Here is a 113,960-nt window from a genome sequence, read left to right on the forward strand (position 1 = left end):
GTTGATAGGCCGGGTGTGGAAGCCCTGTGAGGGGTGGAGCTGACCGGTACTAATAGGCCGAGGGCTTGTCCGCTGCAGATAATTGGGTGCTCGCGCATACGTTGTTCACATTGTATAGCTGTGTGGAATTCTTCCCTGTGGGGTCGTCTTTTCGGAGGTGGCTGTCTGTGGGGTGTGGGTTTCCGTGGTGGTTATGGTGGGAGGGTCACACCCGGTTACTTTCCGAACCCGGTCGTTAAGTCTCCTTGCGCTGATGGTACTGCCCTGTGGTGGGGTGGGAGAGTAGGTTGCTGCCACGGTTTTTTTCGGGTTGAGAGCCCCTCGTCTTTTGGCGGGGGGCTTTCCCTGTTTGGGGGGTCGTCCTTGGGGCGGCCCCCCTTTTTTTTGTGTGGTGTGCGGGGTGGCCGGCCGGAGGGTTTTCTCTTTTGGCCGGGATGGCCGGGGTGGTCGGCTGCTGTTGGTGCGCGGGCCGGGGTTTGTGGTGTGGTGGTTTTTGTCCTGACCGGGGTGGCCGGCCCCAGCCGGTCGGTGGACCGCGGCGCTGGCCATGGCCGGAGGGTGTCGTTCCCATCCCGGCCCCAGTCGTAGAGCGTCGTTCTCACCCTGGCCGCAGGGGGTGAGAGCTCGACCGGAGTTCTCCGAAAGCCCGGCCGCTTGGGGTGGGCGGCCAGCGGAGCGTGGACCTGGCCCCGGCGCAGTCGGCGGGCGGCAGCGTGGCGGGGCTGTGCGTTGGGCGCGCGTCCACGGTGGTGGGGGTATCTTCCGGGGCTGGGTCGAGCGAGGCGATCCCAGCTCAGCCGCTTGGGGTGGGAGGAATGCCCCCTGCAAAGGGTTGTGGGCGCGAGGAGCGGCCCGTGCGTAGAGCCCACCCATGCCCTCCCAACGCCGTAGGGGGTGAAACGTGTGCTGTCTTGGGGCCCCGGGCACAGCCGGAGAGCATTGATCGCCACCCCGACCCCGGGGGGTTTCGGGAGGGCGTACTCGGCTCCGCGAACCCGTGGGGGTGAAGGCCGCGGATACCTGCCCGGCTCAGCCACCGGGGGGTCGTCCACCCGCCTGGTGCCCCCGGCCCCAGCGGGAGGGTGTCGCGCTGCCTCGGGTCGCGCGGGGTAGGGCCGCGGCTACCTGCTCGCTCGACCACGCGGGGGTGAAGGCCGCGCGTGCCTGCTTGCCCGGCCAGCCGGGGGGTGGGAGCTGCGCGTGCTCGCGGCATCGGTGCGTCGTGGTGCGGGAGGGCGCTTGGGTGCGGGTTACTACGTCTGTGGTTGGTGTTCCAAGCGAGGTCGGGAGCGACCGCGCGGCCCCGGGCGGACCCTTCCTCCGTTCCCAAGGGGCTGGGCGGGGCAGGCCTCGCCCGGATCCGCCCCCCGGAAAGCACACCCCCACCACCCGGGACGTGCGGCCCACGATCTCGCCTGTCCGTCTGCCGCCTGCTGCATCGTGGGGGCGGATCCGGCTCCGCCGGTCTGTGCCTTTCCAAGCGGTGACCGTTCTGGAGACCAAAGGTCCTGGTCGGGCGCGACCACAGACCGCCGTTCCCAACGGGTGACCGTCCTGGAGACCTCCCAGTCCGTCTCACCCCCTGGAGCGGAGCATGCGGGAGCGTGCCCCGACACCCCCTACGGCGGGCCGGGTGGGAGCGTGCGGCCTTACCCCGCGCGACCTGGAGTGGGAGCGATGCCCTCCGGCTGTGGTCGGGGTCTCCAGGAGGGTGGATAACCCCCAGTGAGGCGGCGGGGCAGGTACGCGCGGCCTTCACCCCCGTGTGTCTGTGGAGCTGAGTATGCCCTCGCCAACCCCCTGGAGCCGGGGCATGGATCAATGCTCACCGGCTGTGCTGGAGGCCCAGAGACAGCGCACGCTCTACCCCCCCATTGCGTTAAGGAGGGCATGGGTGGGCTCTACGTACGGGCCGCTCCTCGCGCCCACCACTCTTTGCAGGGGGCATTCCTCCCGCCCCGGGCGGCCGGGGTGGGATCGCCTCGCTCGACCCAGCCCCGGAACACACCCCCACCACCGTGGACGCGCGCCCAACGCACCGACCCGGAGGTCTGCCGCACCCCGACCGCGCCGGGGCCAGGTCCACGCTCCGCTGGCCGCCCACCCCAAGCGGCCGGGCTTTCGGAGAACTCCGGTCGAGCTCTCACCCCCGCAACCTGAGCAGGGAGCGACACCCTCCGGCTATGGCCGGGCGCCCCGGTTCGGTGAAAAACCACTGCGGCGCAGGCCCCGGTCCGCCGACCACCACGGCGCAGCCCCGCCTCCCGAACCGGCCGGGCCGTGAAAGGCGCGCTCCCCCGCCGAGTGTCCCCCGGGGCACCCGGAACCCCCGCCCGCCCCTCTCCGCCCACAGGGCGGCCTCAGGGCACGCGGGAGCCGCTACACGGCCTGCTGGTCCCCCGCCACGGGCACGGGCAGCCCGTGGGGCGGGCCGTCCCCCTCGGGCCGCGGCCACTCCGGTGGGGAGGGCGGCGGCCGGGGGACCCGCGAGGGGTGTCGGGGGGTGTGCGGCTGTTGTGGAGGAATCAGTCCTCGTCGGCCTCGGGGGCGTCGATGAGCTGCCGCAGCAGCACCACGAAGTCCTCGTCGCTCATGCCGGACCAGTCCACGTGATCGTTCATGCTTGCGGTGTCCCCAAACTGGCCACCGATAAGCCTGTGCTACGTGAATTGGTGGGAGAAGTCTGGGTTAACTCCGCATCGTTCCAGGTCGGCTCAGATACGCCTCTGGAGGGCACCCCGGCATTCCGGGCAGCGGCAACGCTTGTTGTAGCCGGTGACGGTCCCGTGCGGAAGGGACGGGTCGCGCTGGTCGGTGAGCGTGGAGTCCAGCTGGTCCCCGAACGACTGGAGGATCCGGGCGGTGGAGAACACCTGCCTGGGGCTGATCTCCAGTTCCGCGGCGGCTTCGTCGATGTGCTTCCCCATCCGGAGTTTCGCGATGAGACGCGAGCGGGTACTCGGCGGCATCTCCGCTTCGGCGTTCGCGATCAACTGCTCGACGTCGTCGATGGGGTGGCTCATGGGTTTCCTCTACGTGTGCGGGCGAGCGGCCACCGGAGCGGACGCCTTCTGCATCGTACGCGCTTTCCGCAGATGTGGCCTGTGTTGTCGATGAGACCCATGTTTCCACGTTCGGGACCCTCGTCACAGATAGTGGCGGGTGACTTTCCCTCTTAATGCATCGAATCAGCCGCTCTTTTCTAGAAACTCATTGCTAGATGCTAGATGCCGTGTTTCGCTGGTCACATACCTTCGACACTCTCCGTCATTGGAACGGTGCCATGACCAGTCCCACGGTCCGCCGTCGGCGGTTGTCCGCCGAGCTCCGCCGCCGTCGTGTCCAGGCGGGTCTGACCCTCAGCGATGTCGCCGACGAGCTGGAATGGTCGCCGGCCAAGCTAGGCCATATCGAGACGGGGATCCGCAAGTGGCCCTCGGTCATGGAGATCTCCGCGCTGCTGCGACTGTACGGGGTCACCGGGGGGCAGCGGGAGGCCATCCTGACCCTGGTGCGCGAGTCGCGGATGCGGCCGTGGTGGACCGAGTACGAGGACGTCCTCTCCTCCGCCTACGTGGGCAACGAGGCGGGCGCGGTCTCCCTGCGGGTCTACGGCGGGATCCTCGTCCCCGACCTGCTCCAGGCCCCCGACTACACGGCCCTGGTGGGCCGCGCCCTCGGGCACGGCGAGGACGCGGTCGAGCGGATGGTCGCCGCCCACCTCAAGCGCCAGGAGGTCCTGGAACAGGTCCGCTACCACGCGATCGTCGAGGAGGACGCCCTCCAGCGGATCTCCGGGGACCGCGGCCTGCTGCGCGCCCAGACCACCCGCATCATCGAGGCGGCCTCCGAGACGGTCACCGTCCAGCTGCTCCCGACGTCCGCGGGGCCGCACCCGGGCGTCGCCGGGCCGTTCTCCGTGCTGGAGTTCGACGAGGACGAGGCGGACCTGGCGTACGTGGAGGCCACCCAGGGAGGAACGATCGTGGAGGTGGAGGAATCGGTCACCGCCTGCAAGCGGGTCTGGGCGGAACTGACCCGGATCGCCCTGTCCCCCAAAGCCACCCTGGGGATACTGCGGCGGATGGCACTCCTCACTTGACGGCTTGCTAGTCTGCTAGGTGACAACCTCATAAAGTTCTCTACGGGGCCCTCCTGCGGGGGCTTCGTGACGAACCGGATCAACGAAAGGGTCCAGACAGTGAAGAAGATCATCGTTCTGGCGCTGGTGGCCCTCGGGGCGTTCGCCATCTACCGCAAGATCCAGGCGGACCGCGCCGAGCTCGACCTGTGGACCGAGGCCACGGCGGCCGGCGAGAACTGAGACGTCGCGGCGCGGCGCGCGCCGTTCGACGCCAGTGCGCGGCACGAAGACGTGGGTGGGCCGGCGTTCCCGTGGTGCGGCCCACGGCTTTGTGGCGTTCGATCCCTGACCCCACGGCCCCCGCGGTCGTGATCTGGGGTGTGTCCTGGTGAGGGTATGCTCTGCGTAGCGACCGGGCCTGGTACCGGGGTGCGAGGGGCCATAGCTCAGCTGGCAGAGCGCCGGTTTTGCATACCGGAGGTCAGGGGTTCGACTCCCCTTGGCTCCACAGCGGGAAAACAGCAGATCAGACGTAACGGGCGGGGACTCCTTCGGGGGTCCCCGCTTCGCGTTGCGGGGGCTCTGGTCCGGATGCGGGCCGGGCGGCCCCGCAGGGCTCCTCCGGCGGCGCGGCACCAGGGACTTTCGATCCACATCGAAACCCTGGTGACCGGGCTCTCCGCGGTGGAGAGTGGTGCCCACAGGAGGCCGACCGGGTCGGCCGGGCGACGGAGAAGAGAGCAGACCATGCCGCAGTACTTCCTCACCATCCCGCACGACACCGCCGACGAGCCGACGATGGAGTCCATGCAGGAGATGGACCCCGCCGAGCTGGAGGCCGTGATGGCCGCCGTCGACGCCTTCAACACCGCGCTCGACGAGGCGGGCGCCTTCGTCCACGCCGGCGGCCTGCACCCGCCGTCGACCGCGGTCACCGTCGACGCCACCGGGCCCGAGGTGAAGCGCACGCCAGGGCCGTTCGTGGACGCCACCGAGTACGTGGGCGGGTTCTGGATCATCAGCGCCCCCGACGAGCAGGCCGCGGTCGGCTGGGCCGAGCGGTGCTCCGCCGCCCTGCGTTCGCGCATCGAGGTCCGCGCCCTCCAGGAGGCCCCCGAGTAGGCCCGGGACGGGTGCGGTGACGGGGCTCCCCCCGCGGGACCGGGGGAGCCGTCGCCGTGGCGCGCCCGCGCCTCCCCCGCCGATTTCGCGCTTTGTCGATTTAGGGGGATGTCGCCCCGGTCCGCTCCGGGGGACAGTGGGTATGACCACATTCCAGGCCAATGACAGCCACATCGGCCGTGTGCAACACATCCCCTGTCCCCGACCCGCCGTGCTCCGGGTTCGAGTCACAGCCACACCCCGGGTCCGCGAGGACCCGTCGTCCCTTCCCCGGGCAACGGCGCTCGGCCGCTGTCCCGGGCCTGCCGCCACGCCGGGCCCCGTGCCCGGCGGCGAAGGAGAGAAGGTGATGGCATGCGGTTGAGTTTCGCCCGCTCCGACGACCCCGCCGACGGGCGGGTGGGCGCGACGCCGGAGACGGTGTCCGTCCTGACCCGCCACGGAATCCGGGTCGAGGTCGAGACGGGGGCCGGGGAGAGGGCCGGCCACTCCGACGACGCCTACATCGAGTCCGGGGCCGAGATCGTCCCCGGCGCCGACCTGTTCGCGCGGGCCGACATCGCGGTGTCGGTGGTCCCGCCCTCCCCCGACCGGCTGGCCGCCATGGCCGAGGGCTCCGTGCTCGTCGGGCTGCTGCGCCCGGTGCACGCCGTGGACACCGTCCGCGTCCTGGTGGAGCGCGGGGTCACGGCGCTGGCCATGGAACTGGTGCCCCGTACGAGCAGGTTCCAGCCCATGGACGCGCTGTCCTCCCAGGCCGGCGTCGCCGGGTACAAGGCGGTGCTCATGGCGGCCGACCGGATCGACAAGATGTTCCCGCTGTCGATGACCGCCGCGGGCACGGTCCGCCCGGCCGAGGTCGTGGTGCTGGGCGTGGGCGTGGCGGGCCTCCAGGCCATCGCCACCGCGCGACGGCTGGGCGCCGCGGTCAAGGCCAACGACGTGCGGGCGGCCGCCGCCGAGGAGGTCCGCTCGCTGGGCGCCGACTTCGTGCACATCCCCGGGGTCACCGACCAGGAGGGCGGTGCGTACGCGCGGATGCTGGGCGAGGACCTGGCCCGGGCGCAGCACGAGGCGCTGGCGCCCCACGTCGCGCGGGCCGACGCCGTCATCTGCACGGCGCAGATCCCCGGGCGGCGGGCCCCGCGGCTGCTCACCGAGGAGATGGTGGAGGCGATGCCGCCGGGCTCGGTGGTCATCGACCTGGCGGCCGAGGACGGCGGCAACTGCGCCCTGACCGATCCCGGCGGGGAGGTGGGGGAGTACGGCGGGACCCGGGTGGTGCCGGTCCCGCAGGCGGCCCGGCTGCTGCCCCGGGAGGCCAGCGCCCTCTACGCCCGCAACGTCGCCCACCTGGCGGAGCACCTCGCCGGGCAGGACGGGCGGCTCCCGCTCGGCTCCGGCGAGGAGCTGGGCGCGCTCCTCCTGGTCCGGGACGGCGAGGTGGTCCACGGGCCCACCGCCCGGGCCCTGGCCGGCGGCAGCCACGCGGGGACGGTCCGATGACGGCGACGGCGGGTCTCATCCTCTCGGTCTACGTCTTCGTCCTCGCCGCGTTCCTCGGGCACGAACTGCTCTCCAAGGTCCCGCCGATGCTGCACACCCCGCTGATGTCGGGGGCCAACGCCATGTCCGGGGTGGTCGTCATCGGCGCCCTGGTGCTGGCGGGGACCACCACCGGGGCGGTGGCGACGCTCTTCGCGGTGGCGGCGGTCGCGCTGGCCACCGCCAACGTCGTCGGCGGCTTCATGGTCACCGACCGGATGCTCGGCAGCTTCACCAGCGGACGGGGGCGCTCATGAACCCCTCCCTCGGAGCCACCGAGATCGCGCTGCTGGCCTACCTGGTCCCCGTGGCGCTGTTCGTCGTCGGCCTCAAGCGCCTGGCCCGGGTGCGCACCGCGCGCCGGGGCAACCTCTTGCTGGCGGTGGGGATGCTGCTGGCGGTCGTGGTCACCCTGGTCGAGCAGGGCCGGGTGGACTACGTGTGGATCGTGGTGGGGCTGCTGGTCGGCGCCTCGGTCGGCGCGGTCACGGTGATGCGGGCTTCGGCGACCTCGATGCCGCAGGTGGTCGCCCGCTTCAACGGGTTCAGCGGCGCGGCCGCGGCGCTCATCGGCCTGGCCCTGTTCTGGGACGCGGTCGTCTCCCCGGACGCGGGCGCGGCCCTGGTCACGCTCGGGGTGCTGGAGTCGCTGTCCCTGGCGGTGTCGTTGGTGATCGGCGCGGTCACCTTCTCCGGCTCGGTGCTGGCCGAGGCCAAGCTGTGGGGCCGCCTCGGCGGTCTGACCCGCATCCCGGGGCGGGTGGTCCTGCTGGCTGCCACGGGCGCCCTGGGCGTGCCGGCCGCGGGCGCCGCCGTCGCGGCGGACGACGTCCGGACTGCCGCGGCGGCGCTGGTCGCGCTGCTGGTGCTGGCGCTGGCCGCGGGTGTGCTCGCGGTCGCCCCGGTGGGCGGCGCGGACATGCCGGTGATGATCTCCCTGCTGAACTCGGTGTCGGGGCTGGCGGTGGCGGCGAGCGGGTTCGCCCTCGGGAACACGATGCTCATCATGGGCGGGACCATCGTCGGCGCCGCGGGCCTGATGCTCACCAGGATCATGTGCGCGGCGATGAACCGCGGCCTGCTCGGCGTGTTCGCGGGAGGCCTGGGCGACACCGCGCCGCCGGGCGAGGGCCGGGAGTCCTACGACCACGTGGTGTCCTCCGACCCGGAGGAGGCGGCGATGGTGCTGGAGGTGGCCCGCAGCGTGGTGATCGTTCCGGGCTACGGCCTGGCGGCGGCGCGCGCCCAGCAGTCGGCGGCCGACCTGGCGGACACGCTGGCCGAGCGCGGCGTGCGGGTGCGGTTCGCCGTCCACCCGGTGGCCGGCCGCATGCCCGGGCACATGAACGTGGTGCTGGCGGAGGCGAACGTCCCCTACGAGCGGCTGGTCGAGATGGAGGCGATCAACCGGGACTTCGGCGACACGGACGTGGTCATCGTGGTGGGCGCCAACGACGTGGTGAACCCGGCGGCCAGGGCCGCCTCGGGGTCGCCGATCGCGGGGATGCCGATCCTGGAGGTGGACAACGCGCGCCGCGTGATGGTGGTCAAGCGGAGCCTGTCGGCGGGTTACGCGGGCATCAAGAACGAGCTGTTCGAGCGCGACAACTGCACGATGCTCTTCGGGGACGCCAAGCAGGTGCTGGACGACCTGGTCCGTGAACTGAAGGCCGGTATCCCGGCCTGACCGGGGGTGGGGCCGGGGTGACGTGTGTTCACTCCGGCCCTTCCCATCCTAATTGGAAGACATTGACGTGTTTGGCTGATAGGAGAGAAAAAAGACTACTTGGTGACCCGTGTCAGGATCGAATGAGGGCCTTCGGCGCGAAATGTCGTCGGCCCTTTGTGTTACCAATCGGTAGGTTGAGGCGACCCCCGGCGCCGGCGCGAAATGGGCGACCTGCGGGGTTGCGGAGTGTGTGTGCCGCGGGGGCGGCATAGTCCGTTCGGGGGATATGGGGTCCGAGTGGCCCCCTTCGGTGACGTCTGTCCGACCCGGGACGAACGCCCATCGCACATGATGAAATCGCAGGTCATCCTGCTTGTCGCGGAATGGTGCGCGGGGAGTGTTTCGCTAGGGTCACAGTGGTCCCCTTCTCTGATGTGGCGTAACTCTCCGTGTGTGTATGATGACACTCCATCTAGGTGCAATGGTCCTACTGGGCCATATGAGAAATAGGCCAGTTGGGGTCTGTTGGTGAACTGAGACGATCCGTAGTTTCGACACCAGCGACAACGAGGAAGACAGCGCGCCGAAACGAACGACCCCCGAAGTCGGCCCGGGCGGCCCCCCGCCCGGATACGTTCCCGCCCTCGGATTCGGCCTGCGTCCTCCTCCCCCGCCGGTGCTGCCGGCGGGTTCCGATCACCACACATGCTGATCTTGGGAGTGGGGCAACATGTGGAATGAGAAGATGGCGGCCCGTGCCAAATGCCGGGAGATCGACCCGGACGCCCTGTTCGTGCAGGGAGCCGCACAGAACCGCGCCAAGTTGATCTGCCGGGGCTGCCCGGTCCGTACGCAGTGCCTCGCCGAGGCGCTGGACAGCCGCATCGAGTTCGGTGTCTGGGGAGGCATGACCGAACGCGAGCGGCGCGCCCTGCTGCGCCGGCGCAAGGACGTCACCAACTGGTACGACCTGCTGACCAGCGCCGAGCGCCGCTACGAGGAGGACCGGGACCGCCAGGAGGCGGACCGCGAGGAGTCCCCCGTCACCGCGCACCACTAGCGCGCGGGGCCGCGGAGGAGAGGACGCGGCCCCCGCTCAGCGCGCCGTACGCGGCGCGGGAGGTCCGGGGAGGGAGAGCCCCGGCGGGGACCGGGTGCGGCCCGTGGCCGCGCGGAGGAACGGCGCCCACCCCCTACGAAGGTAGAGGTCCCGCCCGGCGGAGGTCCACCGTCGGGAGGAGCCGCGGATCAGGGGAGGATCAGGGACGATCCCGATAGCGGGACGCTCCACCCGTCGCGCATCATGGAGGGAGTGCGGCCGTCGTGGTCGCACTCCCGAGCGCAGGGGGAGAGGGAAGTGGCCGTGCAGGAACCCCAACACCCTGTGAGGCGCCCGTGGGAGCGTCCGCAGCCCCAGATCCGGCTGACCCACACCGACAGGGACGCGGTGGCCGAGGTCCTCCGGGACGCCTACGGCAAGGGACAGCTCGACGAGGACGAGTTCGAGGAGCGGCTCGACCAGGCCATGCGCGCCAAGTACGGCGCCGAACTCGAACCCCTCACCCAGGACCTGGGACTCGACCCCCGGAGCGGCGGTGCCGCGCCGGCCGCGGCCCGCGCCGGACACGCGGGGGCGCCCTCCAGCACATCGGCCGAGCGCGTGGTCGCCGGCGTCGGGCACGCGGGCAACTACTTCTTCCCGATCGTCGCCCCGCTGCTGCTGTTCCTGGGTGCCAACAACATCTCGCCGTACGTGCGGCGCCAGGCGCTGGAGTCGCTCAACTTCCAGCTGGCCTGCCTGATCGGTGCCGTCCTGAGCGTGCTGACGATCTGGCTGGTGATCCCGGCGTTCTTCCTGTTGGCCATCTTCGTCGGCTGGGCCGTCCTGCCCGCCATCGGCACCGTCGCCGCCCTGCTGGGGAAGGACTGGCGCTACCCCATCCCCGACCGGTTCCGCCTGGTCAAGGACGACTAGGGCCGGTTCGGCGGATCACCGCGGGTCGCGGCCCCGGCCGCCGCGCCGACGCCGCCCGGCCGACCGGCCGGGCCACCGCTGTGCGACGACGCCGGGCCCCGCTGCGCCCACGGCAGGGGCGCGCGGACGCGCCCTCCGCCGACAGGGCGCCGGGAAACCGCGCCCGTCCCTCGGCGCGCACCGCACCACACGGGAGCACCCGCCGGGCCACGCCCGGGGAGCCGGTTCCCGGCACGCCCTCCCGTGACGCCGCGCGGTCCCACCGGGGACCGCACGCCGGAAGGCGGGCCGCGGCGCGGATCCCGCGGACGGCGGTACAGGGCCCGATCGCGGGCGGCCGGGTCCCGCGGCGCGTTCCGGGACCGCTGGGTGCGCCCGCGGGCCGTCCGCCGCCGGGAGGGGGCACGGCCCGGGAAGGGGTCGGAGCCGGCCGGTGGCGGGCGTACAGGCGGCTGGGCACGGGGCCCGGCCGCCCGGCGGCCGGACGGGAGCACGGGCGGGACCACGTCGTCCCGGCCCGGCTACCCACCGGCCCGGTCTCTACTTGCCGGGGCGGCCGTTCTCCTTCGAGCGGTCGCCGGCGGAGGCCTTGACCGCCTCCTTGGCGTCCTTCGCCTTGCCGGCGGCGGTCCCGGCGGCCTCCCCGGCCTTCTCCGCGACCTTCCCCGCCTTGTCCTCCAGGTTCTCCCGGGTCTCCCGCACCTGCTCGCGGGCCTGGTCCAGGTGCTCCTGCCACTCGGCGTCCTGCGACGCCTGGCGCATCCGGACCAGCGAGTACACGAGCACGCCGCCCACCAGGGCGGCGCCTCCGATCAGGACGCCGCGGGGGACGCGGCGTCCGCCCACACGCAGGCCGCGCAGGCCGCGCCGGGCGGGCTTGGGGTCGACCCGCTGGGCCGCCGCCGTGAGCAGCCCTGCCACGCGGGGGGCCACGGTGTCCTCGACCCGGACGGCCGCGGTCTCCAACCGGGGCGCGGTCCAGCCACGGGCCTGGAGGAGCGTGCGGGACGCCTGCTCGCGGGCCTGGTCCGCGTACGGGCCGAACCGGTCGGCCTGCTCCTTGGCCAGGTCCTGCAGTCGGGCGAGGGCCACCTCGGCCTCCTTGCGTGCCTTGCGACGCTTGGCAGTGATAGGCACGTCGTCAGCTCCTTCGGTCGTTCACCGGTGTCATACGGTCGCACCCGGCGCGGAGTCGGTCGGTACCGACGCCGCACAGCCGGGCCTTCCCGTCGTCCTTCCCCGTTATCCGGGTGTTATCTCAACATACGTCCTCTCCGTCGGCGATCGGCGTTTCGACACCGCCGACGGGGTACGTCCGCGAAGGGGGACGATCCGGGCCCTCCGTGACGCGCGGGGACGTTCCCGCCGGTCTCGCCGGGTTCCGCCGAAGCCCCTGATCCGGGCGGGTAACGTGAGCACGTCAACGAAGTCGACCGAAAGGCACTCAGGTGTCGGACTCCAAGGCCCAGCCGACCGCCCGGCTGAACACCTCCAAGGGAACCATCGTCATCCGTCTCTTCGAGGAGGAGGCGCCCGAGACGGTCGCCAACTTCATCGGCCTGGCCGACGGCTCCAAGCAGTGGATGGACCCCGCCACCGGCAAGCCCGGCAGCGGCAGCCTGTACGAGGGCACGGTCTTCCACCGCATCATCGAGGGCTTCATGATCCAGGGCGGCGACCCCCTGGGCAACGGCCGCGGCGGTCCCGGCTACACGTTCAAGGACGAGATCCACCCGAGCCTGCGCTTCGACCGCCCCCACCTGCTGGCCATGGCCAACGCGGGTCCGGGCACCAACGGCTCCCAGTTCTTCATCACCGTCGAGAAGCCGTACTGGCTCGACGGCCGCCACACCATCTTCGGCGAGGTCGTCGAGGGGCAGGACATCGTCCAGGCGATCTCCCAGGTGGAGACCGACGCCCAGGACCGCCCCCGCCAGGACGTGGTGATCAACAGCATCGAGATCACCCGCTAGGGGCTCCCCCGGACGTACGGGGCACCGACGGGCACGCGCACAGGAGGAAGACCCAGACCATGACCGCCTCTCCCCCGCCGTCCGGAGCCGATCCGGAACCGCAGCGGCCCACCCGGCGCACCTGCTACCGGCACCCGGACCGGGCGACGGGGCTGTCGTGCAGCCGGTGCGAACGGCCCATCTGCCCGGACTGCATGACGGCGGCGTCGGTGGGGCAGCACTGCCCCGAGTGCGTGGCGGAGGGCAACCGCGGGGTGCGCAGGACGCGCACCGTCTTCGGTGGCGGGGCCGTCACGGCCCCGTACGTCACCTGGGCCCTCCTGGGGCTGATGGGCGTCGGCTACGTCGCCCAGATGCTCACCGCGGGCTCGCCGCTCAGCACCTCGGGCTCGCCCCTGGTGGAGCGGCTGGGCATGTGGGGAGGCGGGGTGGCCTTCCGCGGGGAGTGGTACCGGCTCATCACCGCGGCGTTCCTCCACGCGGGCCTGTGGCACATCCTGTTCAACGGGTGGGCCATGTACGCCCTGGGCCCCCAGTTGGAGCGCTGGCTGGGGCACGGGCGCTTCCTGGCCCTGTGGGTGCTGGGGGCGCTGGGCGGGTCGGCGCTGACCCTGGTGGCGGCGCCGAACACGCTGTCCATCGGTGCCTCGGGGGCGATCTTCGCGCTCTTCGGGGCGGTGTTCGTGATCGGCCGCAGGCTCGGGCTCGACGTCCGGATGGTGGCGGTCCTGATCGGGATCAACCTCGTCATCACGTTCGTGTTCCCGAGCATCTCCTGGACCGCCCACATGGGCGGGCTGGCCGTCGGCCTGCTGCTGGGGGCGGTCTTCGCCCACCTGCCCGGGCGGTCGGCCTCCCCGCGTACGCGCACCCTCGTCCACACCGCGGCGATGGCCGTGCTCGGTGCGGCCCTGGCGGGGCTGGTCCTGGTGTCGCCGGTGCTCCTCGTGGCGCTGCACACCGGCTGAGGCCACCGTACGGCGAAGGCCCCCGGAGCGGGTGCTCCGGGGGCCTTCGCGCGTCCGCGGTCGGCCCGACCCGGCCGCGGGCGGCATGAGGAGAGCCGCCCGTTCGACGGGCGGCCCGCGGTCACGCGGGCGCCGGCTCCCGACAGGGTCGGCGCTCGTGGGAGGTCAGTGCCAGCGGGTGGCCAGGACGATGGCCACGATGATGCCGGCGAACCCGACGGCCAGGTTCCAGTTGCCGAGGTCCTGCATGTAGGGCACGAACTGCCCCGCGATGTAGAAGACCGCGATCCACAGGATGCCCAGGATGAAGAAGCCCATCATCGTGGGGACCAGCCACCGGGGGCTGACCTTGGGCTTCTCCTTCGAAGGAGGCGGCGTGTAGACGACCTTCTTCTTGCGATCGTTGCGGGACTTGGGCACGGTCGCTGCTCCAGTACGGGTGGGGCCGGTCATAACGGAAACACAGTCTATGCCCAGAGCGGGCTCCGCCGTCACCCCAGGGTCGCGCCCGGAGGGGGCGGGCACGCGCGAACGGAGGCGGGGCCGCCCCACCAGGGGCGGCCCCGCCGTCGTCCTTCTAGTCCCGCAGCGTCGGTTCGAACGAGAAGCCGTTCTGGTCCGGCGGACCCTCGCCGTCCGACGGGGGCGGATCGCCCCCGCCCGGGTTCTCCGGCGACTCGGGCTCGGTGGGCGGCTCGGGCTGGGCGGGCTCGATCGCCACCGTCACCGTGACCGTCGTGCCCGGCGCCACCTCCTGGTTGGCGGCGATGGACTGGCTGACGACCGTGTTCGGCGGGTTGCCGGGGTCCTCCACCTCGTGGAAGGACGCCGTCAGGTTGCGGTCCTGCAGGGCCGCGTCGGCCTGCTCGCGGGTCATCCCCACCAGGTCGGGGACCTGCACGTTGCCCGGGCCGCTGGAGATCCGCAACCGGATCTCGGTGTCCGGGGCGACCTCGTCGCCCGCGGGCGGGTCGGTGCCGATCGCCTGCCCCGACGCGACGCTGTCGTGGTTCTCCTGCTCGGTGGCGACGTTGGTGAACCCGGCCTCGTTGAGCGTGCTGACCGCGTCCGCCTCGCTCTGCCCCTCCACCGAGGGGATCTCCTGGGCGTCGGGTCCGCTGGAGACGTACAGGACGATCGGGTCGTCCAGCGCGATCTCCTCGCCCGAGGCGGGGTCGGTCTCCACGACCGAGCCGGGCTCTGCCTCGGGGTCGGCCCGCTGCTCCTCCCGGAGCGACGTGAACCCGGCCTCCTCCAGTTCGGCCCGGGCGTCCTCCGCCGACGACCCGACCACGTCGGGCACCGCCTGCGTCTCGACCTCACCCGGGCCCTGGTTCATCAGGAAGAGCACCAGGGCGATCGAGGCGAGGACGCCGAGGCCGAGCAGGGACCACAGCACGATCTTGCCCGTGTTGTTCTTCTTCTCGTCCCGGTAGTCGTCGTAGTCGTCGTCGTACCGGTCGTCGTCATAGCGGTCGTCGTACCGGTCGTTCGCGGGCGGCAGCGCCGTGGTCGCCCCGGCGGCGGCCATCGCCATGGTGCCCGCCTGGGTGGGCATCCCGGCCAGTCCGCGCTGGATGTCGGCCCGCATCTCCGCGGCGTTCTGGTAGCGCTGCTCGCGGTCCTTGGTCATCGCCCGCAGGGTGACGTCCTCCAGCCAGTCCGGCACCTGCGGGTCCACCTCGGACGGCGGCACCGGGTCCTCGCGGACGTGCTGGTAGGCGATGGACACGGGGGAGTCGCCCGTGAACGGCGGGCGGCCGGTGAGCAGCTCGTAGAGCACGCACCCGGTCGAGTAGATGTCGCTGCGCGGGTCCACCCGCTCGCCGCGCGCCTGCTCCGGCGAGAGGTACTGGGCGGTGCCGATGACCTGCGAGGTCTGGGTCATGGTCGCCTGGTTGTCGTCCATGGACCGGGCGATGCCGAAGTCCATGACCTTGACCTCGGCGTTGCGGGTCAGCATCACGTTCGCGGGCTTGATGTCCCGGTGGACGATCCCGTTGTCGTGGCTGTACTCCAGCGCGCGCAGGATGCCGTCGACGAGTTCCGCGGAGCGCTCCGGCAGGAGCTTGCGGTCGTCGTCGAGGAGTTCCTTGAGGGTCCGGCCGTCCACGTACTCCATGACGATGTACGGGATCGAGAGCCCGTCGATCATGTCCTCGCCGGTGTCGTACACGGCGATGATCGCGGGGTGGTTGAGAGAGGCCGCCGACTGGGCCTCCCGACGGAAGCGGGCCTGGAACACGTGGTCGCGGGCCAGGTCGTGCCTGAGCGTCTTGACCGCGACCAGCCGGTCGAGTCTCAGGTCACGCGCGCGGTAGACCTCGGCCATGCCGCCGCGCCCGACGGTGTCGTCGAGTTCGTAGCGCCCGCCGAAGAGCCGGGGTTGGGACATGTCGTGTACTGATCCTTGTTCTGGGCCCGCGTGCGGACCTTCTTACTCCGAGCGTCTCTCGCTCATGGCCTCGTCACGGTGTCTTCGCTGCCGGGCGGGGGGTCCTCGCCGCCGCCCCCTCCCCCCGGGTCGGTGGTCCCGGGATCGGTCTCCCCGTCGGTGGGATCGTCGTCCCCGCCCGGATCGGGCGTTTCGGGATCGGTCTCCTCGTCGGTGGGGTCCGGGGTGTGGCTCGGAATCTCCTCGGGGATCGTCGGCGTGTACTCGGGCGTGTAGTCGGGGACCACGGGCGCCTCGACGGGCTCGTCCTCCTCCGGCTCGGGGGAGGGGGTCGTGGAGGGTTCGTCGACGATGACGGGCGACTGCGTGTCGCGCACGTTGTCCGCCCCCTCGGAACCGTTGCCGCTCAGGAAGAAGCCGCCCAGGACGGCGCCCACGATGAGGACCGTCGCGCCGACCGCGGCGAGGATCACCGGAAGCCCGATCCGCCGCTGGGTCGCCAGCCTAGCGGAGTCGTCCTCCTGACCAGGAGTTACGGTCTGCTGACCCGTGGTGCGCCGCGGGGTGATCCCGGTGGTGCGCCCGGAGTCGGGGACCGCCGACACCACGCGGGTCGCGGCCACGCCGCCGAACCCGGCGGAGGGCGTGGGCGGACCGGTGCCCGCGTCGGACCGGATGACCGCGGCCATGTGCGCGACGTCGCCCGCCGTGGCGGGCCGGTCCTCGGGGTCCTTGCTCAGCAGCAGGAACACCAGGTCGTCGAGGTCCGCGGGGATGTGCTCGGGCAGCGACGGCGGCTCGTCGCGGGTGTGCGCCAGGGCCAGTGCCACCGGGCTGTCGCCGGTGAACGGCGGCTCCCCGGCCAGGCACTCGTAGGCGACCACGCCGAGCGCGTACAGGTCCGAGGACCCGGTGGCGGGCCGGCCCGAGGCCTGCTCCGGGGAGATGTACTGGGCGGTCCCCATGACCATGCCGGTCTGGGTCAGGGTGACCGACATGTCGCCGCGGGCGATGCCGAAGTCGGTGAGCTTGAGCCTGCCGTCCCCGGTGACCAGCAGGTTTCCCGGCTTGATGTCGCGGTGGACCACCCCGCGGGCGTGCGCCGCCGCCAGGGCCTGGGCGGCCTGGCCGATGAAGTCGAGCGTCTCGTCCGGGGTGAGCCCCCCGCGCTCCTTGAGCACCTGGGAGAGGGGCTGGCCCACCACCAGCTCCATGATGAGGAACGCCCGGCCGTTCTCCTCGCCGTAGTCGAAGACCTGGGCGATGCCCGGGTGGGAGAGGCCCGCGGTGATCCGCCCCTCGGTGCGGAACCGCTCTCTCGCCGTGGGCTCGGCCATCTGCGACGGGTGCAGGAGCTTGACCGCGACGGGCCGGTTGAGCAGGGTGTCGGTGGCCTTCCAGACCGTCCCCATGCCGCCGGAACCGATCTGCTCCTCGAGTCGGTAACGGTCGCTCAGAACGGTCCCGGTGAGTCCACCGGGACCGTTCTGGGAAGAAGGTTCGTAGGTGCTCACTACTGAACCACTGCCTCCATCAAAGCTCGGGCGACCGGGGCCGCGAGTTCGTTGCCGCTGCCGCCGCCGAACTCCACCACCACGGCCACCGCGACCTGCGGGTCGTCCGCCGGGGCGAACCCGACGAACCAGTTGTGGGTCCTGTCGGTACCGTTCTCGGCGGTACCGGTCTTGCCGGCCACCTCCATACCCGGGATGGCGGCGTTGGTACCGCTGCCCTCGGGAGCCGTGGTGACCAGGACCATCATGTCGGTGAGCATGTCGGCGGTACGGGCGCTGACCGCGTCGGAGTGGGACTCCGGGGACGTCTGGGTGATCACCGACAGGTCGGAGTCACGCACCGAGTCCACCACGTAGGGTCGCATGACCTCGCCCCCGTTGGCGATACCGGCGGCGACCATCGCCATCTGGAGCGGGGTGGCCTCGACGTTGGACTGGCCGATGCCGGCGCGGCCGAGGATGCTCTCGTCCGACTCCACCGGGGCGTAGCTGTCCACCACCGACAGCGGGACCGTCATCGGCTCCTCGGGGTTGAACCCGAACGCCGTCGCCTGCTCGCTGAGCGCCTCGCCGCCGACCGCGATGGCCCAGTTCGCGAACGAGGTGTTGCACGAGATCTGGACGGAGTGGGCCAGGGTGTCGGGCTGCCCGCCGTTGCAGCTGCCCATGGCGTTGGGCAGCGGCGGCCCGGACGCGAACTGGAGCTGGTCCGGCGCGTCCTGGGTGCTGTCCGGTCCGGCGTCCAGGTTCTCGATCGCCGCGGCGGCGGTGACCAGCTTGAACGTCGAGCCCGGTGCGTAGCGCTCGTTGAGCGCCCGGTTGAGCAGCGGCTTGCGCTCGTCGCCCTCCAGCTCGACGTAGTTGGCGACCGAGTCGTTGGGGTTGTCGATGTCCACGACCGTGTTGGGGTCGTAGGACGGGTAGGAGATCGCGCCGAGGATGGCCCCGGTGTTGGGGTCCAGCGCGACCGCCGCGCCGTTGCGCCCGCCCAGGTTCTCGAACGCGTTGAACCCGGCCTCCTGCACCTCGGGCACCAGGGTCAGCTGCACCTGGGCGCCCTCGGGCTCGCGGCCGGTGATCATGTCGCGGAAGTTGCGCACGGCCAGCCGGTCGTCACTGCCGTTGAGCAGGTCGTTCTGGGTGGCCTCGATGCCCGAGGCGCCGTAGTTGCGGAACGAGCCCACGATCGGCGTGTACATCGAGCCGCCCTCGTACACCCGCTGGTAGCGCGCGGGGTCGTCCTCCTCGGCGATGTTCTCCGAGTGGGCGACGTTCTCCCCGGCCACGAGGATCGGACCGCGGGGCGCGCTGGCCTGCTCCGCGTACTGGCGCCGGTTGAGCGGGTCGTCCATGATCGTCGGGGCCTGGATGCCCTGGAGCCAGGTGATGTTGACCATGAGGACCAGGAACATGATCAGGCAGAAGATGCTCAGTCTGCGGATCGTCGTGTTCATCGTCGGATCACCTGGGTCGCGCCCTCGTCCTGGATCGCCTGGGGTGCCGGCCGTCGTGCGTTGTCGCTGATGCGCAGCAGGATGCCCATCATGATCCAGCTGGTCAGCAGCGCGGTGCCGCCGGCGGACATGAACGGTGTGGTCGAACCGGTCAGCGGGATGACCCGCGAGACCCCGCCGAGCACGATGAAGGTTTGGTACACGAGCACGAACGCCATGCCGCTGGCCAGCAGCTTGTTGAACGTGCCGGTGGAGGCCAGCGCCACCCGCATGCCGCGCTCCACCAGGACGAACATGACCATGAGCACGGCCAGCAGGCCGGTCACGCCCAGCTCCTCACCGATGGAGGCGAGGATGAAGTCGCTGTCGGCGGCGAAGATGTCGGTGGGCCGCCCGGCTCCCAGGCCGGTGCCGAACAGGCCCCCGTAGGCCATGCCGACGATGCCCTGCACCAGCTGCTGGCTGCCGCCGACCGCCTCGTAGACCTCCTGGTCGAAGGCGTTGATCCAGATGTTGACGCGGGCCCGCACGTGCCAGAACAGGAAGTAGGCGACGGTCGCGCCCGCTCCGAACAGCACCAGGCCAAGGGTCACCCACGAGGAGCGCTGGGTGGCGACGTACAGCATCGCCAGGAACGTGCCGAAGAGCAGCAGCGAGGTGCCCAGGTCGCGCAGGACGACGAGCATGCCGATGGCGATCAGCCAGCCGACCAGGATCGGTGCCAGGTCGCGGGCGCGCGGCAGCTCGATGAGGGTGAACCGGCCGACCTTGATCGGCTTGCCCACGATCTGGAGCACCTGGCGCTTGCTCATCAGGTACGAGGCCAGGAAGATGACCAGCGCGATCTTGGCGAACTCCGACGGCTGGAAGGTGATCGGGCCGATCTTGATCCACAGCCGCGCGCCGTACACCTCGTGGCCGATGACCGGCAGCGCCGGCAGGGCCAGCAGCACCAGCGCGATCAGGGCGCTGATGTAGGTGTAGCGCTGGAGGACCCGGGGGTCCTTGAGGAAGATGATGATGAGGAAGCAGAAGATCAGGCCCAGGGCCGTCCAGACCAGCTGCATGCCCACGCCGGCGCTCTCGATGTTGTCGCTGCCGACCGCGTTGAGGCGCCAGATCATGGCGACGCCGATGCCGTTGAGGAACAGGGCGCAGGGCAGGATGAGCGGGTCCGCGTAGGGGGCCACGAAGCGCATTGCCGCGTGGGCGGCGACGGCCAGGGCGCCGAAGGTCAGGCCGACCGTCCAGGTCGCGGCCGGGACCCGGCCGTTGAGGTTCAGGCCGGCGATCGCGATGCCCATCATCGTGATGAGCACGGCCACGACGATGAGGACCAGTTCGGCGTTGCGCCGTTTGACGGGGGGAAGGGCGGTGGGGGCCTCGGGTGTCGAAGTGTCACTCACCTGGCCTCACCCGCTTCCTTCCTCGGTCCCGCCCTCGGACCCCTCGGCCGCCGCGCCGTCGCGGAGCATGTCCACGGTCTGCTGGGCGTCCTGGAGGCTGTCGGCGGGGATGTTGTTCTGGATGGACTGGCGCTCGGACTCCGACAGCGACTCCAGGGCGATCCCGGTGTCCTCGACCTGCTCCGAGAGGCTGAAGCCGGCGATGTCGGTGTCGATGCCGCGGTAGATCGAGACGTTCTCGCCCGACGAGGACGGGCCGATGAAGTACTGGGAGTCGATGTACTGGCGCCCGAAGTAGTAGCCCGCGCCGGCGACGATGCCGATGATGACCAGGAAGCCGACGACCATCGGCCACCAGCGGCGGGTCTGCTGGACCTCCTGCCCCTCGCGGCCCGGGGACGCCGGCTCCTCGTACCCGGGGTAGGGCTGCTCCCCGTAGGGGGCCGCGTAGGCGCCGCCGTCCGCCGGGGGGCCGCCCGGGGCCGGGGCACCGGCGTAGGCGGGCTCGTCGCGGACCGGGTCCATCTCGGCGGTGTCGCCGCCGGTGGAGCGCAGCTCCTGGGCCCGTCTGGCGGGGGTGTCCTGCCCCTGCTCCATCACGTCCCGGCGCTGGTCGGCGGCGCCGACCATCTGGGCGGAGCGGGTGGGGCCGTCGCGGTCGGTGTCGGTCTCGATCACGTCGGCGATGACCGCGGTGATGTTGTCCGGGCCGCCGCCGCGGATGGCGAGGTCGATGAGCTTCTTGGCGGCCGCGCGGGGGTCCGCCTCGGTCGCCAGCGTCTCGTGGATGGTCTTCTTGCTGACGACGCCGGACAGGCCGTCGGAGCACAGGAGGTAGCGGTCGCCGGGCTTGGCCTCGCTGATGGAGATGTCGGGGTCGACCGGGCTCTTGCCGTCGAGGGCCCGCAGGATCAGGGAGCGCTGCGGGTGGGTGGCGACCTCCTCCTCGGTGATCTTGCCCTCGTCGACGAGGGTCTGCACCAGGGTGTGGTCGTGGGTGATCTGCTCGAAGCGCGAACCGCGCAGGAGGTAGGCGCGCGAGTCGCCGATGTGGATGAGGGCGACCCGGGGACCCGACCACAGCATGGCGGTCAGGGTGGTGCCCATGTTCTCCAGGCGCGGCTCCTCCATGATCCGCCGGGAGAGGGAGGCGTTGGCCTGCTCGACGGCCTGCTGGAGGACCTCGGCCATGTCGTCGGCCCGGTGGTCCTCGGCGTCCAGGCGGCGGATCGAGGAGATCGCGATGGAACTGGCCACCTCGCCGCCCGCGTAGCCGCCCATGCCGTCCGCCACCGCGAGCAGGTGCTGGCCGGCGTAACCGGAGTCTTCGTTGCCTTCGCGGAGGCATCCTACGTCGGAGTACGCCGCGTATCGGAGAGCGATTGTCATTTGCGCAGTTCCAGGACGGTCTTGCCGATACGGATGGGCTGACCCACCGTGATGGGCTGGGGGCGGTTCAGCTTCTGTTGGCCGAGGTAGGTGCCGTTGGTCGAGTTCAGGTCCTCGACGAACCAGCGGCCGTTGTCGGAGTAGACGCGCGCGTGGCGGCCCGAGGCGTAGTCATCGGTGATGACCAGCGTCGAGTCGGGCGCGCGCCCGATGAGGATGGGCTGGGACGCGAGCGGGACGGTGGTGCCCGTCAGCGGCCCGCCGGTGACGGCGAGGACGCTGGGCTCGTTCCGGCGCTGGCGCTGGGGACGGGCCGGTGCGGCCCCCGAGTGGGAGGGGGTGCCGCCCCCGCGCTGCGCCGGCCGTGCGGCGGGGCGGGGCTTCTTCCTCGGCTTGCGTTTGGAGGGGCCGAAGAGGTCGGTGCGGACCACACCGATAGCCATGAGGATGAACAGCCAAAGCACCGCGAGATACGCGATCTTGATCAGTATGAGGGTCAAGTTGGACATCGAACTGCTCTTCAGCCCCTGTCGTGCTCCGGCCGGGGTGGCGGTCATCGGCGCCGCCACCGTGTCTTCCCCACCTTCGTTCCGGTGAGTTGAGGTCGCAGGTCCGCGGCCCCTCGGGTCGCGGCCATTGTGCCCGATCGGTCGGGTCTTCGCGGAGACTACCTTCCCGGCCGGATATCCGACAGCGGGTCCGAATGGACCCGAACCCCGGACTCGCCCTTTGTGACGCCGACGCGGGGGTGTTGGTTGCGACCGGATCGCGCCGGCCAGCCGAAGTCCTCGGCCGCCGCCCGGCCGCCCCTCAGTCGCGCCGGAACGTCATGGTGGTGCGGCCCAGGCTGATCCTGGTGCCGTCCACCAGGCGGGCCTGGCGCACCTGCTGGCCGTTCACGAAGGTCCCGTTGGTGGAACCCTTGTCGACGAGGATGGCCTCGTCGCCGTCCAGGCGGATCTCCACGTGGTGGCGGGAGACGCCGTTGTCCACCAGGCGCAGGTCGCAGTCGGTGCCGCGGCCCAGGAGCGTGACCGGGGTGGTCAGCTCGAAGGACTGCTGCATCCCGTGGCTGGCGATGCTGCCCTCGGCGGTCGCGCCGCCGGGGGAGATCAGCAGGCGGGGGCGGCCAGCCTGGCGCTGCGTCCCGGGGGCGGCGTCGCCCACCGGGGTGCGGACCTCGCCCTCCTTGCTGACCATCGTGCCGCGCACCACGCCGGAGCGGATGCGGAAGCGGCCGGTCTTGAGGCCCTCGTCGGACCTGAAGTGGACCCGGACCGGGCCGACGAAGGAATAGCCCTGCTCCGTCGCGTAGTCGCGGGCGAGCTTGGAGAGCTCCTGGCCCAGGCTGTCCGCGTAGACCTCCAGGCGCTCCTTGTCGCTGGCCGCCAGCTCGACGATGAAGTCGTTGGGGACCAGGGTGCGGCCCTGGGCGACGATCGCCGCGCGCTCGTCCATCTCCCGCTGGACCGCGCTCGCCACCTCGACCGGTTGCAACTCGGACTTGAAGGCCATCGCGAAGGTGCCTTCGATCATGCCCTCAAGCCTGCGCTCGAAGCGCTGGAGCACTCCCACGAGCTACCTCCCCTTGTACTCCACATCCGTATGTGTAGACGATCGTAACCGGGCGATGGTGCCCCTGGTTTCATACGTACCCCCGCAAGAGGGGCGTCCGGGGCCCTCGAAGGGGCTCCGGGAAACGATGTGCGACCCGTGCTCGGAGCGTGCTAGCCTTATCCATGTCGCCAGGGAAAACGGGACGAAAAGCCCGGACCACCTGGCAACACAACTGAATGCATGTCACTCGGGCGGGTGGCGGAACGGTAGACGCGCACGGTTCAGGTCCGTGTGTCCGAAAGGATGTGAGGGTTCAAATCCCTCCTCGCCCACAAGATACCCGGTGGAGATCGTAAGACGATCGTCACCGGGTTCTGCTTTGTCCGGAAACCGCCGGTCGGACCGCTCCCGGAGCCCGGTGGCCGTTCCCGGCCACGGGCGGTGCCCGCCTCCACCGGACACCCTCTCCCCTCTCCGCCGTGCCTTCTCCCTTCCTTCCCGTGCGCGCGCCCTCCCACGCCCTCAGCGGCCGGGACCGCCGTGCGCGGCGACCTGCCCGTCCACCGGGTCCAGCCGCACCGAGGCGGTCAGGCGGCGGGTGTGGTCGACGGTCCGGGCGGGACCCCTCAGGTCCACGGTGAAGGTGTGACGCAGGTCCTCCGCCGACGCCGCCAGTGACAGCTCCAGCAGTCCCGGGTCGACCGCGCGGACGCCGTCCGGGCCGGTGTAGGAGGACTGGTCGGCGTGGACGGTGAAGTCGACGGCGCGCGCCTCCCCCGGCTCCAGGTCGATCCGCGCGTACCCCACCAGGCGCCGCACCGGCAGGGCCACCCGCGCCACCGGGTCGTGCAGGTACACCTGGACCACCTCGGATCCGGGCAGGTGGCCGGTGTTGCGGACGGTGCAGCCCACGGTCACCTCTCCGTCCGTGGGGACGGGCACCGGGGAGCCGTCGGCGGGACGGCCGCCCGCCCGCGGGTCCTCCCAGGAGAAGCAGGTGTAGGACAGGCCGTGGCCGAAGGGGTGCCGCGGGGTCGGGTCCACCGAGCTGACCTCGCTGCGCCGGGCCAGGGGGGCGCCCAGGTAGGTGGCGGGCTGGCCGCCGGGGGAGCGCGGGACGGAGAGCGGCAGCCGTCCCCCCGGGTCGACGCGGCCGGACAGCACCCCGGCGATGGCGGAGGCGCCCTCCTCCCCGGGCATGAACGCCTGCACGACCGCGGCCGAGGCGTCGGCGACCGCGTCCAGGGCGTAGGGCCGGCCGGTGACCAGCACGGCGACGACGGGGGTCCCGGTGGCCACGAGGGCCTCCCACAGCTCCTGCTGGACGCCCGGCAGGCGCAGGTCCTCGGCGTCGCAGCCCTCGCCGGAGGTGCCGCGGCCGAACAGGTCGGAGCGGTCGCCGAGCACCACCACGCACACCTCGGCCCCCCGGGCGGCGGCCACGGCGGCGCCGAACCCGTTGGTTTCGGCGCCGTCCACGGTGCACCCCGGCTCGTGGACGATCCGGGTGGCGGGAAGCTCGTCGCGCAGCGCCTCGTACACGGTGGGGACCCGCACGCCCAGTGCGGTCCCGGGGTGGCTGCGCCCCACGTGGGCGGGGAAGGTGTAGCAGCCGAACATGGCGTCGGGGGTGTCGGCGAGCGGGCCGACCAGCGCCAGCGTGCGCGGGGCGGCCAGCGGCAGGGCCTCGCGCGGGTTGTCGAGCAGGACGATGGAGCGCTCGGCCAAGGTGCGGGCGAGAGCGCGGTGCGCGGCGGGGTCGAGGTCGACGGGGGAGCCGTCCGGGTCGGGCGACCAGCCGGGGTCCAGCATGCCCAGGGCGCACTTGTGCAGCAGCACGCGGCGGGCGGCGCGCTCCAGCGGGGCGGCGTCCAGCTCCCCGGAGCGGACCAGGGCGGTGAGCCGGTCGCCGTAGCAGTGCGGGTCGGGCAGCTCGACGTCCACGCCGGCCTCCAGGGCGAGGACCCCCGCCCGGCCGGGGTCGGCGGCCACCCGCTGGAGCGTGTGCAGGAAGGTGACGCCGAAGTAGTCGGAGACGACGGTGCCCTCGAACCCCCACCGGTCGCGCAGCAGCTCCGTGAGCAGTCCGCGGTCGGCGGCGGCGGGGACGCCGTCGTTGTCGTTGTAGGCGTGCATGACGGAGCGGGCGCCCTCGCGCACGGCGGCCTCGAACGGGGGGAGGACGACGTCGGCGAGCTCGCGGGGGCCGATGGAGACCGGGGCGTGGTTGCGCCCGGCCCGGGAGGCGGAGTACCCGGCGAAGTGCTTGAGGGTGGCGATCACCCCGGCGGACTGGAGTCCCCGCACGTAGGCGGCGCCGATGGTGGACACCAGGTAGGGGTCCTCGCCGATGGTCTCCTCGACGCGGCCCCAGCGCAGGTCGCGGGCGACGTCGAGGACGGGGGCCAGCCCCTGGTGGACGCCGAGCAGGCGCATGGTCTCGCCGATGTTCGCGGCCATGCGCTCGACGAGGCCGGGGTCGAAGGCGGCGCCCCAGGCGGGCGGGACCGGGTGGATGGTGGCCCGCCAGGCGGCGAGGCCGGTCAGGCACTCCTCGTGGGCGATGGCGGGGATGCCGAACCGGTTGGCGGCCATGACCGCGCGCTGGCTGAGGGCGAGGGAGGCCCGGCCCGCGTCCGGCTCCACCGGGGCGGTGCCGAAGGGGCGGGTGAGCTGTCCCAGGCCGTTCTCGATGACCTCCTCCCAGGCCAGGGGCTCGCGGGAGGGGTCGTGCTGGTGCGGGGCGACCGGGGCGCCGGAGGCGTCGGCGCTCACCCAGACGCCGTTGAGCTGGGCGGCCTTCTCCTCCAGGGTCATGGCGGCGAGCAGGTGGTCGACCCGCTCTCCGTCGGACAGGGAGGTGTCCCGCCAGGCGCCGTCCAGGGGTTCGGGGGGTGGGGTCATCGGAGGCTGCCCTTTCCGCGGTACAGAAACTTTCGGAAGTTTTATCGAAACCAATGGAACGAGAATGTACGTTCGGTGGGCAGTCGGGTCAAGGAGAGAAGAGAGGTGAATCACAGGCGGAGGGTGAAGCTGGAGAAAAATACCTGTTCATCACGGTATGTGTGGCATGGTCCCCGAAGCTGTGCCGCGAGCGAGTACCGAAATTTTCGAAACCCCCTGGCGGCAGGGGTGCCCGACCGGTCGGAACCGGGCGGATGCCACACTGCGGGCGTGGGAATCACCGAACGCCTTCACGAGATCGGGCGGCCGATGGTCGCCGAACAGCTCGCGCACCCGACCGTCGCGGGCATCGCCCGCGGCGACCTCGACGACCGCGCCTTCCGCTACTGGCTGGAGCAGGACCACCTCTACCTGCTCGACTACGCCCGTGCCTTCTCCCGGCTCGCCTGGCAGGCCCCCGACGGCCACCTCGCCGACCTGGTGGGCATCGCGCACAGCACCCTCACGGAGGAGCTCGCACTGCACCGCTCCCTGTCCGGGGAGTTCGGCGCCGACCTCACCACCCGCGAGAAGGGCCCGGCCTGCGCCGCCTACACCGCCTGGATCGTGGAGGCCGCCGCCGACTACCGCGACGGCCTCGCCGCCGTCTACCCCTGCATGTGGGGCTACAACCGGCTGGGGATCGCCCTGGCGGCCGACCGGCCGGACGAGCCGCGCTACCGCCGCTGGGTGGACACCTACGCCGATCCCGGCTTCACCGCGCTCACCGAGAGGTACGGGCGGATGCTGGAGGAGGCCGGCCCCGACCCGGAGCGCGCCGAGCGGTTCTTCCGCGAGGGGATGCGCCACGAACTCGCCTTCTGGGACACGCCCTTCACGGGGTAGCCGCCCCTCCCGGGCCCGGGACACGCGGCGGGGGCGCGGGCCGTCGGGCCCGCGCCCCCGCGCGGTCTTTCAGGAGCGCCCGGTCAGGGGGTGATCACCGCCCCCGCCTCGGCGAAGCGCTCGATCTCGCAGCCGTTGCGCTTGTTGAACTCGGTGTCGATCTCGGTGTCCCCGATGCGGCCGGTCACCCGGACCACCTCGGGGCCGCCGACCTGCATCGTGCACATCATGTCGGTGGTGTCGAGCAGGAACGGTTCGGTCCCGACCTCCGCGATCCGGGCGCAGGCCGCCTCCGGGTCGGGGTGGTCGCCGCCCGCGGGGTCGCAGGTGAGCGTCCACGTCCCCTCCTCGAAGCCGGATTCGGGGGTCAGGCCCTCGTCGTCGTCGAGGGAGCGCTCGATGGTCAGTTCGGTGGTGGAGTCGCCGCCGGGCGCCTCCCCGGGGGATTCGGTACCCTCCTCCGCGGAGGGGGCGTCCTGGTCGGGGGCTGAGGAACTGGATTCGTCGGATCCGGGTGCCGGGGCACCCACCTCGGTGGGCTCGTTGCCGCAGGCCGTCAGGAGCAGGCCGAGGGCTGCGAGCGCGGCGAGGCGGGTCGGCAGGGCCGTCGCGAAGGTGTGCTGAGCCATGACGCTTGGACGCCGCCGCGTCACACACGGTTCCCTCCGCCCGAGAATTCTCCGGAGGACTCCGGAGGAAACGGATCTACATGGGGGTCATGGATGTTCGCCAACGTTCCCGAGGTCAACGCCACCGAGGTTCCCGCGGACGGGTACCTGCTCGACGTGCGCGAGAACGACGAGTGGGCCGCGGGCCACGCCCCCGCGGCCGTGCACATCCCGCTCGGGGAGCTCAACGCCCGTGCCGGGGAGGTCCCGCGGGACCGCGAGGTGTACGTGGTCTGCCGGGCCGGCGGGCGCTCGGGCCAGGCCGTCGCCGCCCTCAACAACGCCGGGTGGACGACGGTCAACGTCGCGGGCGGCATGCAGTCCTGGCACGGCGCCGGACTGGACATGGCGGCCGACACGGACGCGGAGCCGAGGGTGATCTGAGTCGCATCAGGCCCGGAATGCGATCGGATTGCCGAAAGGCCTGCCCCGCGGTGCCCCCGGGTGGCACTATGACGTCGTGAGTTCCGAGCGCGCGCCCCTCAGCGCCGCAGCCGTTCTGGCCTCCTCGGCGGACGCGGTCGTCGGTCTCGACAGCGATCTCCGGGTGTTCCTGTGGAACCCGGCGGCCGAACGCCTGTTCGGCTGGCGGGCCCGCGAGGTGCTCGGCGCCGCGCTGCCGATCGTCCCCGCCGAGTTGAAGGCCGAACACGGCGCGGTGCTCGAACAGGTGCGCTCCGGGCCGGCCCTCACCATCCACACCCGCCGCATGCGCAACGACGGCACCCCGGTCGACGTGCGGATCAGCACCGCCGCCCTGCCCGGGGACGGCGATGCGCACGCCGGCTGGGTGCTCACCCTCTACCCCACGGACAGCGAGGAGCTGGCGCACGCCGCCGCCATGGAGCGCGCCCGCCTGGTGCGCCGCCTCACCGACGTCGTCGTCGACATCAACGCCGACCTGAGCCTGCAGTCGGTCCTCGACCGCATCTCCAGCGCCATCACCGAGCTGACCGGGGCGGACGCCGGGGGCTTCGTCCTGCTCAACGAGGACCGGGTGGAGCTGGTGAGCATCACCCGGCTCTCCCACGAGCTCCAGGGCTACAGCGCCCCGCTGGAGACCAGCCTGTTCGGCGAGCTGCTGCGCAGCGGCAAGTCCGTGCTGCTCGCCAACGAGGACACCCGCGGCCTCCAGGACCTGGTCTGGGCCGACCTGCCGGGGCTGCACACCATCGCCCTGTGCGTGTCCAACGTGCACGGCCGCCCCTACGGGGCCCTGTACGCGCTCTACAGCCAGCGCCGGGTCGGCCACGTCGAACTCGAACTCCTGGAGCTGCTGGCCGCCCACGCGGGGGTGGCCATCGGCAACGCCATGGCCTACGAGGAGCTCAACCACCAGCGGGTGCACGAGAAGGCGGTCGCCGACTCCAGCGCCGACGGCATCGCCGTGCTGGACTTCGGCGGCCGGGTCCGCAAGTGGAACCGCTCGGCCGTGGAGCTCACCGGCTACCCGGCCGAGGTGGTGGAGGGCCGCCACCCGCCGTTCCCGATCCCCGCCTGCCACGGCCGCCCCGTCAAGCACCGGCTCAAGGACGGGCGCTGGCTGGAGATCCTCATGGCGCGGATCCCCCGCACCCACGAATGGGTGGTCGACTTCCGCGACATCACCGCCCAGAAGGCCATGGAGGACGAGCGCGAGGCGTTCCTGGCCACCACCGGCCACGAGCTGCGCACCCCCATCACCGCCATCCACGGGTTCGCGACCACGCTGATCCGCAAGTGGTCGCGGATGAGCTCGCAGGCCCAGCGGGAGGCGGTGGGCAACATCGTCGACCGGTCCACGGCGCTGACGCTGTTGGTCGAGCGGCTCAGCCTGGGCTCCGACGCCTCCCGCGGCGAGCTGGACGTCAACCCCGTGCCGTTCGAGCTGGCCCGGGTGCTGCGCCAGGCCGTGATGACCTTCAAGTCCCTGTCGGACCGGCACGACGTGGTGCTGAGCGCCACCGACGACCTGCCCACGGTCTTCGCCGACCCGCTGGCCACCGGCATCATCATGGACCAGCTGCTGGACAACTCCATCAAGTTCTCCCCCGAGGGCGGCACGGTCCACGTCACGGTGGCGGTGGAGGGCGACTCCCTCGCCGTCTCCGTGGACGACGACGGCCCCGGGCTGCGGCCCGGCGACGAGGAGCGGGTGTTCGACCGCTTCTTCCAGGGCGGGGTGCGCGGCGACCGCCGGCGCTTCGGCGGCCTGGGGCTGGGGTTGTACATCGTGCGCAAGCTCGCCCAGGACCAGGGCGGGGACGTCACGGCGCGCAGGCTGGAGCGCGGCACCCGCATGTGCTTCACCCTGCCCCTGCACCGGGGCGGGGACGCCGGCCCCGGCGGGGGCGGGGGCGGCGGGTCGGTCGTCGAACCGCCCGGGGTGGCCGCGGTCCGGGTCGGGGTGACCGGGCGGAGCACGCCCCAGGGGCCACCCGCGCCCCAGGAGACACCGAAAATCTCAGCAGGCCCCGATCCCCTGCCACGGCAGCGATCCACGCGCCCCAGGGCCGGGCGGTCCCGCTGATTCACCCGGGCGTTGGTTTCCGTTCGAGGTGATCGGGGCATTTCCACCCCTGGCGGAATTCGCCGTCACACAACGGGCGGGTTCCGGACCGCACGAGAGCACGAACGCGCAGGGACGAAAGCCGTGGCAGGAGATCACACCCCGTTCGACACCGGGGACGACCCGAGCAAGGTCGAACGGCACGTCACCCTCCCCTACGTCCCCACCAGTGTCATGGACGCGCGCCGCCGCCTGAGCGACGACCTGCGCGCCGTGGGCGTGGCCGAGGGCCGCATCGACGAGGCCGTTCTCATCATCAGCGAACTGGTCAGCAACGCGCTGCGCCACGCCAGCCCCCTGCCCACCCCCGCCAACCCGGCCAACAGCGTCGGTGTCGCCTGGCGGGCCGAGGTGGACGCCGCCCCCGGCGGCTGGCTGGAGATCTCCGTCCGCGACGGCGGCTCCACCACCATGCCCCGGGTGGCCGACCCGGGCGCCTCCGGACTGGGCGGGCGCGGACTGGGGATCGTCCAGCACCTCGCCGGGCGCTGGGGCACCGAGATGGACGCGACCACCACCACCGTCTGGGCCGTGCTGGACCTGCCCCCCGAGGCGGCGGGCCCCGCCGCACAGGGCGAGGGCGCCGCGTCCGACCCGGCCGCCCCCGCCGGCCGCCCGCCCGGCCGGGCCCGCGACCCGCGCGGCGGCGGCCCCGTGGTGTCCCTGCCCTTCACCCTCCACGACGGGGGGCGCGCCCGCGGCGCACTGCTCTGACCTGCGAGGCACCGGCCCGTCGCCCGGTCCCCGGGGGGATCGTGACCGATGTCGCGAAACACCGTCAACGAGGTGGCCCGGTCCGGACCGGGCCGCTACAGTCACGACTGTGGAGTTGAAGATATCGAGCCGATCTCAAGATGACCTCGCGGTGGTAACCGTCGGAGGCGAGATCGACCTGTACACGGCACCCCGGTTGCGCGACGAGCTGATCACGGCCCTGGACGAGGGGGCCCGCCGGCTGGTCATCGACATGTCGTCGACCGAGTTCTGCGACTCGACCGGCATCAGCGTCCTGCTCTCGGCGATGAAGCGCTCCCGGGACAAGGGCGGCGACCTCGAACTGGTGGCGCCCAGGCAGGCGGTCAGGAAGGTCCTCGAAGTCACCGGCCTGCACGAGGTGTTCGTCATCCACCCCGACACCGACGCCCTGCCGGTGGCCGCGGGGACCGGAACCGCCCCCTAGGGCCCCGATGGCACCGAGGAGGGGTGACGGGCCCGAGGCGGCGGGGATCGCCGTGGTGATCGCCGCCAAGGACGAGGAGGCGCGGGTCGGCCGCACCGTGGCCGCGGCCCGCGCGCTGCCCGGGGTGGACCTGATCGTCGTCGTCGACGACGGGTCGGCGGACCGCACCTCGGAGGTGGCCCTGGAGGCCGGGGCCCGGGTGCTCCGGCACAGCCGCAACCGGGGCAAGGGCGCCGCGATGGAGACGGGTGCCGAGGGCGTCCGGCTCATCGAGGAGCACGAGGAGGGCGCCGACGGGATCCGCCCGGCCCGGCACCTGCTGTTCCTCGACGCGGACCTGGAGTCGACCGCCGCCGGCGCCGCCCCCCTGCTGGAGCCGGTCGCCGAGGGCAAGGCCGACATGGCCATCGCGCTGTTCCCGGCCACCCGGCTGCGCCTGGGGGGCCAGGGGTTCGTGGTGCGCCTGGCCCGCGGCGGCGTGCGCCGGGCGACCGGCTGGGAGCCGGAGCAGCCCCTCAACGGGCAGCGCTGCATCACCCGCGCCGCGTTCGAGGCCGCGCGCCCGCTGGCCCCGGGGTTCGGGGTGGAGACCGGCCTGACCATCGACGTGCTCAGGGCCGGGCTGCGGGTGGTCGAGGTGGAGGTGCCGCTGGAGCACCGGGCCACCGGCACCGACCTGCGCGCCCAGCTGCACCGCGCGCACCAGTTCGTGGACGTGCTGCGGGCGCTCACCACCCGCGAGCTGCGCCCCACCGTGCGCCGCGCCCTGTCCGGCGCCCGAGACAGGGCGCCGGGCCGCCGCCGAGGCTAATTCCTGGGTCGGGTAGAGCACGTTCCCGGCAAAAATCGCCGATAGTGACACCACGGGTGCTCTCGGTGTCGCTACGCTCACACAATGTTCACCATGATCCTGGCCGTCACGGGCGTGCTCACGGGTCTGGGCGGACTCGCCCTGGGCGGGTACGCGCTGGCCAGGGCCCGCGACATCGACGCCGACACCCGTGTCCTCGCCCAGCGCGCCGCCGCCTCCGCACAGGTCGGCGCCGCCGATCCGCTCGCCGTGCGCGACATGGCGGTGCTCCACTACGACGCCCTGGAGGAGATGTCCGGGGCGCGCTCCTTCTCCCTCGCCCTGCTCAACGGCGACGGCGACGGGGTGGTCCTCACGTCCATCAACGGCCGCACCGAGTCGCGCACCTACGCCAAGGCGGTGGTGCGCGGCGAGTCCGGGACCCTGCTCAGCCCCGAGGAGTACCGCGTCGTGCGGGCCGCCCGGCTGGGCGAGGGGATCGGCACGACCGTGCGCGCGCCGAGGGTCAGCGGACCGGTGGTCGCCGGGGACGCCGAGGTCCCGGTCACCGTCGTCCCCGACCCGCAGGCCCCGCCGGCCGGCCCGGGGCCGCGGCCCGAGCGGGAGGAGCCGGCCGGGCCGTCCGGGACGGTGTGGGTGCCGGAGATCGGCCCGGAGGAGCCGGAGGAGCCGGAGGAGGCGGTGCTGGCCGCGGACTCCGGCGCCGCCCGGACCCGGCTGCGGACCCCGCCCCGCACGGCGCCCGCGCCGCGCGGCGGAGCGGAGTGACCGCCCCAGCCTCCCGGCGGCGTATAGCCTGAACACCATGCCTGACCGTTACGCCTACCTCGGCCCCGAGGGCACCTTCACCGAGGCCGCCCTGCGGGCCCTGCGCCCCGACGCGACCGACACCGCGCGCATCCCCTGCGAGGGGGTCGCCGCGGTCTTCGACGCCGTCCGCACCGGGGCGGTCGAGGGCGGCGTCGTACCGCTGGAGAACTCGGTGGAGGGCGGTGTCACCTCCACCATCGCCGAGCTCATCGGCGGCGAGCCCCTGGCCATCACCGGCGAGACCGCCGTCCCGGTGGAGTTCGCGCTGTTCGCCCGGCCCGGTGTCACGCTGAACGACGTCAAGACGGTGGCCACCCACCCGCACGCCCTGGCCCAGTGCCGGGGCTGGCTGGCCCGGCACCTGCCCGACGCGGAGACGCACACCGTCTCCTCCACGGCCGCCGCCGCCCGCGCCGTGTCCGAGCCCGGGGCGTCCTACGACGCCGCGATCTGCGCCGTCATCGCGGGGGAGCGCTACGGGCTGCGCGCGCTGGCGACCGGGGTGGGCGACCGCGCCGACGCCGCCACCCGGTTCATCTACCTCTCCCGTCCCGGGCGCCCGCCCGCGCCGACGGGGGCCGACCTGACGTCGGTGGTCGCGTTCATCGCCGACGACCACCCGGGCGCGCTCATCGAGGTCCTCACCCAGTTCGCGGTGCGCGGGGTCAACCTGACCCGGCTGGAGTCGCGGCCCACCGGCGACAAGCTGGGCAGCTACTGCTTCTGCATCGACGCCGAGGGGCACGTCGCCGACGCCCGTGTGGGCGAGGCGCTCATGGGGCTGCGCCGGGTCTGCCGCGACGTGCGCTTCCTGGGCAGCTACCCGCGCAGCGGCCGGGCCACCGAGCTCGACCCGCCGCTGAGCCCCCGGCCCGCCACCGAGGCCGACTACGCCGAGTCGGAGCGGTGGCTGGCCCGCATCCGCTCCGGCGGCGTCGACTGACCCGGGCGGCGCCGCGCAGCCGAGACCGGACCCGGGCTCAGGTGTCCGGTCCGCCTTCTTGCCCCTCCCCGGCCTCGAACACCCACTCCTCCGCCGCCGCCCGGCGCAGCTCCAGGTAGAGCGCCAGCCGCAGCGCCGTGTCGCGGGGCCTTTCGGTGTCCAGCGCCTCCAACGCGGCGCTCAGCTCCTCGGTGGTCATCTCGCGCAACGGTTTCACTGCCGTCCCCTCCCCGGAAGCCGGTGATGTCTCGTCGTGATGACGCGGTGACAGCGCGTTCATGACGCGAACCGGGAAAAGATGTCGGCGCGGGCGGGACCGGGCGGTAACCTGCAAGACGTGATCGACCTTCGCGCTCTCCGAGAAGACCCCGACCGACTCCGCGCCTCGCAGCTGGCCCGCGGGGAGGACCCCTCCGTCGCCGACCGGCTGCTCGGACTCGACTCCGAGCGGCGCTCCGCGCTCACCCGCTTCGAGACCCTGCGGTCCGAGCAGAAGAGCATGGGCAAGTCGGTCTCCAAGGCGTCCCCGGAGGAGCGCGAGACCCTCCTGGTCCGGGCCAAGGCGCTGGCCGCCGACGTCAAGGCCGCCGAGGCCGAGGCCGACCGCCTCGCCGCCGAGCTCGACCGGGCCGTGGCCGGCGTGCCCAACCTCGTGGAGGAGGGCGCCCCCGAGGGCGGCGTGGACGACTTCAAGGTCATCGAGACCGTCGGCGTTCCGCGCACCTTCGACTTCACCCCGCGCGACCACCTGGAGCTGGGCGAGAAGCTCGGAGCCATCGACATGGAGCGCGGCGCCAAGGTGTCCGGCGCGCGCTTCTACTTCCTCACCGGGGTCGGCGCCCAGCTGGAGCTGGCGCTGCTCAACATGGCCATGAACCAGGCCGTCGCCGCCGGGTTCACCCCGATGATCCCGCCCGTGCTGGTCAAGCCCGAGACCATGGAGGGCACCGGCTTCCTGGGCTCCCACGCGGACGAGGTGTACCGGCTGCCCGCCGACGACCTCTACCTCGTGGGCACCTCCGAGGTGCCGCTGGCGGGGTACCACGCCGGCGAGATCCTGCCCGCCGACGCACTGCCCAACCGGTACATCGGATGGTCGCCGTGCTTCCGCCGGGAGGCCGGCTCCTACGGCAAGGACACCCGCGGCATCATCCGGGTGCACCAGTTCAACAAGGTGGAGATGTTCGTCTACACCCACCCCGACGACGCCCACGAGGAGCACCTGCGGCTGCTCGCCTGGGAGCGGGAGATGCTCGACAAGCTGGAGCTGCCCTACAGGGTCGTCGACATCGCCGCGGGCGACCTGGGCACCAGCGCCGCCCGCAAGTACGACTGCGAGGCGTGGGTCCCCACCCAGGAGACCTACCGCGAGCTGACCTCCACCTCCAACTGCACCGAGTTCCAGGCCCGCCGCCTCAACGTGCGCTTCCGGGGGGAGGACGGCAAGCCGCGCTTCGCCGCCACCCTCAACGGCACGCTGGGCACCACCCGGTGGATCGTCGCGATCCTGGAGAACCACCAGCGGGAGGACGGCTCGGTCGTGGTCCCCGAGGCGCTGCGCCCCTACCTGGGCCGCGACGTCCTGGAGCCGGTCGGCTAGGGCGGCCCGGACCGCGCCCGGCGGGCCGCCGGGCCCGCGCGAGAACACGAGGAGCCCGTCCCCGAGGATGAGGGGGCGGGCTCCTGCGCGTGCGGGGCGGTGTGCTCCGGTGCGCCTACAGGTAGGGGCCGGAGACGTTGTCCTCGCGGCCCGGGACCTGGCCCGGCTGGGCCTGGAGTCCCGCGACGCCCGGGGGCAGGGCCTTGCGCATGTTCTCCAGCTGGGCGCGGGCCGCCATCTGCTGGGCGAACAGGGTGGTCTGGATGCCGTGGAAGAGGCCCTCCAGCCAGCCCACCAGCTGGGCCTGCGCGATGCGCAGCTCGGCCTCGCTGGGGGCGCTGCCGTCGGCGAACGGCAGGGTGAGGCGGTCCAGCTCGTCTATCAGCTCCGGCGCCAGCCCGTCCTCCAGCTCCTTGATGGAGGAGGTGTGGATCTCCTTGAGGCGGGTGCGGCTCGCCTCGTCGAGCGGAGCGGCCTTGACCTCCTCCAGGAGCTGGCGGATCATGCTGCCGATCCGCATCACCTTGGCGGGCTGCTCCACCATGTCCGCGAGGGTGCGGGGCTCCTCGCTCCCCTCCCCGTCCCCGTGCTGGTCCACTCCCACGACCAGGACCTGGGGCTGCTCGTTCGGATCGTCCGTAGTGCTCATATGTCCCCTTACCGAATGTCGTCGACCGCGCCCGTCAGCGGGTGAGCAGGATCTTGCCGGTGTGCGCGCTCGATTCCATGACGTCGTGCGCCTCCGCCGCGTTCCGCATCGGCAGGACGCGGTCCACGACGGGGCGGATGGCTCCTTGTTCTACCAACGGCCATACCTGCTCCAGTACTCCCGCGACGATGGCCGACTTCTCGGCCGGGGGGCGCGCGCGGAGGGTCGTGGCGTGGACGGAGAGGCGCTTGGCGAGCATACGGCCCAGGTCGGCCTCGCCGGAGCGGCCGCCCATCAGCCCGATGATCACCAGGCGGCCGCCGGTGGCCAGGGAGCGCAGGTTGGCGTCCAGGTAGGAGCCGCCGATGATGTCGAGGACCAGGTCGGCGCCCCCGGCCTCGCGCATCCGGGCGGCGAAGTCCTCGGTGCGGTAGTCGATGGTGATCTCCGCCCCCAGCTCCCGGCAGGCGGCCAGCTTCTCCGCGCTGCCCGCGGTGACGGCCACCCGGGCGCCCAGGGCGCGGGCGAACTGGATGGCGAAGGTGCCGATGCCGCTGCCGCCGCCGTGCAGCAGCACGGTGTCGCCCCGGCCCAGGCCGCCCACCATCACCAGGTTCGACCACACCGTGCAGGCGACCTCGGGCAGGGCCGCCGCCTCGGCCAGGCCAACCCCGGCGGGGACCGGCAGCAGTTGGCCGACCGGCACGGCGACCTTCTCGGCGTAGCCGCCGCCGGACAGCAGGGCGCAGACCCGGTCGCCCACCGCCCAGCCCGAGCCCCCGGTGCCCGGCCCCAGCTCCAGGACCGTGCCCGAGCACTCCAGCCCCGGGTACTCGGACGCCCCCGGCGGCGGCGGATAGGCGCCCTGGCGCTGGGCGACGTCGGCGCGGTTGACCGCGGTGGCGGCCACCTCGACGAGGACCTCCCCTTCGCCGGGAACGGGATCGGGGACCTGTGACCAGGCCAGGACCTCGGGTCCGCCCGGTTCGGTGATACGGATCGCGTGCATGGGACCGACCGTATCCCCCCGCGGGGGGACGGACTTCGAAGAGGATCGTGTTCGGGGGGCGAGAAGGGATGCATCGGCGGGCCGCCGCGGGTAAGAGTGAACCCAGGGAGCGACCCCCGCTCCCCGGCGGGGTACCCCTCTCTCCGCAGTACACCCCCTTCACGCAGGAGAACTCGGTGTCACACCAGGATCAGAACGGGACGGGCGCGGCCTCCGAGGGCCAGGAGCCGGACGCGACCCCGTGGCTGAGCGCGCAGGACGGACCCGGGGAGGCCGGGGCCGCCGTCACCGACCTCGCCTCGCGCGTGCCGGCCGCCCCCTCGCCCCGGGAGCAGTGGTTCGGCGGCGACGCGCCACCGCCGCCGCCCTATGCCTCCCCCATCCCGCTGGACACCCCGATGACCCCGGCCGCTCCCCCGGCCCCCGCGCCCCCCGGGGCGGCGGACACCGGCGACGCGGACGACGGGGAGCCGGAGGAGGACGGGCCCACCGGTGCGCGCGCCGACGCCGACGCCGGCAACGGCGCCGAGGACGGCGGGGACGAGGGCCCCGGTGCCGAGGACGGTGACGACGGCGAGGACGAGGTGAGCCCGGACACCGTCCGGCTGCTGCCGAGGCCGCTGCGGTTGCGCGAGCGCCCCGGCCGCCCGGCGCGCCGCCCGGGACGGCCGGAGGCCGAGGGGGAGGCCGACCCCCTGGCCCCCCGCGACCTGCGCCGCGACGCCGACGTCCCCGAACCCGAGCAGCTGCCGCCGCTGGAGCCGGGGACCGCCTCCGAGGAGGAGCCGCCCGCGCCGACCGAGCCGTCCGCCCCGAGGACGCCGCCGCGGCCCCCGGCCGCGTGGGCCCCCGCGGAGCCCGCGCCGGCCCTCCCGCGGTCCGGGCCGCCGCCGGCACCGCAGACCCCGTCGACACCGATGGTCCCGCCGGTCCCGCAGACCCCGGGGGTGAGCGGCGAACGGCAGACCTCCGACTCCCTCAACGCCGCCACCCTGGTCCGCAACCGGCACCAGGGCCCCACCGGCGGCTGGCGGCGCGCCGTGCACACCGCCACCCTGGGGCTGGTCAACCCCGGCGAGTCCCCCAAGGTGCTGCGCCGGCGCGAACTCGTCGCCCGCGCCTGCACCCCCGTCGCGACCGGCCACCACCGGGTCGCCGTCCTCAGCCTCAAGGGCGGGGTCGGCAAGACCACCACCACGGTCGCCCTGGGCGCCACGCTGGCCTCCCTGCGCGGCGACCGGGTGCTGGCCGTGGACGCCAACCCCGACCGGGGGACCCTCTCCGACAAGGTGCGGCTGGAGACCGCCGCGACCATCCGCGACCTCCTCAACGAGCGCCACCTCGTGGCCCGCTACGCCGACATCCGCGGGTTCACCTCCCAGGCGCCCAGCCGCCTGGAGATCCTCGCCTCCGACCGCGACCCCGCCGTGTCGGAGGCCTTCGGCGACGAGGACTACCGGGAGGTCGCCCGGATCGTCGAGCACTTCTACTCCATCTGCATCACCGACTGCGGCACCGGCCTCCTGCACGCCGCCATGCGCGGCGTCCTGGGCCTGGCCGACCAGATCGTCCTGGTGAGTTCCGCGTCCGTGGACGGCGCGCGCAGCGCCAGTGCCACCCTCGACTGGCTGGAGGCGCACGGACACGAGGGGCTGGTGCGCGACGCGGTGGTCGTGTTGTCCATGGTGCGCTCCGACAGCAAGAGCAGCGTCGACCTAGACCGGCTGGAGGGCCACTTCGCCTCCCGCTGCCGCACCGTGGTCCGCGTGCCCTGGGACGGCCACCTGGAGGAGGGCGCCGAGGTGGACCTCGAACGGCTCGCCCCCGCCACCCGCGACGCCTACCTGAGGCTCGCCGCCACCGTCGGGGAGGGGTTCGGCCGCCACCGGTGACGGATTCCGCGCCGACGGCCCCTCGCGGACAATGGACGGCGGCGAGAGGGGGCCGAGGATGAACGAAAGGGAGATCCCGCCGGCGGTGGTCGCGGGGGTGGACGGCTCGTCCGGTGCCCGCGCCGCGCTGGTGTGGGCGGTCGAGGCGGCCGCCCGCCGCCGGGTCCCGCTGCGCATCGTGCACGGGACGGGCCCGGCCGCCGGCGATGGCGACAGGCTGCGCGCCGCCCACGGGCTGCTCACCGAGAGCGCCGGGTACGCCCGCCGGGCCCGCCCCGACATCGAGGTGGTCACCGTCCTGGCCGCCGAGCACGCCCCCGCCGTCCTGCTGGGGGAGGCCCGCGCCGGGGACGTCATCGCGGTGGGCTCGCGGGGGCTGGGCCCGGTGCGCGCCCTCCTGCTCGGCTCCGCGGCCGTGCGCGCCTCCGCCCACGCGCCCTGCCCGGCGGTGGTCGTCCCCGACACCGGGCCCCGCGGGTACCGGGGACGCGTCGTGGTCGGGGTGGACGGCTCGCCGCCCTCCCGGCGCGCCCTGCGCTTCGCCCTCCGGGAGGCGCTGGCCACCGGCGCCTCGGTGACCGTGGTCCACGCCCGCGGCGCCGGCGCCCCGGCCGCCGGGACGGCGTCCGGCCGGGGGCCCGGCGACCTCGTGGCCGGGGAACTCGCCGAGGCCGTCGACGGGCGCACCGCGCACCTGGACGTCGAGGCCGTGCGCGTCGAGGGGGACCCCGTGCAGGCGCTCCTGGAGGCCGGAGCGGACGCCGACATGATCGTCGTCGGCTCGCGCGGGCGCGGCGGGGTGCACGGACTGGTCCTGGGTTCGGTCGGCCAGGGGGTGCTGAACCGCGCCGGAGTCCCGGTGGCCGTCCTGCCCCCGCGCGCCGGTGAGACCGGCGCGGGGCCGGCGGGGCCCGGAAACCGTGCCCGAAGGTCCCCGGACCGGTGGCCTTGAGCCCTGTGCCGCTCACCGCACCATGGGGTGTACTCGGTGATGATGGGTGCCTGAAGGGGGTTGTCACATGGTGAACGAGGACCGCACACCGCGCGTGGTGGTGGGCATCGACGGATCGGACAACGGGCAGGCGGCCCTGGAGTGGGCGGCGGCCGAGGCGGAGCGCCGGGGGGTGCCGCTGCGGATCGTGCACGCCCTGGGCATGCCGCTGATCGTGTCCGCGTACGGCGGCCCGGCCAGGTTCGAGCCGACCGAGGAGATCCGGGGGCAGGCCACCGAGGTCCTGCGGAACGCGGTGGAGCACGTGGGCAGGGCGCGGCCGGGGGTGGGGACCGAGACCGTCACCGCCCTGGAGGAGGCGCCGCTGGCCCTGCTGCGCCAGTGCCACCCGCACGACCTGCTGGTGGTGGGAACCCGGGGGATGGGCACCGTCAAGGCGGTGTTCGTCGGCTCGGTGAGCGTTCGGGTGGCCGCCCAGGCGCCCTGCCCGGTCGTGGTGGTGCCCTCGCACGGGGGCGCGCCCGCGACCACGGGGCTGAAGCGGATCGTCGTCGGCGTCGACGGCTCCCGCAACGGACGCCGCGCCCTGGGCCTGGCGGTGTCCCTGGCCGCCGAGGCCGAGGGCGAACTGGTCGTGGTGCACAGCTGGGAGGTGCCCTACCCCTACGACCCCGTCGCGATGACCGCGGCCGGCTACCAGCCCCAGGAGGACCTGTTCGAGAAGCAGTCCGAGGAGCTGGTCGCCGAACTCCTCGCGGAGGCCATTGACGAGCAGCGCGACGACGTGGACGTCGACGTCACGGTGGTGCGCACCCGGAACGGGCCGGTGAACGCTGTCCTAGAGGCCGCCGAGGGCGCCGACGCGATCGTCGTCGGCTCGCGCGGACGCGGCACCGTGCGCGGGCTGCTGCTGGGCTCGGTCAGCCAGGGGGTGCTGCACCACTCCGCGATCCCGGTGGTGGTGCTGCCCCGGCACGCGGACGAGGACTGACCGGCCCCCCGGCGGGCCCGCGCGGGCCCGCCGGGGGCGGTGCCCCCGGCTCACGCGGCGGGCGGTGCTCCGGGACGGCCCCCGGAAGCGGCACGGCCGCCGACGCCGGAGGCCACCGCGGGCGGCGCCCCGTGCCGCCCGGCCCCCGGGTTCACCGGGCGTCGTACTCCAGGCAGAACGGGTGTCCGGCGGGGTCCGCGTACACCCGGAACCACACCCGGCCGCCCTCCTCCTCCGTGCGCAGCAGCGCCGCGCCCAGCTCCAGCACCCGTGCCTGCGCCGTGTCGATGTCCTCCACCCACACGTCCAGGTGCGCCTGCTGCGGCCGTTCGGGGTCCGGCCACGCGGCCGCCCGGTGCCCCTCCACCCTCTGGAACGCGAGCACCGGCCACTCCCGGGGGTCGCCGACGGTCACCCAGTCCTCTTCCCGCTCGGTCACGGGCCGGCCCAGCAGCTCCGCGTAGAACCCCGCCAGCGCCTCGGGTTCGGGGCAGTCGTAGACAAACGTGTGCAGTCGTCCGATCATGCCCGCAGCCTGCCACGCGCCCCCGGCCCTGTCGACGTTCCGGCCGCTCGGGACGGGGCGTCGGGGGGCCGGGGACGGTACGGTGTCGGCCGGCGCTCCCACCGGGGACGGCCGTGTCCCCGCCCGCGTGCCCTGGCCGGCGGCGCACGGCCCGGCTCGCCGGAGGAGGCCCCGACCGCAGGCCGGGCGGGCCGTCGGGGGAGGCCCCGGAGCGCCGCCCACCACGCGCGGGACCGGACCGGCAGGTCCCGGCCGGGACCGCGGGATCCGGTGGCCGCCGAGCGTGGCCGTTGTCGAGCGCGGGCGGGCCCCGTTCTCCCCGCGGCTCCGGAGAGCCTGCGGGCGGCGGGGGACCGGCCGGGGAAACCGCGGCCCTCAGCGGAACCGGTACCCGTCCTCGGCGGAGGCTTCACCCATGAGCAGGTCGGGGGACACGCGGACGGCCATGTACGGGCGCACCAGGGACTCCGCCCCGGCGTCGTCGTACCCGTCCGGGAGCGGGGCCGGGCGCGGGCGGGGCACCGCGGGCAGCGCGGGGACGGGCCGGGCGGGCGCCGCCTCCAGGGCGGGCCGCACCGGCGGTGCCTCCAGCGCCGCGCGGAGCCTGCGGTCCTTCGGCCCGTCGATGACGCGCGCCACCGGGCTCAGCACCCAGGCCAGCGCCGAGGCGCACAGCCACCACAGCCGTGACACCGGTGACCTGCGCGGCCTGCGGTGGCGTCCGTTCCCGTCCCTGCCCATGGTTCAGCTCCAGTCATGTGTTCAAAGTTGCTCAGATCTTGTGAAGAGGTCCCGAAGAAGGAGACAGCGGTTCCGCCGTGCGCGCCGCCCGGGCGGGGCGGTCGCGGCGAGCGGGGGTCAGGGCATGGCGTCGACGGCCAGGAGCGCGGAGACCCGCGCGTCCTCGTAGGCGACCACCGCGGCGTTGACGGCGCCCATCAGCGCCGCGTCCTCCAGCGCCTGGGCCCGGCCGTCGCCGGTCTCGCCCCTCCAGCGGCGCAGGTGCTCGGCCGCGGCGGCGAGCGCCTCGCGCAGTGCCGCGGCGTCGATCCCGCCCTCCCGAGACCGGCTCGCGTCCGAGAACGCCTCGGTGCGGGCGCGCCGGGTCGTGGTCGGGACGGGGTACTGGTGCGCGGGGATCATGGCTGCTGCTCCTCAGGAGGGGCGGACGGGTGGTCGGTGCCCGCGTCGGCTGCGCGGTACGGGGGCCTCTTCGGGAGGGCCGCCGTGGACGCCCCCGAGTCCACGGCGGCCGGGGCCGGAACCCGGTTCCGGCGCGGGCCCGGGACGCCCGGCGCACTCGGTGGACCGAACGGCTCCTGTGACCCGCCCGGTGATGATGGCACATCTGGTCAAGATTGTGCAAGGCGAAGGTGCGCATTGGTCAATAGTGCCCGGTGTGTTCGTTGTGCACACGAGGAGACCGACTGCCCGGTACTCCGTCCTCCCCGTGCACAACAGGCACCGTCGGAAGTAACCTTGGACACGGAGTACTCGCGGGAAGGCGGATCATGGCGGACAAGCCGACGAGGGGGGCGCTGGTCAAGGCCCGGCGCAATGAACTGGGACTGTCCCAGAACGAGCTGGCGGGCCTGGTGGGGGTGTCGCGCGGGACCATCCGGAACATCGAGGCCGACCTGGTGGAACCCAACAAGTCCACCTGGGCCTCCCTGGACCGCGTGCTCGGGAGCCTGGCGGACGAGGAGGCGGAGCCCACGGCCGAGGTGGGCGACCGGGTCTCCCACGACGCCTACGGCCAGGGCGTGGTCGTGGCCGCCCGGGGGCAGGGCGAGTCCTCCCGCATCCGTGTGGACTTCGGGGCCCCGCACGGTGAGAAGGACCTGGTGCTCAAGTACGCGCCGGCCGAGATGGGCGAGGACGACCCCTCCGGCGGCGCCGAGTCCCCGGCGCGCGCCCGCCCCGACACCGACCCCTCCTCGGTCCCCGCCGAGATCGCCGAGGTCCTCGTGTCCGGGCCGGTCATCGACTACGAGGTGTTCCACCCCCAGGAGGGCGACGGCATCGCCGTGGTGGCGATGCTGGTCAAGACCACGGACGCCCGCCTGTCGCGGAGGGACCGGCGCTACATCTCCGACGTGTGGGACACCCTGGCGGACTCCCTGCACGCGGACTCCGAGGGCGAAGAGGACGCCGAGCCCGACGCGGCCCCCGCGGACCGGGCCGCCGCGCAGCGGACCGCCGCCGCGCCGGAGACCGCCCGGACCGTCCGGCCCGAGCCCCGCGAGCGCTGACGCCCCGTCCTCAGTCCGCCTCGATCCCGCGGGCGAGCAGGACCGCCTGCTGCTCCTCGTTGAGGAACTCGGCGCCCAGGACGCGCCGCAGGTTCGGCACCAGGTCGAGGTCGTCCAGCGAGGCGACGTCGAACAGGTCGTCCTCCCCGTCCCACACCGGGGCGCACTCCTGGTAGACCTCGTTCCCGCCGTCCAGGCACAGCTCCTCCACCGTGGCGAGGAGGTCGGTACCGATCTCCAGCCGCTCGAAGTACTCCCGTGCCTGCGGCATGACCTTGTACGCCAGGTCGTTCTCGTACGCGTACTTCCACGCGTCGCCGCCGTGGCCCTGCTCCCGGAGGACGTCGGCGATCCGGAACGGGGGCGCCAGCACCTCGTCGGTGTACATGAGCTGCTCGATCACGAGGAGCTTGAAATTGAAGTCCTTGAAGGCGGTCATGCCGCGACCCTAGACCACCCCTGCGACACCCGCCGGACCCGGCTCCCGCAGGTCGCGGCCGGGCGCGCCCGGCCGCCGGCCCGCCGGCGAACGACCCCGGCCGAGGGCGAGAACACCGAAGGCCGGTGCCCCGGGCCCGTGCGCACCCTCCGCGCCCCGGACCCGGACCACCGGCCTTCGCTGCTTCTGCTCCGGCGCACCGACCTGCTCGAACGCGCCGGTTCTGCGGAGGGTATGGGATTTGAACCCATGAAGTCCCGTCAAGGACTTGGTGCTTTTCAAGAGCACTGCACTCGGCCGCTATGCGAACCCTCCCGGGACCCCTTCGGGTCTCCGCGAGTCATCGTAGCCGACGCGCCCCGCCGCCACGCGCCCGCCGGGGAAGTCGCCGCGGGGCGGGTGGCGCACGGGGGTTACTCGCAAGTAACATTCGGCGTATGGCAAACATGAACGCCGAGACGGCGGAGATGGTCAAGTCCGGTTTCCTGGCCGCGGTGCCCTTCGCCCGCACGCTCGGCCTGTCGTTCGAGGAGCTCGACTTCGGCCGGGCCGTGATGACCCTGCCGGACACCCCCGAGCACCACAACCACATCGGCGGCGCGCACGCCGGGGCGATGTTCACCCTGGCCGAGTCCGCCTCCGGCGCCATCATCATCGGCACCTTCGGCGACACCATGGACCGCGCGCTGCCGCTGCCGACCAGGTCCGAGATCCACTTCCTCAAGATGGCCACCGGCGACATGACCGCCGAGGCCGTGCTCGGCCGCCCGCGGAGCGAGATCATCGCCGAGCTCGACGGCGGCCGGCGCCCCGAGTTCCCCATCGACGTGGAGATCCGCATGGCGGACGGCACCGTCACGGGCAGGATGACGATCGTGTGGACCCTCAAGCCGAACCGCAAGTGACTCCCGCCCCAACAGCCACATACCGAACACGATCGGCCCTGGTCGCGCCCGGTTTCACGGGCCCGTCCGGGGCACGTCGATTTGTCGGCACCGATGGGTAGGTTGACCCTGACCACGCCGACGAGGAGGCAGAGACCGTGAAACTGCGTGTGGACCGCGACGCGTTCGCCGAAGCCGTCGCCTGGACGGCCCGCGCCCTGCCGAACCGCCCGGCGGTGCCGGTGCTGGCCGGGATGCGCCTGGAGGTCCCCGACGGCGGCTCCTCCCTCCACCTGTCCGGGTTCGACTACGAGGTCTCGGCGCGCTCCTCCGTCGAGGTGCTCGCGGAGGAGGCCGGGGCGGCGCTGGTCCCCGGACGGCTGCTCGCCGAGATCGTCCGCACCCTGCCCGGCGGCTCCGTGCACATCGACACCGACGGCACCAGGGTGCGGGTCAGCGGCGGCGCGGCGCGGTTCACCCTCATCACGATGCCGCTGGAGGACTACCCCACGCTGCCCGGCATGCCCGAGCGCGTGGGCTCGGTGCCCGCCGACGCCTTCGCGGAGGCGGTCCGGCAGGTCACCCCCGCGGCCAGCCGCGACGACACCCTGCCGATGCTGACCGGCGCCTACCTGGACTTCACGGGCGACACCCTGAGCGTGGTGGCCACGGACCGCTACCGCATCGCGGTGCGCGACCTGTGGTGGAAGCCTCAGGACCCGGGCATCGACACGTCGGCGCTGGTGCCCGCCCGCACCCTGCACGACATGGTGCGGGGCGTCATCGGCGGCTCCAACGTGGAGGTCGCCCTGTCCTCGGGCGCGGCCGGCGGCCTGGCGCCGGGGGAGGGCACGATCGGTTTCGAGAACGGGGACCGGCGCAGCACCACCCGGCTGATCGACAGCGACTTCGTCAAGTACGCCGCCTGGTTCCCCGCGGAGTTCGCGTCCCGGGCCGAGGTGGCGGTGGCCCCGCTGGCGGAGGCGGTGAAGCGGGTGGCGCTGGTGGCCGACCGGCACACCCCGCTCCGTCTGGCCTTCACCGAGGGCGAGGTGTCGCTGGAGGCGGGCTCGGGCGAGGACGCCCAGGCCGTGGAGGCGATCGCCGTGGACTACCAGGGTGACCCGCTGCGGGTGGCGTTCCGCCCCGACTACCTGGTGGACGGCCTGTCGGCGATCGGCACGGACACCGCCCACCTGAACTTCACGGAGCCGACGAAACCCGCCGTGTTCACCGATGTCCCGGCGAAGGAGGGCGACGCCCCCGCTTTCCGGTATCTGGTGCAGCCGTTGCGGGTGTCCTGATCAGCGGATTCGGGTCTTATCCACAGCTTGCCGCCGAGTTATCCACAAGGTTTTCCACAGGATGGCGGCGAACCTGTGGATAACCAGGGGTAATCAGCCCCAGGAGCACCTGAATCACCCTTCGTTCTCGCTCGCATTTCCGCTTTGACGTGCGAGAACGTCGCCAGTGGCGATTCTGTGCACAGCCTGTGGAAAACTTTGTGGAACCGGGCCGTTTCCGACATCGAGAATCATCATAAAGCAGGACAATCTGCCCAATTCTCGTGAACCGGGTGCGGCTACTCGCTCGTGGGCAGAGAGGATGAACCCGCGCCGGTTACGGACGTCTCCAGGCCGAGCTGGGCCTGCCGTCCCCGCTGGTAGCCCGCCCTGGCCCCCGCGGCGCTGTGCGTCCGCTCGGGCCGGTGCTTGCGCAGCTGCGGGAACTGCTTCTGGAACTCCTCCTGGACCCGGTGCACGTCCGCCCTCAGGACCAGCTCGGCGCCCCGCGCGGACGCCACCTCGCCGTCGGGCCCCGCACCCGCGCCGGTCGGCCGCGCCGCCTCCTGGAGGCGGCGGCGGAACTCGCGGATGCGCTCGGCCACCGCCTGCCCGTAGGCGCGCACGAACGACCGGTAGTACCGCTTGCGCTCGGTCTCCAGCTCGGACCGCGTGTAGTTGCGCAGCTCCCGGATGTCGGTCACGTGCCCGGAGCTCATGAACTTGGCCGAGGACTCCATCTGCATGGAGATCGACGGCATGAGCATGCGCAGCGCGTCCAGCGCGCTCACCGTCCCCACCAGGATGAGCACCCGGTCGGTGTTCTCCGAGGAGTTGCCCCGGACCGCCGACTGGCAGCCGTAGGCGGCCGCGATGTCGGCCAGGGCCCGTACCCGGGCCTTGCCGTGGCCGCCCACCCCGGACACGGTGTAGTCCATACGCCCGATCGCGTCGGGCTCCTCACCCCGCTCGACGCGGGCCTCGGCCTCCGCGATCGCGTGGCGGGTCATCAGCTCGGCGGCCTTGGCGGTGAACGCCTGGCTCTCGGCATCAGTGACCGAGGGGTCCTCCGCCATGCGGAGGAGCCCTCGGACCCGCTCGACCATTTTCTGACGAGCAGCTTCAGTCATCGGCGCCCGGTCGCTCCCGTAGGTGTGTTCTCCCTCTTCCGCACCTGGGCGGAAAACACCGAGCCTACTTCTTGTCTCCGAGTACCATCGCGATCACTCCGACGGTCGCCCAGATCGCGAGCGCGGCGAACAGGCCGCCGAACAGGCTCAGCGAGAGGATCCCGTAGCCCACACCGCCCACGACGGCGGGCACGGCCGCGTAGCGGAAGGGGAAGTTGGCCGCGTAGCGGCGGCCCCGCCGGTCGGACTTCTTGCTGATCACACCGCCGACGCCGCCGACGAGGGAGAAGAAGATCACGGCCGCGCCCAGGCCCGACATGACGGCGGGGAGCAGCCCGCCGCCCAGGTTGAGCAGGAAGAAGAGGGCCCCGCCCGCGGCGCCGCCCAGGACGGACGTCGTCCAGGGCCAGATCATCGTCGCCGAGGCGACGGGAGTGAATGCGTTACCGCGCTCCAGCGTCATGTCCACCGCTCCAGTCCGTTCGCGTGACGACCGCTCCGGAACGGGCCGTCTCCACCAGCATGCACTGCCCCGGGCCGCGCGCACATCAGGGCACATCCCTGACTTACCCCGGAGTGCCCGCGCCGCACCCCGCGGGGGCGGTCTGTGGACGGCAGCGGGGAAACGCGCACCACGACGGGTCAACGAACGGGCCCCTCCGGAAGTGCCCGGATCCCGCGGCTCCGCGGATCCCCGCGCCGGAGGGGTTCGGAGGGCCCGCGCGGACCGCCCGGCGACGGGCCCGCGGCCGACCTGAGGGAAACCACAGGTGAACCCGGAGGGGTGCACCCTGGGCGGAAGGGGCACCGCGTTCCTAGCGTTCTTGCATGGCCCTTCCACCCCCCGTCCGCGCTGAACGCCGCGACAGCCCCGCCCGGCGCACCGCCGACACCCGGCCCCTCAGGCTCCTGCGCACCAGGGTCACCGCCCCGCCGCTGCTCGGGGCCTGCGCGCTGCTGCTCCTGTCGGCCCTCCCCGCCGCGGCCGCCGCGGCGCCTCCCGCGGTCGCCTCCGGTCCGCGCACCCCGGATCCCGCGGCCGTCGACGCCCTCGTGGAGGACTACCTGGAGGCGACCGGCCTGCCCGGGGCCGCGGTCGTGGTGACCGAGGGCACCGACATCGTGCACGCGGGCGGGTACGGCACCGCCCCGGACGGCGCCCCGGTGACCGCGGGCACGCCCATGGCCGTGGCGTCGGTCAGCAAGTCGTTCACCGCCCTGGCGGTCCTGCGCCTGGCCGAGGCCGGGGAACTGGACCTGGACGACCCGGTGCGCGAGCACCTGCCCGAGTTCACGATGGCCGACCCCCGCGCGGAGCGGATCACCGTGCGCCACCTGCTCGACCAGACCTCCGGCATGTCCGACACCGAGTTCGCCTCCTACAGCCGCGGCCGGGACACCCTCACCCTGCGCGGGGCCGTGGCCGACCTGCGCGGCGCCGGCCTCGCCGCCGAGCCCGGCACCCGCTGGGAGTACCACAACCCGAACTACCAGGTGGCCGCCCGCCTGGTCGAGGTGGTCGGCGGCCGCCCCTTCGCGGACCACCTGCGCGCGGAGGTGTTCGCCCCGCTCGGCATGGACGACAGCACCACGATCGACACCGACCTGGACCTGCCCGCCGGGGCGCGGGGCCACGTCGTCGTGCTCGGCCTGGCGATCCCCGCGGACGAGCCGCCCGGGTTCGGGAACGGGTCCGGCGGTGTCCTCAGCAGCGCCCGCGACATGGGGGCCTGGCTCATCGCCCACGGCAGCGGGGGCCGCGGACCGGGCGGCGCGGAGACGGGCCTGCTGTCCCCCGAGGGGTTCGAGGCCCTGCACACCCCCTCGGAGGGGTCCGGCTCCTACGCGCTGGGGTGGTCGCTGGGGGAGACCGGCTCGGGTGCACCGGTCGTGGAGCACAGCGGGCAGATCATGACCGCCACCGCCCACCAGGCGCTGCTGCCGGACAGCGGGCACGGCATCGCGGTCATGGCCAACAGCGGCACCGCGGCCGCCGGGGCGGGCTGGCTGGCCGACGCGCTCATCGAACTCGTGGACTCCGGCACCGCCCCGGAACGGCCGGGGGCCGGGGCCGCGGAGCTGCTGTGGCTGGACGCCGCCCTGCTCGCCGGGGCCGCCGCGGCCGTGCCGCTCGGCGTGCGCGGTGTGCGCAGGGCCGACGCCTGGGCGCGCTCGCGCTCGGGCCGGGCGCGCTGGGCGACGGCGGCGCGCCTGCTCCCCTACGCGCTGCCGCCGGCGCTGCTCCTGGGCCTGCACGAGGTGCTCGGGTGGCTGTTCCAGGGCCGGGACATGGCGTGGTTCCAGCCGCCCTACCTGTTCCCCGCGTTCTGGGCGGCGCTGGCCGCCCGGTCCCTGGGCTGCGCCGCGGTGCTCGCGGCCCGCTGCGCCCGCCTCGCGGTGCGGGGGAGTGCGCGCGCCGGCCGCTCCCCGTCCGCGGAGGGGCCGGGGGACGGCGACCGCTGAGCCCCCGGGCGGGCCGGACGGCACCCGGGTGCCGCGGGCCCGCCCGGGGGCTCACTCCCCGCCCGCGGGATCCCCTCTGAGGACCCGCGGCGCCTCCGCGGACCGCCGCAGGTCCGCCAGCAGGCCGGGCCACGCCGTCCGGAACGCGGGGAGCAGCGGCAGCGACTCCGCCGCCGCCACCGGTACCCACCGCACCTCGATGCTCTCGTCGTTGCCGGGCGTGAAGGGGGCCAGGCCCGGCACGCTCAGCAAGAAGGTGTCGTAGCGCCACACCGCCAGGTCGTGCTCGTGCACCCCCACCACCGTGTACCCGCCGAGATCGCCCGCGATCTCCTCGCGGAACTCCCGGACCGCGGCCTCCAGCGGTGTCTCGTCGCGGTTGCGCGCGCCGCCGGGGATGCCCCACATGCCGCCCATGTGAGTCCACTCGGCGCGGTGTTGCAGCAGGACATGTCCGGTTCCGGCCATGTCGACCCCGTACAACAACAGCCCCGCGGCCCCGTAGACTCCCCAGCGCCTGGACCCGTCCGGCAGGTGCACCCAGCCGTTGCCGTCGCCGTCCTCCATCAAGCCCTCCTGACTCCCGCGCGTCGGCCCCCGCGCGCCGGCCGCCGCCCGTGGCCGGAGCACCCGGACGCGACGGAGACCGGACGCGGTCCGCCGCGCCCCTCCACAGCCCTCTACCCTTCAAGAACCCATGGCCCGCTCGACGACTTCCGCCGCCCTCCTGCCCGTGTACGCTCTCGGCCTGGCCGCACGCTACTGGGTCCCTCTCCTGTGCGTCCACACGGTCGGCATGCTGGTGCACGCCCTGCTGATGCGCGGCCTGGTCCGGCTGGCCGACGTCGAGCAGACGCTCTCCACGGCGGGCCTGGGGCTGACCCTCCTGGTCACCCTGGTCACGTTCGTGGTCATGTTCCAGCTCCTGCGGCCCGGACTGCCCACCATCGACGCCGAGCTGAGCTCGGAGGTGGTCCGCAGGGACGGGAAGCGCGGGTTCGCCGAGCGCGAGCGCCGCGTGGTGGACGGGGTCGCCCTGGCGATCCTGCCGTTCCTCCTGTTCTACGCCGCCTGGGGGCTGATCCGCGAGCAGTACGACCTGTACAGCATCGCCCTGATCAACAGCGGCGGCCTGGAGGCCTTCGAAGCGCCCCTCAAGGTGCCCTGGTACGGACTGCCCCTCATCGTCGCCGTCTCCGCGTGGCTGCTGCGCAAGCTCACCTCGCACTTCTACCGCAAGCGCCACAGCGCCGTCCTGGGCGTGCTCACCGCCCTGTTCGAAGGCGTGTGGGTGTTCATGTTCCTGTTCTCCCTGGGCCTGGCGATCACCCAGGCGGAGACCTGGCTGACCGGCCGGGTCTTCTGGGTGGACATCCGGACCGGGGTCACGGGCCTGGTGGACGGCGCCGGCGCGCTGGTCGGCCTGCCCGACCTCCACGCGCAGGCGCAGGTGTGGTGGGCCGGGGTGTGGAAGGCGTTCTCGACGGGCTTCGTGGGCCCGCTGCTGTGGCTGACGATCGCCGCGGTGGTCTACCGCGCCCAGGTCGGCGACCACGACTCCGTGTTCGAGGCCCGCCGGGAGCGGGACGGCTTCGACCGGGCGGTCAACCGGGTGGCGGGCGCCGGCCGCTTCTTCGACCGGTTCGTCGGCGGCGACCTCAGGGACCAGGTCTACCCGTGCCTGAACGCGCTGCGCTTCGTCCTGCGCGTGGGACCGGTGTTCTACCTGTCGTACTCCCTGTGCTTCGTGCTGCTGGAGGTCGCGTTCACGCGGCTGCACCGGCTGGTGTTCGTCCTGGGCGGCCCCGGCCCGCTGCACGCCCAGTGGTGGCCGTGGCTCCAGCCCATCGACTTCGCGGTGGACTCCCTGCACATGCTGCTGCGGGTGTGCCTGCTGGCGGCGGCCTTCGAGATCGCGCTGCGCAAGGCCGAGGAGGACAGCGTGGGCCGCCGGGTGCGCCGGACGGCGAGGCACGTGTCCCCGCACGGCTCCCGCCACGCCCGCTGACCCGGGGCCGCGGCCGTGGGCCCGGGGCTACTCCAGGACCTCGGCCTCGAACACCAGCGCCTCGGGCCGGGGCCGCTCGGGGTCGTCGGAGGTGTCGACGGTGACCTCGTAGCGGAGCCCCTCGACCGCGTCGGCGGGCACCAGGAACGACAGGATGATCGACTGCTCCCGGCCGGGGGCGACCGTCTCGCCCTCGGCGGTGGTGCAGCCGTAGGCCCCGTCGCCCGCCTCCTCGCCGAAATCGCGCAGGGAGAACAGGTGCGTGCGCTCCCAGGAGCGCCCCCGGTCGTCCACGGCCCGGAACGCGCAGCTGTGCCGCAGCAGCTCGGCGGCCCCCTCGTCGCCGGGGGTGACCCGAAAGCCCACGTCGAGGATCTCCAGACCCTCGGGCGGGGGCTCGGAGGAGCCCAGGAAACCGGTGATGTAGCCGGTGACCCGCCACTCGCTGCCCGCCAGGACGGCGGTCTCGCCGACGGCCACCGGCCGCGGCTCGGGCGGGATCAGCCCGGCCTCCCTCCCGTCGCCGACCTCGGTCATGTAGGGCCACACCAGCATCAGCGGGAACAGCAGCGCCAGCACCACCGCGTAGGGCAGGTGCAGGCGCTTCCAGAGCGGTCGGCCGTGCCGGACGGCCTTGCCCCGGGCCCCGGTGAGCGGGGGCGCCCACACCGCGGGAGGGCCGCCGGCGGACGGGTGCGGGGGAGCGGGCTCCGCGAAACCGGGTCCGCCCCGCCCCGGACGGCCTCCGGGGACCCCGGGCCCGGGAGGAGGTCCCGCGTACGCCGGGGAGGCCGGCGGCGCGCCGGGGAGCGGTCCCGGGCCCCGGGAGCGGTCGGACGGACCGCGGTCCGCGCGCCTGGGGCGCGGGTTCCCGCCGCGCGGGTCCTGCGCGGGATACGCCCCGGGGCGGCGTCCGTCCCCGGGTTCCCGGGCGCCGGTCCGGGGACCCGGGGACGCCGGGCCGCGGCCGGGGGAGGCCGGTCCCGCGGACTCCGGTGCTCCGGAGCCGTCCCGGGGGGTCCGGTGCCGTCCGCGCGGACCCTGCGGAGGGTACGCCCCGGAGGGCCGGCCCGTTCCGGGCCGCTCCGCCGGGCCGCCCACGGGTCCGGGAACAGGGCCGGGAACAGGGCGGGGACCGGCGAGCGGCGGCCCGCCCACGGGCCCCCGCGGGTCCTGGGGCGGATACGGACGCCTCCGGGGGAAGCCCCCGTCGGCCTCTGCGGGCCGATCCACCGGTTCCGGACGCCTGCGCACCGGGCGGCGGGGGATCCGCGGGTCCGGCCGACCGGGGCCCGGGTCGCCCGCCGTGCCGGGGCGGTCCGCGGGGTACCCGCCGTAGCCGTCGGGCCGCCCCGCCGGGGGAGGCCCGGCCGGCGGACCGGGCATGCGGTACGGGGAGGCGGGGGGCTCTCCGCCGCCGGGACTCCCGCCTGCGCGCGGAGCGTCGCCGCGACGGGGGTCCCGGGGGTCCCCGGGCTCATTCGGACGCATCCGACGCCTCCCCCATGTCGATCTCGGGCTCGGTCAGGACCACCGCGTCGGGGCCCGGTTCGGCTGCGACCCCGCCCAGGTCGATCTCCACCCGCGAGGACAGCCGCTGCTCGTAGCCGGGCCGGTGCGTGAGCACCAGTGTCGGACCGTCCAGGCGCTCGGCGGGAACCTCGAAGACGAACGCGCCGCGCTGGGGGATCGCGGGGGAGAAGGTCGCCCGCTCCAGCGACGCCCGGAACCAGCCCCGTTCCCCGTAGACCACACCGTCGGCCATCCGCAGTTCCGCCGGGATCCCGTGCACGGTGTTCTCCAGGGCGGTCACCCGGGTCCAGACCACCACCCACACCCCGTTGGCGGCGACCCTCTCGGCGTCGCCGATGGAGCTGCCGGTCACCTCGATCTCCGAGGCGACGTCGACCCGGTCCACCTCGGCCTCGAACGCGCGCGTGGCCACCACCGCGCCCTGCGCGCCGGCGGTCGCGATGGGACCGGTCCGCGCCTCCCCGGAGACGATGAAGCGCTGGGCGGTGAAGATCGCCGCGGTCAGCCCGACGCACAGCACGAAGGCCAGGAGACGGCGGCCGGGGGCGGACCGGGAGCGCACGGTCATCCCTCCCCGAGCGGCAGGTCGACCGTGCCGACGGTGGAACCGGCGACCGATGTCCAGAAGAACCCGGCGCCGCCGGTCGTGGTGAGCTTCTCGGTCTGGTGCACGGTGATCCGGACCGTGTCCACCTCGTCGGGGGAGACGCCCTCCGGCAGCGGCCAGGAGAGGAGCGCCTCCTCGGGCATGTGCGGCTGCAGACGTGTGGTGGCGCCCTCGGGGTGGCGGGTCAGGGTGAGGTCGGGGTGCTTCACCCGGTGGTCGCCGGGCAGCAGGCGCACGTCCATGGTCGATCCGATGTCGAACACCGGCACCGGGAGGTCGGAGCCGTGCAGCTCCACGTCAGCGAGCACCCGGACCACGGCCCCCTCCACGTCGTCCGAGGCCGGCCCCGCCTCGTGCGGGGTGATCCGGTACAGGACGTTGCGCAGTTCGGTGCCGGGCGGCCGGGGCTCGGGCGACGCCGCCGCGAGCCCGCCGGTCAGGTACAGGCCCAGCACGGCGACGGCCGCGACCGCGGCTCCGACGGAGAGGATCGCGGCACGCAGAACACGGTCGCCGGGCAGGAAGGGGAGGGGGCGACCGGGGGTTTCGTCCGGACGGGCGTGATGGACCACGGGCCGCAGTGTAGGTGCAAAAGCCTCCGACGTGCAGCGAACGGCCGGAAGAGGTCACAACGGTCACCCGAGGCCGCTCCGCCCCCGGACGGCCCTGCTCCGTCGGGACGGCTCCGCCGCCGCTTCCGGAGGGTCCGGACCGGCCCCCGCGGGAAGAGTGATTTCGCCGACGTGAATGGCATGAGGATTACCGTTTGTCCTATCCTGGCCAGGGTATCGGGAAAGACGAATGCGTCACCCTTGGTGCGGGCCTATTCCGCTCCGTGTCGTTCCCGGCCGCTATTCCCGGACCGCGGGCCGGGAGGACGCCCGGGGGAAACCGCGCACCCGCCGCGACAGGGGCGTTCCCGCGGCGGTGATCGGGGCGCGCGGCCGGACCCGGGGCGGGTCCCGCGGGGTTGTAAGTGGACTGAAAGCGGCCTGGAAGAGGATCTCTCTAGTGTCGAGGGCGTTCGACACGATCGGTCGCCGCGAGAGGACGGCTCGCGAACCTCCCGACCGGATCGTCGTTCGTTGGACACATGCCACCCGTGGCGTTCCCTGAGGCGGAGTCCGCCACGGGTGGCCCGTCCGCCCGAAGGCGGTGAAGTCCGTGATGGTTCGCAGGCGACGTAGGGCCACACTGCGGCTCTATGCGAGTGCGGTGAGACGAGGATTGCGAGTCCCCCAGATGCTGACTCTCGACGACCGGTTCGAGGCGCTCGTCGCCGACGCGGTGCCCCAGGCCAAGATGCGGCCGTTCCAGGAGCCCGACCCGGAGGTGCCGGCCCCCGCCGGCGAGCCGGTCGAGCCCCCGGCCGAAGAGGTCCCGAAGGAAGAAGAGAAGTAACGACCTGAAGTAATCGAAAGGTCACTCCGAGTATCTGTTATAGAGGGGGAGATACTCGGAGCCTTTCGCATGTGCGGATTCCGGCTGTGCGCAATTCACCTTGCTAGGGTTGCTCCTTGTGGAATTCGGTGTGCTCGGCCCCATTGCCGCCTGGTCCGGCGGGCGTCCGGTTTCGATCGGCGGACCGCGCCAGCGCTGTGTGCTCGGCGCACTTCTGGTGGACCTCGGCCGCGAGGTCACCGTCGACCGGCTCATCAGCTACCTGTGGAGCGACGACCCGCCCCGCACCGCGCGCTCGGTCATCCAGGTCCAGGTCTCCCACCTGCGCCGCCTCCTCCCCGACCGCATCTCCACCACGGCCGGCGGCTACGTCCTCGACGTCGACCCGGACAGCGTCGACCTGCACAGGTTCCGGCGCATGCGCGACGAGGCGGCCCGCGCCGAACCCGAGGACGCACTGCCCCTCCTCGAAGCCGCGCTCTCCTGCTGGCGCGGGGTCCCGTTCTCGGGGGTCGGCTCGCAGGCCCTGGAGCACACCGTGGTCGCGCCGCTGCGCGAGGAGCGCTGGGCGGCCGTCATCGCCTGGGCGACCTGCGCCCTGGAACTGGGCAGGTACGACGGGGTCGTCTCCCGCCTGACCCCGCTCGCCGGGGAGGAGCCGTTCCGTGAGCGCCTGCACCACCTGCTCATCACCGCCCTGTGGAGGGCCAACGAAAAGGCCAGGGCGCTGTCCGCCTACGAGGACTTCCGGGCGCGGCTGGCGGACGAGCTGGGCGTCGACCCGGGCCCCGAGCTGGTCGCCCTGCACGCCCGCATCCTTCAGGAGGACGCGGACCAGCAGGTCCGCGGGGCCCCCACGGAACAAACGGAACCGGAGGTCCGCTACCGGGTCCGCAACGACCTCCCGAGAGACCTCCCCGACTTCACCGGACGCCGTGACTCCCTGCGCCGCCTGGAAGAAGTGTCCCAGTCCTACGAGGGCAGGGCCGAGGTCTGCGTCATCACCGGCCCCGGCGGCGAGGGCAAGACCACCACGGCGGTGCGTTTCGGTTACGAATCGGCCAAACGTTATCCCGACGGTCAGCTCTTCATCGACCTGTACGGCTACACCGCCGGCAAGGAGCCCCTGGACGCGTCGTCCGCGCTCGGCTCCCTCCTGCGCGCGGTGGGCGTGGCCCCCGAGTCGGTCCCCGAGACCCTGGAGGAGCGGGCCGCCCAGTGGCGCGCCACCCTCATGGGCCGCAGGACCCTGCTCATCCTGGACAACGCCGTCAGCTACGCGCAGGTCAGCCCGCTGCTGTTGTCCTCCCCGGGGTCGCTGACCCTCGTCACCAGCCGAAACGAGCTCTCCGGACTGAGCGGGGCGCGCTTCCTCTCGCTGGGGATGTTCGACGAGGAATCCTCCCTGGAACTCTTCTCGCGGGTACTGGGGGAGGAGCGCGTCGAGCGGGAGAAGGACGTGGCCCGGGAGATCGCCCGCATCTGCGGCGGGCTCCCCCTGGCCCTGCGCGTGATCGCCGGCCGCATGCTCAGCCGCCCCAGGTGGACCTTCGAGCACGTGGTGCGCCGGCTCACCGAGCAGAACCGGAAGTTCCGCGAACTCCAGGTCGACGGGCAGAGCGTCGAGACCGCGATCGACCTCTCCTACCGCAGCCTCACCGAGGCGCAGCGCCACGCCTTCCTGACGCTGGGGCTGATGATCGGCAACGTCATCGACCTGGCGGGCGGCGCCGCACTGCTGGAGGGCCCCGCGGAGGAGTCCGACGACATCCTCCAGGAGCTGGTCGGGGTCTGCCTGCTCGACGAGCCCCAGGGCGACGTGTACCGCATGCACGACCTCATCCGCGAGTTCGCGCGCAACCGGGCGGTCGCCGAGTTCGGAGGCGACCGGGTGGAGCGGATCCGCACGCGGCTGGCCGAGCACTACCTGGCGACCGCCCAGCACGCCGCCGAACTCCTGGGGCCCCGCGCCGTCGAGGACGAGGAGAGGCTCAAACTGGGCTACCGGACCGAGCTGCTGAGCAGGTCGGACGCCGAGGCCTGGTTCGACCGGCACCGCGACAGCCTGGCGGACACCATCGACCACTTCGCCTCGCTCGACAAGGGCGAGTACGCGTGGCGCATGGCCGACTCGGTGTGGCGCTTCTACGCCCTCCACGGGAAGATGAGCCTGCTCGTCAGCTCCCAGGAACGGGCCCTGCGGATCAGCGACCGGCAGGGGAACCTCCGGGGCCGCGCCGTCACCCTCATCGGCCTGGGCATCGGACACTACTTCTCCGGCCGCTTCGACGACGCCCTGCGGATGCTCGTCGAGGCCCGCGACCTGCTCACCCGGCTGGGCGACGACCGCGGCATCATCCGCGTCCTGGCCAACCTCGGCATGGTCTACGAGAGGGTCGGGAGGCTGCGGGAGTCGGCCGAGGCCATCCAGGGGGTGATCGACTACGCGGTGTCCCTGGGAGACCGCAGGATCGAGGCCATCCAGTGGGGCAACCTGGCGGTGGCCCGGCAGAGCCTGGGCCAGTACCGTGAGGCCCTGCACTGCGCGGAGCAGGCGCTGGCCAAGAACTCCGCGGAGGACCACCAGGAGTCGACCGCCCTGGTCAAGCGGGTCATGGGGGAGGCCAAGGTCGGGCTGGGCGACGTGGACGGGGCCCTGCGCGACCTGGACGAGGCGCTGGGGCTGTCCCGCCGGCTGGGGCTGGTCGGCGACCAGATCTACATCCACAACTCGCTCGGCGTCGCCTACCGTGCCGCCGGTCGCCCGGACGAGGCCGTCGAGGCCCACCGGGCCGCCCTGGCGCTGGCGGAGGAGTCCGGTGACCGCAGCGGCGACGCCGAGATCCTCACCGACCTGGGGATCACCCGGTCCGGCGCCGGGCACTACGAGGAGGCCGCGGTCGCCCTGGAGAGGGCCCACGCCGTCGCCCTGGAGCGCGACGAGCGCTACACCGCCGCCCGCGCCTGCCTGGCCCTGGGCACCCTGCCCGCGCCCACGGTCGCCGCCGACCGGGCCGAACGGCTCCTGCGCACGGCGGTGGACGTCCTCACCGAGGTCGGATCGCCCGACGCCGAACGGGCCCGCGCGGCCCTGGCCGACCGCTTCGGCGGCTGAACCGCACCGGGTCCCCCCGGCGCATGGACCACAGGCACAGGGTGGCGGGCAGAACCCGCACCGGTCGCGGCACCAGCGGGTAGACGGTCCGGGTGAGGGCCAGCACCCCGTCGAACAGCCGCTGCCTGCCCGGTGACCAGGGCAGGCCGAACCCCTCGCGCAGCTCCTCCGGGAGCAGGCCCGCGGTGAGCAGCCGCTGGAGGGGCATCAGCGCCCGCAGCACCGGCTGGCGCGGGTGGAGCAGGCGGCGGGTGATGTCGCGGGCCTCGGGATTCACCTCCAGCCGGTCCACCGCCTCCTTCCAGTAGGCGTCGAACGCCTCCGGCGAGTCCGGCCAGGCCTCGGCGGGCAGCCCCAGGGCGGTGCCGAACACCGACGCCTCCCGCAGGAAGAGCGCGTACTCGTCGGCGTCGCGGAAACCGCCGGACACCAGGGTGTGCACGCGGGCGGCGTTGTGGCAGAGGGTGGCGGCCACCCACAGCAGGAGGTCGTCGTCCAGGGCGCGGTAGCCGGGGCCCTCGACCTTCTTGTGCATCGCCCGGACGACGGCGTGCAGGCGCTCGCGCTCGGCGTCGGTGCCGTAGACCGTGCCGTAGACGTAGGCGAGGGTGCCGAAGAGGCGGGCGAAGGGGCGCTTCTCGAAGTCGCTGTGGTGGGACACCCCGAGGGCGACGGCGGGATGGGCGATCTGGAGCAGCACGGCGTAGCCGGCCCCGCCCAGCAGGCAGGACTCGGCCGTGATACGCCGAAGCGGCGATTCGTCTGACCAGGGGACCATGTCCTGGATCGTAAGAGACGGGCCGCACCTCTCCGGTGTGGAACGCGCCGTGTCCTCCCCCGAGCGGGTACCGCCGCCGCGGCGGCGACACCGCCCCGTCGCGGCCTCCGGGCGGTGCCGGCCGAGCCCGGGGCGGTGACCGTGTTCTCGCTCACCCGCGTGCGTGTCCCGCCCGACGGGGGATCCCGTGAGGCGGTGGCGGGCCGGGGCGGCCCGGGGGTGCGCGGTGCCGCGCAGGGTGAAGGGACCGGCGGGGCCCGGACGACCGGCGAAGGCCCGACCGGTCGTACCAGGGACGCCGCTCCCGGTCGGCCACGGGACGTCCCGCACGGGACCGCCGGGGCGCACCGAGGTCGGGTAAGGGAAATATGTCCATGTGGTGAGGTCCAGTGGATCGGCCTCCCCGACCCGGATTGGTCCAGTCCGCCCGCCGGGCGTACCGCCGCCCGACGTGACCCGCATCACCCCTGCTCCCGCTCCTGGGGAGCACCCCCTCCCCACCCGTACCAGTGGCCCGACCGCACACGAGTGGTCCTCGACGCGGTCCGGTCCCGCGCCCGACGGCGCCGCCACCAGGCCCTTGCACTCCTTGTCACGGCCTGCTTACGGTCTTTCGCAACGGGCGGGAAACTCCGGTGCACAGGGGTTTCCGGGACTTCACCGTCCGGTGTCCGGGGCCCATCCGAACCCCGAGCACCCGGCCCGCGCCCTGGACCGGAGACGGTCCGGGTCATCCCGCTACGAGTACCCCGGCGTGCCCCCGCACGACCGTGGACCATGACCCACACGGAAGGGCCCCGCATGCAGACCCCCAAGGCCGACACGCCCCGCAGGAACCGCAGGCTCCGCGCCGCCACGGCGCTCGCCGCCGCCACCACGCTCTTCTTCGGCCTGATGCCGATGGGCACCGCCAATGCCCACGGCTACATCTCCAACCCGCCGAGCCGCCAGGCGCAGTGCGCCGCCGGCGTCGTCGAGTGCGGCCCCATTCAGTGGGAGCCCCAGAGCGTCGAGGGCCCCAAGGGCCTCACCAGCTGCTCCGGCGGCAACCAGCAGTTCTCGGAGCTGGACGACGACAGCCGCGGCTGGCAGCGGACCGACGTCGGCACCTCCCAGGAGTTCACCTGGACCATCACCGCGAACCACCGCACCTCCACCTGGGAGTACTACATCGGCGGCCAGCAGATCGCGGTGTTCGACGACGGCGGGGCGCAGCCGCCCTCGACCTTCTCCCACACCCTCGACCTGTCCGGCTACAACGGCCCGCAGAAGATCCTCGCGGTGTGGAACGTCTACGACACGGCCAACGCCTTCTACGCCTGCATCGACGTCAACGTCCGCGGCTGACCCCGGCCGCACCTCCCGTGCGGCCCCCGGCCCGGATCCGCACCCGGGCCGGGGGCCGCGGCACGTGCGCGTGACCGGCGCGGAGGGAGGGGCCCCGTTCCCGGTACGGGCGGCGGCCCCGGCCCCGCCGGACACCCGGGGAGGGGGAGGCCCCGCGTGCGCGGCTACACTGCGGGCGGAACCGGGCGCTCCCGCCGGTGCCTCGACCTCCGAGAAGGGTGGCACGTACCCATGGGCTTCTTCGACGGCATGCGCAAGCCCCCGGTACCGGCCCGGCCGATGGACCGGCCCACCGCCGACGAGGCGCTCGGCCTCATCCGCGCCCAGCGCAAGATCGAGGCCATCAAGCTGATCCGCGAGCGCACCGGCATGGGCCTGGCCGAGGCCAAGCACGCCGCCGACGCGCTGGAGGCGGGCGGCCACGTCCCCATCCAGCCCACCCCCGGCCACACCCTCGCCGACCGGGTGCGCGAACTGCTCGCCCGGGATCGCGTCGCCGAGGCCGTCGTCCTGGTCTCCCGCGAGACCGGCATGACCGAGGACGAGTCCGCGCGCTTCGTCACCAGCCTGGACCGCTGACCCGCGGGACGGCCCGCGGCCCTCGGATCAGCGGCGCGGGCGGGCCCTGGCCAGCGGCGGGCGCATCGCCGCCCCTGCCACCGCTCCGTCCGCCGCGACGATGTGCGGTCCCCGCACCGCGCAGGAGGCCGGGTCGGCCGTCTCCGCGGCGGTCTGCGCCGCCCCGGTGCCCCGTCCCCCGCGAACCGGACGGCCGGCGCCATCACCGGGGTCGCCGGGCCGATACGTCCCGGCAGCACGGCCGGCCGGCGCGACCCTGGCCCGGGTCGCGCCCCCCTACAACCGCAAGACCAGCAGCACCGCACCCCCGTAGACCGGCGCGCACAGCGCGATGTTCACGGCGAACCCGGCCCCGGGCTCGGCGAGCCCTCGCAGCCCCAGGGCCCGGTTCCACCGCCTCGGCGCCGCTCCCCACCGGCCACGGCACGCACGCCGCCTTCAGGACCGCCGACGGCCCCTACGCGCGCCCCGCGCACTCGCTCCCGCGACTGCCCGTACGCCCCTCCCTCGGTGGCTACCCCTCCCGCTCCCGGAAACGCCGAGAGGCCGGTCCCGAAGGACCGACCTCTCACGCGTGAGTTGATCATTATGTCGTTTTTGGAGGTGAATCGGTGTTCTTGTGAGAATCCGGAGGGCACTGACTTCCGTCACCGCACCCCAAGGCACGCAGTTTCCCGGTGACCTCGGGGCGGACGGACGGCCACGTGCTCGCTGCCGACAGCTCCTCTTCCGAAGGAGGCTCGTTACGTAGTGCCATGCCGAGCACGTGCATGCCCAGGCGAGGAGGCACGGCATTGCCCACCTGCTGGGCCTGATCCTTTCCGGACCAAGGGAAATTACGAGGGAAGGTCTGAAGTACTCCGGATTCCGGGATCGTGAAGCGGTCGTATTTTCCGGCGGAGTAGTCCAAAGGGTTCTTATATACCTTGTTTCGGGAGACCTTCCCAGTGACGGTGAACGCAGGCTCCCAGGATTGTCGTTGCCCCCGCTTCCTGGGGTTTCCCCCGGATCCGTAGTTGGAGACCACGAAGAATCGCATCTTGCCGGCGGTGCGGAACCGCGACCCGTTCACATGAGGGTTCTTCGGCCGACTCGCCGCCTCCAAGGCATCCGCCATGGAGACCCAGCGGTGTTTGGTCTCAGGGAGCAGGGGCTCGCTCTCATCCGTTTTGGTGGAGTCGCGTCGATTCAGAGCAAAAGGGAGGTGGGTCGGTTCTGGTCGATCGATGGCACCCTTCTCCAGGAGACGAGCGATGAGTACGGCTCGCTTACGTGTTTGCGGAACACCGAACTCCTCGGTTCTCAACGTCCAGCAATCAGCCTCGTACTTGAGGCCATCGAGCCGTCCTTCACCGCTGCGTAGAAGTTCGGCGTACAACTGCCAGAGCGGTAGGACCGCTGGAACCTGCTCCAGCACGATCACCTTGTAAGGGTCGCGTCCCTCGGTCTCGATCGCCTTGAGAAGCCAACGGAGAGGTTCCAACATCAGAGCGGTGCGGGGATCTTCGGCGAAGGAGTCCAGCTCACGATCGATCTCGGCCTCGTCATCCGCGTGCACGAGACGCTGCATGAAGTCCTTCACCGTCTCCAGAGCGCGCCTTCCGGCTCCGGTTCCGGCGATGGAGAAGGACTGGCAGGGAGGACCACCGATCAGGGTGTCGACCGAGGTCGGGATCTCGTCGAAGCGATCCTCACGCATGGCCCGCACATCGGCGTGGATGGTCCGCAGGCCGGCTGCGTAGCGTGTCTCGCAGGCATTGGCGTCCCACTCGATCCCGATGCTCTTGAAGCCCAGGAAGTGCGCCGCCACGTCGAGTCCGCCTGGGCCCGCGAAGAGGTCCAGGATGCGGATCTCGTCAAGGGGGTGCACGTGTTCTTCCGGGCTCTTCATGGGGTTGGAGTCTATCCGTGTACTCGGACCGGGCTCGTTGGAGGCGACTCGGTCTGTGGACGGTGGCTGGAAGTCATCGCAGGTCGGTTCGTCCGTCAGAGTGATGACCTCCCCGGATGTACGTCTGGGGGCATGTCGACGAGGCCGGCTGTGAATATCTGGAGGGGGCACTGTAAACGGCAGCCGGAGCACCGACGTCCGAAGGTACATAACGGAATGTTCTTCGCAGGACCCACCTCGCTCTCGGGAGTCGGTTCGGCGATGAGAAGTCGCTCTTGTCTGTTGCCGCGGTCGCAGTTCATGGCAGGGTGATGGTGCGGGATATCGCGCATTCCCGAACTCACGGACGATCGATCTTCAGGAGCCACGTAAGTGCTGGTCTGGCAGGGGTACGTTGCGGTATCGGTGGCCGAGGTGGTAGCGGCATGACGACGGAACGTGCTGCATGGGTCACCGATGAGGGGTTGGCGGGCGAGGTCGACGCCATTTTCGCACGGGCGATCGATTCTTATAAGGCGAATCCGCATCTGATCGCCGAACACGCCAACCATGAGGAGTCCATCCGGGTCGGTGGTTACTCCCACCGCACACTCCTGGAGCTCGTGCAGAACGCTGCTGATGCGATGTCGGGCGGCGATGAGCATGTGGAGGGCACAGGGCGTGTCGAGCTTGTGCTCGATCTCCGGCATCGGGTTCTGTACTGCGCCAACGCGGGTCGGCCGTTTTCGCGAAGCGGTCTCACCTCGATCGCTCACGCCCATCTCAGTGGTAAGCGGGGCGACGAGATCGGGAGATTCGGTCTCGGTTTCAAGTCTGTGCTCGCGGTCACCGACGCCCCACAGGTCTTCAGCCGGTCCATCTCTTTCGAGTTCAACTCTCCTGAGGCGCGAACGGCGATCGCATCGGCTGTGCCCCCGGTCAAGAAGTTGCCGGTCTTACGGGCGATGACACGGATCGATGCCGATGCCGCGTTCGACCAGGACCCGATTCTGGAAGAACTCTCAGGGTGGGCGGCCACGATCGTCCGACTACCTCGAGTGTTGAACCCGGCGAGTCTTCAGCGGGAGATCGAGAACTTCCGCTCCGAGTTCCTGCTCTTCGTGAACGATGTCCGAGAGATCCGCCTGAGGGTCATCGACGGTGAATCCGACTCTGTGAAGAGCCACATATCCCGCGACCTGGGCGATGGTCGCTTCCGTATCGAACGAGCCGGAGACGACCACACCGAGTGGTACGTCGAAGACCACATGCACTCCCCTGGTCCGGAGGCCCAGGCGGAGGTTGGTGAGGCGGTCTCTCGAGACCGTGTCAAAATCACGGTCGCAGTGCCCACACGCTGGTCCCAGCGTAAGATCGGTGAGTTCTGGTCGTACTTCCCCTTGCAGGACAAGACCTCTGCGTCCGCCCTGTTCAATGCTCCGTGGAGCGTGAACGACGACCGCACCACCTTGCTGAGGAACACCTACAATCAGGAGATCCTCACAGCTTTCTCGGAGATCTTCGTGGGCATGTTGCCCAAGGTCTCCTCGCTTGAGGATCCTGCGGCCCATCTGGAGTACATGCCGGCCCGTGGTCGAGAGGCCCAGTCGTTCGGTGATGAACTGTTGTGCGCGCACATCCCCAGGATCGCTTCGGGCAGCGAACTGATCCCCGACGCGACCGGAACCCTGCGAGCGCCCTCCGAGCTTCGACCTCTTGATTTCGCGGTCACGGACGCCACCGAACGGGACCACGAGAAATGGATCACTTCACCGAACACCGGTGACGACGTTCCGCACTGGCGCTGCTATTCGGGTAACCAGCGCACGACGCGTCTGCGGCAACTCTATGTCCACAGTGTTTACTCTACGTTCTCCGAAGCTCGGAGTTTGGATGAGAAGTGGGCCTTGGAGAGGATCCCCAAACGAGGTGTACTCACCTGGTTGCGGGAGTGGTCGGAGGGGATCGATATCAAATCCTCGGCCCGGGCCTTTGAATTCGTCTTGTCGAACTCTCGCGTGGAGAAGATCAGGACAGCGAAGGTGATTCCGACGACCGGTGGCCAACGCTCGCTAGCAGATCGAAACGAGGTCTTTCTCGAGCGAGTCGAAGACGTTGATATCGAGGGTGCGAGTTTTGTTCACCCCGAATTTCTGGCATACCCCGGTATCGAGCGTAAGTTGCGCGATCACGGTTTCCGTGACCTCGACCCGGTCGCCATTCTTCGGGCCAGGGTGGCGAAACTGATAACGGAGCCGGAAGAGGATGAACTTCCCAAGCTCTGGACTGCCGTTCGTGACGTCCCCCTGGAGCAGGCACGTAAGGTCTTGTCCGATGACAGGGCCGGTCGTATCAAAGTTCCGACGCTCGACGGTGGTTGGTCCTCTCCGCGACAGGTACTGGACATCAGCGTTGGCTTGGGTGACGGCGTCGCCCATCGTTTGCTGGACAGGACCAGGTGTACCCCGGAGTTGGCATCGGCCCTGGGCGTAGTTCAGACCGCCGTGGCCGACTACCCCATCGAGGACGAGATCCTCTTCGATGACTACCACCGGTATGTGATGGACGAGCTCAACCAAAGGCTCGGGCCCGGCGAGCGTCCCATCGAACGGATCGAGTTCGACCAGAACGAGGGACCGGGTCCGTTCTCAGTGCTCCTCATGCTGAAGGATTCCGGAGCTTCTGAGGAGGTGCGAGAGTCGTGGACCTCACGATTGCTGGGATTTTCCGAACAGCAATTCTGGACCTGTGAAGACACTGACTCGAGGCAGACCTATGAAGTTGCCTCGCCCCTCCGGTGGGCGGTGGAGCGAGCAGGTATTTTGCGGTCGAATCGCGGATATCGCACACCCGGACGAATTGTTTCGCCATCGCTCGTCGAGTTCGAGGATCTACTCCCGCTCTTTCGTGGATCACGATCGGTCGAGGACGCCCTGTCTCTGCCGAAGACGTTGGATGCCGTCCCCGGCGACGTGTTGCGCGAGGCGTTCGAAGAGGAACTGTTCCCGTCGCGTATCAAAAATTCCACGTTGACGCGGTTCATCCTTGAGGCCGGTGCGCTGGCTTTTCCCGGAGGGCGGCCGACCATGGTGCCCGCTCGTGTTGGACGTGCCGTTGAGGGCAAGCACCCCGATCTGGTGTACGTGGCGACCACAGACGAGCAGCAAGAACTCCTCCATTCGCGGCACAAGCCCTATCTTCGAGCCGACCAGGAAGAAGTGGAGACGCTCCTGGATGTCGTGGGCTGCCGTCGTTTCGAGGACAGCTTCTCCTTCTCTATCCAGATCGAGGGACTTCAGGAAGAGGAAGCCGTCATCGATCGCTACCCGGGCTTGCGTTCGGCATTCGGTGAGGAACGAGTGAAGAACGCGACCTTGGTGAAGGCCATCCACCTCGCCAAACGAGTGACCACCGAGGATGGTGTCGAGGACCAGTCGCTGAGGTATCACCGTGAAGGTGCAAGGTTGCTCGTTCCCGCCGAGGGTGACGAGCGTCTCGACCTTGCACTCATCAACGAAGCCTTCGAACTCCGAATGTCCAACGCCGACCTGGAAGCGGTCCTCCAGCGAGGTGTGGATCAGCGTCTGGACGAGCAGCGGCAGGCCGCCAGGGCTGCGGCGGATGACGTCGAACGCCTGGAGATCTACTTCGGCGACGACACCCTACGGGAGTCTCTCCCCAAGGGGTTGTGGTCGGCGTTGGCGGGTCAGGGGTTGGTGAACGACGCCTCGTCCGTGGCCAAGCTCTTCCTCACGGTGTACGGTCGCGATTCGATCAAGCAGCTCAAGGATCAGTTCGCCGATGAGGGGCACACGGACGTGCCCACCAACTGGGCGGGTTCGTCGGCGACGATCTCCTGGTTGCGGGACATGGGCTTCGGGTCCGAGTACGCCGGCACTCGTACCCAGTCCCAAGAGCAGGAGTTCGTCGTTCCCGGCGCGGTCAAGCTCAATCCTCTGCATGACTTCCAGGAGGAGATCAGCCGGAAGCTGAGCGCGGTTCTAACTTATCAGGGAGAGAACGGCCACGCGCGAAAGGCCATGGTCGAGCTCCCTACGGGAGCTGGAAAAACCCGTGTGGCCACCGAGACGATGTTGCGATTGTTCATCGACGGCTCCATGAGAGGGACGGTGCTCTGGGTCGCGCAATCGGTCGAGTTGTGCGAGCAGGCGGTTCAGACCTTCATCACGGTCTGGCGCGGACTGGGTGACGAGCGTCCATTGACGATTGGTCGTCTCTGGGAGGGCAATGTCGTCCACGAGCCGGACACCGATTTCAGTGTCGTCGTGGCAACCGATGCCAAGCTGGAGAAAGTCTTCGGTGAACCCAGTTACGAGTGGCTGACCAAGGCCGCGGCCGTTTTCGTCGATGAGGCGCACCGCGCCGGTGGCTCGACCCGCTATACGCATATCCTGCGGTTGCTCGGAGTGGACGGCCGCACCTGGGAACGACCGCTTGTGGGTCTTTCCGCGACTCCGTTCAAGGGGCGTGGGGATGACAGCGAGCCGACACGGGAACTCGCGTCCCGCTTCGGTAGGCGCAAGATAACGGCCTTCGAGGATGACACCGACCAACAGGACGTATACCAGAAGTTGGTCCATCGTGGGATTCTCGCCCGTGTCAAACACGAGGTTCTGCCCGGCACAGACGTCATCCTGGCACCGGATGAGTTGAGGAAGATCCATGAGCTGCGCAGACTCGATTCTCGGGTGCTTGAACGCATCGGTCGGGATCAGGCGCGCATGCAGGTCCTCGTGAACCACATCTTGGAACGCGACCCCGAGTGGCCGATCCTGGTGTTCACACCGAGCGTGCTATCCGCCCAGGTTCTCGCGGCCACTCTCCGTTATCGGGGTGTCGAGGCCGAAGCGGTCAGCGGAGAGACCAGACGACAGACCCGCCGCGATGTCATCGAAAGGTTCAAGAGTGGCGAGGTCCGGGTTCTGGCCAACTGCGACCTGCTCATCCAGGGTTTCGACGCTCCTGGGGTCCGCGCCCTCTACATTGCACGACCGACTTTCAGCCCCAGCGCGTACATCCAGATGGCCGGTCGCGGTTTGCGGGGACCTGAGAACGGGGGCAAGGAGGAGTGCTTGATCGTGGACATCGCGGACAACTTCGGCGCGGTGAACGACTTCCTCGGGTATCGCGAATATGAGGCTTTCTGGACGGAGCAGACGACATGATCCTGGTTCCCGATCTCGCCGACATCGAGAGCCGGAGCACTAGTGAAGCCGAACGGCGGGTGGCTCGGTTGCTGCGGTCGGTGGAGGCTCCGGCTGACGCCGTCGCCTTCTTCTCTCTCGGCCTACGCAGTCACGGAACCAAACAGCAGGGGGAGGCGGATTTCGTCGTTCTCTGGAGGAACGTCGTCATCCTCGTCGAGGTCAAGGGGGGAGGTGTCCGCAAGCACGAGGGCCGCTGGTACAGCATCGACCGCCGTGGCGACTGGAAGAAACTGACCGAGTCGCCGATGGCACAAGCACAGTCGGCGATGTACGCCCTACGCAACATCCTGAACGAAGAAGGCGTGGGGTGGTACGCGAGCGAAGCCGTGGTCATCACTCCCGACATCGACGCTCCGCCGCCCGCCATCGACTGGAAGGAGAGTCATTGGTGGGCCAGGGAACGCATGAGCGTCGCCGCGCTGGCGGAGGGCTTCGAGAAGGTCGCCGCCGATGCCAGGACGGCTCCCTATGGTGTCAAAGTCGCACGAACTCGCCAGTTGCGAGAGCGGCTGTACGGAGAGTTCTCGCGGATGCCGGTCATCGATGCGCAACGCGGTGCCGTCATCGAGGAACAGAACCGGGCGACCGAAGGGCAGGCCAGGGTACTCGCCTCCCTTGCCCGTAACCCGAGAATGCTCATGTTCGGGGGAGCGGGCACCGGGAAGTCGCTGGTGCTCACGGAAGGCGCGAAGCAGGAGGCGGGCAGCGGGAGGTCCGTCCTGATCACCTTTCACTCCCCTTCGCTGGTCGCCTTCTTCCGACCACGGATCGAGGGCAGGAACATAGATCTCATTCCGTTCTCCGAGCTGTCCGGTGACCAGCGATACGACGTCGTCTTCGTTGACGAAGCGCAGGACCTCATGAACGCCCACGGCATGGACAGACTCGACTCGGTGATCAAGGGCGGTCGCGCCGGCGGTCGCTGGAGGATGTTCCTCGATCCCAACAATCAGGCCCGGGTGGACGGCGACTTCGATCCCGACGTGTTCGAGCTCGTCCAGGAAGAGGCTCTTCAATGCGACCTCGACATGAACGTTCGGAACACCCGGGCCATCGTGCACGTCGTCCAGGAGTACCTCGGTGCCGATATCGGAGATCCCGGCATCGTCCACGGGGACCGCGTGGAGTGGCACTGGTCTTCAGGAGAGGCCGATGCCGAGGCGGCCGAAGCCGTCGCGGTCGAACTCGTGTCCGGTGGGGTCCGACGGCAGGACGTCTGGATGATCGATGTCCGGCGGGAGGCCGAGCCCGAGCTGACCAAAGCGGGTTTCCTGATGACCAATCCCCGCTTCGCCAAAGGGCTGGAAGCGGAGCACGTCATCGTCTTCGGGCTACCTGAGGACTACGACGACCGAGGTGTCGCCGCGTTCTACGTCGCCATCACCCGCGCTCGCGTCACTCTCCATGTGATCGCCTCCAAGAAGGACAAGAAACGACTTCAGAACCTTCTCCGAGAGCGGGGTGCGCGGTGAGGCTGACTGCCGCTCAGCAAGGCGCGTTGGGCCATCTTCGCCGGGCCTATGCGGGGCCCGAGGGCGGGGACGACGAGGTCACGATGAACCTCCCCCACCGGCAGTACTCCGTCGGCATGCTCTTCCCACGCGAAGCCGTGTCGGGTGAGGGGGAAGAGGACGAGGTGTCCGCCGACGTCCCCAGCGGCGACGTGGAGGAAGAAGGAACGGGTGTTTCTCTTGCAGAGGAATGGCGTCCCTCATCGGTCGCGATCTCCTTCGTCACCGACGGCGCCTCCGTCGGCATCGAGTTCTCATGCGGCACGTACATCGAGATCGATGATGACGGTCCGCCCAGGTGGAACCGTGTGCCCCACTTCGTGGACGACCTGGTTTTGAGCCGTGGGCAGGCCCCTATCACTCTGATGATGGGAGAGGTCCCGGTCGAGATCGGGTCGCGTTGGCGGGCTGTTCAGGGCGACTTCCTGGTCACGGTACATGTTCGCGTGCTGAGCGAATCCACCGGTAAGGACAGGAACGACATCGCCCGCATGGTGTTCCAGGTCGGTTTGGCCGTTATGCCTTCCGTGGGAGCCCGCATTCTGGAGTACGCCTCAACGCGGACCTTCGACGCCGACCCTGAGACGGCCGAGCTGCGCCTGCGCTACCGCGACAGGAAGATCTATGCGGTCGGGCACGGCATGGCGGCGGACTGGGAGTTCGACACGGGGATCTGCACCAAGGTCCTTCTCACTTCAGTGCCCGCCTTCGTCGTGCCCGCTGTCGAGACCACGGGTTTCAAGGAGGGGACCGTCGAGGCCGAAGCGCTGGACCTGGCACACCTCGAGCGGATCGATGAGGTCCCGGAAGACGTGTTGCGGTCCTTGGACGCTTTCGTCGACGCCTTCGCCCAGTGGGCTGGCGGGCAGAGGGAAAGAGCCCGGTCCTTCGGAAACGAGAGGGCCGTCGCCGCTCGGATCGCCGAACGTTCTCTGGTGGCCGTCGACAGGATGCGGGAAACGGTAGGTCTTCTCCGAAGCCCCGCGTCAGGAGAACTGCGCACGGCCTTCTCACTCGGGATGAAGGCCATGCGGCTTCAGATGCGACAAGCCGCCGTCAATCGAGGGCGGGGCGAGCAGCGGCAGCGGTGGCGTCCGTTCCAGCTCGGGTTCCTGCTCGTGTCGTTGGCGTCCACCATAGACACGAAGCACAAGGACCGGGAGCTCGTCGATCTCATCTGGTTCCCCACCGGTGGTGGCAAGACCGAAGCGTACCTGGGCCTCGCGGCGATCGAGATCTTCCGGCGGCGCCTGGCTCATGGCCTGGCCGGTGGAGGAACCGCTGTGATCACCCGGTACACCCTGCGACTGTTGACCTCTCAGCAGTTCCAGCGTGCGGCGGCTCTGATCTGCGCCATGGAGAAGATGCGTAGGGAGGACTCACGTGTCAGGGGAATGGCGCAATTCTCCATCGGTCTTTGGGTGGGGAACGAGGTCACGCCGGGCACACGGCGGGAGGCGGGCAAAGCCCGTGAGCGTCTTCTTCGCGCCAGGAGTCCACAGGAGGCGAACGAATTCCAGGTGGAGAGCTGCCCCTGGTGTCTGACCCCCCTTGTGCCCGAGATCAACGGTGGCCGGGAAAAGGAGTTCGGTGTCCGCCTGGCGGGGAACACCGTGGTGCTCCACTGCGTGGCGGACTCCTGCGAGTTCAATCAGGAACTTCCGCTCTCCGTCGTCGATGATCTCCTCTACGAGGACCCGCCCACCATTCTGTTGGCCACCGTTGACAAGTTCGCACGGCTGCAGTTCAAGCCCGAGGCGGGCAGGCTACTCGGGATCGATACCTTCTTCGAGCAGCCCTCCATGATCATCCAGGACGAGCTCCATTTGCTCTCCGGGCCGCTCGGGACCACTGTGGCGGTCTTCGATGCCGTCATCCGGCTCCTGTTGAACCACTCCGATACCGGTCCCAAGATCGTTGCCTCGACGGCCACCATTCGTGCGTCCGAGGAACAGGTGCGCGGTCTGTACGGACGTGATGTCGCTCTTTACCCGCCGTCCGGGCTCGATGACGACCGCACCTTCTTCTCCCGTCCAGTGGAGAGTGGGGAGGGACGTCTCTACGTCGGTCTCATGCCACAGTCGATCTCCCAGCCGTCGGCCGTCATCGCCGCGTCCACCCCGATGTTGGAGATACCGGAAGCACTTGCCACCGAGAACCCCGGGGCCGTGAGCCGAGACGCCTACTGGACGCTGGTCATGTACCACAACAGTCTTCGAGAGCTCGGCCGGACCGGGACCCTGGTGATCGACGACGTCAATGGGAGGCTGGAGTCACGAGCCGAGAGGATCGGTCTCCCGACGCGTTCCGTTCGTGCCGGCAGCATCCTGGAGTTGACGAGCCGTAGAGGTGCGGAGGAACTCCCCAACGATCTGCGTGCGCTCCGGATCAGCGTCGACACGTCCGAGGACGCCATCGACGTGGTCCTGTCGTCGAATATGCTCTCCGTCGGAATCGACATCCCCCGACTGTCCTTGATGCTGATGGTGGGCCAGCCCAAGACCACCTCCGAGTACATCCAGGCGACGAGTCGTGTCGGGCGTGGTGACACACAGGGCATCGTTGTCACTCTCTTCAGATCGGCCCGTGCGCGTGACCGGTCGCACTTCGAGACCTTCCGTGGTTACCACGAGGCCCTGTACCGCAGAGTCGAGCCCACGAGCGTGACCCCATGGTCCTTGGCCTCCAGGGAGCGTTCGCTCGCTGGTGCGCTCGTCGCCCTGATGCGGCACTCGTTCGCCCAGCTCGCAGAGAACACGGCGGCCGGGGATTTCGATCTCGATGACACGAGGGTCAAGGAGGCCGTCGAGCTTTTGGTCGAGAACTTCCTCGGGTACGTGTCACAGGCCGATCCCCTTGAAGTAGAGGAAACACGTCATGATGTGCGCAGGTTGCTGCGCGAGTGGAGCGAAAGAGCTGAGCTAGCACGGTCATCCGGTGAAACCCTTTGCTATGAGTCCCGAATCAAGGGCCAAGAAGCGCTGTTGAAAGAATTTGGACAAAATGGCGAGGGATGGGTCATAGCTCATTCCATGAGGTCCGTCGAACCCAATGTGGCCGTCGAGGTCCGGGAACCGCAGGAGGAGTTTCACGATGGAGAAGATCAAGCATGATCTACGCCTTTCCGAGGCGATTTCTCCTTTCGGTGTCGGAGCGATCGTCGATATCCGGGGAGCCTCTCTCATGGCCCCGGACACCTCTTGGTGGGATTCAAAATATGCTCAAGAGATCCACTGTGAACGCTTGATGTCGCGGCTGGGTGCGGGAACATTGCGGCGTCCCCCGGAGCACGCGGGGCGCGCGGCCAAGACCACGCCCGCCTTGATGTATTGGCGCTTCCCTGCCTGGCGTTTCTGTGAGCGTTGTGATCGGCTCTCGAAGCTGACCGGTAAGAAAAATGGGAAGTGGAGCAACAAGTGTGAATGTGGTGGCCTTCTGGTGCCGATGCGATATGTCGCCATCTGCGAAAAGGGGAGTCACATCCAGGACATCAACTGGTTCAAGTGGGCGCATCGTGGGAGTGCTGCGCTTCAGAACGAAGAAGTCCGCTTTTGTCGTGATTACCGGTCACTCAAGTTCAAGAAGTATGCCGGGCGAGGCGAAGGTCTGTTGTCATTGGCGGTCAAGTGCAACGGTTGTGGCAACTCCCGGGTTCTACAGGAGCTCGTCACAGCGGGCGCCTTGAGTCGGGACGGTATTCGTTGCGCAGGGCGACAACCCTGGGAACCGGAGAATTCGGTCAAGGAACCCTGCCAAAATGCGCTGAACGCTGTACAGCGTGGTGCCACCGGTAACTACATGGCCGAGAAGATATCGGCCCTGGACATTCCGGAGGAGGCTCCTCCGTCGGTCGAGCTCGCGGAGAGGATCCGCGGCCATGTGTACTTCGCGAAGGTCGTGGCGGACAACGGTGGTCCACAAGCGGACATGGTGGCCGAGTGGATCGCCGAGGAACTCGGTGTGTCGAAGGAGACGGTGCTCGTCACGGTGGCCGAGGGGGAGGTCGCGGCGGATGACATGCTGCTCGACCTCAAGGACGGGGAGTGGGCCGCCTTCCTCAAGAAACTCGACGCCGTCCGTGATCGCGAGGGAGGCGACTTCGTCGTCGATGGCCGGACCTTTGATGACGTCGAGGGACCGGAGAGTCTCCTCCGCGCCATCGGTGGTGTCGGTATGGTGCGCCGGGTCCGCGAGGTCATCGCCCTGCGTGGTTTCCGGCGCAATGGCATGGACGCGGCACTGATCGACGTCGACCTCGGGCCGAACCGGCGAAGGTATCCCACTTATCCCGCGATCGAGTTGTTCGGAGAGGGGATCTTCATCCGGTTCAACGAGGAACTCCTCGGCGCCTGGGAGGAACAGCCGGGGGTGCGGGCCCGCGCGGGCATCCTTACGAGACGCAAGGAGCACTCGGCGCTGGCCGATCGCCTCGACACCCCAGAGCCGCGGTACGTGGCGCTACACACTCTGGCGCACCTGATCATTCGTCGATTGGCCTTTGAGAGCGGCTATGCGTCCGCGGCGCTTCAGGAGCGGATCTACGCCAACTCCGAGCGTGCCGACAAGACGGCCGGAATTTTGATCTACACGGCCTCGGGTGATTCCCAGGGGACTCTGGGAGGGCTCGTCAGGCTCGGTGAGCCGTCCAAGCTCATCCCTCTCATCGTGGCGGCCCTCGATGACGCGGACTTCTGCTCGAACGACCCGGTCTGCATCGAGAGCGACAAGCAAGGAGCCTCGCAGATGAACCTTTCGGCCTGCCACGGTTGTGCCTTGGTCAGTGAGACCTCGTGTGAGACCGGGAACCGCTTGCTTGACCGGCAACTGCTCCTGGGGGGAAGCGACGTGAAGGGACTACTGGAGGACGTTCTCACAGAGGTTCGGCGACTCGGATGACAGGTGTTCGCTTCGAGGCCGAGGACCTCGGCGCGAAGGATCCGGAACGCCGAGAGGTCGTCCCTCTGGCTCGTGCACACGACAACGCGGAAGCCACCGTTGCCGGCGTGGTCGTGACGACTTCCCGGTTCTGACGGACCGACCTCTCCTGACCTTCCACCGTTTGGGTGCCAGAACAATACCCATTTGGTCCGTTTCGATGGGGTTCTCTAGGCTCGGTTTCGTGGACGAGACCTTGATTGAGATCCTTGACCTTCAGAAGCAGTGGAGCGCGAAGAACACCGAGGCGATGAGGCGCCGTGGGGTTCTGATCCGTAAGACCCTCCCAGATCAACTCCGGCTGCACACCGCAACGCTGGCGGAGGTGCTGGAGGTGCCCGAATCCGAGGTGGGAGTGGAAGGACGAGACGGCACGGGGCTCAAGACGGAGGTCCCCTGGACACGGGTTCACCTCCCCCTACGGTCCCCCAGTGCGACGACCGGTTGGTACCTGGTCTATCTCTTCAGCGCGCAGGGGAATCGGGTATACCTCTCCCTGATCCAAGGCACCACCCGATGGACCGGGACCGACTTCGCACGGCGAAGTCCTGAACAACTCTCCGAGCGGGTGGCGTGGGCGCGACCTCTCCTCAAAGGGTTGCTCTCCGAGCGTGACGACCTCATCGAATCCATTGACCTCCAAGCCACGAAGTCGAAAGTGGCACGGGGATATGCGGCGGGGAGCGTGATCGCGATCGAGTACGACCGTCACACCATGCCGAATGACACCGTCCTGGTCCAGGATCTGCTGTTCATGACCCGCTTGCTCTCCGAGATTCATCAGGGGGAGGACACATCTCCGTACATCCCGGGTGAAGTGCCTCCCGAAGTGCTGGATGCGACCGAAGCAGCGGCCGAGACGGCCGGACGTCGAACGAGGGACTTCAAGGGGCAGGGATTTCGGCTCGACGCACCTGACCGACGAGCGTTGGAACTGCACAGCGTCGGTATGGCCACCGCTTACTTCGAAGACCGGGGATGGATCGTCGAGGATGTCGGGGCCGAGGAGTCTTACGACCTGCTGTTGAAGCGGGGAGACGAACGTCTCCACGTAGAGGTGAAGGGAACCGTCTCCGAGGGGGGTCAAGTGATTCTCACTCGTGCCGAGGTCGAGAAGCAGCGTCAGTTCGTGCCGGCCAACGCCCTGGTGATCGTCCACTCGATTCGATTGGATCGGAGTGTGTCACCACCTATGGCGAGTGGTGGTGTGCTGCACTGCACTTCGCCGTGGGAGATCGCGGAGGAAGACCTCACCGTTGTCTCCTACATTTATCGTTCTGAGGTTGAGAAGGCGCTCTGACACGTCGGTTCGTGATAGCGGGTGAGGCATGCCGCGCCCTCTCATGGTGTTTCTCCGATGTTCGCGGGAACAGCACCTCGACGTTGGAAAATGCCTGAAGCAGGGGGTGATAGCCGTAGCGCGGACCGTGATGGCATCGTGCGACTTCTCCGTCTCATCTCGTCGGTCCACAACATGCGCTCGGGGTGCTCGGCCACGATGGTGGCCCGCATCGGGTTCTGTTTCCTCCTGCCCCGGGTGCATACTCGCCGGCCGTCCATATGCTCGGAGTCGGCGGACCTGTACCCCGACGAGACGGCCTGTGTCATTCCGTGTCGATGGAAGGCCCATCCGAGGCAGACCAGCCATGCGATCAGTACATCCCAGGACACGAACGCCGACCATCCTTCCGGGCGGCCGAGCACGATTCACGCTCCGGAGCCGATCACGATGACGACGTCGGTGATCGGGAACAAAGGCCGGGGCGGCCGTTGGTGAGGCCAGGGCTTTCGCCCTGCGTGGGGCTGGTCCGGCGGTGCCGTGTCAGCGGGGTGCGTCCTCCGGGGTGGAAGCCGCTCGGTGCCTCAGGTGAGCGCGGGTCTCCCGGACGAGGTTGGTCAGGTGGATCAGCGCGCTCAGTCCCACGACCCACATTCCTCGCGGGTTCTCGAACCACACGAAGACTCCGAACGCCGCGGTCAGCACCAGGGCCATGATCGAGAACTTGACCAACCACCGGTTCGCGGGTGCGGGGGCGCGTGCCGCACGCTCGCGTTTCACGACCTCGCGTTCGAGCCTTTTCGCTTCGGGGTCGTACGGGGCGCGGTGCCGGCCGGTCATGTGGGCCCCTCCTAGTCGTGCGGGGGTGGTGACTTCGAGAGGCAGAGCTGTTCCGGATGGTGGGTGGACCAACCGTCCACCACTGCCGACAAGTCGACAGGGAGCAAAGCCGTTGCGCAACCCCCACCGCGTGAATCGGCCTGATAGGGGTGGCCCCGACACGGACACCGAGACCGTTGCAGATTCGGCCCGGACGCGCCCCCACGGTGGGGCGGGCGCCTCCAGAGACCGGCCCCGCCGGGCCGCCCGGCCCGGTTGACCGTGGACACACACCCCCCGTAGAAACGCCGAGAGGCCGGTCCCGAAGGACCGGCCTCTCGCTCTGTCGGGGTGGCGGGATTTGAACCCACGACCTCTTCGTCCCGAACGAAGCGCGCTGCCAAGCTGCGCTACACCCCGAAGCAACGAGCCCAAGTCTAGCGGACGTCCGGAGTGGTCGGGTAATCGATTACGGGACTGTGGCTCAGGCCTCGTCCGGACCCGCCACGAGGTCCAGCAGCGATGCCTCCGGACGGCAGCAGAACCGCACCGGCGCGTAGGGCGAGGTCCCCAGGCCGCCGGAGACGTGCAGCCACGCGCCGGCGTACTCGTGCAGCCCCCAGGCCCGCCTGCGGTCGATGCCGCAGTTGGTGACCAGCGTTCCGTAGAACGGCAGGCACAGCTGGCCGCCGTGGGTGTGCCCGGCCAGCATCAGCTGGTAGCCGTCGGCCGCGAACCGGTCCAGGTTGGCGGGCTCGGGCGAGTGCAGCACCCCCAGCCGTAGGTCCGCCGCCGGGTCGGCCGGGCCCGCGATCTCGTCGTAGCGGTCCAGCTTGATGTGCGAGTCGTGCACGCCCCCCAGCGCCACCTCCAGGCCGCCCGCCTTGAGGGCGCCCTTGCGGTTGTTCAGGTCCAGCCAGCCCGACGCGGACATCGCCGCGCCCAGCTCGCGCCAGGGCAGGTCCGGCACCCGGCGCTTGCGGTAATCGGTCTTGCTTGTCCGCCAGAGGTAGCGCGCCGGGTTCTTCAGCTGGGGGGAGAACAGGTCGTTGGACCCGTACACGAACGCGCCCGGCCGGTCCAGCAGCGGCCCCAGGGCGCCGATGAACGGCTCCACCGCGTCCGGGTGCGCCAGCGAGTCGCCGGTGTTGACCACCAGGTCGGGCTCGTACCGCTCCAGGCCGCGGATCCAGTCGATGAGCATGCGGCGGCCCGGGGTCAGGTGCGCGTCCGACAGGTGCAGGATCCGCAGGCGCGGGCTGCCCGGCGGCAGCAGCGGCAGCTCGTACCGGCGCAGCCGGAACCAGTTGCGCTCGATGACCGAGGCGTACGCCAGCCCCGCCACCCCGACGGCTCCCGTGACCGCGACCGCCCGGCCGGTGGTGCGCAGGAGTCGTCCCTTGTCGATGCCCATGGGGCCTTCTTCCTCGTCGGGCTCGGATGGGGTGCGGTACGCGCTTCGTTCGGGACGAAGAGGTCGCGGAACGGCGCTCCGGCACCCCCCACGATGGTCTCAGATCAGCGTGCCCCGCGCACAAAACGTTGGTGGCCCCCCGGGGGACCGCCGTAGGATCGGCCCATGTCCGAACTCAAAGACCGCCTCAAGAACGACCTCACCACCGCCATCAAGGCGCGTGACAAGGTGCGCACCGGCACCCTGCGCATGGTCCTGGCCGCGATCTCCACCGAGGAGGCCTCCGGCTCCAGCCAGCGCACCCTCGGCGACGACGAGGTCACCCGGCTGCTGACCCGGGAGGCCAAGAAGCGCCGCGAGGCCGCGGAGGCGTTCGACAAGGGCGGCCGTCCCGAGCAGGCCGACGCCGAGCGCGCCGAGAGCGAGGTCATCTCGGACTACCTGCCCCGGCAGCTCGGTGACGACGAGCTGTCCGCCCTGGTCGCCGCCGCCGTCGAGGAGAGCGGCGCGCAGGGACCCCGGGACATGGGCAAGGTCATGAAGGTCCTCAACCCCCGGGTCGCCGGTCGGGCCGAGGGCTCGCGGGTGGCCGCCGAGGTCAAGCGCCGCCTGGCGGGCTGACCCCGCGGGCGGGGCCCCGGCACGCCCGAGGGGGCCGCGGCGTGTGCCGCGGCCCCCTCGTCGTGCGTCCCGCTAGTCCGGCGGTCCGGTGGTCGGCGTGTGCGCCGGCCGGACCCGGAACCAGCCGTCGTCGTCCTCCTGGCCCCCGTCGGCGCTCCCGCCGCCGCGGCTCAGGAAGACGTTGACCGTGGCCCCGCTGGGCAGCCGCGTCCCCGGGTCGGGGTTGACCGCGGCCACCGTCCCCTCCTGCTCAGAGGAGTTCAGGCGGGTGCCGGACACGTTCACCGTGTACCCGGCCTCCTCCAGGGCCGCGACCGCGTCGGCCTCGGTCCGCCCGACCACGTCGGGCACCCCGCCGTCGTCGGAGGCCGGGCTGGGGTCGTCGTCCGGCTCGGACGAGGGCGGCCTGGGCACCGACGTGGAGCCGAACCTGCCCGGTGCGGACGGCAGCTGCTCGACCTCCAGGCCCTCGTGGGCGCCCTGGAAGCTCTCCTTCCAGATCTGGCCGGAGATCGTCGCACCGTAGACCACCGAGAAGTAGCGGTCGCCGATGGTGACGTTGCGCAGCGGGTACTGCTGCGGGCCGCGCGGGTCGGCCACGAACACCGCGGACGCCATCTGCGGCGTGAACCCGGCGAACCAGGCCGCCGCGGAGCCGTCGGTGGTGCCGGTCTTGCCGGCCGCCGGGCGCCCGATGCCCAGGGCGCTGGCGGTGCCGCCGTTGAAGGTCTGCGACAGCAGGTAGGCGACGCCGTCGGCGACCTCCTCCTCCAGGGCCCGCTCGCACTCCGGCTCGATCTCGATCGTGGTGCCGGACTGCTTGTCGTCGATGCTGGTGATGGCCTGCGGCTCGCAGTACATGCCGCCCGAGGCGAAGGTCGCGTAGGCGTTGGCGACCCGCAGCGGGGACACCTCCTCGCTGCCCAGGGTGAAGCTGCTGTTGGCCAGCGAGTTCTCGTTCTCGGTGAACAGGGTGCCGTCGGCCCGCTTCAGGCCCAGCTTCTCGGCCATCTCCATCACGTCGCAGATGCCGACCCTGGCCTGCAGCTGGGCGAAGTAGGTGTTGGACGACGCCTTGGTGCCCGACACCATGTTGTGCGTGGTGCCCGAGGCCGTGTCGCCGGCGTTGCTCGGCGTCCAGGTCGCCAGGGTCCCGCCGTTGCAGCTGCGCTGCCCGGACACGGACACGCTGGTCGGCGAGTTGAACGCCGTGCTGAACGGCAGCCCCTCCTCCAGCGCCGCCGCGAGGGTGATCGCCTTGAAGGTCGATCCCGCCTGGAAGCCGGTGCTGCCGCCCCGGTCGGAGTCGGTGGCGAAGTTGATGGAGGTCTCGCCGAGCTTGCTCTCGTCCGGGCCGTAGTTGCGGCCCTGCGCCATACCCAGGATCCGGCCGGTGCCCGGCTCGATGATCACCTGGGCGGACACCTTGCGGGACTCGTTCTCCCGCGGCACCCACTTGTCGACGGCCTCCTGCGAGGCCTGCTGGACCTGGGGCTGGAGCGTGGTGTGGATCTCCAGGCCGGCGGTGCGCAGCCAGCGCGCCCGCTCGGTCTCGTTGGGGCCGAACCGCTCGTCCTTCTCGATCTCCTGGACCACGTAGTCGCAGAAGAACGGCTCACCGCTGGGGACGCACCCGTTGGGCGGGGTGTCCAGGTCCACCTCCAGCGGCTCCTCCTTGGCCTCGGCGGCCTCCGCCTCGGTGATGGAGCCGGCGGCGACCATGCGGTCGAGGACGACGTTGCGGCGCTCGACGGTCTGCTCGGGGAAGAACCGCGGGTTGTACAGGTAGGGGTAGCGGACCAGGCCCGCGATGGTGGCGGCCTGGTGCAGCTCCAGCTCGCTGGCGTGGACGTCGAAGTAGTGCAGTGCGGCCGACTCGACCCCGTAGGCGCCGTCGCTGAAGTAGGCGATGTTGAGGTAGCCCTCGAGGATCTCGTCCTTGGTCATCCGCTTCTCCAGGGCGACGGCGTACCGCAGCTCCCGGATCTTGCGGGCGATCGTCTCCTCGCGGGCGGTGTCCAGCTCCTCCTGCGAGGTGGCGGACTCGATCTGGACGTTCTTGACGTACTGCTGGGTGATGGACGAGGCGCCCTGGGTGTTGCCGCCCAGGGTCCGCAGGGCGGCGCGCAGCGTGCCCGCGACGTCCAGTCCGCCGTGCTCGTAGAAGCGCGCGTCCTCGATGGCGAGGATGGCGTCGACCATGACCGGTGAGACGTCGTCCAAGGGGACGAGCTCGCGGTTCTGGTCGAAGATCTCGGCGATGACACCGCCTTCGGCGTCATAGATCGTGGAGCGCTGCGGGGGAGGCGGCGTCTCCAGGTTGCTGGGCATGTCGAGGAACCCGGCGGCGATGTTGCGGGCGGTGATGCCCACACCGCCGACAGCGGGCAGCGTCAGCGCGGCGACCAGAAGGCCCGCTATCGCACTGACGACGACCAATTGGCTGATTCTCTGAAGCAATGTCCCCTGACCCACCCCATCAGACTAAGTGACCACATGTGCGCGGAGAGGTGCGCTGTGGATCGGATGGTGCTCGGACGTACCGAAACGCCCGCGGCACCGCGCGGGCCCTGTCCCCCAAACCATCTTTTCATGTGTTATCGCAGCCCTTGCCCCCTTCGGTTCGGCCGTGCAGGGACTCCGGGCCATCACGGCGGCAGGGATCGCGCCGACCGCGCAATGGCCCGAGCGGACCATATTCGATGAGATGGAATGTGGGTCGAGTGGGTTCTGTCGCAACGGCCCCGAAGTCCGTAACTTTCTGAACAGCGGGGCGGGCCTTCGTCCGACCCACTCGTCAGCCGGAGCCTACCCTTTCCCGGCGCCCGCTCGGAGCACGCGGTCACCCGGGCTCCCGGCGGTCACAGCCCACCCACGGGGGTGCAGCGCACATGTGGATTCACCAGTGGACGACCCGGGCACGCTGCCGGAGGGTCGATCCCGACGCACTCTTCGTCCAGGGCGCGGCACAGAACCGCGCCAAACTCATCTGCCGGGACTGCCCCGTGCGCAACGAATGCCTGGTGGACGCGCTGGACAACCGGGTCGAGTTCGGCGTGTGGGGAGGCATGACCGAGCGCGAGCGCCGGGCCCTGCTGCGCAAGCACCCGCAGGTCACCGACTGGGCCCCGCTTCTGGAGGAGGCCTGCCGCGAGGGTGAGGAGGACCTCGTTCGCGACCTGGTCCGCTGCGCGTCCGCCGCGGTGGCCGCCACCGCTCCCGCCGACGGCCCCTGATACCGGGCCACCCACACCACACGCGCCACCGTGGACACTTCCGTCACCCGCGTTCCGGTGGTCGCCCCCGATGCCGGGCCGCCCGCGTCGGCGTTGTCGGCACCACACGTGACCTACGGACACACCGGTGACTCACGCCTCCGTGGTCGTGCCCGGTGCCGGGCCGTGCGCCGGGGCCGCACACACCACAGATGCCCCTGTGTACGCTTCCGTCACCTGTGCCCCGGTGGGGGCACCCCTGACGCAGGGCCGCCTGCATAGGCGCCGCCCACACCACAGGCGTCCCCACGGCCACTTCCGTCCCCTGCGCCCCCACGGCCGCCCCCGTACGGCCGCTACGCCCCCCGGGCCAGGGCCGCGCCGATACCGCGCAGCCCCTCCAGGTCGTGCACGTCCTCGGGCAGGGCGGGGACCTCGGCCACCCGCACCCCCGGGTGGGCGGACACCGTCCGCTCCCGCAGCCCCCGCTCCCGCAGGTGCGTGCGGACCAGGTCGGCGTGCAGCCGCAGCGCGGCCGAGGCCCCCGGGTGCGACCCCGCCGCCTCCAGCGCCTCGGCGGCCGCCGTCGCGGCCCCGGCGTCCAGCCGCGCGCCCGCCCCCGCGGGCAGCGGGTGCGTGCGGTTGACCACCAGCCCCGCCAACGGCATCGCGTCGGTGGCGAGCCGGCGCATGAAGTACGACGCCTCGCGCAGCGCGTCCGCCTCCGGCACCGCCACCACCACGAAGGCCGTCCCCGGTGCCTGGAGCAGGCGGTAGGTGCGCTCCGCGCGCTCCTGGAACCCGCCGAACACCGTGTCGAACGCCGCCACGAACGCCCGCAGGTCGTTCAGCAGCTGCGCGCCCAGGATCTTGCCCAGTACGGACGTGACCAGCCCCACGCCGGCGCCCAGCAGTTTGAACGCGCCGCTGGGCGCGGGGGCGCTCAGGAACTTCACCAGCCGGCCGTCCAGGAACCTCCCGAGCCGCTTCGGCGCGTCCAGGAAGTCCAGCGCGGACCGGCTGGGCGGGGTGTCCACCACGATGAGGTCCCACTCCCCGGACTGGCGCAGCTGCCCCAGCTTCTCCATCGCCATGTACTCCTGCGTGCCCGAGAAGCTCGTGGAGAGGGTCTGGTAGAAGGGGTTGCCCAGGATCTGCCGGGCCCGCTCGGGGTCCGCGTGCTCCTCGACGACCTCGTCGAAGGTCCGCTTCATGTCGAGCATCATCGCGTGCATGCTCCCCGGGGTCCCCTCCGGCAGCGGCACCAGGCTCGGGGTGTTGTCCAGTGAGTCCAGCCCCATCGACTGGGCCAGCCGCCGGGCCGGGTCCACGGTGATCACCACCGCGTTCCTGCCGCGTTCGGCGGCCCGCAGGCCCAGCGCGGCGGCGGTCGTGGTCTTGCCCACCCCGCCCGCCCCGCAGCACACCACGATCCGCGTGGCCGGGTCGTCCAGCAGCGCGTCGACGTCCAGGCGTCCGGCACTCACCGGCGCACCCCCTGTTCGGCCATGCGGCGGGCCAGACCCTCCAGCGCCGCCCGGTCCACCCCGCCCTCCAGCAGGGGCAGTTCCACCAGCGGCGCCCCGGTGCCCGCCAGCTCCGCGCGCACCCGGCGCTCCAGCAGCACCCGCCGGGCGTGCGCGCCCACCTCCTCGGCGAGCGACTCCGCGAGGTCCCCGGCGTCGTCCAGCCCGGCGGCCTTCAGCCCGGCGGCCAGCTCCCCGAGGTCGGCCCGCCCGGCCGCCGCGTCCGACAGCGCGTCCCCCGGCAGCAGCGGCGGGCGCGCCATGTTCACCACGACCATGCCCACGTGCAGGCCGAGCGCGCCGACCTCGGCGATGCCGTTCCGGGTCTCCTGGGCCGGCATCTCCTCCAGCAGCGACACGAAGTGCACCCGCGTCCGGTCGGAGCGGATCACCTCCATCACCCGGTCGGCGTGGTTGCGGATCGGCCCCACCCGGGCCAGCCCCGCGACCTCGGAGTTCACGTTGAGGAACCGGCCGATCCGCCCCGTGGGCGGCGCGTCCATGACCACCGCGTCGTAGTGGAAGCGGCCCTCCGGACGGCGGCGCCCGCCCTCGCGGCGGCGCACCGCCTCGGTGGCCTTGCCGGTGAGCAGGACGTCCCGCAGGCCCGGCGCGATGGTCGTGGCGAAGTCCACGGCGCCCAGGCGGGTGAGGGCCTGCCCGGCCCGGCGCATGCCGTAGAACAGCTCCAGGTACTCCATGAGGGCCGCCTCGGCGTCCGCGGCCAGGGCGAACACCCGGCCCCCGCCGGGTACCGCGTCGATCTCGCGCTCCTCGTAGGGCAGCGGCGGGGACCCGAACAGGGTGGCGATGCCCTGCCGTCCCTCGACCTCCACCAGCAGCACCCGCCCGCCGTCGGCGGCCAGGGCCCGGGCCAGTGCCGCCGCCACGGTCGTCTTGCCGGTGCCCCCCTTGCCGGTGACGATGTGCAACCGGGCGCCCGCGCACGCCCGGGCGGGGTCGGGATACCGTGCTCGGTCCTCTCGCTCGCTCACTCCACGGAGTCTATGCGGGCGTCCTCGCCGCGCGCGGAGGGCCGTCCGCATGAGTAATGTGGCGGCGTCGACGTGCCCGGATCCGCCGGGCGCACCGCACAGGGGGTAGTCACCATGAGCAAGTGGGAGTACCAGACGGTGGCGCTGCTGTCGCACGCCACCAAGCAGATCCTCGACAACTGGGGCTCGGACGGCTGGGAGCTGGTCTCCGTCGTCCCCGCGCCGCTGCCCGAGGGCACCGACCCGCGCAACCAGCAGTACGTCGCCTACATGAAGCGGGAACTCTAGACATGGCCACCCCCGAAGAGCGGATCGCCGAGCTCGGGCTGACCCTGCCCCGGGTGGCGGCCCCGGTCGCCTCCTACGTCCCGGCCGTGCGCAGCGGCTCCCACGTGTACGTGTCCGGGCAGCTGCCGTTCGTGGAGGGGGCGCTCCCCGCCACCGGCAAGGTCGGCGCCGACGTCACCCCGGAGGCCGCCAAGGAGCTGGCGGCGGTGTGCGCCCTCAACGCCATCGCGGCCGTGCGCGCCGAGGTCGGCGATCTGGCCAACGTCGTGCGCGTCGTCAAGGTGGGCGGGTTTGTGGCCAGCGCGCCCGACTTCACCGGCCACCCCGGGGTGATCAACGGTGCCAGCGACCTGCTCGCGGCCGTGTTCGGCGACGCGGGCGTGCACGCCCGGGCCGCTGTCGGCGTCGCCGCCCTGCCCTTGGACTCGCCGGTCGAGGTTGACATGATCGTCGAGGTCGTCTGAGCGAGGAGGATCCGATGTCGAGCGGTTCGGACCGGAGCGGGCCGGCGGTGCCCCGCGCGGCCGCCACGGTGGTCCTGCTGCGCCCCGCGGGCGCGGGCATGGAGGTCCTGCTCATGCGCAGGGTGCGCTCCATGGGGTTCGCCCCCGGCGCCTACGTCTTCCCCGGCGGCGGGGTGGACGTGCGCGACGAGGCCGCAGGCCTGCCCTGGACCGGACCGTCCCCGCGGGAGTGGGCGGACGTGCTCGGCGTCGACGTCCCCCGGGCCAGGGCCCTGGTGTGCGCCGCGGTCCGCGAGACGTTCGAGGAGACGGGGGTGCTCCTGGCCGGGGAGCCCGGCGGCGACGGCCCCGTCCTGGACACGGCGTCACAGGAGTGGGAGCGGGACCGGCTGGGGCTGATCGACCGCTCCCGCTCCTTCACCGACGTGCTCTCCGGCCGGGGCCTGGTGTTGCGCTCGGAGTGGCTGCGCGCCTGGTCGCGCTGGATCACCCCGGCGGCCGAGAAGCGCCGCTTCGACACGTGGTTCTTCGCCGCGGAGCTGCCGCCCGGACAGGCCTCCCGGGACGTGGGCGGCGAGGCCGACCTGACCCGGTGGATCGACCCGGCGCTGGTGGCGGGGGAGTGGGAGCGGGGGGACATGCCGATGCTCCCGCCGACCCTGGTCACCTGCGCACAGGTGGCGGAGTGCGGCACCCTGGGCGGGGTACGGCGGGCGGAACGGGATATCGTCCCCCTTGAGCCCGAAGTGCGCGTGGTCGACGGCCGGCTCCGTGTCTTCCTCCCCGACGGGATCGACTACCCCCTTCCCAGTGAGTGAGGTGCGATGAGGATCGACGGTTCCGGCACACTGCGCGCCGGCTGTGTCCTGTGCCCCAACCCCGGTCCGATGACCCTGGAGGGGACCAACACCTGGATCCTGCGCGAGCCCGGCTCCCGCGGGGTGGTGGTGGTCGACCCGGGTCCGCACGACGAGCGGCACCTGGAGCGGGTCGCGCGCACCGTGCAGGAGCAGGGCGCGCAGGTGCTGATGGCGGTCCTGACGCACCGGCACCCGGACCACTCCGAGGGCGCCCGCTACTTCTCCGAGCTGACCGGCGCCCCGGTGCACGCGGTCGACCCCGCGATGCGGGTGGGCGGTGACGGCCTGGCCGACGGGCGGCTGCTGGAGGCCGACGGGCTGCGGCTGCGCGTGCTGTCCACCCCGGGGCACACCGACGACTCCGTCTGCCTGTACCTGGAGGCGGACGGGGCGATCCTCACCGGCGACACGGTCCTGGGGCACGGGACCACCGTCATCGACGGCGACGACGGCCTGGGGCCGTACATGGAGTCGCTGTACCGGCTGCGCGACCTGGTGCGCGAGAACCAGGTGCGCACGCTGCTCCCCGGCCACGGGCCCATCCTCACCACCCCGGGCGCCGTGATCGACTCCTACATCGACCACCGCGAGTCCCGGCTCGCGCAGGTGCGGGAGGCCGTCGACGCGGGCGCCGTGCGGGTGGAGGAGATCGTCGACCGGGTGTACCCGGACATCACCGAGCAGATCCGCTTCGCGGCGGCGTCCTCGGTCCGCGCCCAGCTGCGCTACCTGTCCCTCAACGGCGGACTTCCCGACGGCGTCGAGGCCTGACACCCCTGCGCCCCGCTCTCCCCGCGCGGCCCGGTGCCCTCCGGCGCCCCCGCGCGGACCCGCCCGGAAACGGCGACGGGCTCCGGTCCGCGCGATTCCCGGCGAGGGGATTCGACGCGGGCCGGAGCCCGCCGTGCTCCCGCGCAGCGGGGCCGGTGGTCGCCGTGCCTAGCGGGCGCGGCGGCGCATGCGCTCGACGTCCAGCAGGACCACGGCCTTGGCCTCGATGCGCAGCCAGCCGCGCAGCGCGAACTCGGCGAGGGCCTTGTTGACCGTCTCGCGGGAGGCGCCGACCAGCTGGGCCAGCTCCTCCTGGGTGAGGTCGTGGTGGACGTGCAGGCCGTCGTCGCCCTCCTTGCCGAACTTCTCGGCGAGTTCGAGCAGGGCCTTGGCCACCCGGCCGGGGACGTCGGTGAAGACCAGGTCGGCCATCACGTCGTTGGTCCGGCGCAGGCGCTCGGCGAGGGACTTGAGCAGCTGGAGCGAGACCTGGGGCCGGCTCGAAAGGAACGGGCGCAGGTCGTCGTGGCCCAGCCCGGCCAGCACGGAGTCGGTCACCGCGACGGCGCTCGCGGTGCGCGGGCGCGGGTCGAACAGCGACAGCTCGCCGAACATCTCGCCCGGGCCGAGCACCCCGAGCAGGTTCTCGCGGCCGTCCACGGCCGTGCGGGTCAGCTTCACCTTCCCGTTGAGGATGACGTACAGGCGGTCGCCCTCGTCGCCCTCGTTGAACAGGGTCTGGCCCCGTCCCAGGCGCACCTCGTTGACCGAGGAGCGCAGTGCGGCGGTGTCCTCCTCGTCCAGGGTCTCGAACAAGGGGGCCTTGCGCAGCACCTCGTTGATGTCGTCCACCACATGTCCTCCTACTAAAACCTGACCGCCAACAGTGTGACGTATATCGCACCCGGGTGTGAAACCAGGTCGTTGCCTCGGCTTGTCCGCCGGGAGACCACGTGCCCACGACTGGCCGACGTCAGCCCCTGCGATCTTAGTCGTGATCGGCTTCTAGCAGGGATCTCCGCGCCGTGCCAGCGGGACATTGGTTACATAATCCCGTCCGGGGCCCCTCTGTTCCGCGAGGGGGTCGGACCTTCGGTGGACCGCGCGGCGATCCCCACGGCCCCCTACCCTGTGACGATGCCCCGTGACACACCGAACGCGAGCGTTCCCGCGCCCACCCCCACGGGGGAGAGCCGCCTCGCGCTGGTCCGACGTGCCCGCAGGATGTACCGGGAGCTCGCCGAGCTCTACCCGGACGCCCACGCCGAACTGAACTTCACGACCCCGCTGGAGCTGCTGGTCGCCACGATCCTGTCCGCGCAGTGCACGGACAAGCGGGTCAACCAGGTCACCCCGACGCTGTTCGCCCGCTACCCCGACGCCGAGGCCTACGCCGGCGCCGATCGCGACGAACTCGAGGGGATCATCCGACCTCTCGGTTTCTTCCGGGCCAAGGCGAACAGCCTCATGGGGCTCGGTCAGGCGTTGTGCGAACAACACGGAGGCGAGGTCCCAGGGAACCTCGCCGACCTCGTCAAACTACCCGGAGTAGGACGAAAAACCGCAAACGTACTGCTCGGTAACGCCTTCGATGTGCCCGGAATCACGGTGGACACCCACTTCGGGCGCCTCGTCCGGAGATTCGGGTGGACCGACGAGGAGGACCCGGTCAAGGTCGAGCACGCCGTCGGCGAGCTGTTCCCCCGCAAGGACTGGACGATGCTCTCCCACCGCGTCGTCTGGCACGGCCGCCGCGTCTGCCACGCCCGCCGGCCCGCCTGCGGCGCGTGCGCCGTCTCGCACTGGTGCCCTTCCTTCGGCGAGGGCCCCACCGACCCCGAGGCCGCGGCGAAACTGCTGCGCATGCGCTCCTTCGCCTGACCCCGCCCGGCCGCGACCGGTCCCGGGCGGCCGTGGCGGACACCCCGGGACCGAGGGGCCGCGCACATGCGCACGCCTGTCAGGAACGGGTGTCGTGCTTTGTACTCTGATGGTGTGAGCGTTGACACCGCAGGGTCGCCCTGCCGGGGTCCCATCACATGACGACCCAGGGGAGGGACGTGCCGGAGCAGCGCCGACGGCCCGTCGACGGCGGCCCGCCGACCCGACTCCCCTCCGAAGGCAGGTGCCGACCTTGAACCCGATGCCGTCCTGGCTCGCCTCGCTCTCCGACGCGGCGTCCGGGATGACCGTGCCCCCGCAGATGCGCCCGCCGCGGCACGGGGGCCGCGAGTCCGCGGTCCTCATCCTCTTCGGCGAGGGGCCCCACGGACCCGACGTGCTGCTCATCCAGCGCAACGAGGGGCTGCGCAGGCACTCCGGACAGCCCGCCTTCCCCGGCGGCCGGATCGAGCCCACCGACGCCTCGCCCGAGGCCGCCGCGCTGCGCGAGGCCGCCGAGGAGACCGGGCTGGTGCCCACCGGCGTGGACGTCGTCGGCCGCCTCCCCGAGCTGTACGTCAGCTTCAGCGACTTCCGGGTCGCACCCGTCCTGGGCTGGTGGCGCGACCCCTGCGAGGTACGGCCCACCGACCTGGGCGAGGTGGCGTCCGTCTCCCGGGTCCCCGTCGCCGACCTCGCCGACCCCGCCAACCGGGTCACGGTGCGCTACGGCGACGGGTCCCGCTGGGGCCCCGGCTTCCGGGTGGACGGCATGCTCGTGTGGGGCTTCACCGGCGCCATCGTCGACCGGCTGCTCTTCCTGGGCGGATGGGAACTTCCCTGGCACCGGGAGGGTCTCACCGATGTGTTCGAAGCGACGCCCGACGGACCGCGCCCGGTCGGCTGAGGCCGGCACCGCTCGCCCCGCGCCCGTGGGCAGCGCTCACCTTTGGAGGGCAATGTGCTCGACGTGATCCTGATCGTCCTGTTGCTGCTGTTCGCGGTGACCGGGTACCGACAGGGTTTCATCGTCGGTGTCTTCAGCTTCGCGGGGTTCATCGGCGGCGGCGTGCTCGCCGCGCTGACCTCTCCCGAGTACATCCAGCGGTGGGTGGAGGACCCCGGGAGGCAGGCGCTGGTGGCCATCGCGGTGGTCTTCCTCTCCGCCGCGCTGGGCCAGTTCCTGCTCTCCTACCTGGGCACCATGGTGCGCAACAAGGTCACCTGGGACTCGGCCCGGATCGTGGACGCCATGGGCGGTGCCGTCGTCAGCGGGCTGTCGGTGCTGCTGGTGGCCTGGTTCATCGGCAGCACGGTCGCCAACTCGGCGCTGCCGTTCGTCGCCGAGCAGGTGCGGGGCTCCCGCATCCTCCAGTCCGTCGACACCCTCATGCCGGAGTCCGCGCACAGCGGCTTCTCGACGTTCCGCCGCGTGGTCGACCAGAGCGCCTTCCCCCAGGTGTTCAGCGGCCTGGGCACCGGTGAGCTGGCCGAGGTCGAGCCCCCGGACCCCGACGTGCTCACCACCCCCGAGCTGATCGAGGCCAGCCGCAGCGTCGTCAAGGTGCTGGGCACCGCCCCGTCCTGCCAGCGCCGGGTCGAGGGCACCGGGTTCGTGTACTCCGACGGCCGGGTCATGACCAACGCCCACGTGGTCGCCGGGGTCACCGACGACCTGCGGGTGGTCACCCGGGAGGGCCACCAGCTGGAGGCCACGCTGGTGCTGTTCGACGCCCAGCAGGACCTGGCGGTGCTGCACGTGCCCGAGCTGGACCTGTCCCCGCTGGAGTTCACCCACGAGGCCCCCCAGGGCGGGGACGCCGTCGTCGCCGGGTTCCCGCGCAACAGCGGCTTCACCGCGGTCCCGGCCCGGGTGCGGGCCCGCCAGACCGCGCAGGGGCCCGACTTCTACCACTCCCAGCAGGTGAGCCGGGAGATCTACCAGGTGCGCGCCGTGGTGCGGCCGGGCAACTCCGGCGGTCCGCTGCTGGCCCCCGACGGCACCGTCTACGGGGTGGTGTTCGCCGCCGCCACCAACGAACCCGAGACCGGGTACGTGCTCACCGCCGACGAGGTCGCCGAGAACGCCGAGCGCGGGCTCGCCGCCTCCGCCGAGGTGTCGTCCCAGACCTGCGACTGACCCGGACCCGGGGGCGCCGCGGCGCCCCCGGGCCGCGCCGGGCCCTCCGAGGAGGCCTGTGGCGTCCGGGGCGGGCGGGAGACGGTGCCCGGTGACACCTGTGACGTGTGAGGGCTCCTGTGGCGCTCTGCCGACCCCGTGGCGTGCGCGGCGCGGGGTCGGCGCCGCCCCTGCGGGCGAGCGGCGCGGTGGTGTGCGGGACCGCCGGGAGCCGCGTCGCCGTGTCGTCGGCGCCGTGGCGGGCGCCCGCCGGGCACCGAGGCCCCCGGGTGAGCGGGGACCGGGGCCGCGCCGCCGGGAACGCGCGAGGGCGCCTCCCCGCGGTGGGGAGGCGCCCTCGTCGTGTCGTGGCCGGGACCCTAGTTGGAGCTGGGGTCCGGCGTGATCGGCCAGCTCATGCGCACGATGGTGCCGTGCTCACCCGGATCGATCTTCACCTCGTCGGCCAGGCCGGTGATGACCGCCAGACCCAGCCCGGGGGAGAACCCCGAGATCCCGCCGGGAGGGGTGTCCTCACCGTCGAGGAAGAGTCCGTCGAGGAGGGGCTCGGTGTGGTCGGCGGGTTCCGGGGCCTCCGTGGCCGGGGCCCGGTCCGAGACGACCACCTCGAAGCGTCGGGTCGCGCTCCCGTTGGCGCGCAGGATACGGCTCGCGGTGTCGGAACGGGGGTCCGACACCGGATCAGGCCCGCCGTCGTCGATCAGCTGGAGCAGGATCGGCTGCGTCGGGCAGTGCAGCTTGTGCGCCGCGACAGCCCGGGAGCACGCCTCACCGACCGCCAACCGGATCTCGTCGATGGTGGAGGCGGGGATGCCCGCCCGCCGGGCCACGGTCGCGGCCATGAGCCGGGCCGTGCGCACGTGGGCCGGAAGCGCACTGATCGTGAGCGTGATGGTCGCCATCGCTCGCTCTGTACTACTTCGCGGAACGCTTGTCGATGGCTTCCTGCACGGTGTTGTGAATACCGAAGACCTTGGTCAGACCGGTGATCCGGAAGATCTTGAGGATGCGTTCCTGCGTGCACACCAGGTCCAGCGTGCCGTCGTGCGCGCGCACGCGCTTGAGGCCGCCCACGAGCACGCCCAGACCCGTCGAGTCCAGGAACTCCACCTTCTCCATGTTCACCACGAGGTGGAAGTTGCCCTTGTTGACCAGGTCGATCAGCAGCTCGCGGAGCCGGGGTGCGGTATAGACGTCGATCTCACCCTCAACGACGACGATCTCGGTGTCGCCCTCGGTGTAATGATCAAGCTTCAAGTCCACTAGTCCTCCAGCGCCGATGATCTCTGCCGGGCGTTACCCCACCAGCACGCATTCAACCACGGGTGTCGTGCCGGTCCTCCCGTGATGGACGGAAAAACCGTGACACCGCGCGACCGTTCCCCCGGATGCCACACTGAAACCAATGTCCACCCAGTGAGGAGGGGTCTCGGATGAGGCGACCGGAGCCCGTGCTTCCCCATGTGTGGCGTGACGATACCCGTACCCGGCACCCGCAGGTGACCCATGTCGAACACGTGGCCCGACACGACGGGGTGAGCGGACGGTGGCCGGAATGGGCCCCGGCCCTCCTGGTCGAACGCCTGGGCGATCGGGGGATCACGGGGCCGTGGTCCCACCAGGTGACCGCCGCCGACCTCGCACGCTCGGGCCGTGATGTGATCATAGCCACGGGTACCGCCTCGGGAAAGTCACTCGCCTTCCTTATGCCCGCTGTGGAGGCGGTTGACGCGGGCGGAACCGTGCTCTATCTCTCGCCGACCAAAGCGCTGTCCCGCGACCAGCTCCGCACCCTCACCGACCTGCGCCTTCCCGGACTGAGGGCGGCCGTCTACGACGGCGACACCCCGCCCGGGGAGCGCACCTGGGTCCGCGAGCACGGCAACTACGTGCTCACCAATCCGGACATGCTCCACCACGGGATGCTGCCCCGGCACGAGGCGTGGCGGCGCTTCCTCAAGCGGCTGCGCTACGTGATCGTGGACGAGGCGCACCTGTACCGGGGGGTTTTCGGCTCCCACGTCGCCCAGATCCTGCGTCGGCTCCGGCGGGTGTGCGCCCGCCACCGGGCCGAGCCGGTGTTCGTGCTCGCCTCGGCCACCTCCGGCAGTCCCCGGGAGAGCGCCGGCAGGCTCACCGGGCTCCCGGTCACCGCGGTCACCGAGGACGGCTCGCCGCGCCCGGGCATGTCGGTGGCGCTGGTGGAGCCCGAGTTCACCGACCTGACCGGCGAGCACGGCGCCCCCGTCCGGCGGACCGCGCCCTCCCAGGCCGCCGAGATGCTCGCCGACCTGGTCCGGGAGGGTGTGCGCACGCTCGTGTTCGTACGCTCGCGCCAGGGCGCCGAACTGGTCGCGCTCGCCGCCCAGCGCCAGCTCGAACCCGACCTGGCCCGCCGGGTGGCCGCCTACCGCGGCGGGTACCTGCCCGCCGAGCGGCGGCGCCTGGAGGAGGCGCTGCGCACCGGGGAGATCCTCGGGCTGGCCAGCACCAACGCCCTGGAGCTGGGGGTGGACATCACCGGCCTGGACGCGGTGATCATCGCCGGGTGGCCCGGCACCCGGGCCTCCCTGTGGCAGCAGGCGGGGCGCGCCGGGCGCGGGGACGACGCCGCGCTGGCGGTGTTCGTGGCCCGCGACGACCCCCTGGACACCTATCTGGTCCATCACCCGGAGGCGATTTTCGGTCAGACCGTAGAGACAGCGGTTCTTGACCCGGAAAACCCGCACATCCTCGGTCCGCACCTGTGCGCGGCCGCCCAGGAGTTCCCGGTGACGGAGGAGGACTTCGCCCTGTTCGGTCCCGGTACACGGGAGCGGCTGGACGAACTGGTGCACCGGAAATTCCTCAGGAAGCGTCCGAGGGGGTGGTTCTGGACGAGCAACGAAAGGGCAAGTGACCTCGCCGATATTCGGGGTTCGGGTGGCTCGCCCGTGCAGATCGTCGATATCTCCACCGGCGGACTGCTCGGCGAGATCGACGAGGCCGCCGCCCACGGCACCGTCCACCCCGGCGCGGTGTACCTGCACCAGGGCGACACCTACCTCGTCGAGGACCTCGACCTCGACGAGGGCGTGGCCCTGGTGGGGCCGGCCGAGCCCGCCTACAGCACCTGGGCGCGCGACACCACCGACATCACCGTGCGGTCGGTCCTGCGCGAGGAGGAGTGGGACGGCGGGGCCGTGCTGCGCTTCGGCGAGGTCGAGGTGGTCCGCAGGGTGGTCGGCTACCTCAAGCGGGACGTCCGCACCGGCGCCGTCCTGGGAGAGCAGTCCCTCGACCTGCCCGAGCGCACTTTGCGCACCCGGGCCGTCTGGTGGACCCTGCCGCCCGAGGCCGAGGAGCGCCTGCGCAAGGAGGACGTCGGCCTGCTCGGCGCCGCCCACGCCGCCGAGCACGCGGCGATCGGCATCCTGCCGCTGCTGGCCACCTGCGACCGCTGGGACATCGGCGGGGTGTCCACGGCCACCGGACGGGTGGAGGTGTTCGTCTACGACGGCCACGAGGGCGGCGCCGGGTTCGCCGAGCGCGGGTACTCCGCCGCCCGGGAGTGGCTCACCGCGACCCGGCAGGCCATCGCGGACTGCGCCTGCGAGGAGGGCTGCCCCTCGTGCATCCAGTCGCCCAAGTGCGGAAACGGCAACGAGCCGCTGAGCAAGGCGGGCGCCCTGCGCATGCTGGACGAGGTCCTGGGCGCCGCCGGCCGGGGCGCGCGGTAGGTGCTCACCCGAGCCGGCGGGGGCGATCGGTGAGGCGGGGCGGCGCGTCCGGCGGGGCTGGGGGCTCAGGGAAGGGCCCGTCCCCCACCGCGTCGTACAGGACGAAGGGGAGTTCCGCGTCGTCCTGGACGGCGGCCGGTGCCGGCCGGCGGCCGGTTCCCGCGGGATGCCGCACCCGCGGGTCGCCGACCGCGGAGTACGGGTGGCCGAACGCGGACGGCAGGTCGGCGCCCGCGGCCGCGGTGTCCGCGTAGGGGGCCGGGCCGACGGTCTCGGCGGCGCCCCGGCGGTCGGTCTCCGCCGCCTCGGTCCCGATCGCGGCCTCGGCCGCCTCCACGGTGCCGGGCGACCGGTCGTCCCGGAGATCCCTGCTCACGGCCAGGACCGCCAGGTGGAGGTCCTGGCCGCCGGGGACGGGGGGAGCCCCGTCCCGAAGGGGCGCGCCAGGTCCGCGTCGGTCAGGCGCAGAGGGCCGCGGACGTCGGCGGGGGTGTGCACGCCGGCGCGCCGGGAGGCCGGCGCCCGCCGAAGGGGCGCGGTGCGGGGGCGGTCACCGGACCTCCCCCTCCAGCACGTCCGCGCTCCACGCCGCCAGCCGTTCCCCGACCGCGCCCCCGCCGTCGAGCACGTGACGGGTGAAGGAGTCCCGCTCGTGTGCCAGGACCGCGGCCTCCCACACGCACGGGGCCAGGCCGGACCGGCCCGGCCGCAGCGCGGCGGGTTCCCCGGCGGGGCCGGTGAAGACGGCCAGGTCAGACATGTGCCCCTCGATCCAGGTGTGCACCAGGACGTAGTCGCCGTCGCCGCCCGCGTGGAACAGCAGGACCGCGAGGCCCAGGGAGCCCCGTAGGCGGGCCGTCGCCAGGTGGTCGGCGGCGACGCGCAGCGCGCTCTCGGCGTCGGCCCCGGTCGCCTCCCGGCCCGGGGCCCGGAGCAGGTAGGGCTTCACCAGGTGCCCGGCGACGGGGCGGGCGGCCAGCGGCCGCACCGATCGGGCGTGGTGCCCGGCGGCCAGGGCCGCGAGTGCCCCGGCGTCGACGGCGTAGGGGTTCCCGGCAGAGGTCATGCCCCATCATCGTGCAGGAAAGACCCCGGTCGCGGGCCGGGGAAAGTTATCCACAGGCTGGGGAAAGCCCTTCCGTCCCGCCCCCGCCCGGCACACCCTGGAAATCAGGGCGGCACCCCTGTCGCCTCTCCTACCAGGGAGGTCCCGTGTTCTCTCCGGCATGCCCCGACGCCGTCACCCGGCGTCCGCTCCCGCTCACCGTACGGCTTCGCCGCGTTCCCGCGGACGCGGACCGCGGCATCACCACCACCGAGTACGCCCTGTGCATCCTCACCGCCGCCGCCTTCGCCGGGATCATGTTCGCGATCGCCAAGAGCCAGGCCGTCAACGACGCCTTCACCGGGATCGTCATCAATGCGCTCGGCAACGGCTTCTGACCGGGGTGCCGTCACCGTCGAGTTCGCCCTCACCCTGCCCGCGCTCCTCCTCGTCCTGGCGCTGGCGGTCGGCGCCGTCACCGCCGCCGACGCCCGGCTCGCCTGCGCGGACGCCGCGCGCGTGGGCGCCCGGTCCCTGGCCCGGGGCGAGAGCGAGGCGCGTGCCGGGGAGCTGGCCCGCGAGGCCGCCCCCGCCGGGGCGGAGATCGGCCTGGGGCGGGACGGGGAGACCGCCCGGGTCACCGTCACCGCCCGGGTCCGGTTCGGGCGGTTCCACCTCCACACGGTCCGGGTGAGCGGCACCGCCGCCGTCCTGCTCGAACCCGGCATCCCACCGTGACCCCCGGACCCCGGCCCGGACCCCGGCACACCCGCGACACCGGCGCGGCGGCCGTCCACTGGGTCGCCATGGCCGTTCTGCTGTGGACCGTGGCGCTTGCCGCCGTCCTGGCGGCGACGGCCAGGTCCGACCGGGACCGCGCCGAAACGGCGGCGGACCTGGCCGCCCTGGCGGCGGCCTCCGTCGCCGTCCACGGGGCCGACACCGCCTGCGAGCGGGCCCGCCTCACCGCCGAGGCCAACGGCGCCTCCCTCGACACCTGCGAGATCAGCGGCCACACCGCAGAGGTGGTGGTCGCCGTCCCCTCCGTCCTCGACCTGACCGCCGGCGCGCACTCACGCGCCGGAACCGTCCACGGAACCCTTCCGGAGGAAGAACCATGACCGTGCCCGCCCTGCTGTGCGCCCTGCTCCTGGGCGCCGTCCCCGTCCACGCCGCCCCGACCCCCTGTTCCCCGCCCGCCGACCTGCGAACGCCCTCACCGCCGCAGGCCGGGGCCGGAGAGCCCGTGGAGACACGCGCGCCGGGGGCGCCCCCCGGCTCCGGGGCGGTCCGTCCGGGGGCGTCCGCAGGCCTCGCGGCCGATCCGGCGGACCGGGTGCGCACGTACACCGAGGCACGGGCGAGCGCGCGGACGGGGCCGACCGCGCGGTCCTCGCCCTCACCCGCCCTCCGGGCGGCCGTCCTGCCGCGGGTTCCGGCACAGCGGGGGACGCGGGTGGAGGAGTGCACGCCGACGGCGCCGCCGGTGCCGGACGCCCCGCGGGCGTACGCGTGGGCGGAGGGGACCGCGGAGGCGGGGCCGACACGGGCGCCGGCGGGGTTCCGGGCCGTGCGGCCCCTGTCCACCGGGTGCGAACAGCGGCCCGTGCACGCCGTGGACCCGTTCACCTCCACCGGTGCGGATCGACCCGTACCCGCGGTTCCCGTACCCGCGGTGTCGGCGGTCGGGCTTGTGTCGCGCTCGGATTCGTCCGCGGCGATGGTGGTCGGGCCTGTGCCGCTCCCGCGGCGGTCCGTGGTCTCGGCGGTCGGGCCCGTTCTGCGCTGGCACTCGTCCGCGGTCTCGGCGGTACGGCCCTTCCGCGACCATGCTTCCCCGCTCCCGCTCCCGCTCCCGCTCCCGCGTCCGCGTCCGCTCACCGCGGAGGCGGGGCCTGAGCGCGGCGGGTCCGTGCCCGCACTCCCACGCCTGCTCGACCACCTGATCGCCACTCCCGTCCCAGGGGTCCCGGATTCGGCGCGGACCGACCCGGTCACGACGCCCCGCCAGCCCGCCGCCGTCCGTCCGGCGGCGGGCGATCCGGAGGAGCCTGCGGTCGCACCCTCCCCGCAGGTCCGCCCGGTCTCTGGGGCGAGGGGCCCGACGGAGGAGCCGACCACCGCCCCGGCGGTGGTGCCGAGCGGCGGACCCGAGGCCCCCGAGCCGGACGAGGAAGGAGAAGCCGCCCCGGTCGCCCGGCCGACCGAAGCCGAGTGGGGCGGGGGTGCGGGGGCGGAACCAGGTGCCGTTCAGATGGTGCACCACGTCTCCACCACCCCGGCCCCGGCCGAGACCGTCGCGCGGTTCGTCGGCAACGCCTCCACCGTGCTGTTGGCCCTGCTCGGGGTGACGGTGCTCGCCCTGCGGCTCACCGTGGGCTGGCCCCGCTTTCCCGAGCCCTACCTGGGGCGCCGCCGCTCGGGCGGTGACCCCGACGACCGGTGAGCCGCCCGCCCCGACCGGCGCCGGGGAACCGTGTCGGGGCCTCCGTCCACCCGGAGGGGCCTGTGAGCCGGGGCTCGTCCGGGACGTACGGGCGTGCGTGCGCGGGGCGGCCGGAGCCGGTGGAGTACGCCCCTGGTCCTGGTGCCGTACGGGCGCGTGTGCGCGGGGCGGCTCCCGCCTGGACCGAAGGGGCCGTGGCGGGGGTGCGCCTGCCGGGGCACACCGTTGTTCCGGGGGCCACGGGCGCCCGGAACAACGGGATGGACGGGCCTCGTGCGGCCCCGCACCCGGCGGACGTGGTTTTCGCGTGGGCGCCGCGTGAGCGGTGGATCCACGGTCGTGCCGGGGGTCGCCCTACCCGGGCCCGTCTTCGTGCCGGGGGCCGTTCGTGTCCGCGCCGTCCGCGCCGTCCGCGCCGTCCGCGCCGTCCGCGCCGTCCGCGCGGTCCGGGTCGGCCGACCGGTGACCGGGCGGCCCTGGGCGCCCGCGGCAGGTGGGCGGTCCGCGGCCGGGCGCGGGCGTGCGGGTGCGGGGCGGGCACTCGCGGTCACGGGAGCCGGGTGCCGGGCGCCCGCGACCGGTGGGGCGCGTGTTCGGGCAGGTCCCGCGGGAGGTGCGGCGTAGCCGGGAAGCCGCGGGTCGGCCACGCCGAGGCCGGGACGGCCTTACCCTCCGATGTATGGGACACCGACACCCGAGCAAGCTCAAGAACACCGAGGTGGGTCACGCCCGGGCGCGGTGGCTGCTGCGTGCGGAGCTTGCGGGGTGCGCTCAATGCCGGACCGAGGGCGACCGGGAGGCCTTGGGCGACCTCGTGCAGGAGGGGGTGTTCGACTCCCTCATCAGCGGGTTCGTGCTCGCCCGGGTCCAGCAGTGGCGGGTTCCGGGCCGCACCCCGCGCTACCCGGCGACCGTGTACCGCCTCGCCCCGGTGGACGAGCGCGACTTCTGGCACGCGCCCACCCAGCACTGCATGCGCCTGTGCACGGTCGAGGGCCCCCGGGGCACCCGCGTGGACACCCGGTCCGCCCTCGGGGAACTGCGGCTGATGCCCCTGCGGGACCGCTCCCTCGTCCTGGACGACATCATCGACGGCCTGAGCGAGGACGAGGCCTGAGCCCCCTCCCGGCTCCGGCGCAGACAGACCCGTGCGGGCGGGCCCCGCGCCCACCGCCGCGGGGTCACCCGCCCAGCGCCCGCGACAGCAGGTCCGCCACCATCGGCACCACCCCCACCAGCAGGAACGACGGCAGGAAGCACAGCGCCAGCGGCATCACCACCAGCACGCCCAGGCGCTCGACCCGTGCGGCCGCCCGCGAGCGCAGCTCCCGGTGCAGGTCGGACACGTGCCGGTCCAGCAGATCCGCCACGGGGGCGCCGGTGTCGGCGGCCCTGGCCAGGTCGCGGCCGACCGCCACCAGCGGCTCCGGCAGGGTCCCCGACGCCTCGGCCCAGGCCGCCCCGGGGTCGGCCCCCAGCCGCAGCCGCTCGGCCACCGACGCCAGCTCCTCCCCGAGCCTGCCGGGCGCGGCCCGGGCCACGGCCGCGAGACAGGAGGGCAGCGGCGCCCCGGCCCGCATCCCGGCCGCGATGAGCCCGATCACCACCGGGACGTCCCCGGTCGGCCCGATCCGGCCCTCCCGCTCCCGGCCCCGGACACGTGTCCACCACACCGCCCCGGCCACCGCGGCGACGACCGCGCCCAGCACCCCGAAGAGCGCACCGGCCAGGGCCACCGCGCCCGCCCCGGCCGCCGACAGCACCAGCAGCCGACCGGGGAGCGGGGCCCTCGGGGCCGGTGGCGGGCGCAGCCGGGCCCCGGGGCCGCCGCCCATCGCGACCCACACACCGGCGACCCCGCACAACACGGCGATGACGGTGAACATGCCCTTCTCCTGTCTTGTCGTTGCTCCCGGCACCCGCCGCACCGTGCCCCCGGCGCTGCGGGCACCGTCCTGACCCACGGCCGCCGGAGCGATCGGGGCGCCCCGGCCGCCGGGCCGACCGGCCCCGCACACCGATTGCGCTCGCACTTCTACGCCGACCCCACCCGGCGACCGCGACCGCGGTCGCCGGGGCGGACGGGGCGGTTGCGGCCACCGGCTCGGCGCCCCTCAGTCCCCGCGGTCGACGGCGGCGCGTACCAGCCGCCCGATCCACCACAGCCCGGTGACGTTGAGCAGCGCACCGAGCACCAGGCAGAGCAGGCCCAGCGGGGTCGTGAACAGGAACACCAGCGGCGAGCCGCCCAGCCCTGCCGACAGCAGCAGGCCCACCACGGGGAGCACGCCCAGGACGACCGCGGTGGTCCTGGGCCCGCCCGTGCGCGCCGCGATCTCGGCCCGCACCTCCTCCTGCGCGGTGAGTTCGGCGGCCAGGGCGTCCACGACGTCGGCCAGCCCCGCACCGGTGTCCGAGGCCACCTCCCAGCACACGGCCAGGTAGGCGAGGGCATGCAGGTCCGGGTCGGCTTCGGCGGCCGGGACGGGGGTCCGGCCGCCGAAGCCGTCGCCGACGGCCCGGGCCACCTCCGGCCCGGCCTCGACGAGGGCGGTCCCCAGCGCGTCCTCGGGCGGTCGCCCGGACCGCAGCTCGGCGGCCAGCACCCGGCACAGGGTGATCACCCCGCGCCGCTTCTCCCGGCCCGCCGCCGCCCTCCGGCGCAGGGCCCGCACCCGTTCCAGGAGCTTCGACGGCCCCTGCCCGCGGGGCACCACCCATCCGATGCGCCCCGCCCCCGCGTCGAGCACCGCGCCCAGCAGCACCAGTCCCGCCGCGCACACCCACACCCCGACCACGTCACACCCCCGTGTCCCCGGTCCGCTCCCTGTACGCGGTCCCGCACACCGCCCCCGGTGTCATCGGCGCCAGGAGCCGCCGAGGCGGGCGGCGAGCGCGTCGAACCCCGGGTGCTCGCGGTGGGCGCCGTCCGCGGTGAACGACACCGCGGGCACCGTGTGCACCAGCCCCTGCCTGTCGTGGTTCAGCACACGGACCTCTGCCAGCCGCCGGCCCCCGGCGTCCCGGACCAGGTGGACCACCAGCACCCCGGTGGCGGCGAGCTGGCTGTGCACCGCCTCCCGACCGAGCCCGGCCGCGCAGCCCAGTGCCTCCACCCGCGCCGGGACGTCCCCCGCGCCGTTGGCGTGCAGCGTCCCGGCGCCCCCCTCATGGCCGGTGTTGAGGGCGCCCAGCAGGGACACGATCTCCGGCCCCCGCGCCTCGCCCACCACCAGCCGGTCCGGGCGCATCCGCAGCGCCTGGCGGACCAGCACCTCCAGCGTCACCTCTCCGCTGCCCTCGATGTTGGCGGGGCGCGTCTGCAACCGGACCACGTGCGGGTGGTCGGGGCGCAGTTCGGGGGAGTCCTCGGCCAGGACGATCCGCTCGCCCGGCGCCACCAGGGACAGCAGCGTCGACAGCAGCGTGGTCTTGCCCGTCCCCGTGCCCCCGCTCACCAGGAACGCCGCCCGCGACGCCACCACCGCCCGCAGCAGCGCCGCCCCGTGCGCGGTGAGGGTGGCGCAGGCCACCAGCCGGTCCAGCGTGAACACGCGGCGGGGCGGCATCCGCAGCGACAGGCACGCCCCCGTGGGGGAGACCGGCGGCAGGACCGCGTGCAGCCGCGCCCCGTTGGGAAGCCGGGCGTCCACGTAGGGCACCGCCGCGTCCAGCCGCCGCCCGGCCTGCGCGGCGAGGCGCTGCGCCAGCCGCCGCACCGCCTCCGCTGACTCGAACCGCACCCCCACCCGGCGCAGACCGCCGCCGTCGTCCACCCACACCTCGTCGGGTCCGTTGACGAGGATGTCCGTGACTCCGGAGACCATCAGCTCCTCCAGCGGACCGGCCCCGGCCAGGTCGGCCGCCAGCCGCCGGGTCAGCGACAGGACCTCGGTGTCGCCCAGCACCCCGCCCTCCGCCCGCAGCGCCGCCGCCACGTTGGCGGGGCTGACCACCGCACCGGAGGCCACCAGCCGGTTGCGCACCGCCTCCACCAGGGCCGGCCCGACGGGGACGGCGCGCGCGGGCGGCGGCCCGTTCAGGGGTGTGGAGCCGGTCACCGAGGGCCGCCGCAGCGCCCGTTCGGTCAGCGCGCTCACCGGGGCACCCCCGTCAGCTCCGCGACGAGCCCGTCGGCGAACCCGGCCAGCGGCGAACGTGGGTGGTCGGCGGGCCGCCGACCGGTGGTGAGCGTCCGCTCCAGCCCGGGCTCCGGCGGCAGGTCGGCCCCCAGCGCCAGCCCCAGCCCACGGGCCACGACATCGGCGGTCAGCCCGCCCGACGCCCCGCGCACCACCGCCCGCACCTCCCGGGACTCCGCGCGCAGCCGCGGCACCATCGCCGACGCCGCCACCACGGCGGCCACCTGCGCGGGGACCACCAGCAGCACCAGGTCCGACCGGTTGAGGAACGCCGTGACCCCGGCCCCGAAGGACCGCGGCAGGTCGACGACGACCAGGTCGCAGCCCTGACGGGCGGACTCCAGCATGGCCCGGGCGGCGGTCGCGGGCAGCGGGCCCCGGCGCGCGTCCGGCCCGTGCATCCACGTGAGCACCGAGATCCCGGCCGGTCCGGGCAGCCGCGGCGCCACGTCCGACCAGCGGAGCCGGCCGCGCCGGTCCACGAGTCCGTCCCAGCCGAGCCTGCCGTCGACCGGGTCGCGCTCGCACCCCAGCAGGATGTCGGGACCGCAGCCCAGGGGGTCGGCGTCCAGCAGCGCGGTGCCGTGCCCGCCCCGCGCCCCGGCCAGCGCCAGGGCGACGGCGAGCAGGCTCGCCCCGGCACCGCCCCGCCCGCCGATCACGGCCACGGTCGGGGCCCGCCTCCCGGGCTCCCCGCCCGCGGCGAGCATCCCGGCCAGGAGGTTCTCGTCGCGCGGGAGCAGCAGGGGGTTGCCCGGCACGGCGGGGCCGGCGGGGCCGGGAGCGCCGGGGAGTCCGCGGTCGGCACGGGCCACGACCACGAACCGGGCGTGCGGTGGCCGCTCCCCGGAGCGCAGTTCGGGATAGAGGTCGGCGCCCAGCACCACCAGCGGCGAGCGCGGCCAGGACAGCAGGGCGCGGTCGACCGAGCCGGCGGTGTTGACCCGGACCGACGCGGCGGCCGACAGCCGCAGCAGGTCGTCGAGCAGGTCCGTGTCGGCGGTGGCGATGAGCGGGACGGCGTCCATGGGGCCTCCGGAGGGGGGGAGGGGCACACTTCGACCATCGCCGACGGGGCGGGCTCGCGAAAGCCCGATCGCCGACCTGTGGAAAACCTCCCCGGCGCTCCCGGCAGGACGGCGGCGCCGTCACGGGCGTTCGGGTGGAAGGAACCCGCCCGCCGGGGCGGGCCGGCTCGTTCCCGCGCCCGCGGGGAGCCCGTACGCCCCCGGGGACCGGACCGTGCACGGGCGATCGCCGCGGGGGACGGGGCGGAGGAGGGGCGCGAGCCCTGACGCGGCCCGGCCCCTACGCGGCAGCGTTCCCGCCGGTCACCGTGCCGGTCGACCGGCACCGGCCGGATCGCTTCGTGCCGACGGCCCCCCGGCCGGGAGGGAGGGCACCGGGGCCGCGGCGCACCGCCACGGCGGACGCCGACGGCGCGTGTTCGCGAGGGGGCTTGCAAGAGCCGCACCACCGGTGGGACACCGCCCGGACGAGGGCGGGGGAGGTGGAGGGGCCGCGGTTCCGAAGACCTGCGGGCGGGATGCGCACACGGGGGCGGATGCACATCCCACCCGGCAGGCTCGGCGAGCGGGCCTTGTGCGACGTCCCGCGACAGGGGGGCACGCGGGTGGGTCGCCCTCTCGGCACTGGGGGGAGAGCCGGGCCCGCCCTTCGGAAGGGTCGACGAGGGGAGGGGATCCCCCGGACCACCGAAAAGCGTGTCGGGACATGCGTTCCGCGCGGGGCCGGTCCCACCGCGCCGCGCACGAAATGTGCGTACGCCGCGGCGTTTACCGAAGTGGTGTGAACCGGTTCCCGTCGGAACGACGGAACCGACGTTACCACGTGACGCTGTGTATCGGTTCGGGAATCCAGGATGAAAAGTTGGACCAACCACCTTTTCGGATCCCCGGAGGCGGCGTAGAAAGAAAGGGATCGGTGGCTCAGACCCACCCCGACAGGTGAACCGGGAACCCACGCGTCAGCAGGCCTCGTAGGGCCCGCCTAGACCCGGACGCTCGATGGAGCGCCTGGTCAGGACAGACGAATGGACGCTTGTTAGCCAGGTGTAACCGGTCGGAGGCGGTGCCCCGCGGATTCTCCGCGGGGCACCGTTCGACGTGTTCGACGAGAGCTTGCGGCAATCCCGAAACATTCGGCAACGTGCAAGCGTGACCGAACCGATATCGTTCGTACCTCTACCCGTCCGTAAATGGACGAGTAACAAGCACCGATTCCCTTCGGGACCGGATCCGCGGGCGGCCTCCGTCCCGGCCGCGGCCGGGAGCCCGCCGACGGACCGCTGCCGCGTGCCCCGGCGGGAACGACCGCACCGCTCCGCACGTCCGACTCCGCGCCGGCTCAGCCGCGCTTGAGCGCCTCGCAGGTCGCCAGGGAGTCCTGCGCCCCGGCCCGTACCGCGCGGCAGCAGTGCACGACCCACCCGGCCACGCCCTCGGCGGTCCCGGCCATGTACCCGCGCAGCGCGGGCGCGTACTCCTGCGCCAGGGTGCGGTGCCCCAGCTCGGACGGCACCAGCGACTTGGGGTCGAGGCCGCGCTCCACCAGGGTCAGCCGCTCGGCGGCCCGGGCCACGAGCCCGTCGCCCCAGCCGAACGGGCGGACCGCCATCAGCTCGCCGTGCACCAGCGCCGACATGACCAGGGCGGGCACCGAGGCCCGCGCCTCCAGCAGTGCGTAGAGACCCTCCATCCGGGCGAGCGCGACCTCGGGGGCGGGCGGCGCGCCCAGCTCCAGCGGATCCTCGACCCGCTCCCCGGCCGTGCGCGGACGCCCCAGCGCGTCGGCGGACACCGCGTCCGCGGCGGCCAGCGTGTGCAGCCGCGCCAGCGCCTGCCGCGGCGCCCGGGGCCAGGTGTCCACCAGGGTGCCCAGCTCCCCGCCGACCCGCAGCGCGCCCTTGATCCGGGTGTCGTACACGTGCCCGGCGCGGATCTCGTCCATGGACACCTCCGCGCCCTCCAGGGCGGCGGACGCGCAGGCGCCGCGCAGCGAGGACTCCATGGACACGTCGCTGCTCCGCCGGCGCAGGATCCGGTGCCCCAGCAGGCGGTCCACCAGGGTCCGGGTCTCCTCCACGGCCTCGGACACGCCGGGGAGTGCGGCGATCCTGGCCAGCGGATCGGTCTGGGCGGTAGAGGTCGTTTCGCTCACGGAATCCAAGATACGCGTCGGTAACACCCGGCCGCCGCGCCGTCCCCGGCGGTATCCGGTACCCGCCCGGCGCGGGCCCGGTGCAGGTCCGCCGGGCGCCGGCCCGTCCCCGGCACCCGGTCGCACGACCGTTCGTCGCCCGGCGGCGACCGCTCACCGACCGTTCGTCGCGCGCCGGGTCTTGCCCGGCGCGGGAACCGACCCTGCCTGTTCCACAGGTCCAGACCACATGATTAATTTGGTGTGAACCAGCCTACGTAAGGAGAATCACAGTGGCCGACAGCACTCCCCCGAGCCAGGAGACACTGTCCAATCTTCTCCATGAGACGCGCAGCTTCCCGCCGCCGGCCGAGCTGGCCGCGAACGCCAACGTCAAGGCGGACGCCTACGGGAAGGCCGCCGAGGACCGTCTCGGTTTCTGGGAGGAGCAGGCCCGCAGACTCCAGTGGGACCAGCCCTGGGACACCGTGCTGGACTGGCAGCCGCCCTTCGCCCGGTGGTTCGTCAACGGGAAGCTCAACGCGTCCGTCAACTGCGTCGACCGGCACGTCGCCAACGGCCTGGGCGAGCGCGTCGCCTACCACTGGGAGGGCGAGCCCGGGGACACCCGCTCCATCACCTACGCCGAGCTGAAGGACCTGGTCTCCCAGGCCGCCAACGCCCTCACCGAACTCGGTGTGACCAAGGGCGACCGGGTCGCCATCTACATGCCGATGATCCCCGAGACCATCGTCGCGATGCTCGCCTGCGCCCGCCTGGGCGCCGTGCACATGGTGGTCTTCGGCGGGTTCTCCGTCGACGCCCTGGGCCAGCGCCTGGACGACAGCCAGGCCAAGCTCGTCATCACCGCCGACGGCGGCTACCGGCGCGGCAGCGCCAGCGCCCTCAAGCCCGCCGTGGACGCCGCGGTCGCCGACCGCCCCGCCGTCGAGAACGTCCTCGTCGTCCGCCGCACCGGCCAGGACGTCGAGTGGAACGACCGCGACGTCTGGTGGCACGACCTCGTCGACTCCCAGAGCACCGAGCACACGCCCGAGGCGCACGACGCCGAGACGCCGCTGTACATCATGTACACCAGCGGCACCACGGCCAAGCCCAAGGGCATCCTGCACACCACCGGCGGCTACCTCACCCAGGCGGCGTACACGCACTGGGCGGTCTTCGACCTCAAGCCCGAGACCGACGTGTACTGGTGCGCCGCCGACATCGGCTGGGTCACCGGCCACTCCTACATCGTCTACGGCCCGCTCGCCAACGCCGCGACGACCGTCCTCTACGAGGGCACCCCGGACACCCCGCACCGCGGCCGGTTCTGGGAGATCATCGAGAAGTACAAGGTCACCATCGCCTACATGGCCCCGACGGCGATCCGCACCTTCATGAAGTGGGGCGAGGACATCCCCGCCGGGTTCGACCTGTCGAGCCTGCGCGTCATCGGCTCGGTGGGCGAGCCCATCAACCCCGAGGCCTACATGTGGTACCGCAAGAACATCGGCGGCGACCGGACCCCGGTCGTGGACACCTGGTGGCAGACCGAGACCGGCGCCATCATGGTCAGCCCGCTGCCGGGCGTCACCTCGGGCAAGCCGGGCGCCGCCATGCGCGCCCTGCCGGGCATCGTGGCCGACGTCGTGGACGAGAAGGGCGAATCCGTCCCCGACGGCGAGGGTGGCTTCATCGTCGTCCGCGAGCCGTGGCCGGCCATGCTCCGCGGCATCTGGGGCGACCCGGAGCGCTACAAGGACACCTACTGGTCGCGCTTCGAGGGCCTGTACTTCCCGGGTGACGGCGCCAAGAAGGACGAGGACGGCGACCTGTGGCTGCTGGGCCGCGTCGACGACGTCATGCTCATCTCCGGCCACAACATCTCCACCACCGAGGTCGAGTCCGCCCTGGTCTCGCACCCGACCGTGGCGGAGGCCGCCGTGGTCGGCGCGGCCGACAAGGTCACCGGCCAGGCCATCGTGGGCTTCGTGATCCTGCGCAGCGGCGCGGAGGAGGTCTCCGACGAGACCCTCAAGACCCTGCGCGACCACGTCGGCACCTCGCTGGGGCCGATCGCCAAGCCCGCGCGCCTGCTGGCCGTGCCGGAGCTTCCCAAGACCCGCTCGGGCAAGATCATGCGGCGCCTGCTCCGCGACATCGCCGAGAACCGGGAGGTCGGCGACACCTCGACGCTCACCGACTCCTCGATCATGGAGGTCATCGCCAAGCAGCTGCCCTCCGCCCCCAAGGAGGGCTGACGCGCGACGCGCCGCGCGGGGCGCCCCGGTCCGCCCGGACCGGGGCGCCCCGCCGTCTCCGTCCCCGCCGTCTCCGTCCCCGGAGTCTCCGTTCCGTGCGCGGACGCTCACCCGTGTGAGGAATCCGGGCGCCGTCGTTGTGCGTGCCGTGAGGGACACCGGTGGCACCCCGTGTGCGAGGATGCGGAGGATCATCCGCGTGTTCGGACCGACAGAAGGGAAACCCGCGATGGTGGACAACCCGGGGGCCGGCGCGCCGGGCACCGCAGGAGACACCGACCGCTCCGTCGGCGGACTGGTCTCGGACGTCACCGGGAACCTCTCCCGTCTGGTGCGCCTCGAACTGGAGCTCGCCAAGGCCGAGGCCAAGATCGAGGCGGCCAAGGTCGGCAAGGGCATCGCGGGGTTCGCCGTGTTCGCCGTCCTCGCGCACATCTTCGTCATCCTCCTCTCGGTGACGATCGCCTTCGTCCTGTACGAGGTGGCGGGCCTGCCCGGGTGGGCGTCCTTCGCCATCGTGACCGGCGTCTACCTGCTCATCGCGCTCGTGTTCGCCCTGTACGGCCTGATCAGCTTCCGCAGGATGCGCGGACTGGAGCGCACCCAGCTGACCACCTCCCGCCTGGGCGCGATCCTGCGCCGCGAGATCACCCCTCCGGGCTCGGGGGTCGCCGCCGCGGAGCCCGCCGGCGCCACGGCCGTTCCCCGGAACTAGCCGACCCGCCGTGCTGGACGATTCGGCCGCCTACGTCGAGGGCCCCTGGGCCCACCGGACCGTCGGCGCCGCCGGCGCCCGCTTCCACACCGCCGAACTGGGCGAGGGGCCGCTGGTCCTGTTCCTGCACGGGTTCCCCCAGTTCTGGTGGGCGTGGCGGCACCAGCTCACCGCCGCCGCGGAGGCCGGTTACCGCGCGGTCGCGGTGGACCTGCGCGGATACGGCGGCAGCGACAAGACGCCCCGGGGCTATGACCTGGTGACCCTCGCCCAGGACGCCGCCGGCCTGGTCCGCGCGCTCGGCGAACGCCGCGCCGCCGTGGTCGGCCACGGAGTCGGTGGCCTGGTCGGCTGGACCATGACCGCCTACCACCCGGGCACCGTCCGGGCCCTGGCGGCGGTCTCGTCCCCGCACCCGCGCCGGGCCGCCCGGCTGCTCCTGCGCCCGGGCCCGGGGACCCGCCACATGCTCCACGCGCAGGTGCCGGTCCTGCCCGAGCACCGCCTGCTCGCCGACGGCTGCGCCCGCGTCGGCGACCTGCTGCGGGAGTGGTCCGGCCCGGACTGGCCCGACACCGAGGCCGAGGAGATGTACCGGATCGCGTTCTCCATCCCCAAGGTCTCCCACTGCTCCCTGGAGTACCACCGGTGGATCGCCCGCTCCCGGCTGCGCCCGGACGGGCTGCGCTACCACGCCCGCATGCGCGCCCCGGTGCGCGTGCCGGTGCTCCAGGTCCACGGCCACCTCGACCCGGTCTGCACCGCCGGGGCGGCCCGCGCCTCGGGGCGCTCGGTGGTGGGGCCCTACCGTTGGAGGGGGGTCCCCGGAGCCGGGCACTTCCCGCACGAGGAGCGGCCGGACGCCGTCTCGGGCGCGCTCACGGAGTGGCTCGGCGACCTCCCCGGTGACGAGTGACGAGGATGGTGGACAGGATGAACGCGGACCGCGACCGCGCCCCGGACGGACGGGCCCAGAACCAGCGCCCCCGGGACCGCTACGGAAGGCCGATGCCGCACGGCAGCGTCGGCGAGGTGGAGCGGGTGCCCGACGACGCCGAGTTCTCCTCGGAGGAGGGGCTGGAAACGGCCCAGCGCCTCCTCGACGGGGGGTACGCTTTCACCGCCCACGAGGTCCTCGAAGCGGTGTGGAAGTCCTCCCCCGAGCCGGAGCGCGAGCTGTGGCGCGGGCTCGCGCAGGTGGCCGTGGGCGTTACCCACGCCCAGCGCGGCAACCTCACGGGCGCCCCCCGCCTGCTGCGCCGCGGCGCCGACCGGGTGGAGGCGTACGGCCCGGACGCGCCGCACGGGGTCGACACCTCCGGGGTGGCCGCCTTCGCGCGTTCACTGGCCGACGGACTGGACGCGGGGCGCGACGCCGTCGACCCCTCCCGGCTGCGGCTGCGCTGAGGCTCCTGGGACACGTTCCCGATTCCTGCCTTTATGGGCACTTTAACGTTAACAACGCATTACGGCATTATGCAAGAAGAAGATCGCCGATAAAGGTATTTATCCGTTTCTTGAGATCACCGATGGATCACATCTTTGATCATTCTCGAAAAAATCCCTAATTCGCTCTCTTCTTTTTTCTTCGGGCTGCGTAGGATTTCCGGATCACCGCCCGTGAGCACGTGGCGCGGGCCGTGGGCACCAAACCGAAGGTGGCACTGCTTCGACCCCGGACCACGTGCCGTCGGCCCAGTTCAGGCTCCTTCCGGACCGCGGTACGTGCACGACCCCGCTCGGGATTTCCCCGTGCTTCGCGTCGACGGGGGAGAAAAGGTCGTGCCCGTCTCAAGGAGGACGGATTGTCCGGGCTCAACCTCGCCGCACCAAGCGGCACGGCCCTAGAACTGCAAGGCATCGACTTGACGCTCGTCATCGTCGTCATGGCGGTCGCGCTCCTCGCGCTCGCCGTCGCGGGGATGCTGGTACGTGAAGTCCTCGCCGCCGGGCAGGGCACCGAGCGCATGCGCAACATCGCCGTCGCGGTCCAGGAGGGGGCGGGCGCCTACCTCAGGCGGCAGTTCCGCACCCTCGCGGTCTTCGTCGTCATCATCCCGCTTCTCCTGCTCCTGCTCCCCGCCGACTCGTGGGCCATCTCCATCGGCCGCTCCGTCTTCTTCGCCCTCGGCGCCGTGCTCTCCGCCGCCACCGGTTTCATCGGCATGTGGCTCGCGGTGCGGGGCAACGTCCGCGTGGCCGCGGCGGCCCGCGGAGGCACCCCCGAGGACGGCCGCACCGCCATGCGGATCGCCTTCCGCACCGGCGGCGTCGCGGGCATGATCACCGTCGGCCTGGGCCTGCTCGGCGCGGCCGTCGTCGTCCTGCTCTACCGGGGCGACGCCCCGATCGTCCTGGAGGGCTTCGGCTTCGGCGCCGCCCTCCTGGCCATGTTCATGCGCGTCGGCGGCGGCATCTTCACCAAGGCGGCCGACGTCGGCGCCGACCTCGTCGGCAAGGTCGAGCAGGGCATCCCCGAGGACGACCCGCGCAACGCCGCCACCATCGCCGACAACGTGGGCGACAACGTGGGCGACTGCGCCGGCATGGCCGCCGACCTGTTCGAGTCCTACGCCGTCGTGCTCGTGGCGTCCCTCATCCTGGGCCGGGTCGCGTTCGGCGTCGAAGGCCTCGTCTTCCCGCTGCTGGTCCCGATGATCGGTGTCCTCACCGCCATCATCGGCATCTTCATCGTCGCCCCCGCGGCCCGGGACAAGTCGGCGATGTCGGCGATCAACCGCGGCTTCTTCATCTCCGCCGGGATCTCCGCCCTGCTCGTCGTCGGCACCTCCTTCTGGTACCTGCCCGCCAGCTTCCAGGAGCTGTCCGGCGTCAGCCAGAGCGTGCTCGACGAGATCACCGAAGCCAGCTACACCGGTGCCGACCCCCGCCTCATCGCGATCGCGGCGGTGCTGATCGGCCTCGTGCTGGCGGCCGCCATCCAGCTCCTCACCGGCTACTTCACCGAGACCGACAAGCGGCCCGTCCGCGAGATCGGCGAGAGCTCCGAGACGGGGGCCGCCACGGTCATCCTGTCCGGCATCTCCGTCGGCCTGGAGTCGGCGGTCTACTCCGCCCTGCTCATCGCCGGGGCGGTCTACGCGGCGTTCCTCCTGGGCGGCGGGTCCATCACCCTCAGCCTGTTCGCCGTCGCCCTGGCCGGAACGGGCCTGCTCACCACCGTCGGCATCATCGTCGCGATGGACACCTTCGGCCCGGTCTCCGACAACGCCCAGGGCATCGCCGAGATGTCGGGCGACGTCGAGGGCGAGGGCGCCGAGATCCTCACCGGCCTGGACGCCGTCGGCAACACCACCAAGGCCATCACCAAGGGCATCGCGATCGCCACCGCGGTCCTGGCCGCCACCGCCCTGTTCGGCGCCTTCCGCACCTCGGTGCAGGAGCAGCTCAGCGGCGACGAGGTCTTCTCGCTGTCCCTGGACCGGCCGGACATCCTCGTCGGCGTCATCATCGGCGCCAGCGTGGTGTTCTTCTTCTCCGGCCTGGCCATCATGGCGGTCGGCCGCGCCGCGGGGCGCGTCGTCATGGAGGTGCGCGAGCAGTTCCGGACCCGTCCGGGGATCATGGACGGCACCGAGAAGCCCGAGTACGCCCGCGTCGTGGACATCTGCACCCGCGACTCGCTGCGCGAGCTCATCACCCCGGGCCTGCTCGCCGTCCTGGCGCCGATCGCGGTCGGGTTCGCCCTCGGCTACGCCCCGCTGGGCGCGTTCCTCGGCGGCGCCATCGCCGCGGGCGTGCTCATGGCGGTGTTCCTCGCCAACTCCGGCGGCGCCTGGGACAACGCCAAGAAGCTCGTCGAGGACGGCCACCACGGGGGCAAGGGCTCGGACGCCCACTCCGCCACCGTCATCGGCGACACCGTCGGCGACCCGTTCAAGGACACCGCCGGCCCGGCGATCAACCCGCTGCTCAAGGTGATGAACCTGGTCGCGCTCATCATCGCGCCCAGCGTCGTCATCTTCTACGACAACGCGGTGCTGCGCGCCGTGGTCACGGGTCTGGCCGTCGCCATCCTCGTCGGCGCGGTCCTGTGGTCCAAGCGCCGCGGCGCCGGCAACGAGTCCGAGCCCGCCGAGCTGGGGCTCGGAGCCCCCGAGAGCGACGACGGCGGCCGCGTCCCCTCCGCCGAAGCCCCGGGCGCCGAGGGCGACTCCGGTATCACCGACGCCGCCACCGGCGACGACAGCAGGGAAGAGGCCCGCTCCAACTAGTACGCAGAGGGGCCGCCGGGGGTACCCGGCGGCCCCTCCTACCCTGGTGGACAACAAGAGGACGCACACAGGGGGCCGCATGTCAGGAATGAAGGGTCTTTTCATCATCCTGGGGGTGATGGTGGGGTTCATCGTCGCGCTCTCCATCGTCGCGACGGTGATCGCGTCGTGACCGGCCGGACGCTCCTGCTGCTGCGCCACGCCAAGGCGGAGGCCGGCTTCGGCGTCATCGACTACGACCGCTCCCTCACCGACCGGGGCCACGAGCAGGCCGGCGCGGTCGGCCGCCTCCTCGCGGAGGCGGGCCACGCACCGGACCACGTGATCTGCTCCTCCGCCAAGCGCACCCGCCAGACGCTGGACGGGGTCCTGGAGGCGCTGCCGGGCGGGCGCCCGGAGATCGACTACTCCGAGTCGGCCTACACGGCGGGTGTGGACTCCCTGCTGGAGCTGATCACCTACGTCGACCCCGACGTGCGGACCCTCCTGGTGGTGGGCCACAACCCGACCATCGCCCAGCTCGCCGCGGCGTTCGTCGGCAGTGAGGCGCTGATGGCGTACTCCCCGGCCACGGTCTCCGCGATCGACCTGGAGGTGGAGTGGCTCCACACGGCACCCGGGACGGGAACGGGACGGATCCTCAACTAGCGTGACCCAGGTCACTTGACGGAACGTTTGCTTCATCCGGACCCGAGGGGTAATGTTCTCCGAGTCGCCTCCGACGGGCCCAAGGTCCGACAGGGGGCGCGACCGAGTGAGCCGAACGCGCAAGCGGGCGGGCCGGTCGATCTTCTTCTCCCCGAAATTCAGCGGTCCGGAGCAGTGCTGCGGACATGTAAACTCGGAGAGTGCCCCCAGCGGAAACAATGGGAGCGAAACTTTGTCGGAAGTTCCGCGAAAACGCCGGTTTGGCGGGTCGCAGAAACACTGATAAAGTGAAGACACAACAAAGCGGAAACGCAGACGCCTTCCACGGAAGAGCAACACGGACCCAGGTCCGGTGCTTGTACGGGAAGGGCGGTTGCTTCTTGAGAACTCAACAGCGCGTGTTCGATTTTTACAGCCAAGTTTGTTTTGGCCCCGTCACACGACGGCGAAGTCGGTGAGATTTCGTCCGGAGTGTGCGAGGTTCCTTTGATTGAACCGGAAGGTTCGGTCAGGATTTCTTCTAGGTTTCCGC

General features: G+C 71.9%; 99 protein-coding genes, 4 tRNA genes and 1 rRNA gene. 60 read left to right on the top strand and 44 right to left on the bottom strand.

Annotated features, from left to right (window positions below; translation table 11 throughout):
- Positions 1-183: 183 nt before the first annotated feature.
- Positions 184-299, top strand: a 5S ribosomal RNA gene (rrf, locus tag BUE45_RS23430).
- A 2,415-nt stretch (positions 300-2,714) separates the two neighbouring features.
- On the opposite strand, the gene BUE45_RS23435 is transcribed toward rrf, so the two are convergent.
- The gene (locus BUE45_RS23435) at positions 2,715-3,023 is read right to left on the bottom strand and encodes a hypothetical protein (RefSeq protein ID WP_073381721.1); all 309 of its coding nucleotides are present in this window, start codon (positions 3,021-3,023) and stop codon (positions 2,715-2,717) included.
- Positions 3,024-3,283: 260 nt separating this feature from the next.
- Between BUE45_RS23435 and BUE45_RS23440 the strand changes: the two genes are divergently transcribed.
- From BUE45_RS23440 to BUE45_RS23475, 9 genes are all read left to right on the top strand, one after another.
- The gene (locus BUE45_RS23440; protein WP_084737721.1) at positions 3,284-4,102 is read left to right on the top strand and encodes a helix-turn-helix domain-containing protein; all 819 of its coding nucleotides are present in this window, start codon (positions 3,284-3,286) and stop codon (positions 4,100-4,102) included.
- Positions 4,103-4,201: 99 nt separating this feature from the next.
- Positions 4,202-4,324 carry a DLW-39 family protein gene (locus BUE45_RS32990; RefSeq protein WP_218619584.1) on the top strand — a complete coding sequence of 41 codons (123 nt, stop codon included), beginning with the start codon at positions 4,202-4,204 and terminating at the stop codon, positions 4,322-4,324.
- 195 nt (positions 4,325-4,519) lie between these two features.
- Positions 4,520-4,592: transfer RNA gene (locus BUE45_RS23445), tRNA-Ala, on the top strand.
- Positions 4,593-4,831: 239 nt separating this feature from the next.
- On the top strand, positions 4,832-5,206 hold the full coding sequence (locus tag BUE45_RS23450) for a YciI family protein (RefSeq protein ID WP_073381724.1): 375 nt from the start codon (positions 4,832-4,834) through the stop codon (positions 5,204-5,206).
- Between the two features lie 354 nt (positions 5,207-5,560).
- A complete protein-coding gene (locus tag BUE45_RS23455) occupies positions 5,561-6,712 on the top strand; it encodes a Rossmann-fold NAD(P)-binding domain-containing protein (protein ID WP_073381726.1) in 1,152 nt (383 codons plus the stop codon).
- Positions 6,709-7,008 carry an NAD(P) transhydrogenase subunit alpha part 2 gene (locus BUE45_RS23460; protein ID WP_073381727.1) on the top strand — a complete coding sequence of 100 codons (300 nt, stop codon included), beginning with the start codon at positions 6,709-6,711 and terminating at the stop codon, positions 7,006-7,008. Before BUE45_RS23455 ends, BUE45_RS23460 begins: the two co-directional genes overlap by 4 nt.
- Positions 7,005-8,438, top strand: coding sequence for an NAD(P)(+) transhydrogenase (Re/Si-specific) subunit beta (locus BUE45_RS23465; RefSeq protein ID WP_073381729.1), 1,434 nt, complete (start codon positions 7,005-7,007; stop codon positions 8,436-8,438). Before BUE45_RS23460 ends, BUE45_RS23465 begins: the two co-directional genes overlap by 4 nt.
- Positions 8,439-9,150: 712 nt before the next feature.
- Positions 9,151-9,480, top strand: coding sequence for a WhiB family transcriptional regulator (locus BUE45_RS23470; protein WP_073381730.1), 330 nt, complete (start codon positions 9,151-9,153; stop codon positions 9,478-9,480).
- Between the two features lie 324 nt (positions 9,481-9,804).
- A complete protein-coding gene (locus BUE45_RS23475; RefSeq protein WP_245833426.1) occupies positions 9,805-10,395 on the top strand; it encodes a DUF1707 and DUF4870 domain-containing protein in 591 nt (196 codons plus the stop codon).
- A 540-nt stretch (positions 10,396-10,935) separates the two neighbouring features.
- Here BUE45_RS23475 and BUE45_RS23480 read toward each other — a convergent pair.
- Positions 10,936-11,532 (bottom strand): hypothetical protein, encoded by a 597-nt coding sequence (locus BUE45_RS23480; protein ID WP_073381731.1) that lies wholly within the window; start codon positions 11,530-11,532, stop codon positions 10,936-10,938.
- A 311-nt stretch (positions 11,533-11,843) separates the two neighbouring features.
- Between BUE45_RS23480 and BUE45_RS23485 the strand changes: the two genes are divergently transcribed.
- Together BUE45_RS23485 and BUE45_RS23490 are read left to right on the top strand one after the other, a co-directional pair.
- Positions 11,844-12,368, top strand: a complete 525-nt coding sequence (locus BUE45_RS23485) for a peptidylprolyl isomerase (protein WP_073381733.1) — start codon at positions 11,844-11,846, stop codon at positions 12,366-12,368.
- Positions 12,369-12,427: 59 nt separating this feature from the next.
- Entirely contained in the window at positions 12,428-13,336 is a 909-nt protein-coding gene (locus BUE45_RS23490; protein WP_178378627.1) for a rhomboid family intramembrane serine protease, read from the top strand.
- 165 nt (positions 13,337-13,501) lie between these two features.
- Here BUE45_RS23490 and BUE45_RS23495 read toward each other — a convergent pair whose 3' ends face one another.
- The 8 genes from BUE45_RS23495 to BUE45_RS23530 form a co-directional block, all read right to left on the bottom strand.
- Complete coding sequence (locus tag BUE45_RS23495) at positions 13,502-13,756, bottom strand: cell division protein CrgA (protein WP_073381734.1); 255 nt, start codon at positions 13,754-13,756, stop codon at positions 13,502-13,504.
- Between the two features lie 157 nt (positions 13,757-13,913).
- Positions 13,914-15,731, bottom strand: coding sequence for a Stk1 family PASTA domain-containing Ser/Thr kinase (gene pknB, locus BUE45_RS23500; protein ID WP_073381736.1), 1,818 nt, complete (start codon positions 15,729-15,731; stop codon positions 13,914-13,916).
- 62 nt (positions 15,732-15,793) lie between these two features.
- Complete coding sequence (locus tag BUE45_RS23505; protein ID WP_073381737.1) at positions 15,794-17,245, bottom strand: serine/threonine-protein kinase; 1,452 nt, start codon at positions 17,243-17,245, stop codon at positions 15,794-15,796.
- Complete coding sequence (locus BUE45_RS23510) at positions 17,245-18,699, bottom strand: peptidoglycan D,D-transpeptidase FtsI family protein (protein WP_073381739.1); 1,455 nt, start codon at positions 18,697-18,699, stop codon at positions 17,245-17,247. The genes BUE45_RS23505 and BUE45_RS23510 overlap by 1 nt, the downstream gene beginning before the upstream one ends.
- Complete coding sequence (locus BUE45_RS23515; RefSeq protein WP_073381741.1) at positions 18,696-20,105, bottom strand: FtsW/RodA/SpoVE family cell cycle protein; 1,410 nt, start codon at positions 20,103-20,105, stop codon at positions 18,696-18,698. The genes BUE45_RS23510 and BUE45_RS23515 overlap by 4 nt, the downstream gene beginning before the upstream one ends.
- A gap of 6 nt (positions 20,106-20,111) precedes the next feature.
- Entirely contained in the window at positions 20,112-21,494 is a 1,383-nt protein-coding gene (locus BUE45_RS23520) for a Stp1/IreP family PP2C-type Ser/Thr phosphatase (RefSeq protein WP_073381742.1), read from the bottom strand.
- The gene (locus BUE45_RS23525) at positions 21,491-22,003 is read right to left on the bottom strand and encodes an FHA domain-containing protein FhaB/FipA (RefSeq protein ID WP_178378628.1); all 513 of its coding nucleotides are present in this window, start codon (positions 22,001-22,003) and stop codon (positions 21,491-21,493) included. Before BUE45_RS23525 ends, BUE45_RS23520 begins: the two co-directional genes overlap by 4 nt.
- A 301-nt stretch (positions 22,004-22,304) precedes the next feature.
- Positions 22,305-23,069 carry an FhaA domain-containing protein gene (locus BUE45_RS23530; RefSeq protein ID WP_449406665.1) on the bottom strand — a complete coding sequence of 255 codons (765 nt, stop codon included), beginning with the start codon at positions 23,067-23,069 and terminating at the stop codon, positions 22,305-22,307.
- Positions 23,070-23,300: 231 nt separating this feature from the next.
- On the opposite strand from BUE45_RS23530, the gene BUE45_RS23535 reads away from it, so the two are divergent.
- A tRNA-Leu gene (locus BUE45_RS23535) sits at positions 23,301-23,383 on the top strand.
- Positions 23,384-23,573: 190 nt separating this feature from the next.
- On the opposite strand, the gene BUE45_RS23540 is transcribed toward BUE45_RS23535, so the two are convergent.
- The gene (locus BUE45_RS23540) at positions 23,574-25,955 is read right to left on the bottom strand and encodes a beta-xylosidase/alpha-l-arabinosidase (protein ID WP_073381747.1); all 2,382 of its coding nucleotides are present in this window, start codon (positions 25,953-25,955) and stop codon (positions 23,574-23,576) included.
- 270 nt (positions 25,956-26,225) lie between these two features.
- Between BUE45_RS23540 and BUE45_RS23545 the strand changes: the two genes are divergently transcribed.
- Positions 26,226-26,840 (top strand): TenA family protein, encoded by a 615-nt coding sequence (locus tag BUE45_RS23545; RefSeq protein WP_073381748.1) that lies wholly within the window; start codon positions 26,226-26,228, stop codon positions 26,838-26,840.
- 83 nt (positions 26,841-26,923) lie between these two features.
- Here BUE45_RS23545 and BUE45_RS23550 read toward each other — a convergent pair whose 3' ends face one another.
- Complete coding sequence (locus BUE45_RS23550) at positions 26,924-27,469, bottom strand: SSI family serine proteinase inhibitor (RefSeq protein ID WP_073381750.1); 546 nt, start codon at positions 27,467-27,469, stop codon at positions 26,924-26,926.
- 93 nt (positions 27,470-27,562) lie between these two features.
- On the opposite strand from BUE45_RS23550, the gene BUE45_RS23555 reads away from it, so the two are divergent.
- The 7 genes from BUE45_RS23555 to pheA all read left to right on the top strand — a co-directional run bounded on the left by BUE45_RS23555 (position 27,563) and on the right by pheA (position 33,800).
- Complete coding sequence (locus BUE45_RS23555) at positions 27,563-27,892, top strand: rhodanese-like domain-containing protein (protein ID WP_073381752.1); 330 nt, start codon at positions 27,563-27,565, stop codon at positions 27,890-27,892.
- A gap of 76 nt (positions 27,893-27,968) precedes the next feature.
- Positions 27,969-30,017 (top strand): sensor histidine kinase, encoded by a 2,049-nt coding sequence (locus tag BUE45_RS23560; protein ID WP_073381753.1) that lies wholly within the window; start codon positions 27,969-27,971, stop codon positions 30,015-30,017.
- A gap of 123 nt (positions 30,018-30,140) precedes the next feature.
- Positions 30,141-30,770: an ATP-binding protein gene (locus BUE45_RS23565; protein ID WP_073381755.1), complete on the top strand. Its 630-nt coding sequence runs from the start codon at positions 30,141-30,143 to the stop codon at positions 30,768-30,770.
- A gap of 109 nt (positions 30,771-30,879) precedes the next feature.
- The gene (locus BUE45_RS23570) at positions 30,880-31,236 is read left to right on the top strand and encodes an STAS domain-containing protein (protein ID WP_178378629.1); all 357 of its coding nucleotides are present in this window, start codon (positions 30,880-30,882) and stop codon (positions 31,234-31,236) included.
- A 7-nt stretch (positions 31,237-31,243) separates the two neighbouring features.
- The gene (locus tag BUE45_RS23575; protein WP_073381756.1) at positions 31,244-32,047 is read left to right on the top strand and encodes a glycosyltransferase family 2 protein; all 804 of its coding nucleotides are present in this window, start codon (positions 31,244-31,246) and stop codon (positions 32,045-32,047) included.
- Positions 32,048-32,131: 84 nt separating this feature from the next.
- Positions 32,132-32,815 (top strand): DUF4446 family protein, encoded by a 684-nt coding sequence (locus BUE45_RS31415; protein ID WP_084737727.1) that lies wholly within the window; start codon positions 32,132-32,134, stop codon positions 32,813-32,815.
- 37 nt (positions 32,816-32,852) lie between these two features.
- On the top strand, positions 32,853-33,800 hold the full coding sequence (pheA, locus tag BUE45_RS23585; protein WP_073381758.1) for a prephenate dehydratase: 948 nt from the start codon (positions 32,853-32,855) through the stop codon (positions 33,798-33,800).
- A 37-nt stretch (positions 33,801-33,837) separates the two neighbouring features.
- Here pheA and BUE45_RS23590 read toward each other — a convergent pair whose 3' ends face one another.
- Positions 33,838-34,017: a hypothetical protein gene (locus tag BUE45_RS23590; RefSeq protein ID WP_073381760.1), complete on the bottom strand. Its 180-nt coding sequence runs from the start codon at positions 34,015-34,017 to the stop codon at positions 33,838-33,840.
- Positions 34,018-34,137: 120 nt separating this feature from the next.
- Between BUE45_RS23590 and serS the strand changes: the two genes are divergently transcribed.
- On the top strand, positions 34,138-35,400 hold the full coding sequence (serS, locus tag BUE45_RS23595) for a serine--tRNA ligase (protein WP_073381761.1): 1,263 nt from the start codon (positions 34,138-34,140) through the stop codon (positions 35,398-35,400).
- A 115-nt stretch (positions 35,401-35,515) separates the two neighbouring features.
- Here serS and BUE45_RS23600 read toward each other — a convergent pair whose 3' ends face one another.
- A complete protein-coding gene (locus tag BUE45_RS23600; RefSeq protein ID WP_073381763.1) occupies positions 35,516-36,049 on the bottom strand; it encodes a bacterial proteasome activator family protein in 534 nt (177 codons plus the stop codon).
- Between the two features lie 34 nt (positions 36,050-36,083).
- Entirely contained in the window at positions 36,084-37,058 is a 975-nt protein-coding gene (locus BUE45_RS23605; RefSeq protein ID WP_073381764.1) for an NAD(P)H-quinone oxidoreductase, read from the bottom strand.
- 176 nt (positions 37,059-37,234) lie between these two features.
- Between BUE45_RS23605 and BUE45_RS23610 the strand changes: the two genes are divergently transcribed.
- From BUE45_RS23610 to BUE45_RS23620, 3 genes are all read left to right on the top strand, one after another.
- Positions 37,235-38,950, top strand: coding sequence for a MinD/ParA family ATP-binding protein (locus BUE45_RS23610; RefSeq protein ID WP_073381766.1), 1,716 nt, complete (start codon positions 37,235-37,237; stop codon positions 38,948-38,950).
- 58 nt (positions 38,951-39,008) lie between these two features.
- On the top strand, positions 39,009-39,902 hold the full coding sequence (locus BUE45_RS23615; RefSeq protein WP_073381767.1) for a universal stress protein: 894 nt from the start codon (positions 39,009-39,011) through the stop codon (positions 39,900-39,902).
- Positions 39,903-39,969: 67 nt separating this feature from the next.
- Complete coding sequence (locus BUE45_RS23620) at positions 39,970-40,893, top strand: universal stress protein (RefSeq protein ID WP_178378630.1); 924 nt, start codon at positions 39,970-39,972, stop codon at positions 40,891-40,893.
- 151 nt (positions 40,894-41,044) lie between these two features.
- Here BUE45_RS23620 and BUE45_RS23625 read toward each other — a convergent pair whose 3' ends face one another.
- From BUE45_RS23625 to BUE45_RS23635, 3 genes are all read right to left on the bottom strand, one after another.
- Positions 41,045-41,419: a VOC family protein gene (locus BUE45_RS23625; RefSeq protein ID WP_073381769.1), complete on the bottom strand. Its 375-nt coding sequence runs from the start codon at positions 41,417-41,419 to the stop codon at positions 41,045-41,047.
- A 375-nt stretch (positions 41,420-41,794) separates the two neighbouring features.
- The gene (locus tag BUE45_RS23630; protein ID WP_143173457.1) at positions 41,795-42,160 is read right to left on the bottom strand and encodes a hypothetical protein; all 366 of its coding nucleotides are present in this window, start codon (positions 42,158-42,160) and stop codon (positions 41,795-41,797) included.
- A gap of 117 nt (positions 42,161-42,277) precedes the next feature.
- Positions 42,278-42,562: a hypothetical protein gene (locus BUE45_RS23635; RefSeq protein ID WP_073381771.1), complete on the bottom strand. Its 285-nt coding sequence runs from the start codon at positions 42,560-42,562 to the stop codon at positions 42,278-42,280.
- 368 nt (positions 42,563-42,930) lie between these two features.
- On the opposite strand from BUE45_RS23635, the gene BUE45_RS23640 reads away from it, so the two are divergent.
- Positions 42,931-43,671 (top strand): helix-turn-helix domain-containing protein, encoded by a 741-nt coding sequence (locus BUE45_RS23640; RefSeq protein WP_073381773.1) that lies wholly within the window; start codon positions 42,931-42,933, stop codon positions 43,669-43,671.
- Between the two features lie 10 nt (positions 43,672-43,681).
- Here the strand turns inward: BUE45_RS23640 and BUE45_RS23645 are convergent, their stop codons facing one another.
- Positions 43,682-44,110 carry a DUF6892 domain-containing protein gene (locus BUE45_RS23645; protein ID WP_073381775.1) on the bottom strand — a complete coding sequence of 143 codons (429 nt, stop codon included), beginning with the start codon at positions 44,108-44,110 and terminating at the stop codon, positions 43,682-43,684.
- A gap of 226 nt (positions 44,111-44,336) precedes the next feature.
- Positions 44,337-44,425 (bottom strand) — tRNA-Ser (locus BUE45_RS23650).
- Between the two features lie 122 nt (positions 44,426-44,547).
- On the opposite strand from BUE45_RS23650, the gene BUE45_RS23655 reads away from it, so the two are divergent.
- Positions 44,548-45,015 carry a DUF4442 domain-containing protein gene (locus BUE45_RS23655; protein ID WP_073381777.1) on the top strand — a complete coding sequence of 156 codons (468 nt, stop codon included), beginning with the start codon at positions 44,548-44,550 and terminating at the stop codon, positions 45,013-45,015.
- A gap of 137 nt (positions 45,016-45,152) precedes the next feature.
- Positions 45,153-46,298: a DNA polymerase III subunit beta gene (gene dnaN, locus BUE45_RS23660; RefSeq protein ID WP_073381779.1), complete on the top strand. Its 1,146-nt coding sequence runs from the start codon at positions 45,153-45,155 to the stop codon at positions 46,296-46,298.
- Positions 46,299-46,576: 278 nt separating this feature from the next.
- Here dnaN and BUE45_RS23665 read toward each other — a convergent pair whose 3' ends face one another.
- Complete coding sequence (locus tag BUE45_RS23665) at positions 46,577-47,383, bottom strand: DUF2786 domain-containing protein (RefSeq protein WP_073381781.1); 807 nt, start codon at positions 47,381-47,383, stop codon at positions 46,577-46,579.
- 88 nt (positions 47,384-47,471) lie between these two features.
- On the bottom strand, positions 47,472-47,870 hold the full coding sequence (locus BUE45_RS23670; protein ID WP_073381783.1) for a hypothetical protein: 399 nt from the start codon (positions 47,868-47,870) through the stop codon (positions 47,472-47,474).
- 365 nt (positions 47,871-48,235) lie between these two features.
- On the opposite strand from BUE45_RS23670, the gene BUE45_RS23675 reads away from it, so the two are divergent.
- Positions 48,236-49,870 carry a serine hydrolase domain-containing protein gene (locus BUE45_RS23675; RefSeq protein WP_084737737.1) on the top strand — a complete coding sequence of 545 codons (1,635 nt, stop codon included), beginning with the start codon at positions 48,236-48,238 and terminating at the stop codon, positions 49,868-49,870.
- Positions 49,871-49,921: 51 nt separating this feature from the next.
- Here the strand turns inward: BUE45_RS23675 and BUE45_RS23680 are convergent, their stop codons facing one another.
- A complete protein-coding gene (locus tag BUE45_RS23680) occupies positions 49,922-50,437 on the bottom strand; it encodes an NUDIX hydrolase (protein ID WP_073381784.1) in 516 nt (171 codons plus the stop codon).
- A gap of 130 nt (positions 50,438-50,567) precedes the next feature.
- Here BUE45_RS23680 and BUE45_RS23685 point away from each other — a divergent pair, with 130 nt between their 5' ends.
- The gene (locus BUE45_RS23685; protein ID WP_073381786.1) at positions 50,568-51,878 is read left to right on the top strand and encodes a hypothetical protein; all 1,311 of its coding nucleotides are present in this window, start codon (positions 50,568-50,570) and stop codon (positions 51,876-51,878) included.
- Positions 51,879-51,905: 27 nt separating this feature from the next.
- Here BUE45_RS23685 and BUE45_RS23690 read toward each other — a convergent pair whose 3' ends face one another.
- The 3 genes from BUE45_RS23690 to BUE45_RS23700 form a co-directional block, all read right to left on the bottom strand.
- A complete protein-coding gene (locus BUE45_RS23690) occupies positions 51,906-52,547 on the bottom strand; it encodes a hypothetical protein (RefSeq protein WP_245833430.1) in 642 nt (213 codons plus the stop codon).
- A gap of 808 nt (positions 52,548-53,355) precedes the next feature.
- Positions 53,356-53,979: a hypothetical protein gene (locus BUE45_RS23695; protein WP_073381787.1), complete on the bottom strand. Its 624-nt coding sequence runs from the start codon at positions 53,977-53,979 to the stop codon at positions 53,356-53,358.
- Entirely contained in the window at positions 53,976-54,590 is a 615-nt protein-coding gene (locus tag BUE45_RS23700) for a hypothetical protein (RefSeq protein ID WP_084737739.1), read from the bottom strand. The genes BUE45_RS23695 and BUE45_RS23700 overlap by 4 nt, the downstream gene beginning before the upstream one ends.
- Before the next feature lie 670 nt (positions 54,591-55,260).
- On the opposite strand from BUE45_RS23700, the gene BUE45_RS32695 reads away from it, so the two are divergent.
- Complete coding sequence (locus BUE45_RS32695; RefSeq protein ID WP_178378631.1) at positions 55,261-55,419, top strand: hypothetical protein; 159 nt, start codon at positions 55,261-55,263, stop codon at positions 55,417-55,419.
- Positions 55,420-55,618: 199 nt separating this feature from the next.
- A complete protein-coding gene (locus BUE45_RS23705; protein ID WP_245833438.1) occupies positions 55,619-58,534 on the top strand; it encodes an AfsR/SARP family transcriptional regulator in 2,916 nt (971 codons plus the stop codon).
- Here the strand turns inward: BUE45_RS23705 and BUE45_RS23710 are convergent.
- A complete protein-coding gene (locus BUE45_RS23710) occupies positions 58,467-59,312 on the bottom strand; it encodes an oxygenase MpaB family protein (RefSeq protein WP_073381790.1) in 846 nt (281 codons plus the stop codon). The two genes, BUE45_RS23705 and BUE45_RS23710, sit on opposite strands and share 68 nt — an antisense overlap.
- 801 nt (positions 59,313-60,113) lie before the next feature.
- On the opposite strand from BUE45_RS23710, the gene BUE45_RS23715 reads away from it, so the two are divergent.
- Positions 60,114-60,659: a lytic polysaccharide monooxygenase auxiliary activity family 9 protein gene (locus tag BUE45_RS23715; RefSeq protein WP_073381792.1), complete on the top strand. Its 546-nt coding sequence runs from the start codon at positions 60,114-60,116 to the stop codon at positions 60,657-60,659.
- Between the two features lie 231 nt (positions 60,660-60,890).
- On the top strand, positions 60,891-61,238 hold the full coding sequence (locus tag BUE45_RS23720) for a ribosomal protein L7/L12 (RefSeq protein WP_073381794.1): 348 nt from the start codon (positions 60,891-60,893) through the stop codon (positions 61,236-61,238).
- Positions 61,239-61,824: 586 nt separating this feature from the next.
- On the opposite strand, the gene BUE45_RS23725 is transcribed toward BUE45_RS23720, so the two are convergent.
- Positions 61,825-63,129 (bottom strand): DNA cytosine methyltransferase, encoded by a 1,305-nt coding sequence (locus BUE45_RS23725; protein WP_073381796.1) that lies wholly within the window; start codon positions 63,127-63,129, stop codon positions 61,825-61,827.
- Positions 63,130-63,554: 425 nt separating this feature from the next.
- Here BUE45_RS23725 and BUE45_RS23730 point away from each other — a divergent pair, with 425 nt between their 5' ends.
- The 5 genes from BUE45_RS23730 (at position 63,555) to BUE45_RS33560 (ending at position 76,082) form a co-directional block, all read left to right on the top strand.
- Complete coding sequence (locus tag BUE45_RS23730; protein WP_073381799.1) at positions 63,555-68,294, top strand: DEAD/DEAH box helicase; 4,740 nt, start codon at positions 63,555-63,557, stop codon at positions 68,292-68,294.
- A complete protein-coding gene (locus BUE45_RS23735; RefSeq protein WP_073381801.1) occupies positions 68,291-69,808 on the top strand; it encodes a nuclease-related domain-containing DEAD/DEAH box helicase in 1,518 nt (505 codons plus the stop codon). Before BUE45_RS23730 ends, BUE45_RS23735 begins: the two co-directional genes overlap by 4 nt.
- Positions 69,805-72,960 (top strand): helicase-related protein, encoded by a 3,156-nt coding sequence (locus BUE45_RS23740; RefSeq protein ID WP_073381803.1) that lies wholly within the window; start codon positions 69,805-69,807, stop codon positions 72,958-72,960. The genes BUE45_RS23735 and BUE45_RS23740 overlap by 4 nt, the downstream gene beginning before the upstream one ends.
- Entirely contained in the window at positions 72,941-74,743 is a 1,803-nt protein-coding gene (gene drmB, locus BUE45_RS23745; RefSeq protein WP_073381806.1) for a DUF1998 domain-containing protein, read from the top strand. The genes BUE45_RS23740 and drmB overlap by 20 nt, the downstream gene beginning before the upstream one ends.
- Before the next feature lie 223 nt (positions 74,744-74,966).
- On the top strand, positions 74,967-76,082 hold the full coding sequence (locus tag BUE45_RS33560) for an MrcB family domain-containing protein (RefSeq protein ID WP_245833440.1): 1,116 nt from the start codon (positions 74,967-74,969) through the stop codon (positions 76,080-76,082).
- Between the two features lie 522 nt (positions 76,083-76,604).
- Here BUE45_RS33560 and BUE45_RS23755 read toward each other — a convergent pair.
- The 3 genes from BUE45_RS23755 to BUE45_RS23765 form a co-directional block, all read right to left on the bottom strand.
- On the bottom strand, positions 76,605-76,901 hold the full coding sequence (locus BUE45_RS23755) for a hypothetical protein (protein WP_073381808.1): 297 nt from the start codon (positions 76,899-76,901) through the stop codon (positions 76,605-76,607).
- Between the two features lie 325 nt (positions 76,902-77,226).
- Positions 77,227-77,300 (bottom strand) — tRNA-Pro (locus tag BUE45_RS23760).
- Between the two features lie 64 nt (positions 77,301-77,364).
- The gene (locus BUE45_RS23765) at positions 77,365-78,294 is read right to left on the bottom strand and encodes a metallophosphoesterase (protein WP_073381811.1); all 930 of its coding nucleotides are present in this window, start codon (positions 78,292-78,294) and stop codon (positions 77,365-77,367) included.
- 165 nt (positions 78,295-78,459) lie between these two features.
- On the opposite strand from BUE45_RS23765, the gene BUE45_RS23770 reads away from it, so the two are divergent.
- Positions 78,460-78,915 carry a GatB/YqeY domain-containing protein gene (locus tag BUE45_RS23770; RefSeq protein ID WP_073381813.1) on the top strand — a complete coding sequence of 152 codons (456 nt, stop codon included), beginning with the start codon at positions 78,460-78,462 and terminating at the stop codon, positions 78,913-78,915.
- A 72-nt stretch (positions 78,916-78,987) separates the two neighbouring features.
- On the opposite strand, the gene BUE45_RS23775 is transcribed toward BUE45_RS23770, so the two are convergent.
- On the bottom strand, positions 78,988-81,375 hold the full coding sequence (locus tag BUE45_RS23775; RefSeq protein ID WP_073381816.1) for a penicillin-binding protein: 2,388 nt from the start codon (positions 81,373-81,375) through the stop codon (positions 78,988-78,990).
- Positions 81,376-81,806: 431 nt separating this feature from the next.
- Between BUE45_RS23775 and BUE45_RS23780 the strand changes: the two genes are divergently transcribed.
- Positions 81,807-82,151 carry a WhiB family transcriptional regulator gene (locus BUE45_RS23780; protein WP_073381819.1) on the top strand — a complete coding sequence of 115 codons (345 nt, stop codon included), beginning with the start codon at positions 81,807-81,809 and terminating at the stop codon, positions 82,149-82,151.
- A gap of 335 nt (positions 82,152-82,486) precedes the next feature.
- Here the strand turns inward: BUE45_RS23780 and BUE45_RS23785 are convergent, their stop codons facing one another.
- Together BUE45_RS23785 and BUE45_RS23790 are read right to left on the bottom strand one after the other, a co-directional pair.
- The gene (locus BUE45_RS23785) at positions 82,487-83,617 is read right to left on the bottom strand and encodes an ArsA family ATPase (RefSeq protein WP_073381821.1); all 1,131 of its coding nucleotides are present in this window, start codon (positions 83,615-83,617) and stop codon (positions 82,487-82,489) included.
- On the bottom strand, positions 83,614-84,651 hold the full coding sequence (locus BUE45_RS23790) for an ATPase BagA (protein WP_073381824.1): 1,038 nt from the start codon (positions 84,649-84,651) through the stop codon (positions 83,614-83,616). The genes BUE45_RS23785 and BUE45_RS23790 overlap by 4 nt, the downstream gene beginning before the upstream one ends.
- A gap of 114 nt (positions 84,652-84,765) precedes the next feature.
- Between BUE45_RS23790 and BUE45_RS23795 the strand changes: the two genes are divergently transcribed.
- The 4 genes from BUE45_RS23795 to BUE45_RS23810 are packed head-to-tail and all read left to right on the top strand — an operon-like array spanning position 84,766 to position 87,034.
- Positions 84,766-84,939, top strand: a complete 174-nt coding sequence (locus BUE45_RS23795) for a DUF4177 domain-containing protein (RefSeq protein WP_073381827.1) — start codon at positions 84,766-84,768, stop codon at positions 84,937-84,939.
- Between the two features lie 2 nt (positions 84,940-84,941).
- Positions 84,942-85,403, top strand: a complete 462-nt coding sequence (locus tag BUE45_RS23800) for a RidA family protein (protein WP_073381830.1) — start codon at positions 84,942-84,944, stop codon at positions 85,401-85,403.
- Between the two features lie 14 nt (positions 85,404-85,417).
- Positions 85,418-86,221, top strand: coding sequence for an NUDIX hydrolase (locus BUE45_RS23805; protein WP_073381833.1), 804 nt, complete (start codon positions 85,418-85,420; stop codon positions 86,219-86,221).
- 6 nt (positions 86,222-86,227) lie between these two features.
- Positions 86,228-87,034, top strand: coding sequence for an MBL fold metallo-hydrolase (locus BUE45_RS23810; RefSeq protein ID WP_073381835.1), 807 nt, complete (start codon positions 86,228-86,230; stop codon positions 87,032-87,034).
- A 168-nt stretch (positions 87,035-87,202) separates the two neighbouring features.
- Here BUE45_RS23810 and BUE45_RS23815 read toward each other — a convergent pair whose 3' ends face one another.
- Positions 87,203-87,889, bottom strand: coding sequence for a Crp/Fnr family transcriptional regulator (locus BUE45_RS23815; protein WP_084737744.1), 687 nt, complete (start codon positions 87,887-87,889; stop codon positions 87,203-87,205).
- Between the two features lie 282 nt (positions 87,890-88,171).
- Here BUE45_RS23815 and nth point away from each other — a divergent pair, with 282 nt between their 5' ends.
- From nth to BUE45_RS23830, 3 genes are all read left to right on the top strand, one after another.
- Entirely contained in the window at positions 88,172-88,915 is a 744-nt protein-coding gene (gene nth / locus BUE45_RS23820) for an endonuclease III (protein ID WP_178378632.1), read from the top strand.
- 253 nt (positions 88,916-89,168) lie between these two features.
- Entirely contained in the window at positions 89,169-89,822 is a 654-nt protein-coding gene (locus tag BUE45_RS23825) for an NUDIX hydrolase (protein ID WP_073381839.1), read from the top strand.
- Positions 89,823-89,876: 54 nt separating this feature from the next.
- Complete coding sequence (locus BUE45_RS23830) at positions 89,877-91,055, top strand: MarP family serine protease (RefSeq protein ID WP_073381842.1); 1,179 nt, start codon at positions 89,877-89,879, stop codon at positions 91,053-91,055.
- A gap of 359 nt (positions 91,056-91,414) precedes the next feature.
- Here BUE45_RS23830 and BUE45_RS23835 read toward each other — a convergent pair whose 3' ends face one another.
- Positions 91,415-91,957: an ATP-binding protein gene (locus BUE45_RS23835; protein ID WP_073381845.1), complete on the bottom strand. Its 543-nt coding sequence runs from the start codon at positions 91,955-91,957 to the stop codon at positions 91,415-91,417.
- Between the two features lie 13 nt (positions 91,958-91,970).
- Positions 91,971-92,318: an STAS domain-containing protein gene (locus BUE45_RS23840; protein WP_073381848.1), complete on the bottom strand. Its 348-nt coding sequence runs from the start codon at positions 92,316-92,318 to the stop codon at positions 91,971-91,973.
- 170 nt (positions 92,319-92,488) lie between these two features.
- Here BUE45_RS23840 and BUE45_RS23845 point away from each other — a divergent pair, with 170 nt between their 5' ends.
- A complete protein-coding gene (locus tag BUE45_RS23845; RefSeq protein WP_178378633.1) occupies positions 92,489-94,774 on the top strand; it encodes a DEAD/DEAH box helicase in 2,286 nt (761 codons plus the stop codon).
- Positions 94,775-94,778: 4 nt separating this feature from the next.
- Here the strand turns inward: BUE45_RS23845 and BUE45_RS23850 are convergent, their stop codons facing one another.
- Both BUE45_RS23850 and BUE45_RS23855 read right to left on the bottom strand, forming a co-directional pair.
- Positions 94,779-95,150 (bottom strand): hypothetical protein, encoded by a 372-nt coding sequence (locus BUE45_RS23850; RefSeq protein WP_073381854.1) that lies wholly within the window; start codon positions 95,148-95,150, stop codon positions 94,779-94,781.
- Between the two features lie 174 nt (positions 95,151-95,324).
- Positions 95,325-95,840: a hypothetical protein gene (locus BUE45_RS23855; protein ID WP_073381857.1), complete on the bottom strand. Its 516-nt coding sequence runs from the start codon at positions 95,838-95,840 to the stop codon at positions 95,325-95,327.
- Positions 95,841-95,986: 146 nt separating this feature from the next.
- Between BUE45_RS23855 and BUE45_RS23860 the strand changes: the two genes are divergently transcribed.
- The 5 genes from BUE45_RS23860 to BUE45_RS23880 all read left to right on the top strand — a co-directional run bounded on the left by BUE45_RS23860 (position 95,987) and on the right by BUE45_RS23880 (position 99,382).
- A complete protein-coding gene (locus BUE45_RS23860) occupies positions 95,987-96,217 on the top strand; it encodes a DUF4244 domain-containing protein (RefSeq protein WP_073381860.1) in 231 nt (76 codons plus the stop codon).
- On the top strand, positions 96,195-96,557 hold the full coding sequence (locus BUE45_RS23865; protein ID WP_073381863.1) for a TadE family type IV pilus minor pilin: 363 nt from the start codon (positions 96,195-96,197) through the stop codon (positions 96,555-96,557). Before BUE45_RS23860 ends, BUE45_RS23865 begins: the two co-directional genes overlap by 23 nt.
- Positions 96,554-96,940, top strand: a complete 387-nt coding sequence (locus BUE45_RS23870) for an Rv3654c family TadE-like protein (protein WP_073381866.1) — start codon at positions 96,554-96,556, stop codon at positions 96,938-96,940. The genes BUE45_RS23865 and BUE45_RS23870 overlap by 4 nt, the downstream gene beginning before the upstream one ends.
- A 1,133-nt stretch (positions 96,941-98,073) precedes the next feature.
- Positions 98,074-98,265 (top strand): hypothetical protein, encoded by a 192-nt coding sequence (locus BUE45_RS31425; protein WP_084737754.1) that lies wholly within the window; start codon positions 98,074-98,076, stop codon positions 98,263-98,265.
- A gap of 679 nt (positions 98,266-98,944) precedes the next feature.
- The gene (locus BUE45_RS23880) at positions 98,945-99,382 is read left to right on the top strand and encodes a hypothetical protein (protein WP_073381871.1); all 438 of its coding nucleotides are present in this window, start codon (positions 98,945-98,947) and stop codon (positions 99,380-99,382) included.
- A gap of 64 nt (positions 99,383-99,446) precedes the next feature.
- Here BUE45_RS23880 and BUE45_RS23885 read toward each other — a convergent pair whose 3' ends face one another.
- The 5 genes from BUE45_RS23885 to BUE45_RS23905 form a co-directional block, all read right to left on the bottom strand.
- Positions 99,447-100,151: a type II secretion system F family protein gene (locus tag BUE45_RS23885; protein ID WP_073381874.1), complete on the bottom strand. Its 705-nt coding sequence runs from the start codon at positions 100,149-100,151 to the stop codon at positions 99,447-99,449.
- Positions 100,152-100,379: 228 nt separating this feature from the next.
- Entirely contained in the window at positions 100,380-101,063 is a 684-nt protein-coding gene (locus BUE45_RS23890; protein WP_073381877.1) for a type II secretion system F family protein, read from the bottom strand.
- Positions 101,064-101,123: 60 nt separating this feature from the next.
- Positions 101,124-102,308, bottom strand: a complete 1,185-nt coding sequence (locus tag BUE45_RS23895; RefSeq protein ID WP_073381921.1) for a TadA family conjugal transfer-associated ATPase — start codon at positions 102,306-102,308, stop codon at positions 101,124-101,126.
- A gap of 53 nt (positions 102,309-102,361) precedes the next feature.
- A complete protein-coding gene (gene ssd / locus BUE45_RS23900; protein WP_073381879.1) occupies positions 102,362-103,435 on the bottom strand; it encodes a septum site-determining protein Ssd in 1,074 nt (357 codons plus the stop codon).
- A 1,339-nt stretch (positions 103,436-104,774) separates the two neighbouring features.
- Positions 104,775-105,599, bottom strand: a complete 825-nt coding sequence (locus tag BUE45_RS23905) for a Fic family protein (protein ID WP_378652439.1) — start codon at positions 105,597-105,599, stop codon at positions 104,775-104,777.
- A 260-nt stretch (positions 105,600-105,859) separates the two neighbouring features.
- Here BUE45_RS23905 and acs point away from each other — a divergent pair, with 260 nt between their 5' ends.
- From acs to BUE45_RS23935, 6 genes are all read left to right on the top strand, one after another.
- Positions 105,860-107,830, top strand: coding sequence for an acetate--CoA ligase (gene acs / locus BUE45_RS23910; RefSeq protein ID WP_073381885.1), 1,971 nt, complete (start codon positions 105,860-105,862; stop codon positions 107,828-107,830).
- Between the two features lie 229 nt (positions 107,831-108,059).
- Entirely contained in the window at positions 108,060-108,545 is a 486-nt protein-coding gene (locus BUE45_RS23915; RefSeq protein WP_073381887.1) for a phage holin family protein, read from the top strand.
- A 10-nt stretch (positions 108,546-108,555) separates the two neighbouring features.
- A complete protein-coding gene (locus tag BUE45_RS23920; RefSeq protein WP_073381890.1) occupies positions 108,556-109,461 on the top strand; it encodes an alpha/beta fold hydrolase in 906 nt (301 codons plus the stop codon).
- A 17-nt stretch (positions 109,462-109,478) separates the two neighbouring features.
- Entirely contained in the window at positions 109,479-109,952 is a 474-nt protein-coding gene (locus BUE45_RS23925; RefSeq protein WP_245833442.1) for a DUF309 domain-containing protein, read from the top strand.
- 398 nt (positions 109,953-110,350) lie between these two features.
- Positions 110,351-112,780: a sodium-translocating pyrophosphatase gene (locus BUE45_RS23930; RefSeq protein WP_073381895.1), complete on the top strand. Its 2,430-nt coding sequence runs from the start codon at positions 110,351-110,353 to the stop codon at positions 112,778-112,780.
- 168 nt (positions 112,781-112,948) lie between these two features.
- Positions 112,949-113,428: a SixA phosphatase family protein gene (locus BUE45_RS23935; RefSeq protein ID WP_178378634.1), complete on the top strand. Its 480-nt coding sequence runs from the start codon at positions 112,949-112,951 to the stop codon at positions 113,426-113,428.
- The last annotated feature ends 532 nt before the right edge of the window (positions 113,429-113,960 follow it).

This window comes from Nocardiopsis flavescens, from assembly GCF_900141985.1.
Classification (GTDB): Bacteria; Actinomycetota; Actinomycetes; order Streptosporangiales; family Streptosporangiaceae; genus Nocardiopsis; species Nocardiopsis flavescens.

Coding starts and splice junctions, on each gene's coding strand:
- BUE45_RS23435 (WP_073381721.1), bottom strand. CDS start 3,023: ATGAGCCACCCCATCGACGACGTCGAGCAGTTGATCGCGAACGCCGAA.
- BUE45_RS23440 (WP_084737721.1), top strand. CDS start 3,284: ATGACCAGTCCCACGGTCCGCCGTCGGCGGTTGTCCGCCGAGCTCCGC.
- BUE45_RS23450 (WP_073381724.1), top strand. CDS start 4,832: ATGCCGCAGTACTTCCTCACCATCCCGCACGACACCGCCGACGAGCCG.
- BUE45_RS23455 (WP_073381726.1), top strand. CDS start 5,561: ATGCGGTTGAGTTTCGCCCGCTCCGACGACCCCGCCGACGGGCGGGTG.
- BUE45_RS23460 (WP_073381727.1), top strand. CDS start 6,709: ATGACGGCGACGGCGGGTCTCATCCTCTCGGTCTACGTCTTCGTCCTC.
- BUE45_RS23465 (WP_073381729.1), top strand. CDS start 7,005: ATGAACCCCTCCCTCGGAGCCACCGAGATCGCGCTGCTGGCCTACCTG.
- BUE45_RS23470 (WP_073381730.1), top strand. CDS start 9,151: ATGTGGAATGAGAAGATGGCGGCCCGTGCCAAATGCCGGGAGATCGAC.
- BUE45_RS23490 (WP_178378627.1), top strand. CDS start 12,428: ATGACCGCCTCTCCCCCGCCGTCCGGAGCCGATCCGGAACCGCAGCGG.
- pknB (WP_073381736.1), bottom strand. CDS start 15,731: ATGTCCCAACCCCGGCTCTTCGGCGGGCGCTACGAACTCGACGACACC.
- BUE45_RS23510 (WP_073381739.1), bottom strand. CDS start 18,699: ATGAACACGACGATCCGCAGACTGAGCATCTTCTGCCTGATCATGTTC.
- BUE45_RS23520 (WP_073381742.1), bottom strand. CDS start 21,494: ATGACAATCGCTCTCCGATACGCGGCGTACTCCGACGTAGGATGCCTC.
- BUE45_RS23525 (WP_178378628.1), bottom strand. CDS start 22,003: ATGTCCAACTTGACCCTCATACTGATCAAGATCGCGTATCTCGCGGTG.
- BUE45_RS23540 (WP_073381747.1), bottom strand. CDS start 25,955: ATGACCCCACCCCCCGAACCCCTGGACGGCGCCTGGCGGGACACCTCC.
- BUE45_RS23550 (WP_073381750.1), bottom strand. CDS start 27,469: ATGGCTCAGCACACCTTCGCGACGGCCCTGCCGACCCGCCTCGCCGCG.
- BUE45_RS23555 (WP_073381752.1), top strand. CDS start 27,563: ATGTTCGCCAACGTTCCCGAGGTCAACGCCACCGAGGTTCCCGCGGAC.
- BUE45_RS23575 (WP_073381756.1), top strand. CDS start 31,244: ATGGCACCGAGGAGGGGTGACGGGCCCGAGGCGGCGGGGATCGCCGTG.
- BUE45_RS31415 (WP_084737727.1), top strand. CDS start 32,132: ATGTTCACCATGATCCTGGCCGTCACGGGCGTGCTCACGGGTCTGGGC.
- pheA (WP_073381758.1), top strand. CDS start 32,853: ATGCCTGACCGTTACGCCTACCTCGGCCCCGAGGGCACCTTCACCGAG.
- BUE45_RS23600 (WP_073381763.1), bottom strand. CDS start 36,049: ATGAGCACTACGGACGATCCGAACGAGCAGCCCCAGGTCCTGGTCGTG.
- BUE45_RS23605 (WP_073381764.1), bottom strand. CDS start 37,058: ATGCACGCGATCCGTATCACCGAACCGGGCGGACCCGAGGTCCTGGCC.
- BUE45_RS23615 (WP_073381767.1), top strand. CDS start 39,009: ATGAACGAAAGGGAGATCCCGCCGGCGGTGGTCGCGGGGGTGGACGGC.
- BUE45_RS23620 (WP_178378630.1), top strand. CDS start 39,970: ATGGTGAACGAGGACCGCACACCGCGCGTGGTGGTGGGCATCGACGGA.
- BUE45_RS23625 (WP_073381769.1), bottom strand. CDS start 41,419: ATGATCGGACGACTGCACACGTTTGTCTACGACTGCCCCGAACCCGAG.
- BUE45_RS23630 (WP_143173457.1), bottom strand. CDS start 42,160: ATGGGCAGGGACGGGAACGGACGCCACCGCAGGCCGCGCAGGTCACCG.
- BUE45_RS23635 (WP_073381771.1), bottom strand. CDS start 42,562: ATGATCCCCGCGCACCAGTACCCCGTCCCGACCACGACCCGGCGCGCC.
- BUE45_RS23640 (WP_073381773.1), top strand. CDS start 42,931: ATGGCGGACAAGCCGACGAGGGGGGCGCTGGTCAAGGCCCGGCGCAAT.
- BUE45_RS23645 (WP_073381775.1), bottom strand. CDS start 44,110: ATGACCGCCTTCAAGGACTTCAATTTCAAGCTCCTCGTGATCGAGCAG.
- BUE45_RS23655 (WP_073381777.1), top strand. CDS start 44,548: ATGGCAAACATGAACGCCGAGACGGCGGAGATGGTCAAGTCCGGTTTC.
- BUE45_RS23665 (WP_073381781.1), bottom strand. CDS start 47,383: ATGGTCGAGCGGGTCCGAGGGCTCCTCCGCATGGCGGAGGACCCCTCG.
- BUE45_RS23670 (WP_073381783.1), bottom strand. CDS start 47,870: ATGACGCTGGAGCGCGGTAACGCATTCACTCCCGTCGCCTCGGCGACG.
- BUE45_RS23675 (WP_084737737.1), top strand. CDS start 48,236: ATGGCCCTTCCACCCCCCGTCCGCGCTGAACGCCGCGACAGCCCCGCC.
- BUE45_RS23680 (WP_073381784.1), bottom strand. CDS start 50,437: ATGGAGGACGGCGACGGCAACGGCTGGGTGCACCTGCCGGACGGGTCC.
- BUE45_RS23685 (WP_073381786.1), top strand. CDS start 50,568: ATGGCCCGCTCGACGACTTCCGCCGCCCTCCTGCCCGTGTACGCTCTC.
- BUE45_RS23695 (WP_073381787.1), bottom strand. CDS start 53,979: ATGACCGTGCGCTCCCGGTCCGCCCCCGGCCGCCGTCTCCTGGCCTTC.
- BUE45_RS32695 (WP_178378631.1), top strand. CDS start 55,261: ATGCTGACTCTCGACGACCGGTTCGAGGCGCTCGTCGCCGACGCGGTG.
- BUE45_RS23710 (WP_073381790.1), bottom strand. CDS start 59,312: ATGGTCCCCTGGTCAGACGAATCGCCGCTTCGGCGTATCACGGCCGAG.
- BUE45_RS23715 (WP_073381792.1), top strand. CDS start 60,114: ATGCAGACCCCCAAGGCCGACACGCCCCGCAGGAACCGCAGGCTCCGC.
- BUE45_RS23720 (WP_073381794.1), top strand. CDS start 60,891: ATGGGCTTCTTCGACGGCATGCGCAAGCCCCCGGTACCGGCCCGGCCG.
- BUE45_RS23725 (WP_073381796.1), bottom strand. CDS start 63,129: ATGAAGAGCCCGGAAGAACACGTGCACCCCCTTGACGAGATCCGCATC.
- BUE45_RS23730 (WP_073381799.1), top strand. CDS start 63,555: ATGACGACGGAACGTGCTGCATGGGTCACCGATGAGGGGTTGGCGGGC.
- BUE45_RS23735 (WP_073381801.1), top strand. CDS start 68,291: ATGATCCTGGTTCCCGATCTCGCCGACATCGAGAGCCGGAGCACTAGT.
- drmB (WP_073381806.1), top strand. CDS start 72,941: ATGGAGAAGATCAAGCATGATCTACGCCTTTCCGAGGCGATTTCTCCT.
- BUE45_RS23755 (WP_073381808.1), bottom strand. CDS start 76,901: ATGACCGGCCGGCACCGCGCCCCGTACGACCCCGAAGCGAAAAGGCTC.
- BUE45_RS23765 (WP_073381811.1), bottom strand. CDS start 78,294: ATGGGCATCGACAAGGGACGACTCCTGCGCACCACCGGCCGGGCGGTC.
- BUE45_RS23770 (WP_073381813.1), top strand. CDS start 78,460: ATGTCCGAACTCAAAGACCGCCTCAAGAACGACCTCACCACCGCCATC.
- BUE45_RS23780 (WP_073381819.1), top strand. CDS start 81,807: ATGTGGATTCACCAGTGGACGACCCGGGCACGCTGCCGGAGGGTCGAT.
- BUE45_RS23795 (WP_073381827.1), top strand. CDS start 84,766: ATGAGCAAGTGGGAGTACCAGACGGTGGCGCTGCTGTCGCACGCCACC.
- BUE45_RS23800 (WP_073381830.1), top strand. CDS start 84,942: ATGGCCACCCCCGAAGAGCGGATCGCCGAGCTCGGGCTGACCCTGCCC.
- BUE45_RS23805 (WP_073381833.1), top strand. CDS start 85,418: ATGTCGAGCGGTTCGGACCGGAGCGGGCCGGCGGTGCCCCGCGCGGCC.
- BUE45_RS23810 (WP_073381835.1), top strand. CDS start 86,228: ATGAGGATCGACGGTTCCGGCACACTGCGCGCCGGCTGTGTCCTGTGC.
- nth (WP_178378632.1), top strand. CDS start 88,172: ATGCCCCGTGACACACCGAACGCGAGCGTTCCCGCGCCCACCCCCACG.
- BUE45_RS23835 (WP_073381845.1), bottom strand. CDS start 91,957: ATGGCGACCATCACGCTCACGATCAGTGCGCTTCCGGCCCACGTGCGC.
- BUE45_RS23845 (WP_178378633.1), top strand. CDS start 92,489: ATGAGGCGACCGGAGCCCGTGCTTCCCCATGTGTGGCGTGACGATACC.
- BUE45_RS23855 (WP_073381857.1), bottom strand. CDS start 95,840: ATGACCTCTGCCGGGAACCCCTACGCCGTCGACGCCGGGGCACTCGCG.
- BUE45_RS23865 (WP_073381863.1), top strand. CDS start 96,195: ATGCGCTCGGCAACGGCTTCTGACCGGGGTGCCGTCACCGTCGAGTTC.
- BUE45_RS31425 (WP_084737754.1), top strand. CDS start 98,074: ATGGTGCACCACGTCTCCACCACCCCGGCCCCGGCCGAGACCGTCGCG.
- BUE45_RS23880 (WP_073381871.1), top strand. CDS start 98,945: ATGGGACACCGACACCCGAGCAAGCTCAAGAACACCGAGGTGGGTCAC.
- BUE45_RS23885 (WP_073381874.1), bottom strand. CDS start 100,151: ATGTTCACCGTCATCGCCGTGTTGTGCGGGGTCGCCGGTGTGTGGGTC.
- ssd (WP_073381879.1), bottom strand. CDS start 103,435: ATGGACGCCGTCCCGCTCATCGCCACCGCCGACACGGACCTGCTCGAC.
- BUE45_RS23915 (WP_073381887.1), top strand. CDS start 108,060: ATGGTGGACAACCCGGGGGCCGGCGCGCCGGGCACCGCAGGAGACACC.
- BUE45_RS23925 (WP_245833442.1), top strand. CDS start 109,479: ATGAACGCGGACCGCGACCGCGCCCCGGACGGACGGGCCCAGAACCAG.